The 94,298-nt window shown below is 47.4% G+C and carries 73 protein-coding genes, 2 tRNA genes and 1 pseudogene; 30 read left to right on the top strand and 46 right to left on the bottom strand.

All coding sequences use genetic code 11. The features are described 5' to 3' along the window. Window positions 1–300: 300 nt before the first annotated feature. The 5 genes from HMPREF2909_RS03700 to HMPREF2909_RS03680 all read left to right on the top strand — a co-directional run bounded on the left by HMPREF2909_RS03700 (window position 301) and on the right by HMPREF2909_RS03680 (window position 6,751). The gene (locus HMPREF2909_RS03700) at window positions 301–678 is read left to right on the top strand and encodes a hypothetical protein (RefSeq protein ID WP_071415268.1); all 378 of its coding nucleotides are present in this window, start codon (window positions 301–303) and stop codon (window positions 676–678) included. Next, complete coding sequence (locus tag HMPREF2909_RS03695; RefSeq protein WP_071415267.1) at window positions 675–2,123, top strand: esterase/lipase family protein; 1,449 nt, start codon at window positions 675–677, stop codon at window positions 2,121–2,123. The genes HMPREF2909_RS03700 and HMPREF2909_RS03695 overlap by 4 nt, the downstream gene beginning before the upstream one ends. 38 nt (window positions 2,124–2,161) lie before the next feature. Then, window positions 2,162–3,595, top strand: coding sequence for an adenylosuccinate lyase (gene purB / locus HMPREF2909_RS03690; RefSeq protein WP_071415266.1), 1,434 nt, complete (start codon window positions 2,162–2,164; stop codon window positions 3,593–3,595). Window positions 3,596–3,731: 136 nt separating this feature from the next. Next, window positions 3,732–6,284, top strand: coding sequence for a lysylphosphatidylglycerol synthase transmembrane domain-containing protein (locus tag HMPREF2909_RS03685; RefSeq protein ID WP_084797241.1), 2,553 nt, complete (start codon window positions 3,732–3,734; stop codon window positions 6,282–6,284). A 182-nt stretch (window positions 6,285–6,466) separates the two neighbouring features. Then, window positions 6,467–6,751 carry an HU family DNA-binding protein gene (locus HMPREF2909_RS03680; protein ID WP_018143076.1) on the top strand — a complete coding sequence of 95 codons (285 nt, stop codon included), beginning with the start codon at window positions 6,467–6,469 and terminating at the stop codon, window positions 6,749–6,751. Between the two features lie 46 nt (window positions 6,752–6,797). On the opposite strand, the gene HMPREF2909_RS03675 is transcribed toward HMPREF2909_RS03680, so the two are convergent. The 5 genes from HMPREF2909_RS03675 to arc form a co-directional block, all read right to left on the bottom strand. Then, the gene (locus HMPREF2909_RS03675) at window positions 6,798–8,285 is read right to left on the bottom strand and encodes a proteasome accessory factor PafA2 family protein (RefSeq protein WP_071415265.1); all 1,488 of its coding nucleotides are present in this window, start codon (window positions 8,283–8,285) and stop codon (window positions 6,798–6,800) included. After that, window positions 8,285–8,431, bottom strand: coding sequence for a ubiquitin-like protein Pup (locus HMPREF2909_RS09830; RefSeq protein WP_065422084.1), 147 nt, complete (start codon window positions 8,429–8,431; stop codon window positions 8,285–8,287). The genes HMPREF2909_RS03675 and HMPREF2909_RS09830 overlap by 1 nt, the downstream gene beginning before the upstream one ends. Before the next feature lie 127 nt (window positions 8,432–8,558). After that, window positions 8,559–9,416: an inositol monophosphatase family protein gene (locus HMPREF2909_RS03665; protein ID WP_071415264.1), complete on the bottom strand. Its 858-nt coding sequence runs from the start codon at window positions 9,414–9,416 to the stop codon at window positions 8,559–8,561. 108 nt (window positions 9,417–9,524) lie between these two features. Then, complete coding sequence (gene dop, locus HMPREF2909_RS03660; RefSeq protein WP_071415263.1) at window positions 9,525–11,084, bottom strand: depupylase/deamidase Dop; 1,560 nt, start codon at window positions 11,082–11,084, stop codon at window positions 9,525–9,527. A gap of 13 nt (window positions 11,085–11,097) precedes the next feature. Beyond that, entirely contained in the window at window positions 11,098–12,690 is a 1,593-nt protein-coding gene (gene arc / locus HMPREF2909_RS03655; RefSeq protein ID WP_071415262.1) for a proteasome ATPase, read from the bottom strand. Window positions 12,691–12,802: 112 nt separating this feature from the next. Here arc and serB point away from each other — a divergent pair, with 112 nt between their 5' ends. Further along, window positions 12,803–13,453, top strand: coding sequence for a phosphoserine phosphatase SerB (gene serB, locus HMPREF2909_RS03650; protein ID WP_049188433.1), 651 nt, complete (start codon window positions 12,803–12,805; stop codon window positions 13,451–13,453). Here the strand turns inward: serB and HMPREF2909_RS03645 are convergent. The 5 genes from HMPREF2909_RS03645 to rpoZ all read right to left on the bottom strand — a co-directional run bounded on the left by HMPREF2909_RS03645 (window position 13,450) and on the right by rpoZ (window position 20,311). Next, window positions 13,450–14,949 (bottom strand): transcription antitermination factor NusB, encoded by a 1,500-nt coding sequence (locus tag HMPREF2909_RS03645; protein WP_084797239.1) that lies wholly within the window; start codon window positions 14,947–14,949, stop codon window positions 13,450–13,452. The genes serB and HMPREF2909_RS03645 overlap by 4 nt on opposite strands. Beyond that, window positions 14,942–15,892 carry a methionyl-tRNA formyltransferase gene (fmt, locus tag HMPREF2909_RS03640; protein ID WP_071415260.1) on the bottom strand — a complete coding sequence of 317 codons (951 nt, stop codon included), beginning with the start codon at window positions 15,890–15,892 and terminating at the stop codon, window positions 14,942–14,944. Before fmt ends, HMPREF2909_RS03645 begins: the two co-directional genes overlap by 8 nt. A 71-nt stretch (window positions 15,893–15,963) precedes the next feature. Beyond that, window positions 15,964–18,501, bottom strand: coding sequence for a primosomal protein N' family DNA-binding protein (locus HMPREF2909_RS03635; RefSeq protein ID WP_071415259.1), 2,538 nt, complete (start codon window positions 18,499–18,501; stop codon window positions 15,964–15,966). 12 nt (window positions 18,502–18,513) lie between these two features. Continuing rightward, on the bottom strand, window positions 18,514–19,770 hold the full coding sequence (gene metK, locus HMPREF2909_RS03630) for a methionine adenosyltransferase (protein ID WP_071415258.1): 1,257 nt from the start codon (window positions 19,768–19,770) through the stop codon (window positions 18,514–18,516). A gap of 271 nt (window positions 19,771–20,041) precedes the next feature. Then, on the bottom strand, window positions 20,042–20,311 hold the full coding sequence (gene rpoZ, locus HMPREF2909_RS03625; protein WP_018143087.1) for a DNA-directed RNA polymerase subunit omega: 270 nt from the start codon (window positions 20,309–20,311) through the stop codon (window positions 20,042–20,044). 406 nt (window positions 20,312–20,717) lie between these two features. Here rpoZ and ilvD point away from each other — a divergent pair, with 406 nt between their 5' ends. Further along, window positions 20,718–22,577: a dihydroxy-acid dehydratase gene (ilvD, locus tag HMPREF2909_RS03620; protein ID WP_071415257.1), complete on the top strand. Its 1,860-nt coding sequence runs from the start codon at window positions 20,718–20,720 to the stop codon at window positions 22,575–22,577. Between the two features lie 37 nt (window positions 22,578–22,614). On the opposite strand, the gene HMPREF2909_RS03615 is transcribed toward ilvD, so the two are convergent. From HMPREF2909_RS03615 to gmk, 9 genes are all read right to left on the bottom strand, one after another. After that, the gene (locus HMPREF2909_RS03615) at window positions 22,615–23,559 is read right to left on the bottom strand and encodes a DUF6788 family protein (protein WP_071415256.1); all 945 of its coding nucleotides are present in this window, start codon (window positions 23,557–23,559) and stop codon (window positions 22,615–22,617) included. A gap of 28 nt (window positions 23,560–23,587) precedes the next feature. After that, window positions 23,588–24,619: an SDR family oxidoreductase gene (locus HMPREF2909_RS03610; RefSeq protein ID WP_071415967.1), complete on the bottom strand. Its 1,032-nt coding sequence runs from the start codon at window positions 24,617–24,619 to the stop codon at window positions 23,588–23,590. A gap of 112 nt (window positions 24,620–24,731) precedes the next feature. Then, the gene (locus HMPREF2909_RS03605; protein ID WP_071415255.1) at window positions 24,732–25,688 is read right to left on the bottom strand and encodes a ribokinase; all 957 of its coding nucleotides are present in this window, start codon (window positions 25,686–25,688) and stop codon (window positions 24,732–24,734) included. Window positions 25,689–25,822: 134 nt separating this feature from the next. After that, entirely contained in the window at window positions 25,823–26,764 is a 942-nt protein-coding gene (gene uriH, locus HMPREF2909_RS03600) for a uridine-preferring nucleoside hydrolase UriH (protein ID WP_071415254.1), read from the bottom strand. A gap of 674 nt (window positions 26,765–27,438) precedes the next feature. Beyond that, window positions 27,439–28,524 carry a LacI family DNA-binding transcriptional regulator gene (locus HMPREF2909_RS03595; RefSeq protein ID WP_071415253.1) on the bottom strand — a complete coding sequence of 362 codons (1,086 nt, stop codon included), beginning with the start codon at window positions 28,522–28,524 and terminating at the stop codon, window positions 27,439–27,441. Between the two features lie 95 nt (window positions 28,525–28,619). Further along, complete coding sequence (locus tag HMPREF2909_RS03590; protein ID WP_071415252.1) at window positions 28,620–30,197, bottom strand: L,D-transpeptidase; 1,578 nt, start codon at window positions 30,195–30,197, stop codon at window positions 28,620–28,622. 157 nt (window positions 30,198–30,354) lie between these two features. Next, complete coding sequence (locus HMPREF2909_RS08810; protein WP_084797238.1) at window positions 30,355–30,636, bottom strand: hypothetical protein; 282 nt, start codon at window positions 30,634–30,636, stop codon at window positions 30,355–30,357. 19 nt (window positions 30,637–30,655) lie between these two features. Further along, a complete protein-coding gene (locus HMPREF2909_RS08805; RefSeq protein WP_084797237.1) occupies window positions 30,656–30,907 on the bottom strand; it encodes a hypothetical protein in 252 nt (83 codons plus the stop codon). A gap of 12 nt (window positions 30,908–30,919) precedes the next feature. Further along, window positions 30,920–31,510, bottom strand: coding sequence for a guanylate kinase (gene gmk, locus HMPREF2909_RS03580; RefSeq protein ID WP_071415251.1), 591 nt, complete (start codon window positions 31,508–31,510; stop codon window positions 30,920–30,922). A 712-nt stretch (window positions 31,511–32,222) separates the two neighbouring features. Here gmk and HMPREF2909_RS09455 point away from each other — a divergent pair. Both HMPREF2909_RS09455 and HMPREF2909_RS09450 read left to right on the top strand, forming a co-directional pair. Then, window positions 32,223–32,906, top strand: coding sequence for an MFS transporter (locus tag HMPREF2909_RS09455; RefSeq protein WP_246815510.1), 684 nt, complete (start codon window positions 32,223–32,225; stop codon window positions 32,904–32,906). Beyond that, window positions 32,879–33,487 (top strand): MFS transporter, encoded by a 609-nt coding sequence (locus tag HMPREF2909_RS09450; RefSeq protein WP_246815509.1) that lies wholly within the window; start codon window positions 32,879–32,881, stop codon window positions 33,485–33,487. Before HMPREF2909_RS09455 ends, HMPREF2909_RS09450 begins: the two co-directional genes overlap by 28 nt. Before the next feature lie 136 nt (window positions 33,488–33,623). On the opposite strand, the gene carB is transcribed toward HMPREF2909_RS09450, so the two are convergent. The 4 genes from carB to efp are packed head-to-tail and all read right to left on the bottom strand — an operon-like array spanning window position 33,624 to window position 39,616. Continuing rightward, entirely contained in the window at window positions 33,624–36,995 is a 3,372-nt protein-coding gene (gene carB, locus HMPREF2909_RS03565; RefSeq protein WP_071415250.1) for a carbamoyl-phosphate synthase large subunit, read from the bottom strand. 29 nt (window positions 36,996–37,024) lie between these two features. Beyond that, on the bottom strand, window positions 37,025–38,260 hold the full coding sequence (gene carA, locus HMPREF2909_RS03560; RefSeq protein ID WP_049207981.1) for a glutamine-hydrolyzing carbamoyl-phosphate synthase small subunit: 1,236 nt from the start codon (window positions 38,258–38,260) through the stop codon (window positions 37,025–37,027). A 31-nt stretch (window positions 38,261–38,291) separates the two neighbouring features. Next, entirely contained in the window at window positions 38,292–39,020 is a 729-nt protein-coding gene (nusB, locus tag HMPREF2909_RS09825) for a transcription antitermination factor NusB (protein WP_071415249.1), read from the bottom strand. 32 nt (window positions 39,021–39,052) lie between these two features. After that, entirely contained in the window at window positions 39,053–39,616 is a 564-nt protein-coding gene (efp, locus tag HMPREF2909_RS03550) for an elongation factor P (protein WP_022856569.1), read from the bottom strand. 859 nt (window positions 39,617–40,475) lie between these two features. Between efp and HMPREF2909_RS09820 the strand changes: the two are divergent. Next, window positions 40,476–40,928: pseudogene (locus HMPREF2909_RS09820) on the top strand (C40 family peptidase); the annotation flags it as partial. An 800-nt stretch (window positions 40,929–41,728) separates the two neighbouring features. Here the strand turns inward: HMPREF2909_RS09820 and HMPREF2909_RS03540 are convergent. Continuing rightward, the gene (locus tag HMPREF2909_RS03540; protein ID WP_034297538.1) at window positions 41,729–42,556 is read right to left on the bottom strand and encodes a 5'-methylthioadenosine/S-adenosylhomocysteine nucleosidase family protein; all 828 of its coding nucleotides are present in this window, start codon (window positions 42,554–42,556) and stop codon (window positions 41,729–41,731) included. Between the two features lie 396 nt (window positions 42,557–42,952). On the opposite strand from HMPREF2909_RS03540, the gene HMPREF2909_RS03530 reads away from it, so the two are divergent. The 5 genes from HMPREF2909_RS03530 to HMPREF2909_RS08785 all read left to right on the top strand — a co-directional run bounded on the left by HMPREF2909_RS03530 (window position 42,953) and on the right by HMPREF2909_RS08785 (window position 47,549). Continuing rightward, on the top strand, window positions 42,953–44,470 hold the full coding sequence (locus tag HMPREF2909_RS03530; protein WP_071415247.1) for an adenosylhomocysteinase: 1,518 nt from the start codon (window positions 42,953–42,955) through the stop codon (window positions 44,468–44,470). A gap of 164 nt (window positions 44,471–44,634) precedes the next feature. Then, a complete protein-coding gene (locus HMPREF2909_RS03525) occupies window positions 44,635–45,990 on the top strand; it encodes an amidohydrolase family protein (RefSeq protein WP_071415246.1) in 1,356 nt (451 codons plus the stop codon). 18 nt (window positions 45,991–46,008) lie between these two features. Then, complete coding sequence (locus tag HMPREF2909_RS03520; protein ID WP_071415245.1) at window positions 46,009–46,512, top strand: cupin domain-containing protein; 504 nt, start codon at window positions 46,009–46,011, stop codon at window positions 46,510–46,512. Then, the gene (locus tag HMPREF2909_RS08790) at window positions 46,503–46,991 is read left to right on the top strand and encodes an ATP-binding cassette domain-containing protein (RefSeq protein WP_084797235.1); all 489 of its coding nucleotides are present in this window, start codon (window positions 46,503–46,505) and stop codon (window positions 46,989–46,991) included. Before HMPREF2909_RS03520 ends, HMPREF2909_RS08790 begins: the two co-directional genes overlap by 10 nt. A 168-nt stretch (window positions 46,992–47,159) precedes the next feature. Then, window positions 47,160–47,549 (top strand): hypothetical protein, encoded by a 390-nt coding sequence (locus tag HMPREF2909_RS08785; RefSeq protein ID WP_148130792.1) that lies wholly within the window; start codon window positions 47,160–47,162, stop codon window positions 47,547–47,549. A gap of 477 nt (window positions 47,550–48,026) precedes the next feature. Here the strand turns inward: HMPREF2909_RS08785 and HMPREF2909_RS03510 are convergent, their stop codons facing one another. Together HMPREF2909_RS03510 and HMPREF2909_RS03505 are read right to left on the bottom strand one after the other, a co-directional pair. Continuing rightward, window positions 48,027–48,368, bottom strand: a complete 342-nt coding sequence (locus tag HMPREF2909_RS03510; RefSeq protein ID WP_071415244.1) for a carboxymuconolactone decarboxylase family protein — start codon at window positions 48,366–48,368, stop codon at window positions 48,027–48,029. A gap of 25 nt (window positions 48,369–48,393) precedes the next feature. Next, window positions 48,394–48,834, bottom strand: coding sequence for a cupin domain-containing protein (locus HMPREF2909_RS03505; RefSeq protein ID WP_071415243.1), 441 nt, complete (start codon window positions 48,832–48,834; stop codon window positions 48,394–48,396). A 153-nt stretch (window positions 48,835–48,987) separates the two neighbouring features. On the opposite strand from HMPREF2909_RS03505, the gene HMPREF2909_RS03500 reads away from it, so the two are divergent. From HMPREF2909_RS03500 to HMPREF2909_RS03485, 4 genes are all read left to right on the top strand, one after another. Then, complete coding sequence (locus HMPREF2909_RS03500) at window positions 48,988–49,827, top strand: ABC transporter substrate-binding protein (protein ID WP_071415242.1); 840 nt, start codon at window positions 48,988–48,990, stop codon at window positions 49,825–49,827. Window positions 49,828–50,002: 175 nt separating this feature from the next. Continuing rightward, the gene (locus HMPREF2909_RS03495; RefSeq protein ID WP_021617928.1) at window positions 50,003–50,857 is read left to right on the top strand and encodes an amino acid ABC transporter permease; all 855 of its coding nucleotides are present in this window, start codon (window positions 50,003–50,005) and stop codon (window positions 50,855–50,857) included. Continuing rightward, window positions 50,857–51,618: an amino acid ABC transporter ATP-binding protein gene (locus HMPREF2909_RS03490; RefSeq protein ID WP_071415241.1), complete on the top strand. Its 762-nt coding sequence runs from the start codon at window positions 50,857–50,859 to the stop codon at window positions 51,616–51,618. Before HMPREF2909_RS03495 ends, HMPREF2909_RS03490 begins: the two co-directional genes overlap by 1 nt. Window positions 51,619–51,623: 5 nt before the next feature. Next, window positions 51,624–52,283, top strand: a complete 660-nt coding sequence (locus HMPREF2909_RS03485) for a DNA alkylation repair protein (RefSeq protein ID WP_071415240.1) — start codon at window positions 51,624–51,626, stop codon at window positions 52,281–52,283. Between the two features lie 48 nt (window positions 52,284–52,331). On the opposite strand, the gene uriT is transcribed toward HMPREF2909_RS03485, so the two are convergent. The 6 genes from uriT to nusA form a co-directional block, all read right to left on the bottom strand. After that, a complete protein-coding gene (uriT, locus tag HMPREF2909_RS03480; RefSeq protein WP_071415239.1) occupies window positions 52,332–53,747 on the bottom strand; it encodes a uridine transporter UriT in 1,416 nt (471 codons plus the stop codon). Window positions 53,748–54,038: 291 nt separating this feature from the next. Continuing rightward, window positions 54,039–55,169, bottom strand: coding sequence for a bifunctional riboflavin kinase/FMN adenylyltransferase (ribF, locus tag HMPREF2909_RS03475; protein WP_071415238.1), 1,131 nt, complete (start codon window positions 55,167–55,169; stop codon window positions 54,039–54,041). Window positions 55,170–55,172: 3 nt separating this feature from the next. Further along, window positions 55,173–56,204: a tRNA pseudouridine(55) synthase TruB gene (gene truB / locus HMPREF2909_RS03470; protein WP_071415237.1), complete on the bottom strand. Its 1,032-nt coding sequence runs from the start codon at window positions 56,202–56,204 to the stop codon at window positions 55,173–55,175. Next, a complete protein-coding gene (gene rbfA, locus HMPREF2909_RS03465) occupies window positions 56,179–56,736 on the bottom strand; it encodes a 30S ribosome-binding factor RbfA (protein ID WP_071415236.1) in 558 nt (185 codons plus the stop codon). The genes truB and rbfA overlap by 26 nt, the downstream gene beginning before the upstream one ends. Window positions 56,737–56,835: 99 nt before the next feature. Beyond that, the gene (gene infB, locus HMPREF2909_RS03460) at window positions 56,836–59,823 is read right to left on the bottom strand and encodes a translation initiation factor IF-2 (protein ID WP_071415235.1); all 2,988 of its coding nucleotides are present in this window, start codon (window positions 59,821–59,823) and stop codon (window positions 56,836–56,838) included. A 232-nt stretch (window positions 59,824–60,055) separates the two neighbouring features. Further along, window positions 60,056–61,120, bottom strand: coding sequence for a transcription termination factor NusA (gene nusA / locus HMPREF2909_RS03455; protein WP_022856583.1), 1,065 nt, complete (start codon window positions 61,118–61,120; stop codon window positions 60,056–60,058). Between the two features lie 130 nt (window positions 61,121–61,250). Between nusA and HMPREF2909_RS03450 the strand changes: the two genes are divergently transcribed. Continuing rightward, window positions 61,251–62,120: a hypothetical protein gene (locus HMPREF2909_RS03450; protein WP_071415234.1), complete on the top strand. Its 870-nt coding sequence runs from the start codon at window positions 61,251–61,253 to the stop codon at window positions 62,118–62,120. Between the two features lie 635 nt (window positions 62,121–62,755). Here the strand turns inward: HMPREF2909_RS03450 and tuf are convergent. From tuf to rpsL, 4 genes are all read right to left on the bottom strand, one after another. Then, window positions 62,756–63,955, bottom strand: coding sequence for an elongation factor Tu (gene tuf / locus HMPREF2909_RS03445; RefSeq protein ID WP_071415233.1), 1,200 nt, complete (start codon window positions 63,953–63,955; stop codon window positions 62,756–62,758). Between the two features lie 224 nt (window positions 63,956–64,179). Beyond that, window positions 64,180–66,306 (bottom strand): elongation factor G, encoded by a 2,127-nt coding sequence (gene fusA / locus HMPREF2909_RS03440; RefSeq protein ID WP_071415232.1) that lies wholly within the window; start codon window positions 66,304–66,306, stop codon window positions 64,180–64,182. A 33-nt stretch (window positions 66,307–66,339) separates the two neighbouring features. Beyond that, the gene (rpsG, locus tag HMPREF2909_RS03435) at window positions 66,340–66,810 is read right to left on the bottom strand and encodes a 30S ribosomal protein S7 (RefSeq protein ID WP_021617915.1); all 471 of its coding nucleotides are present in this window, start codon (window positions 66,808–66,810) and stop codon (window positions 66,340–66,342) included. A gap of 2 nt (window positions 66,811–66,812) precedes the next feature. Then, the gene (rpsL, locus tag HMPREF2909_RS03430; protein WP_018143131.1) at window positions 66,813–67,184 is read right to left on the bottom strand and encodes a 30S ribosomal protein S12; all 372 of its coding nucleotides are present in this window, start codon (window positions 67,182–67,184) and stop codon (window positions 66,813–66,815) included. A 523-nt stretch (window positions 67,185–67,707) separates the two neighbouring features. Here rpsL and HMPREF2909_RS03425 point away from each other — a divergent pair. Then, the gene (locus HMPREF2909_RS03425) at window positions 67,708–68,634 is read left to right on the top strand and encodes an AEC family transporter (RefSeq protein WP_071415231.1); all 927 of its coding nucleotides are present in this window, start codon (window positions 67,708–67,710) and stop codon (window positions 68,632–68,634) included. Window positions 68,635–69,172: 538 nt separating this feature from the next. Here the strand turns inward: HMPREF2909_RS03425 and HMPREF2909_RS03420 are convergent. Next, the gene (locus tag HMPREF2909_RS03420; RefSeq protein ID WP_071415230.1) at window positions 69,173–70,303 is read right to left on the bottom strand and encodes a glycerate kinase family protein; all 1,131 of its coding nucleotides are present in this window, start codon (window positions 70,301–70,303) and stop codon (window positions 69,173–69,175) included. Between the two features lie 14 nt (window positions 70,304–70,317). Beyond that, on the bottom strand, window positions 70,318–71,616 hold the full coding sequence (locus HMPREF2909_RS03415) for a GntP family permease (RefSeq protein ID WP_071415229.1): 1,299 nt from the start codon (window positions 71,614–71,616) through the stop codon (window positions 70,318–70,320). 153 nt (window positions 71,617–71,769) lie between these two features. On the opposite strand from HMPREF2909_RS03415, the gene HMPREF2909_RS03410 reads away from it, so the two are divergent. Continuing rightward, entirely contained in the window at window positions 71,770–72,879 is a 1,110-nt protein-coding gene (locus tag HMPREF2909_RS03410; protein WP_071415228.1) for a CdaR family transcriptional regulator, read from the top strand. 13 nt (window positions 72,880–72,892) lie between these two features. Here the strand turns inward: HMPREF2909_RS03410 and HMPREF2909_RS03405 are convergent. Beyond that, window positions 72,893–72,969, bottom strand: a tRNA-His gene (locus HMPREF2909_RS03405). Between the two features lie 274 nt (window positions 72,970–73,243). Beyond that, window positions 73,244–74,422 (bottom strand): glycosyltransferase, encoded by a 1,179-nt coding sequence (locus HMPREF2909_RS03400; RefSeq protein ID WP_071415227.1) that lies wholly within the window; start codon window positions 74,420–74,422, stop codon window positions 73,244–73,246. Between the two features lie 46 nt (window positions 74,423–74,468). On the opposite strand from HMPREF2909_RS03400, the gene purT reads away from it, so the two are divergent. From purT to purD, 6 genes are all read left to right on the top strand, one after another. Continuing rightward, entirely contained in the window at window positions 74,469–75,782 is a 1,314-nt protein-coding gene (gene purT / locus HMPREF2909_RS03395; protein WP_071415226.1) for a formate-dependent phosphoribosylglycinamide formyltransferase, read from the top strand. Between the two features lie 140 nt (window positions 75,783–75,922). Further along, complete coding sequence (gene purC, locus HMPREF2909_RS03390; RefSeq protein WP_071415225.1) at window positions 75,923–76,672, top strand: phosphoribosylaminoimidazolesuccinocarboxamide synthase; 750 nt, start codon at window positions 75,923–75,925, stop codon at window positions 76,670–76,672. 117 nt (window positions 76,673–76,789) lie between these two features. Continuing rightward, the gene (locus HMPREF2909_RS03385; protein ID WP_071415224.1) at window positions 76,790–80,551 is read left to right on the top strand and encodes a phosphoribosylformylglycinamidine synthase; all 3,762 of its coding nucleotides are present in this window, start codon (window positions 76,790–76,792) and stop codon (window positions 80,549–80,551) included. A gap of 26 nt (window positions 80,552–80,577) precedes the next feature. Continuing rightward, a complete protein-coding gene (gene purF, locus HMPREF2909_RS03380; RefSeq protein ID WP_071415223.1) occupies window positions 80,578–82,083 on the top strand; it encodes an amidophosphoribosyltransferase in 1,506 nt (501 codons plus the stop codon). Between the two features lie 48 nt (window positions 82,084–82,131). After that, complete coding sequence (purM, locus tag HMPREF2909_RS03375) at window positions 82,132–83,181, top strand: phosphoribosylformylglycinamidine cyclo-ligase (protein WP_071415222.1); 1,050 nt, start codon at window positions 82,132–82,134, stop codon at window positions 83,179–83,181. Between the two features lie 55 nt (window positions 83,182–83,236). Continuing rightward, the gene (purD, locus tag HMPREF2909_RS03370) at window positions 83,237–84,520 is read left to right on the top strand and encodes a phosphoribosylamine--glycine ligase (RefSeq protein ID WP_071415221.1); all 1,284 of its coding nucleotides are present in this window, start codon (window positions 83,237–83,239) and stop codon (window positions 84,518–84,520) included. A gap of 68 nt (window positions 84,521–84,588) precedes the next feature. On the opposite strand, the gene purK is transcribed toward purD, so the two are convergent. Both purK and purE read right to left on the bottom strand, forming a co-directional pair. Then, window positions 84,589–85,752 (bottom strand): 5-(carboxyamino)imidazole ribonucleotide synthase, encoded by a 1,164-nt coding sequence (gene purK, locus HMPREF2909_RS03365; RefSeq protein WP_071415220.1) that lies wholly within the window; start codon window positions 85,750–85,752, stop codon window positions 84,589–84,591. Beyond that, window positions 85,736–86,233 (bottom strand): 5-(carboxyamino)imidazole ribonucleotide mutase, encoded by a 498-nt coding sequence (gene purE, locus HMPREF2909_RS03360; protein ID WP_071415219.1) that lies wholly within the window; start codon window positions 86,231–86,233, stop codon window positions 85,736–85,738. The genes purK and purE overlap by 17 nt, the downstream gene beginning before the upstream one ends. Window positions 86,234–86,351: 118 nt before the next feature. Here purE and HMPREF2909_RS03355 point away from each other — a divergent pair. After that, window positions 86,352–86,424: transfer RNA gene (locus tag HMPREF2909_RS03355), tRNA-Arg, on the top strand. A gap of 527 nt (window positions 86,425–86,951) precedes the next feature. On the opposite strand, the gene HMPREF2909_RS03350 is transcribed toward HMPREF2909_RS03355, so the two are convergent. From HMPREF2909_RS03350 to HMPREF2909_RS03340, 3 genes are all read right to left on the bottom strand, one after another. Further along, on the bottom strand, window positions 86,952–88,691 hold the full coding sequence (locus HMPREF2909_RS03350) for a hypothetical protein (protein WP_071415218.1): 1,740 nt from the start codon (window positions 88,689–88,691) through the stop codon (window positions 86,952–86,954). Next, entirely contained in the window at window positions 88,691–89,452 is a 762-nt protein-coding gene (locus HMPREF2909_RS03345) for an ABC transporter ATP-binding protein (protein ID WP_071415217.1), read from the bottom strand. The genes HMPREF2909_RS03350 and HMPREF2909_RS03345 overlap by 1 nt, the downstream gene beginning before the upstream one ends. A gap of 202 nt (window positions 89,453–89,654) precedes the next feature. After that, the gene (locus tag HMPREF2909_RS03340) at window positions 89,655–90,131 is read right to left on the bottom strand and encodes an Ohr family peroxiredoxin (protein WP_071415216.1); all 477 of its coding nucleotides are present in this window, start codon (window positions 90,129–90,131) and stop codon (window positions 89,655–89,657) included. Window positions 90,132–90,510: 379 nt separating this feature from the next. Between HMPREF2909_RS03340 and HMPREF2909_RS03335 the strand changes: the two genes are divergently transcribed. After that, window positions 90,511–91,698, top strand: a complete 1,188-nt coding sequence (locus HMPREF2909_RS03335) for an SLC13 family permease (RefSeq protein WP_071415215.1) — start codon at window positions 90,511–90,513, stop codon at window positions 91,696–91,698. A 20-nt stretch (window positions 91,699–91,718) separates the two neighbouring features. On the opposite strand, the gene dnaG is transcribed toward HMPREF2909_RS03335, so the two are convergent. Next, complete coding sequence (gene dnaG, locus HMPREF2909_RS03330) at window positions 91,719–93,749, bottom strand: DNA primase (protein WP_071415214.1); 2,031 nt, start codon at window positions 93,747–93,749, stop codon at window positions 91,719–91,721. Window positions 93,750–94,298: the final 549 nt, after the last annotated feature.

The following is a 94,298-nucleotide window of genomic DNA, read 5'->3' as shown; positions in this document are numbered from 1 at the left end:
CAGTTTTGAAGCCATTTTTGTGCTTCAAAACTGGAATAACAGGTGTATTAATCGGTTAAGCAGAATGCGTCAGAGCAAGAGATCTTCCCAAATCAGAGTGGAATGAATGCTCCTCGATGCATGAATAGACGAAGTCACGATTCACGAACCATTCACACACAACCCCGCTAAAAACCCAAGAGCCACTTTCTAGCACGACGCAGCCGCGCTCTCCATGCGCCCCTTATGGCGTGTTATCCACATTGGTTCACATATTCCTGATAATTTTTTCTTCAGTTCGCAGCGCAAGACAATAGATATATGAACGCTTCTTTTATTGACCTTCAAAAAACATTGCGCCGCCCTCTTATGGAACGCTTAACACCTCAGCGTGCGCCTGCCCATACGCAAGAAGAATTTGATGCCGCATATACTGCAAGTTTTATGAGAGATCCATCAATTCTTCCTCTCACATGCACATGTGCGGAGGTGTATGCAGATTGCCGTTATCTTGCGGCTAGCGCATTACGTACAAGTCATGACACTATGGTGCAAGCATTATCCCTTGTGCAGTCCAGTTCTCGTATTGTATGGTATGGCGATGCAGGCACGGCTTTTCGTGAGCAATGTGCTGTTTTGGCTAGCGCTTTAGACTGCTCAAGTTCACGTATCTATGTAGATCAGGTGATGATTACATGAGCAGTCCAATCTATACTTTTGCACATATTTTTGGCGGTACCACTGTGCTGGATAATCCTGATGAGTTGCATACATATGCCTGCCAGATGATCAATTATGCCGAGCAATTAGAGATGAATACTAGTGCTATGCAACAAACGCACAGCTATATACATCAACGCAGTATGACTATTGCCACGTGTGCTGCACACAGCGGAGCTTCGCATCCTTCATCAGCACATTGCGCGAATCTATGCACAGTTCTTGCGCAGCATGTGCAATCAGCGCTCAGTGTTATTGCTCAACTTCGTCATATAGCTGATTGCATGATGCGCTCATATAATCTGTATTCTCAAACCGAGGCACAGACCTCTCGTATCATATCCGCTTTAACTATGGCTGCCGCGTATCACTATCCAGTACCCACAGCCTTTGCTCTGGGCGCGTGGTCTACTATTCGCGAGATGGCATCGCCCCACGCTTCGCTCATAGGATCTCTAACAAACTCACGGTCTGCACAAGAAGACTACTTGAGTGGTGTCAGCCGTATTTTCTCTCCATGTGAAGGGATTCCTGGAGTTGCTGATGCTCTTGCTCATCCCGTCTCACCGCTCAGTAGCACACATACCAGTTACGCCATGAATATTAAAGCTGTTTCAGTTAGCGCTCCTCTGCCCGCTGCTCACAATCTGCACGACACCATAGTCAACCTCGAAAAACTCAGCATTGGACAGCCAGGAAACTCGTACGGCACTGTAGCAATCCAACGCTACACGCACACCGATGGGTCACACTCGTGGATAGTGACTATTCCAGGCACCGACGGAAAGAAAGACTCACCTTTCGGATGGAGCCAAAATCTCAGTCTTATGTCTTCGCGTGAACAAACCCGTGAGCAGGCACATAGTCTTCTTGCCGTGCGCACTGCCATGCATCGTGCTGGAATTAAAGCGGGAGAACCGGTTGCTCTCGTTGGTCACTCTCAAGGGGGAATTGTGGCTGCTGCTTTAGCAAGCGATGCACAGCAGCCTTATACGATTGCTCATGTTGTAACCGCAGGCTCTCCTATTGCGCATCACCCTATTGCCACAAAAACAACGTGGGTGACCAGCATAGAAACAGATCGAGAAATCGTTTCGCATCTAGATGGACGCAGCAATCCAAAACATCCTCATTGGCTTACTGTGCGCGGCGTTATCAGCGATTCTGCGTCAGGATTAGCAAACAACGCGACCGCACCAAACCCCGCACCTGCACACTCCACCTTCCCATCGTCCACGCCCGTCGCTCACGCCGCTGAAAAGCACGAGCTCACGCACGGCATGAACTATCATCGAGCAACCTTAGAAGACGCTCAAAAACTGCACAACGAAAATCTCAATGAACACGATCAGCATATCCGCACACTCACGGAGGGAACTATGGATAAAAACATGTATTTCAGATGCCGAATATCGAGCAACTAAACGCTCTGCGCGTATATGCCTTGCCGTAGGCTGGGGATATGAACTTAACTGACATTACCCCACATATTGCTTTAAGTCCTCTCGATGGCCGCTATCAATCTGCCACATCTCCACTCGTTGAATATTTAAGCGAACCTGCACTCAATCGCACACGTATTCATGTGGAAATTGAATGGATGATTGAGCTTGCCAATGGTGACGGCGGCAATAGCGTTATTCCAGGTGTAGAACCATTCGCCCCAGAAGAAATTGACTATTTGCGCTCTATTGAAGCAGATTTTAACGATGAAAGTATTGCAGAGTTAGCCTCCATCGAGTCCGTAACTCATCACGATGTGAAGGCAATCGAATACTACATTGACCGTCGCTTGGATGCTGCTCCAGACGTTTTAGGTTCAACACAGCTTCCTCGTTTGAAGCCTTTGGTTCATTTTGCCTGCACCAGCGAGGATATTAACAACCTCTCTTATGCATTATGCGTTAAGGGTGCTGTTGAAAATATCTGGCTGCCTGCAGCTCATAAGCTCGTCGATCAGTTGACTGCAAATGCAGAACAATATCGCGATCTACCTATGCTCAGCCTCACCCACGGTCAGCCAGCTACCCCAAGTACTTTGGGCAAGGAAATGGCTGTATGGGTCTATCGCTTAAGCCGTCAGATTCGTCATGTAGAAGCTCAGGAATATTTGGGAAAGATTAACGGAGCAACGGGTACTTTCGGTGCACATACTGTTGCTTTGCCAGAGGTTGATTGGGCCAGCTTGTCTCATCGTTTCGTCTCCCAGCGTCTGGGGCTTACATGGAATCCTCTGACCACTCAGATTGAAAATCATGATTGGCAGGCAGAACTGTATTCATCCATTAGCCATTTCAACCGCATTGCACATAATCTGGCACAAGATGTATGGATGTATATTTCTCGTGGCGTTTTCGCTCAAGTTCCCGTCAAGGGTGCAACAGGCTCCTCCACCATGCCTCACAAGGTCAATCCTATCCGCTTTGAAAATGCCGAAGCTAATTTGGAATTGTCTTGCGCTCTATTCGATTCTCTCAGCGCAACGCTCGTAGAATCTCGCTGGCAGCGTGATTTAACTGATTCCACAACTCAGCGTAATATCGGTGTGGCCTTCGGCTACAGCATGTTAGCTCTCTACAACTTGTCTGGTGGCTTAGACGCAATTCACCCTCATGAGTCGGTGATTGCTGGAGAGCTGGACGAGAATTGGGAAGTTCTCGGTGAACCTATTCAAACTGCTATGCGCGCTCAAGCCTTGAAGGGCATCGAAGGAATGGATAATCCATATGAGCGCGTGAAGGAAGTGATGCGCGGTCATTCTATTTCTTCCGACGATGTTGAGCAGTTTATTGGCACACTGAACTTCGATGATGATACTGCTGCACGTTTAGCAGCTCTCTCCCCATCTACCTACACAGGTGTGGCAAATAAGCTCGTTGATTTTATGCATCGGTAGATTATCGGTAGTATAATCGGGCTATAAGGAGACGAGGCAGTGGCACAAGTTACTGCCTCATTTTCATTGGCTACCTAACGGTTACCCATGAACTATCCACTGACTATTGACTGATTATCCAGCGCTAAAGGGTTTTATGAAGACAACTGATTCACGTATTAACGCGAATGAACACAACTCCTCTACCCCGCAGACAGAGAAGACACAGCACACACTCCGTTCGGAAAACACGCTCCGTTCGGAAAACACGCTTCGTTCCGAAAAACAGCTTCACTCCCACACTCACAGCGACACCGTGCTCATTCACGATATAAAACCTCAGCGCGCCCACGATATTGCAGATTTAACAAACGCCATATTTTCCCTGCTAGGAGCCGTTCTTCTCACCCTACTGTCTTTATATTTGCATGGTATTACTCGTGGTGTGGAAGCAGATGCTCATGCTGTGGGCTTGGTATTAGATGACTGGCTTTTCGCTGTTCCTCTGGCATTTTTGCAGCAAGCAACCATGACTATTATTATTTTGAGTGTTGTTGTGCAGCTTCTATCTCAACGCGAATGGGGGCAAACAGCAATTTCTCTAGTCGGCTTTCTTGCCGGGATTTCCGGAGCTGTGGGCATATCACAGCTTATTATGACCATCCATTATATGCCACTTATCGATGCGTTATCATCACCAAGCAGCATTCAATTTCTCTTACCTGAACTCTTTAGCGGATTGATCGCTTTCCTCACATGCGCTGGACCTCACCGTCTGCGCTCCACTCTCACATGGAGTTGGAATGCCCTCATCATCGTGTCCGCCGTTTTAGTCATGTTATCGGCAAACTCGTTTGTGGGCATGATGGTGTCTTTGCTTGTAGGCCGTTGCATAGGTCTGCTTATTCGTTTTACGGTTGGCTCGCCCAATATTGGTATATGGGGTCAAGGCATTGTTCATGCTGCTCAATCAGTGGGACTTAATCCTATACGTATTGATTTTGCTGGAGATACCGCGCTTAATGCTCGCAACTTCAGCGTTGATGACGATATTACTTATAATTCGCGCCGATATACGCTCACCACTGACAATGGCCATCAATTTATTGCATCGGTAGCAGATGCGCAAAATCATAGCAAAAGCTATGTGCGTCAGGTCTGGCAAAGCGTGCAATTATCGCATTTATCCTTGCGTCGCGACCGTTCTGTAAACGATATGACGCATCATCATATGCTTATGCTTCTGGCTGTGCGCAATAGTGGTTTAGACGCTGTAGAGCCTTATGCAGCTACGCAATCGAAAGATTCAGCCATCCTTTTCTTGCACAAAAACACAGCTATTACCGCTGCTAACACGAATACAATTAGCGACAATGATATTGCTCATGTGCTGCGATTCCTCGACACTGCTCATGCACATGGCATTACTCACCGCCATATTTCTGTGGAGTCTCTGGCACGTAACGCTCAAGGAGAGCTTATTGTGTGCGGTTGGGAAAATGGCGACGTTACTAGCAGCGCAGCTCATATTGCTGCCGACCGCGTTCAAATCTTAACTGTTTTATCCGCTCTTGCAGGAGTGGAGGCAACTATTCGTGCTGCACGTGCTGCTTGGTCGAACGAAAAGTTGCAGGGCATTACGCCTTTTGTGCAAAATGTTCTTATCCCATCCTCTGTGCGCGATATGAGCACTTGGAACCGTTCTATTATGAAGGACTTGCGCTCTCAACTCAGTGCTCTGGGTTCTCAGGATGATACTGATGATGTTGACCTCGTTCCTCTATCGCGTTTCAGCTTACGCAACTTCATTACGGCGGTTTTGGTCGTTATTGCTCTCTTTGTTGTTCTCACTCAGCTCAATATGCGCACGATTATCGATAGCGTTCATCACGCCAGCCCTAGTTTTGCTGCTTTAAGTTTTATAGCAGGCTGCGCTTCATGGATTGGCTCGGCGATTACTTTGGGCACATATATGGACAGCGATAAGAGACGTGCATTAGATGTTTTTATTTCTCAGGTTGCTCAAAGTTTTGCGGCTGTAAGCATGCCTGCGGGCATTGGTCCTGCTTTTGTGAACTTGCGTTTTTTGCGTAAAACTGGTCATAAAAATAACTCGGCTACAGCAGTTATGACGGCAACTGTTGCTGTGCAGTTTGCTACTGTTTTTAGCATTTTGATTATTTTCGGCTTGTTTACTGGTAATAACGGTATTACTCGTTTAGTACCAACAGGAACTTTAGCTATTGTGCTCGGTATTCTTGGCTTGATTATTGCGTTAAGTATGATTATTACCCCTGTACGCAAACTAATTATGACGAAGCTTGTTCCTCCATTGAAAAATTTTGCTCGTCAGCTCCTCTTTTTGATTACGCAACCGCAGAAACTTGCGCTGGCAGTTATGGGTTCGATTATCCAAAACCTTTTGCTTGGTTTAAGCTTCTGGGCTGCTTTACGTGCTTTTAATATTCCAGCAAACTTTATTGATACTACTTTTATTTTCTTGGTTGCTAATACAGTAGGATCTGCTGCACCAACACCGGGTGGTTTAGGCGGTGTGGAAACCTCGTTAACTGTTGCATTTACCGGTGTAGGTATTCCATCTGCTATGGCATTATCCGCCGTTTTGCTTTTCCGCGTAATGACCTACTGGATCCGTATTCCTCTCGGCGCTGCAGCCATGAGCTACATGAATAAACACAATCTTATGTAGCTATAACACCCAAAAAACACACAAATAAATTACAAAAGTGTAATTTTGACTCACAAAACTGAGAATTTTCTAGATTTTTGGCTATTTTTCGCGGTTTTGTACGGAAAATCGGGTATTATTAGGAGAGTGTGAATACATCGGGCTTATTTCGTATAAGCCCCTGACAAGAAGGATGTTCTATTATGGCGTACAACAAGTCTGACCTCGTAGCAAAGATTGCACAGAAGACTAACCTGACCAAGGTACAGGCTGAAGCTGCTGTGAACGCATTCCAGGAAGTTCTCGCTGAGTCCTTGCAGTCCGGCGAAGGCTTGCGCCTCACTGGTGTTCTCTCTGCAACTCGCGTAACCCGCGCAGCTCGCACTGGTCGCAACCCACGCACTGGCGAAACCATCGAGATCCCAGCAGGTTACGGTGTAAAGCTTTCCGCAGGTTCCTTGTTGAAGAAGGCTGCTCAGGAAAACTAAGAAGTTTTCTGTACATATAAGAAAAGCTCCCTACGGGGAGCTTTTCTTATATCAACGGCAAAATAGGATTACTATCGTCTAAACCTCGTACGGCTCGCATCACAGCATCAAACTGTTCATCTCCCCGACTATCAAAAGGATCGAGCATATGAGCAGTCATCGTATGCGTATTGCGCGATGGCGTTACGCTCACACTCGTCCAATCGGCATTCCACCGCATAGACGTAGACCGTACAGCATGAACAAAAGCACCACGCGCAGCAGCACGAGTATCTGAAGGAGCTCGCAATACCGCTGAACGAATCTGCTCCTTTGTAAAAACAGAATGCATACGCTCATGCTGTATCAAAGCACTGAATACGCTGTCATGCGCTATATCATGATAAGCAAAATCTATTTGTTGAGCGCGCGCACTATCGGCTCCTCTGCGGCGCATAGCCTCAATCAGCTCATACTTAGCTACCCAATCCACCCATAAGCCCAAAGCATGCAAATTACCTTGCTCTAACTGATCAAGAGTTTTTGCCCACAACTGTATGCATTGAGCGGCTTCTTCACGCACGTCAGCACGTAAATCATCGGCATGTCTGCTCATAAATAGCTCAGCAGCACGGCAGTATTCACGTTGTATAGCTATGGCTGAAAGTTCTCGACCGTCTGCAAGCCGAACGCAAACCGCCCCATTCACATCGCGCGCTATCATCCGCATAGCCTCACCCGGATCGGCAAGTGCAAGCTCCTCCAAACCGTAATTTTCGCCGCGCGTTCCTGCCTCAATCATGCACAGCACCAGATGCGCAGTCATCAGTTTCATCCAATTGGCACGGGGAGAACGATTCGAATCACCCATAATCACATGTAATCGTCTATACACACGTGAATCAGCATGCGGTTCATCGCGGGTGTTAATCATGGGACGCGAGCGTGTAGTCGCGGAAGAAATAGTGTCATCCAAAAAATCACTACGCTGAGAAATAAGAAACTCGTTGCCGCGCACAGCTCCAGACCCAGCATAGATAATACGCGAGGTTAAAAACGGAATAAAGCAACGTTCTAACATATCTAAGCTGACGCCGCGACGCACTAAATAATTTTCATGGCAACCAAAAGAGTGACCTTGAGAATCCGTGTTGTTTTTATACACGTGCACTTTCAGCCCGTTATTGCTCGTGCGTTCACGCAGCATACGTTCGGCGTTGTGTGCTAAACCCGCCATAAGATTTTCGCCGGCAGCATCTAAGAGCACAGCATCGCGCACAGTACGCGCTTCCGCCGTGGCATACTCAGGATGCGAACCCACATCCAAATACAGGCGCGAACCATTCTCCGTATACGTGTTGGTGGAACGCGATTGCGAAATAACAGGTTCAAACATAACGGCTGCAGCATGAGCAGCATCAATACCATGCTCTCCCCCAGTGACACTCACCCCGTATTCTGTTTCAATACCAAAAATTCTTTCGAAGGAGGTATCGTGAACTGCAATGCTAGGGGGCACCTGAGATGAGGTGCTGCTATCGCGAAGTTGGGGCACTATTCGCCACCTTTTTGCACGAAACTATTAACGTATTCTTCGGCGTTTTCTTCCAATGTGGACTCAATATCATCGAGCACAGCATCTAAATCTAGTGCAGCATCCTCTAATTGCATATCGGTAGTAATATGCTGCTCGTTTTGCACACTCTCTTGAGCCGCGCCAAACGACTGCGCGCCTCCCAACGATTCAGCACTAAACGACTGCGTAGATTGAAAAGATTGTCCGCTCGTATTATTTTCAGGCATAATTCTCTATCCGTTATTTCGTTGTTTAGTTTTCAGCTTGAACTGGAAGCAGATACTCACGCAATTCGTTAATAATTAAACCATTCGATGCCACAACATCATTTGTGCGATACCAACTCATTGGTGAACCATCCCATTGCCTTAAACGTCCTTGAGCTTCCCCCACCACCACAGCTGCTGCAGATACGGCAGGAATATCCCACGAATGCAAGCTTGGTTCAAAATACGCATCATACGTACCATCCGCCACCTTGCACAAATCTAAGGAAGCTGGACCCATACGTTTAATATCAGATGGTAAGCCTGCTAATGCAGATACCGTGTGCAAAGCACGCTTGGATTCATGCGAGAAGTAAGACATTCCAAAGCACAGCACGGAGTTCTTTAATGTTGCAGTGCTGGTTGGCATAATCGCGCTACGCTTATCTCCTAATGCAGAGTGGCGAATACGAATAGCACCATGACCTTTAGCTGCTACATACGTTACATTTAATGCTGGCGCATGAACAACACCAATAACTGGTGTTGCTCCACCTGAATCATCAATAGCAAAAACAGATACAGTAACCGTCCACTCCGGCATATTGCGCATATAATTAATAGCACCGTCAATGCGTCCAATACACCAATAATAGGAACCTGGAGTACGCTCAGAACCTACTTCTTCCCAGAAGCCATCTAAAGGATTGAGTTGCACTACTTTTTCACGCAAATAACGCACTACTGTATCGTCAATATCTGAACTGTATTTTTCACGATTAGCTTCGTCATCTGCACGTGAATTTGTTTTCAACAGATGAGGGGTAAGCTGATCTTGTGCCGCATGACGACCAGCATCTTGAGCTACCTTCGCCACCTGCATAGCAAGTTGCTGCAAGTCCATTATTCCTCCCCAGCGAAAAACTATAGGCGTCTCATATTCGCAGTGTAGTTCACTCGTAGTTTAGTTTGCTCGAACTGTATTCCTACGAAGTCAAAGCTCTTACGAAGTCTACTTCGTTAAAGTTGTGAGGCGCTTTTCTACTTCTTCTATACTAAAGTCAGCCGTAAACGTGTCCGCGCTGTCTGCGCGCGTATATGTTAGCGGATGAGCCATATCAATAATACTGCGTCTACCCTCTATATCCAACACAACTATATCCCAAGAGACAGAGAGCACATGCGCAGCATACTGCTGTAAGAGTAGACCGCGCGTATATGCGCGCGTTGATGCAGGAGGAGTGTGCGTAGCGTGCTCTAAAAGAGACGTATCGAATAATCGCTCTGTTTTCTGTGCTACTTTCGCAAAAAGGGATTGCGCATCTATGCGTGCCCAAGAAATATCCATAGCTTGCAAAAGCGGGCTAGACCACTGAATATTTTTCCTTCTGCGCATAGATTCACACACTTGCCATTTGAGAAGCCATTCTAAACGGCTAGCTGCCTCGCTAAGCTGTAAACGTTGCGTATCATCAGCATGCGCTACTTCCAAGCAGTCCAGAAGTACTTTCTGCCATAACTGCACTATTTCATGTGTATCTTCATCTGGCCAGCGTGGTTCTCCGCGCGAATCTGTATCGTACTGTGCTGCAGCCACAGCATACACCCATGAACGAAGTCGCAGTTGTATATCTATAGCACTCAGCTTGTCTCCATTACTCATAGCTATAGGAGCAGCAAGGCTTAAGTCATGCGAAATACTATGCATGGCTTCAACAGGATCTTCCATACTCATTGAGCGCACAAAATCGCGTGTTTCATCAGTATCGTAGCTATGTTCCAGAGCCCAGAACAATAAACTGGTTACACCAAGTTTAAGCAAATCAGGCACATCCATACGGTTAGCATCGCCCACAATCGCATGGAAACGACGATATGTATCGGTGGAATGTGATTCATCGCGTGTATTAACAATAGGACGATGAAAAGTTGTTTGTAGCCCTTCTTTCATAGCAAAATAATCAGCACGTTGACTTATTTGGAAGCCAGGAGTTTCACTTTCTTCTCCCAGCCCCACTCGCCCTGCTCCTGTGTAAATTTGGCGGGAGACTGCATGAGCTGTAAACAATGCAGAAAGCATATCGAAAGGCACAGCACGCTCCACCTGGTAATTTTCATGGCTTCCCCAGCTGGCTCCCTTACCATCCACATTATTGCGATACAAGGTTATAGGCTGCTGTGCTTTTACCATAGCATGCTGCATAATCGCATCTCCAGCATGATTGTAGAGCACAGCTTCACGAGGACTGATTGTTTCAGGAGAGGAATATTCTGGATGGCAATGATCCACATAGATTCGTGCTCCATTAATATGAGGAGCATTAGTGGCGCGCAGTTCTTCACGGTCGGTGAGCAGATCAGAAGATACGTGAGCGCGAGGCATATGATAGCCGCGTGCATCATGCACAGGATCTTCATGACCATAATTCCATGCCACGTGTGCAGTTGACGGAGAAAGAGCACGCACAGCTTCAATCACATCAAAAGATAATTGCGCATGATTTTCGTACTTGCCGCCCACTCGCGATACGCCATACTCGGTTTCTAAACCCATCACACGAAGAACACTCATCGATGCTCCTACCCTATCTGTCTTCCTCACGCACAGCCATATGAACTTCTCGCACTCGCCGTCCTGCTAAATCAAGCAGCAAAGCCCATCCTGAAGAAGGTGTATGTGCGCACGTATCATATATATCATCAAATTCATCGCGCACAGCTAAACGCATCAGGTCACGGTTGAGCAGCACATACGAATTATGGTCAGCATTCGAAGCGTTATACTCATTAAGAGACTGTTTAATAGCCATCATTTTGGCGCGGTCAGTAATATTTTTCAAACGCGCACCTGATATCAAGTCGCGCATACGCACCTGAATATCGCCTTCATCTGAGCGCAACAGTGCCACATGACGTGACGGATCATACACATCGTCTATCACAGCGCGAACCAAACCATCAACATCTGCAGCCTGCGTCATATTAGCACCCACATAGCGACGCACAATATCGCTGGCCGCCTGCTTATCGGGAGCGCCAATCGAAATTTTAATATCTAAACGTCCTGGACGAAGCACAGCCGGATCAATCATGTCTAAACGGTTTGACGCACCAATTACCACAACATTATGCAAATCTTCTAAGCCATCTAGCTCAGACAAAAATTGCGGAACCACAGTTGTTTCCACATCCGAGGAGATACCCGAGCCTCGCGTGCGCAGCAAAGAATCCATCTCATCAATAAAAATAACCACAGCTTTATCGTGGGCGGCAATATCGCGAGCGCGGTCAAAAACCATACGGATCATATGTTCTGCTTCGCCCACAAACTTACTGAGCACTTCAGGACCTTTAAGAGAAAGAAAAGCTCCGCGTCCTTCTTCTGCGAGGGAATGAGCAATAGCTTTAGCCAGCATGGTTTTACCATTTCCTGGAGGACCATACAGCAAAATACCTTTTGCACCTTGCAAACCGTAGAAAGAGTAGAGTTCGCGATGAGTAAAAGGCAGTTGCACAGCATCGCGAATCTGACGAATTTGAGTGTGCAGACCTCCAATATCGCCAAAACTAATATGCGGATATTCTTCGAGGAGAAGTTCTTGGGCTTTATGCGATTCCATAAGACGCACAGCAAACTCGCCTGATTCATCGAGCATCACTGTATCTTGAGCTTGAATAGTCTCGTTCGCAGTATCGTAGCCTCGGCGAATAACAACTGTATTACCGCTTGCATCGCGCACGAGCAAACGCAAACCTTCTAAAACCTGGGTAACTGTGACCACACGTCCAATAGTTGTTACAGTATCGGCACGCACAACGCGCATATTTTCGTCAAGTAGTACCTGTTGTCCGGCGCGCAACTGCATAGGATTCACGTCCGGTGCTACTGCCACCACCATATGACGGTGATTATTGACGATTTCCACAGTAACGTGGCGCTGACCATGCACAGTAGTATCAGAATCTATGCGTACGAAAGTTGCGCGAGTAAGTGGCGGCGAGCTCAGGGCTGCCATTTTTTCGCGAGCGCCTTGGAGCTGGTCTGTTGCTTTGCGTAAAGCGGTGGCAAGAGAGTGATTACGCATGCGCAACTGGTCAATTTGGGCTGCATAATCGTGTGCGCGCGCATTTTCAGCCGAGACGTTTTCAGCCGCTAAGTTTTCAGCTGTCTGATCCATTATGCCTCCCTGTGCCTTCTTCTCTTGCGATACATACCATATTCCTCTCTTAAGGCTACCGCACCGTGGAATTACACGCCACGATTGGCTCAGGTCACGATATTATCGAAACATGGATAAGCGCATTATTGTGATGGATATTGATTCCACCCTGATTGATGAAGAAGTTATTGATGAGCTGGGTGCTGCCTGCGGTTACGGTGAACAAATTGCCGATATTACTGCTCGCGCTATGAATGGCAAGATTGATTTTCGCCAAGCATTGCATGAACGTGTGCGTTTATTAGATGGTTTGAGCACAGATATTTTTGAGAAAGTATATGACCGACTGCATGTGACGTATGGAGCGCGCACCTTGATTGATACTGCACATGACCGCGGATGGGTTGTGGGCATTGTGTCCGGTGGTTTCCATGAGGTAGCAGATATGTTGGTTCGCGATTTAGGAATTGATTATTGCTATGCTCATCGTTTAGGCGTGCGCGAAGATGAGCAGGCAGGTTTAGTTCTCGATGGAACCGTTACATCAGACGTGGTGACCAAGGAGACAAAGAAAGCTCGACTATTCGAGTGGGCTGAGCAAGAAGGCGTTGATATTGCACACACTGTGGCTATTGGTGATGGTGCAAACGATATTCCTATGATTCAGGCTGCCGGCGTGGGTATTGCGTTTTGTGCAAAACCAGTTACACGCCAAGCAGCACCTTTCCATATTGATGAACGTGATTTATCGCTTGCTTTAGACATTATTGACGCGCACTAAGCGTTTGTGTCCGTTGTATCTTTGCGTAGAACAGCAATGAACATTTGATCAGTATCGTGAATATGCTCAAATAATTGCATGTCTTGTGCGGCTCCATCTGCACGTGGTTCAGGAACAGGAATAGATGGATTAATGTCGCGCATAATACGTGGCACATCCAGACGTTGCATAGTGCATCGCTCAGCTAAAACAGCATCAACAATATGACGTGTTTCATCTAATACAGGTGAGCAAGTGACGTATGCCACCACTCCCCCTGGTTTCAGCGCATCCACAGCGCTGATAAGCAGTTGCTTTTGGAGAGCGCATAACTCACGCACTCCTTCAGGCGTTTTGCGCCAGCGCGCTTCAGGACGGCGACGCAATGCTCCCAAACCTGAGCATGGCGCATCCACCAAAATTTTATCGAAAGAATTGGCATAGCGCTCGCCAAATTCAACACCATCAAAACCTGTAATATCGGCAATAACCTCGGTATTAATTGCTGCAAGATTATTGCGTACCAGTTGACGACGGTGATCATGCGGTTCGTTCGCTGTTATGCGCGCATTCTGCTGTGTGGCAAGAGAGGCAAGAAGGGCTGTTTTACCTCCTGGACCAGCACACATATCGAGCCACTGCTGATTTACGCTCTCGGTATGCGTGCTCGCATGTGCTAAAGCTAAGGCAGCAAGTTGACTTCCTTCATCTTCAACGCCTACTGTTGCGTTTTTAACGCCAGTAAGACGAGCAGGATTAATACCGCGCATGCGCACAGCATAAGGAGAGAGCATTCCTCGTACCACGTGCGCTCCCTTTGATTCTGCCTGATCATATACCTCATCGATAGTGGCAAGACCTGGACGCACGCACAAGGTGACTGATGGAGCTTCATTATCTGTGGCAAGTAACTCATACAGAGCATTGCCTTGACTATTCTGCCACGCATAACCTCCAGCATTCCATGCTTCGCTAAGATCGCGCACAATCCAGCTAGGATGTGAAAAACGCACTGACATTCTTGCTAAGGAAACATCCTCAGCGCTCATTGTATCTGAACGTTGAATGCGTGACGTAATATTAACTTCCCATTGCTGTCTGTTATACGCCGTAATTTTTCGCATCAGCACATTCACAAAACCCCTAGATTGTGCTCCTACTACGCGACGTGCTAAGCTCACGCTTTCGTTCACGCAGGCGTAATCAGCTCCATGCATAAACAACCACTGATACGCTCCTATGCGCAGCACATTAATCAGCTTTGTATTAATCGTGCGCAAGGATTTCTTATGAGCAGCTTCAATCACACGATCGAGGAGAAGACGCCAACGCAAGGTTCCGTAAACAACATCAGTAACAAAAGCTTTATCTGCATTACTTAAACCCGATTCATCCAGAACCTGCGGCAGTAACAAATTAGCATAAGCATCTTTTTCTTCTAAACGAGACAGCACACTGTATGCCACGCTACGCGCGGTATGTTGCACCTTATTGTGAGACGGTGCGCGCTTATTCACAATACGCTCCCTCAGCTAAACGCGCTCCACGCGCCCAATCTGCAGCAATCATCTGTTTTTTACCTTGAGCTTTAACCTGCATTAACTCTAATACTTCGGTAGCTGTGCCCACCCACACATGTTTTTTCGTAACAGAAAGCAGACCTGGCTGAAGTTTAGGTGCTAAATCGCTCTTATCTATGCGAGCCTGAGCAATATGCAGATTTACCTCATCGTCACCGTTATGCAAAACCGTCCACGCACCTGGCTCCGGAGTGCAAGCGCGAATCTGACGATCAACAGCAAAAGCTGGAACGCTCCAGCGAATACGAGCATCATCAGGATGAATTTTTGCAGCATGCCCATATGAGCCGCTTTCTTGCTCTACCGGTTTAATCTCACCCGATATCAAGCCTTGTAAGCATGAACGTAACAGTAAAGCGCCATCATGAGATAAACGCTGTAACAGTTCTCCTGAAGTTTCATGCTCACCAATGCTCACGCTGACTTGACCAAGCAGCGGACCGTCATCCAATCCTGGCCCAATACGAAAAACAGATGCTCCAGTCACCGTATCTCCCGCCCAAATAGAGCGTTGCACAGGAGCTGCTCCTCGCCACAGAGGTAATAAGGAGAAATGCAGGTTGTACCATCCGCCAGCAATAGCATCGAGAGCTTCTTGCTCAAGCAAATTACCATATGCCACAACAGCTGCCATATCTGGCTGAAGCTGCCCAATCTTCTCGAAAAATTCAGGAGATGTAGGTTTATCTTCAATCACAGGAAGCCCCATCTCTAACGCCACCTGCTTAACAGGGCTCGGCATCAGTTTACGCCCGCGCCCCTGAGGCGCATCCGGACGTGTAAGCACAGCAACAACCTCTATATCGCCTCTTGCTTCAATGAGGGCACGCAAAGGTTCTACAGCAACATCAGGAGTTCCAGCAAAAAGAATACGAGTCATTTTTCCTCCTAGAGTAAGTTCTTTGAAAGTAGGTTAAGTAGATTGAGTAGGTTGTTTTAGTATCAGTTGTCCTAGAGTAAGCTCTTGGGGTTCACATGAACGTGTAGTTCGGCGGCATAACGTGTGGCACTATGCTGAGCCTGAGCGCGATGAACGCTGCGTACCAAGGTAGATAGTGTATCACGCTTGACACGAATAACGCATTGCACACGCTCATAGGTTTCGTCCATATACTGCTGTTTCAGATGGGTGGGCGCAGGTTTAGATACTGGCCCAAGGATAGCAGGAAGTTCACCTTCAGGTGTGCTGACAGTAGCAAATTCAGGATGTTCAGCTAACACTGTTTCTACGAGAGTGGTTACGCTATGTTTTTCGCCCCAGACCACCACAGCAGCAACGCTTGGAGGTAAAGCTGTTTGTTCAGCATCAGCCAGTTCGCGTTGAAGAAGCACGCGATAATCCCCCGTCATTAAACTTTGAGCAATAACAGGTTCTGCTTCGCCCAAAATAAGAACTTGACCACCTTGAGCATGAGGCACGCTCATAGCTGCGATTTCGCTCCACACCGTAAGAGTATCAATGCGCTGGTCGAGTGAAGTGCCATACAAACTCGTCCATGCGTCAACGAGGGCAACGCATTGGTAGCCCGCTTGTTGATTGGATGTGTGGTGTGCTTGTGGTGTTGATTGCGCGCTGTTTCGGTCGCTGTCTTGCGCGTTTGCTTGATACTCTGGGGCTTGCTTAATGTCGTGATCGCCGTTTTTCGTGCTGTCTTGCTTCACACTGCTTCGACTACTGTCTTGCGCGTTTTGCTTGTCTTTTGCGCTGGCTTGCCCGTTTTCTTGCGCACGCACGATAGGTTCTGCACCTGCCGTAGCAATAACAAGAGAAGGCTTATTACTTATCTCTTCCACCACGCCGCGCGCCAAATGAGGTGAAGACATAATCACAGGTACACCAGGAATCAGGGTGGATAATTCCATCGCTGTGCCTTCTGTTCCTACATTAAGTATGCGCATACGCGATGAACCGCAATGACGGCAGCTCCATGATTCTGCAACGTGATTGCACCAGCCACAGTGTGGTAGGGTGTGAGATACATTTTGTGGAGGAAGATTCTGAGGGAGTTTATTTTGTGGGCGCAGATTCTGAGAGGGCGTGCCCTGTGAAGGCACTGGTTGTGAAGGTATTTGCTGTGAAGATGCTGACCGTGAAGGCACAAGGGGCCCCATGCAACGTCTACACTGTGCTCCTTTACGGCATTGTGCACAGCACACAACTGATGCACGCGAGCGCGCAGGTAAGGAAAACAAAACAGGGCCTTTACTTGCAGCATCGCGTAGCGCGCGAACAGCCACAGAAGGAACTCGCGCTCCCACTGCTGGATCTGCTAAACGTTCCAGTTCCACCCTGTTGAGATGGCGAACCCACGCACTGCGATTTTTGATGACTGTGGGCAAGCCATGAACTTCAATAACGCTGCGTTCATGATGGCTTGCTTGCCATTGATTTTCACGGCTGCGCACATATCCTGCACTGATGACTATGCCTTTGTTGCGTTGCGCTCTTATGCGTAAGACATCAGCCACATTAGGATACGGGGTAAAACCATCCCAGTTCTGGTAAACCTGATCATGGAAAGAGATATACACCGCATTATGACCTGCGGGAGCATACATTGCGGCTCGTGTACCGACGATGATGTTTACCAGTCCGTCAGCCACAGCTCGATACGCGCGGTACCTTTCTACTGCCGATAATGAGGCATTTAATATGGCGAAATCTCCGCTCCATTGCCCCAACGCATTGTCTCGGGAAAATTGTTTGAAACCCACACTGCGTAGACGCTGAACCATGTGCTGAACATGACGCATGTCTGGTAGAACCATTACCACGGTTCGACCTTGGAGGCGGGCGGCGCTAGTAATCCAGGCGAGGTCGTAGGTCCACTGTCCGACTCCGGCGATTACATCCCATATCACGTGAGACGATGTGGTGTGCATGCTCAGAGCATGAGTAACGTCGTTGATGCCGGAATATAAGCCTGCTAACTGGCTAGCTGCCTGAGCAGAAAAATCCTGTATTCTATCAGATACCGGCTGCTCAGAATCATGAGAGCGTGCGCGTAAAGAGGGAGCTAATTCTTTTTCTACTTTAGCAACGCGAGGAGGAACCGCTAACCGCACAATATTGGCGCGGCTGCCACCAAAATACTCAGCAATCCCATCAATATCTGCGCGCATCGCCGCGCCCACATGAACACCGCCGCCCAGCACACGCTCAATCGTTTTAAGCGCCGAACGAGGAGCATCGCTGGAATCAGCGCGCTCCCACACAACGCCCGTGCAGCGTTGATGTCCAAAGCGAGCTCGAATCAGCGCTCCAGGCACAGCAGTTTCGGAGAACTTTTCCGGAATAACATAGTCAAATAGTTTGCCTAAATGCGGAGTTTGAATATCTAAAACAACGCGCGCAATAGGCTGATGCGCAGCTGGTTTATTGTCTGCTTCAGCTTTTTCACGGGCTTTTTGAGCAGACTTGCTGACGCGCTTACGCACAGCCAAGCCATCTAAAGCTGGCTGATGCATACTGCGCGTATCTTCGCTCATCTGCTCTATCCCCTATCTTTTCTCTACTGCTGCACGTAAATCTGCTGCTTTATCAGTGTTTTCCCAACTGAATTCAGGGCGACCGAAATGACCATACGCAGCAGTTTTCCCATAAATCGGAGCGAGTAATCCTAACTCATCAATAATCGCAGCCGGACGCAAATCAAACACACGTGTCACAGCCTTCTCAATCGCCGAACGGGTGATGCCCTCGCTCTGCGTACCAAAAGTATTCACATAAATGGATACAGGATCTGCCACTCCAATCGCATACGCTACCTGCACTTCAACACGATGCGCTAAACCTGCAGCCACAATATTCTTTGCAACCCATCGAGCTGCATACGCTGCGCTGCGGTCTACCTTGCTTGGATCTTTGCCAGAGAAAGCTCCACCGCCATGATGACCTGCTCCACCATAAGTATCCACAATAATTTTGCGGCCCGTCAAACCCGCATCAGCAGCTGGGCCACCCATAACGAAAGAACCCGTAGGATTCACAAGCAACTTATAGGAATCATAGGCCACTGCATTGCCGCACACTTGTGCAAGAACTGGCTCTACCACCTGTTCACGCACTACATCGCGAATCCATTCTTGCGTAACATCAGGGTCATGCTGCGTGGATACTACCACTGTATCTACATACAAAGGCTTGTTTTCGCTGTCGTAGGCAATGGTCACCTGAGTCTTGCCATCAGGACGCAAATAAGGCACTTTGCCGCTATGACGAACAGCCGCCAGATGAGACGCCAGTTTATGTGCTACAACAATCGGCAAAGGCATGAGTTCTGGGGTTTCATCGGCGGCATAGCCAAACATCAAACCCTGATCGCCTGCCCCCTGCAGTTCATAGCGCTGCTGAGCGCTGCGCACCTTACCCAAGCCTGCTGCTTGTGCACGCACATGCGAGCTGACTCCCTGATTAATTTCTGCAGACTGCTCCACAATGGACTCCATAATGCCCACCAAAGATGCGTCTAAGCCAATTCGAGAATCGGTGTAGCCAATACGTTCAAGCACTCCACGCGCAACAGAAGAAACGTTGATGTGCGCGGTTGACGACACCTCACCAAAAATAACGAACTGCCCGGCTGTTGCGCATGTTTCCACAGCCACATGTGAATGAGGATCAGCAGCCATATACGCATCTAAAATAGCGTCCGAAATCTGATCGCACACTTTATCTGGGTGACCTTCAGTTACCGATTCAGAGGTAAACAGATGTACGTCTGTGTTTACCGTTGACTTTGCTTGTTCTGCTGCCATCGTTTATCCTTCATTACTTTGACTATGGTAGTTACGTTCTACATGTGCGATACCCCTCAGATGAGCAGATGAGGGATACGAGCAGATGAGCCGATTGGCTGAGGAGAAGCCTGAGCTGCTCTGTATGCCACGCGCCAAGTCGCTCGCTCACCGCTACTGAATTCACTGCTGCTCACTCACACCCGCTCATTCACCGCTTCATGAAAAAACCCGCGCCAGCAGCTCTTGTGGCGCTGAACGCGGGGTATGCGCGGTTAAAACCAACGACTATTTACTCGTCTTCACCCAAAGTCTCTTCGAGCAATCCTTCGTTAATCTCACGGAAAGCAATAGACAATGGCTTTTCCTGATTCTGGTACTCAACCAAAGGACCCACATTCTGAAGCAAGCCTTCGTTCAGCTGAGTAAAGTAAGAGTTAATCTGGCGAGCGCGGCGAGCTGCAAACATTGCTAATGCATACTTGGAATCCGCATGCTCCATAAGCTCATCCAATGGAGGATTTACAAGTCCCTGTGGTTCAGGGTTAGTTCCCAGTGCCATTTTTCTCCCATACATACAGTGATCTTTTTAATCTTTTCTAGTGTACTCATACCTCGGTATAAAACAAAGGCACGGCTGCCAGTTATTACTTCATTTCTGCCGTAGCGTTCACAGCTGAGCGTAGCCGTACGTGGTACAGCTTTTACCAAGCCTGATTTAAGCACTAAAACAACTTTACGGCGTACACCTGCGGTTAGCTATGAAAGATAAAGCTCGAACAGCCCTCGCTGCGCACACCAACGACATCCTCACCCACTCCACCACGCACTTCGACCAACGCCAGCCGTGTCACGCACCAGTCCCCCGCGTGAACATACACAACCACGCTCAGCCCCACCCCACCCCAACTTTCCACAACGTGAACGCGGCATGCTCAAAACTACCCCAGCTATTACTATTAAGCAGTATGAAAATGAGATCAGCAACAATTATGAACGGCCGAATGTTCGCTGGCGCGCGCGCTTTATTCCGTGCTGCCGGCGTGGATGAAAAAGATTTCGGTAAGCCTATTATCGCCGTAGCAAACTCCTTCTCCGAGTTTGTTCCAGGTCACGCGCATTTGAATAAAGTAGGTCGTATCGTATCTGAGGCTATTAAGCAGGCTGGCGGTATTCCTCGCGAGTTCAATACTATTGCTGTGGATGATGGTATTGCAATGGGTCACACGGGTATGCTGTATTCCCTTCCAAGTCGCGATATTATTGCTGATGCCGTTGAGTATTCCGTTAACGCTCACTGTGCTGATGCTTTGATTTGTATTTCCAATTGCGACAAGATTAGCCCAGGCATGCTTATGGCTGCTTTACGTCTGAATATTCCAACAATTTTCGTGTCGGGCGGCCCAATGGAGTCGGGTATCACTACTCTGTCCGATGGCACCACAAAGAGCACTGATTTAATTGATGTTATGTATGCTTCTGCAGATGATAACATTTCTGATGAAGATCTGCTCGAATATGAACGTACTGCTTGCCCAACTTGTGGCTCGTGTGCAGGTATGTTCACTGCTAATTCCATGAACTGCTTGATGGAAGCACTCGGTTTAGCTCTTCCTGGTAACGGCACTACTTTAGCTGATCACGCTGCTCGTACAGCTCTATTTGAGAAAGCGGGGGCTAAGATTGTTGATTTAGCTAACCGTTACTATCACGAGGATGACGCTTCTGTTCTTCCTCGCAATATCGTAACCAAGCATGCTTTCGAGAACGCTATGACCATGGATGTGGCTATGGGCGGTTCTACGAATACTGTTCTGCATATTTTGGCTGCCGCTCAGAGCGCAGACGTTGATTTTACGCTTGAAGATATTGAGCGCATTTCCCACACAGTTCCTTGCATCTGCAAGGCTAGCCCATCAGGACCATGGGAGATTTCCGATGTGCATCGTGCTGGCGGCATCACCCGTATTTTGGGCGAGCTTGACCGCGGTGGTAAGTTACACCGCGACGTTCATTCGGTTGATTACCCAAGTTTGGAAGCAAAACTTGCTGACTGGGATATTCGCCGCGATACCGCTACTGAGGAAGCACTTGATTTGTTTACCGCAGCTCCGGGAGGTCATCGCACCGCTGAAGGTATGAGCCAAAACGCTCGTTTCGATGATTTAGACCGCGATTATATTAACGGTGCTGTTCACGATATTGAACATCCGTCCGTCACTGAAGGCGGTTTAGCTGTTCTGCGCGGAAATATTGCTCCTGATGGTTGCGTAGTAAAAACTGCAGGCGTTGATCCTTCGATTTGGAAGTTCAGCGGTGAGGCTTTGGTTGTGGAGTCTCAAGAACAGGCTGTGGAAGTTATTTTGAACGACACCTTAAAGCCTGGTCAGGCCCTGATTATTCGTTACGAAGGACCGAAGGGTGGTCCAGGCATGCAGGAAATGCTCTACCCTACTTCCTTCGTAAAGGGTAAGGGCATCGGCAAGCAGGTTGCACTGCTTACCGACGGACGTTATTCTGGTGGTTCCTCTGGTTTGTCGATTGGTCATATTGCTCCAGAAGCAGCTGCTGGCGGCCCTATTGCTTTGGTGGAAAATGGTGACACTATTGTTATCGATATTCCAAACCGTGCGATTAACGTTGATGTTCCAGATGAAGTTCTGGCTCAGCGTCGCGAAGCAATCGAGAACGGTTATGGATACCGCCCACACCGTGACCGTCAGGTTTCGCTGGCTTTGAAGGCGTACGCTGCTTTTGCACGTTCTGCCGATAAGGGAGCTACGCGAGATCCAGAGCTGATTAATCAGCTGGCTCACCAAGCCGACTAAACGTTAATGGAGGATTCTTTCGGGAATCCTCCATTTTTTATGCATCCATTCTTCTCCAACAATGCGTACGCATAAAAGCTCGAATAGCTTCCTCATTCGTCCCCTCGTAATAACGAACAAGCAATTCTTTGAACTCAGATACTTTGTTTTCGGGGACAACCAGCAAACCGAATCCTCGTGTGATGAGGAATTGACTAGCGAAGAGCACGGCAGCACGCTTATTACCATCATTGAATATCTGAGTTTTCATCACATACAAACACAGATCTATAGCAATCTCAACGTCCTCTTTGTTCTGTAAGAGCAGCTTTTCCACATCATCACGCACATCAGGTTCATATGGAATTGGCGGTCGATAGCTTGTTCCTCCAATAGCAACGGGAACGCCCCGCACCATACCGCCGTTGCGATAAAAACCTTCATTTACTAACTGCGCAATGTGGCTGAGTGTATCGAAATGAGGACCATACGAAACCACGCCATCATCGAGAATAAACTCCCACGCATGTTTAAGATTCAAGATCTTATTCACATCTGAAACAGATACGCCCGAGACAATTCCATTGTCGATAATATCTTCCGTTTGAGGAAAAGTAGTACCCACTCCTTCGAGCACAGCTTGATCGTAAATGCTTGTCTTTACATTTATGCGAGCAAAATCAATATTCATGCGCACACGAGCAGAGATTTCTTTATCTTCGTACCCCAAGCGGGCAAGCTCACGTTCTGCAGCACGAATATTCTTCTTTAATTCACGAGCCTGCTTGCTATATCGTAGCAGTTCTTGGAACAACTCTTCGGAATACTTCTCCACATAGGACGAGGTAAGTTTGCCTGCTTCACGCTTGCGCATATAAATGTAGCGACCACTGGCTGTTTCTTTAATCTCAGGAGTGCCCTCATAGGGCATGAGTTTTAAGCGTGCCTGTAAATCCGCACGTTGTTGAAGCAACTCTTGAATACGAATGTAGTCTTCGCTCACCAGCACTCCTTTTAGGGAATATTTTTATCTATTTTACCAGAAGTTGTTCCCTAAAATTAATGACGTCATCACACCATTGATCGAATTCAGGATCGAGTTGCTGGCACTCTTCATGTGACAATACGTACTCAACTGTTCGCTTCATACCTTCAGCAAAGGAAATCTGCGGATTGAATTCAGGAACGAGTTTCTTTATTTTCGAGTTGTCGAATTTGACTGTATACGTTTTGTCACCCAGCAGCTCCCCTTCGAAATCATAACCAGCACGAGCGCCCAACTCAGCGAGAGTATAAGAACTCACATGCACAGCCTTGAGCTCAACACCTAACAAATCAGCTAAAGTCTGGAAAATCTCATTCCATGTAATCGACTCGTCACTCGTAATCTGGAAAGCTTCGCCGATGGCTTCTTCCTTGCCGAGCAGCCCAACGTAGCCAACAGCAAAGTCGCGACTATCGGTCATCGTCCACCATGTTGTGCCATCGCCATGAATCAACACTGGTTTCCCACGCAACATGCGGTCGAGAACCTGGTAGCTTCCTTTATGCCCGTTCAAACCTAACGGCACTTTTCTCTCGTTATACGTATGACTTGGGCGCACAATCGTTACTGGAAAACCGTCCTCGCGGTAACGTTCCATCAAGAAGTTCTCGCAATCAATCTTATTGCGCGAGTACTGCCAGAACGGATTAATCAGCGGCGTCTCTTCTGTAATAAAACCTGCAGGCACAGGCTTGCAATACGCGGAAGCCGAGCTAATATACACATACTGAAGGCAGCGATCCTTAAAAAGTTCATAATCTCGTTCAACTTGCCAGCGCTCATAGCCAACAAATTGACATACCGCGTCAAAAATAACTCCGGGAGCTGCCTCATCAAGCGCATCTTTCAGATGCTCTATATCGCCATTAATATCTGCTTGAATATACAGCGGTTTATCGCCCAAAACATCGGACAAGCCGGTGCGGTTGAGCACATACAGTTCGTGACCTTCGCGCAGCAGTTTCTTAGAAATTTCTGTACTAATCGTGCCCGTGCCACCAATCATGCAAATCTTCATCGCTTCATCCTTACTCGACAACATCGTCCTTAAAGATTATAAGCAAAAACTCTCGCCCGCGGCGTCTTTGGCCACGAGCGAGAGTTACTGTATATGAGACCTCTGAGAGAAATTAGAGAGAAAAGGTCTCATAAATCTGTTGAGCGGTTCCGTATGATGCCTGGGCACCATAACCGCAGGCTGCATAAGCCGCCACATAAGCCGCCAAGCGAGCGCTATCTGCCAGAGAGAGGTCGCTAGCCAAACCAGCGAGTACGGTTCCCATGTAAGAGTCACCGCAACCGGTGGTATCGACTGCATCAACGCGCACACCGTCGACGCGTTCAATCGTCTCACCATCGATAACGCAGGAGCCCAAAGCGCCCAAAGTAATAATCGCGCGGTCGAATCCGAGCTTGTGTAGAGCCTGACCAATCGCAGACCAATCAGCACTGACCCACTCAATATCTGGATCCAAGCCGATAATCTGCGCAACCTCATGCTCGTTGGCCAAGAGTATATCGACGTTCTCAATCAACTCAACTGGAAGATGTGCCATAAATGGCGAATCGTTGAGCAGAACGGTCATTCCTGCTTCTCGAGCGGTGCGTGCCGCTTCAATCACCGCATCCATAGGAGATTCGAGGCACAGCCCCAGCACACTGTAGCTGGTGAGCTCTGCAGCGTGCGAGCGCACATAATCCACGGTGAGCTTGTGATTCGCACCTGGAGAATACACAATCGTGTTTTCGCCATCGCTCTCAGCCACAGTAATAACGGTAGTGCCGGACGGACCGTCCATGCGAGCGATGTGTTCAGTACGCACACCTGCGCCAGCGAGCTTGGACGCCAAAAAATCAGCATTCGTATCGGTTCCCAAAGCACCGAACATGCCCACCTGAGCACCCAGCAGAGCTGCCGTTGCCGCCTGATTCGACGACTTGCCACCTGGCAAAATCTCCAGCTGACCACCCGCCACGGTCTCCCCTGGCTGTGGCAGACGCTGCGTGCGCACAGTATAATCAGCGTTCATCGAACCTAAAACGGCTACACGACCGTTCAAATGATGTAAAGAGTCAAGCACTGTCATGCGTTTTACGCTCCGAATCTGTGTCGTAAAAAGGATTGAAAGAAATGTCGAGGAAACCGGCAGTCATGCGAGCACACATATAAACACCCACAACCCATGCACTGCATGCTGCCGGCAACCTCAAGTCTTGTTGATTAGCCGATGCGCTTAATTGCGTCTTCCACCAAATCCCAGAACTTGTCGAAGTCTAACTTCGTAGCCACCTGAGTGTGGCATTCATCTTCTGAAGGCTCTGGCCCGCGCAAATCTGCTACGGTCATACCCACAGTTAATGTACCTGCAAGCTCCACATCTACAGGGCAACGGCGCGTCTGCACAATCGATGGATCAATGAGGTATGCAATCGTGCATGGATCGTGCACTGGAGGATCTACGAAGTCTTGGTTCTCGCTATACGCCTTGCGGAAGAAGTCCATAAGACCAGAGACGAACATGGCCAGGTCGGAGCCAACAGATTCGATCTGCTTCTGAACAGCAGGAGTGCACAGCGCCTGATGCGTAAGATCCAAGCCAACCATAGTTACCTTCCATGGCTCGTTAAACACAATGTGCGCCGCTTCTGGATCGACCATAATATTAAACTCAGCCACCGAGCTCCAGTTACCCACGTGGTAACCGCCACCCATGAGCACAACTTCCTTCACGCGCTCAACAATGCGTGGCTCCATACGCACGGCCATAGCAATATTAGTGAGAGGACCAGTTGGAACAAGTGTTACCGTGCCAGGCTCTTCAGACATAATAGTGTCAATAATGAATTGAACCGCACTCTTGTCTTCGAGCGGACGGCTTGGCACAGGAAGTTCTACGCCATCAAGACCAGTTTCGCCGTGGATTGTTGCCGCTGCCTGAGCTTCGCGCAAAATCGGACGATTAGCGCCGCGATATACAGGAACATCTGTTGCGTGCGCTTTTTCGAGGACTGCACGTGCGTTATATGTAACTTTATCGAGACTCTGATTGCCACCTACAGTAGTTACGCCCAGTAAATCAATGTTTGGGTTTCCTACAGCCAACAAAATTGCCACAGCGTCGTCATGACCAGGATCGCAATCTAAGATAATTTTTGTAGACATCGAAGTCTCCTTTGAATTCGTTACTTTTGTCTTTTCTTATTTCTCGTATTTTGTATTTCATATTTCTTGGTTAAGCGTTTAACCACCGATATAAAAGATAGCAAGCTTTAATGATTTTGGAAAATACTCCACCGCTCGCGCGTGTCGCACATTAAGAACACAACTACGCTGAGCACTCTGCTTTTACTGGTTGGTTTTATCAGCTGAATCTTAACTAAGTAAATGCGTCATATGTAGAACGCTCTCTGCTACACCAAGCCCCGATACATACCTCGATGCGTGAAGATTGTCAACGTACCGCGCACACAACGATCGCACCCACACGCCTTAGAACCTTGGACTCAGAAACCGCCAATCTCAGGGCAATTCCACTCCAAAATTCTTGAGAATCTGAGGAACCGCAATCAGCGGAACATAGACTGTTAACAGACCGCACCGCGCGCAGAAAAACATCGTTGAACGCAGCTCAACGATGTAAGAACTGATATATCTGCATGCAGCGCATATAGCAGAAATCTGTCCGACCTCGTATGCGACTCATGCATCCGTTATGCCATCTTGATGCGAAAAATGGTATAACGGACACATATATAAAATTTGCGCCTACGAAGCCACCAGCACAGAGAACCTACAACGTGAACCCAACACCGAGACCCCCAGCTCTCTGTCAGAACTCACACCTTGGCTACGCTATACCCTTCACTTAATTCAGGCTTCAAAAGCACCACATTGCCTTGACCTGAATCAACATAAGCCGCATCCAACATCATCTCGCAACTGCGTTTCGCCAACTGTTCAACATCCTGACGAATAGTTGTCAGCTCAAAATCTAATCCGAAAGCACCCATCACATCGTCATAGCCAATCAAAGATATATCTGCTGGCACAGCATAGCCTTGTTCTCTTGCTCGGCGAAGGAAACCCACAGCTATCAGATCATTTCCACAAAATACAGCGCTCACACCCGCATGAAGCAGGTTATCAGCAAAATTGTATCCTTGAGCCAAGCTGAAACCGCCATCAATAATCCAATCATCCTGTGGAACAATATTATGAGCAGCAAGTTCATCGAGGAAAGCTTCAAAACGTGCGGAATGATCCACGCTATTATCCGCACTATTGTTCCCGCTGTCCAACGCATGTCGTTTCACAGGGCCAATCACACCGATTTTCGTATGCCCAGAACGAATCAAATGCTGAGCAGCTAAACGTCCTCCTACACTGTGATCGTATGCCAATGCGCGCCATTTTCTATCCGCCACACCTTGGTTTATTTGCTCAGGAATACGGTCAATAAAAACAACCGGAACATGCGTGGACGCGAGTTCATCAAGTAGCTGAGCATTATACTCAGCTGTTCCAAAAGTTGGCACAATAAAAAGACCGTCAATACCCAACTGAGTAACGCGGCTAATGGCACTGGACTGCTCGTTCACATCTTCACTGGTATCAACGATGAGCAAAGAATAGCCTTGACGTCGGCATTCATTTTCCATATGTTTAGCCAAAGAAGCAAAGAAGAGATTCTCAATATCGGGAATAATCAAAGCTAACAGACTTGAGGATTGTGTTGCCAAACTGCGAGCGGTTTGGTTAGGAAGATAGTGCATATCTTCTGCGATGGAACGAATCAAATCGCGCGTTTCCTCAGTGAAACGATTAGGTTTATTATTCAAAACCAAAGAAACAGCAGTGGACGAAACTCCCGCTTTACGAGCAATATCTTTGAGCGTAGCCCTCTTTGGCTGCACATTTTTCATAACGTCCCTCCAAAAGTCACATCTTGTAGAAGAGTAACACAAAGGTGGTGAATATTCTTCAATATTCACCACCTGAAGGTTTTCTCAGAAGAGTTTTAGCGAACTGGACCTGTTGGCTGACTACCCACTACCTGAACAAGAGTTCCTTGAGGACAGTTCTCGTAAATCCACTTGGAATCCTGCTCATACATGTTAATGCAGCCGTGAGAACCATGGCCTACTGAATCTCCTGACGCAATACCACCATAATTCCATGTTGCAGTATGGAAGCCTTCACCGCCGTTATAGTAGCTAACCCATTTCACGCCCTTAGACAGATAGCGAGAACCATCATCATTCAAACCAGTCATATCTTGGGTTGCATACTTGAGGTAGATAAAGAAGTTACCGTTATCTGACTCATTGGCACCGTTTTTACCCGAGCAAATAGGGAAACTGCGCACAAGCTCATCGTTACGGTATGCATAAGCCATTTGAGTGCTTTTATCTACAACAATGCGCATCTCAGACTTGGTCTGTTTTGTTTCAAACTTCGTAATAGTAGATTCAACCTGCGTGCTTGCACCCTCGCCCTTTGTAAGAGCGTCGTAAAGCGTATTAACAACAGCATCTGTCTGACCGATTGTTACGCCATTGGCACCTTTAACCTTGGTGAGAAGAACCTTGCCGGAGCCATCAACAACATCTTCTTGATCTACTTTAGCCTGATTGAGTTGTTCAGGAAGAGTAGAACTTATATAGTCGCTCACCTTCTGTTTATCGTATTGAAGTTTGATTGTTCCCTGAGCAGGATCGGCATCTACAGTAATCCACTGAGCAATCTGATCTGCTGGGATTTGGAAGTTTTTACCGTCGCCATTAGAAACAACATAGTGAGCAGATACTCGTGCGTTAGCTTGGTCTGCAGCTTGCTGAGCAGATTCTACAGAGATTGGCATGTTCACGTCTTTATAAGAAATTTTTACGTTGCTCGGGTAACCAGGCTCTTTAACAAGCTTATTAACTTGTGTGAGAACCTGTGTATTTTCAGGCATTCTACCACTCTTACCAGCTACAACAGAGTAAGACTTTGATTCAGCATCAAAAGCAATGGTAGAACCGACAGCACGATTATCTTCATTAACGAAGCTTTTGGTTAAATACTGACTCGTAGCGTACTTATCGACCTTCGCATCCAATGGCACATTATGATGAATAAAAGGATTAACCTTCGCAAAAATATTATCGTTTTTAGCAGTCAACAGATTTTTTACAGTCTGATTCACATTTACTGCTACGCCTAAGTCTTTCAGGTTTGCCTTAACGCTCTTGCCATTATCATCAGAAACAGTTACGGAGGAACGAGCCACCGCATTGCTTACAGTTGTTTTAAGCTGCTGAGCATTTTGACCCGCAACACTCACACTACCAAATTCGACTCCTAAAGGAGCCTTGTCTTGGTAATACCAACGCGCACCGAAGAACCAACCGATAAGAGAGAGAAGAAGAACAGCAAGCACTGCTCCACTAGACCACAATGCAATGCGTGTACGCCGAGATAAGCCTTGTTTCCCTGATGGGCTGTTAGGCATCTGCTCAGCGTCAACTAATGGATTATTTATCACCATTGTATCTTCGCTTAACTCCCCACCGGCGGCATCAAACATAGCGTCGTCATGTGAAGCAATCGTCATACAAAATCCCTTCTCTTCATTTCCTCCTTCTAAGAATATTCCGATATCATGACGCTGAGGAGCAAAAATATCTCTGAGCGCTATCTGCTGTGTCGTATTTTCACTAATTCATGCAAAAAGCGAGCAATATCACATACTCTCACCTCTGCGAGAATCATTACTTCATATAGTTACCCATACGTACACGCCCATGCTGTGTAAATTTATAAGCACGTTCTGCTTCGTCACCTGCAAAAAGCACGGGAGCATAATCATCAATCTGTAACGTGCCATCATCCTTGAGCAGGCTATCGTCAATCCATCTCTGCTTAATAGCGGCGAAGATATGATGCACGTTATCCATTTTTTCAATTTTCTTCACCGTGCATTCGAAGATAATCGGAAAATCGGTAAGAAGTGGCGCATTAATCGTGCTCGCAGTTTGCGTGTTCAGATCCAAGCGCGACAGTTTATCTTCCTCATGGCCACCAGCCAGCAGATTCTACGGAAGTCATAACAGGTTCAGCTGCCACATTGACGGTGAATTCACCATACTTTTCAATCTGCTGAGCCGCTCGACTATCGGAGCTTACTCCCAGCACAATATTATTGCGCAAAGAATATGTAGAGCTGTTCGTCGTTATATTGTAGCCGTAATCGTCATCTTTATAACCAAGAACCACGATAGGATAACCGAGATAAAATTTTCCCGTATTAAATTCAACGAGCATAAGCTACTCTCCTTAAGCAGTCTTTCCCATAGCTCGCTCAAAAACAGACCATAGTTGCTCAGCTGCACGCTCTACTTCATCATTAACAATGACTATATCGAACTCATTTTGCAGCTCAAGCTCATGACGTGCAGTAGTCAAACGTCGCTGCTGCTGTTCCTCTGTTTCCGTGCCGCGTCCTTTTAATCGAGCTACGAGTTCCTCAAAACTAGGAGGAGCAAGAAAAACAAATATAGGATTCAATCCTACTTCTGCAGCACGTTCGCGCACTTTATGCACACCTTGCACATCAATTTCCAACATAGACGGAATACCCGCTGCTAAATGTTCTTTTACAGGGGCAGCAGGCGTTCCATAATGATGCACACCATGTACTACTGCTGTTTCTAAGAATTCACCGCGCGCTTCTTTATCTAAAAATTCTTGCTCGGTCATAAAGAAGTAGTTCACACCATCTACTTCACCAGGTCGAGGATCGCGCGTGGTCGCAGAGACACTCAACCAAATCTCAGGATGGTCTTCAAACAGTTTAGCCTCTACTGTTCCTTTACCCACTGCCGTAGGGCCAGCTAATACAACAAGGCGATGCGTTTGTTCAGTCATGGATTTTACTATACCCTCAACCCTCATTTTTCAGCGAGAGGACAGAATATTAATACATACAATCTCACTATATAAAACGCATAATAAAAAACACAATAATGAGCTTATTGTCTATACGGATGTTAGAAAAGTTAACATCCGTATGATCGAAAGGAAGTGGACTATGAGCAAGCAAGGTGGAATCAATCCTCGACCACTGCCTCCAGACAATAAGTAAAGCCAAACTAGGAAAGAACAAACATGCCTTCTTCTGAAGAAATGTTTGACGAATACGTGAGAACAAGTGCAGCATATTGTGCTAATTTATTCAGGACAGCAGAGCTCTTCTTTAGAGCCAATGTTGCACTTGAATCCACTATCGTTAACGAAAATACATCACACTGTGGAACTGTTGAAGAAATACGTAAGATATTTATACACTGTCGATAGATTACCTCTTCGACAATCGCTTCTTTAGCTACTTTTAAAAGGTGCCACACAGCATTACCCGAGCAACTTGACATAGATTTTTCATATCAAGAACAATTACTTGCTAGTATAGTTGACTCTCTTAATCGTATTGTTAATTTGTTTGATTCCGTTAGTGATTTCGAGAATTTACAGAATCAGATTTGGGACGATGATAATTTTACGAATGAATTTACGAAAACTGCTCAATCTATATCTCATGCAATACTCTGGCAATGCAGTTTTGCACGTAAGGCAAATCTAAATGAACTTTCTTAACCATTTTCGTGGATACTACCGCCTTGCAGCAAGTGATTTTCTCTCTAACTACGCCACTACAGTTGCAGCTACCACTATTAAGCTCTGGCTTGTTAACTCTTTATTAGCTGGTGTGCAGGAGTCAAGCAAATACCTGACTATTTATTTAATGCTCAGCGCTATCAGTGAACTTATTACTGGCTTATTTTCCGGAACCGTAGCTGAACATTACGGAGTATTGCATACCACTATAAGCGCATGCTTACTGCGTATGGGAGCAGGTATAGGCGTTATAGTTGTTATCGTCTGGCCGCAACCATCAACGCATACATATACTAATCTTCTTTTTGGGATAGTCTCTCTTTTGGTTATGTTCACTACCGCCTGTGATACTTTCTATTTCCCAGCCATCAGTTCTTTTGTTAATCGCATTACTGAGTCCAAGAAGCTTACTCGGGTTCTGTCTCTTCTGCGTTTCAGCAGTCTTATGGGAACTTTAATCGGTCCAACTGTTGCCGGTTTAGCAGGTAGCACTCAGCTCTATATACCTATTCTGCTTACAGAAACACTTGCTCTCTTATTAACTGTAGTTCTTATCTGGCGGATCTCGAAGACAGCGGGCTACAGGCATATATATGAGACACATCGCCAACATTACCTGAATTGTTCACTAACTGGCGTCAAGGCATAAAAACTTTTGCTGCAAATCGCACGTACCGTTTGCTTTTCCTTTTTGCTGTGGTTGAAGCGGTAGCAAATTCAGGTTTGGTTTTTGCAATTATCTTTTACTTCACTACGAAACTGCATGATATACAAAGCTATGGTTGGCATTTAAGCGCACTATCAGCAGGATACGCTATCAGTTATCTGATTGCTCCTCAGTGTTCACACATATTTAGTTTTGCTCAGCTTCTGACTGCATCACATATATTGATTACTGTATGTTTATGCTCTCTTGCTGTTACTCGTATTGGTGTTATAGCAGTTTTCTGGGGATTTCTTTTCGCTTTTTCTCAAGCGATTATTAGTCCTGCTTTTCAATCTATTTTTATTCAGTCGGTTGACCAAAGTCTTGTTGCCCAAGTTATGTCTGTATTTATTTCTGTAGTAGCAGCGATTGGAGCTATAAGTTATCCTGCATGGGATTGGATGTATACAGTAACCGGTAATAATGCCATCGTACTTGTCATATGCGCCTCAGGATTGCACGGGTTTTTAGTTCTTCTATGCGCTTTCCTCTATCCACAATTAAAGAGCATTCGCACTGCGTAGAAGAGAAAAGGGACTATTCATTTCACTATTGGGAAAACTCTGCAGTCGCTCAGATAAGTTCTGAACATTCTTCTTAGGTATAATAAAGATCGCCTCACTGTACAACCAGCGAGGCAATCTTTATTGTGCTTTCTTCTTATGCTTTATCTAGCTCATGCAAACGCTGTGCATGCTCTTGAATAGAAGCAATATCGTAATCAGCAGTCTTTACCGCTTCAATAGCAATCAAAGCAGCAAGAAATTCCGTAGCCGTTGTGAACTGAGGCAAATCAGCAGCAATTGCAGCTGCACGGATTGAATAACCATCCGAACGCGAGCTACGAGAGCTTGGCGTATTCAAAATTAAATCAATCTTTCCTTCTTCAATCAGCTGAACAACGTTCTTTCCAGTGCTTCCTGGCACGCGCTCCTGCTGCATATCATCGCTATCGTTAACGCGAGTAAGCTTGTCAACCACCTGCACATCCATGCCGTAACGACGCAAAACAGAAGCTGTTCCTTCTGTTGCCAGCAGCTTAAAGCCGAGCTCCAATAAACGGGCAGCCATCAAAGGTAACTGTCGTTTATCTGTATCGTTCACAGAAATAAACACATTACCGCCTGTTGGCAATCCTGTGTCATAGGCTGCAATCTGGCTCTTCGCAAAAGCGTGTGGGAAATCGCGGTCGAAGCCCATAACTTCACCAGTAGAACGCATTTCTGGTCCCAAAATAACGTCAACTGTTTTACCAGCTTCAGTGCGGAAGCGCTTAAATGGTAATACTGCTTCCTTAACTGCTACTGGCTGCCCTGGGCGAATATCTCCGCCATCGCCTTCTGGCAAAAGCAACCCGAGCTTACGAGAGTCAGCGATTGTTTCGCCTGCCATAATACGAGCAGCAGCTTTAGCTAAGGGTGTTCCTGTTGCCTTAGATGCGAATGGCACAGTTCGCGAAGCACGAGGGTTAGCCTCAATCACATATAAGGTGTTGCTCATAAAAGCAAACTGCACATTAATCAAACCGCGCACACCCACACCTTCAGCAATAGCCAAAGTTGCTTCACGCAAGCGCTTAATCTGTGAATCAGACAGTGTGTTTGGAGGAAGGGTGCAAGCCGCGTCACCAGAATGCACGCCGGCTTCTTCAATATGCTCCATAATGCCGCCCACATACAGCTCATGACCGTCATAGAGAGCATCAACATCAACTTCAATCGCGTCAGACAAGAACTTGTCAATAAGCAAAGGCGATGGCAGACGACCGGAGACCACGCGGTCTGCTTGCGCTTCCTTAAGAGCACGGTTTACATACTCCTTAAGTTGCGAGTCTTCGAAAACAATCTCCATACCGCGGCCGCCCAAAACATAAGATGGGCGCACAAGCACTGGATAACCGATGGAATGAGCAGCTTGCAAAGCCTCATCGAAAGACAAAGCTGTGCCATAGCGAGGAGCGTTCAAGCCCTTTTCATCCATAACTTCACCGAAAAGCTCACGGTTTTCAGCCAAATCAATAGCCTCTGGAGTAGTACCCAAAATTGGAACACCAGCAGCCTTCAATCGAGCAGCAAGCGACAACGGAGTTTGTCCACCAAGCTGCACAATCACGCCCTTAACAGGACCTTGCTTGAGTTCAGCATGGTAGATTTCAAGCACATCTTCGAAGGTTAATGGTTCGAAGTAAAGACGATCAGAAATATCGTAATCAGTAGATACTGTTTCAGGATTGCAATTGACCATAATGGTGTCGTAATCCTTGCCCAGCTCCTGAACAGCATGCACACAGGTGTAGTCAAATTCAATACCCTGACCAATTCGGTTTGGACCAGAGCCGAGAATAATAACTGCTTCACGTTCACGCTTCTTCAGCTCAGTTTCCTGAGCGTATGTGGAGTAATAGTATGGCGTCACAGCATCGAATTCTGCAGCGCAAGTATCTACTGTTTTGTAAACCGGGCGAATACCGTAGTTCTTACGCAATTCGCGCACAACATCTTCGCCAGTATCTCCCATGCCACGCAAGTGGGAAATCTGAACATCAGACAAACCTGCTTTCTTAGCAGTGCGTAACAGTTCTGGACTTAATGCTTCAGCAGCTTTCACGTCCATAGCAATTGCGTTAATCTGCATAAGCTGATCAATAAACCATGGATCAATCTTCGTTGCATCAAAAATCTGCTCTAAGGTAGCTCCACCCCAGATAGCGCGCATAAGCTGCAAATAGCGGTGCTCTGTCGGAACACTAATAGCGCTCAACAGTTCTGCTATCTCTTCTTGGCTAGGAACTTCGCCATCCCAGCTAAAGGTTGCGTGACGCTTATCGATGGAGCGCATTGCTTTACCCAAGGATTCTTGGAAGTTTCCAGCCAGAGCCATAGCCTCGCCCACAGACTTCATGGATGTGGTTAAGGTATCGTCTGCACCTGGGAACTTTTCAAAAGCAAAACGAGGAATCTTGGTAACCACGTAGTCAATGGTTGGTTCGAAGCATGCAGGAGTAGACTGCGTAATATCGTTACGAATTTCGTCGAGAGTATAGCCCAAAGCAAGCTTGGCAGCAATCTTTGCAATAGGGTAACCCGTTGCCTTAGAAGCCAAAGCTGAGGAACGAGATACACGTGGATTCATTTCAATAACCGCAACGCGTCCGTTGCGTGGGTTCACAGCGAACTGAATATTACATCCACCTGTATCTACGCCCACACCGCGGATAATAGCAATACCAATATCGCGTAGCTTCTGATACTCACGGTCTGTCAAGGTGAACACTGGAGCAACTGTAATGGAGTCACCCGTGTGCACGCCCACAGGATCAACGTTTTCGATTGGGCAGACCACAACCACGTTATCGTTGCGGTCGCGCATCAGCTCGAGCTCATATTCCTTCCAACCTTCCAAGCCCTCTTCAATCAGAACTTCGTTTGTCGGAGAATAGTGCAAGCCAGCACCAGCAATGCGATGTAAATCTTCAATATTGCGCGCAATACCGGAGCCTAAACCACCCATCGTGAAACTTGGACGCACAACAACTGGGTAACCCAGTTCCTCGTTTACAATGCGTTCTACTTCTTCCATAGAATGGGCAATAAAGGAGCGAGCAGAGTCTCCCCCAGCTTCCGTAACCACCTGCTTAAAGAGCTCACGATCCTCACCACGGTCAATTGCTTCCAAGGATGCGCCAATAAGTTCAACATTATATTTGTCGAGAACGCCTGCCTGGCCTAAAGCAATAGCAGCGTTCAATGCTGTTTGACCGCCCAAAGTTGGCAGCAAAGCATCTGGACGTTCCTTCGCAATAATGCGTTCCAGAATTGGCACGGACAGAGGCTCAATGTAGGTAGCATCAGCCATTTCTGGGTCAGTCATGATTGTTGCTGGGTTCGAGTTCACCAAAATAACGCGAACGCCTTCTTCTCGCAGAACGCGACATGCCTGAGTACCGGAATAATCAAACTCTGCAGCCTGGCCGATCACAATAGGACCAGAACCGATAACCATAACGGATGTAATGTCTGTGCGCTTTGGCATGGATTTTCCTCTCTATCGTTTCGACTGTCTTAGTTCTGCTTGTTCTGCGCGTGGCGAGCGCGAGCGTTCTTCATCTGCTCGACGAAACGGTCGAACAAGTAACCTGCATCGTGTGGACCAGCTGCTGCTTCTGGATGATACTGTACCGAGAAAGCAGGAATGTCCAGACACTGCAAGCCTTCCACCACGTTATCATTAAGATCGATATGGCTTACTTGCACTCGACCATAGTGACCGTTACCGAACGGGCTTGGAACTGGATTGCCTTGAGGAGCGTCTACAGCAAAACCGTGATTATGTGCGGTTACTTCCACTTTTCCTGTGGTGAGATCTTGTACTGGCTGATTAACACCGCGATGACCGAACTTGAGCTTATACGTGCCGAAACCAAGAGCACGACCAAGAAGCTGATTACCAAAGCAGATACCGAAGAATGGAATATTAGCGTCGAGGACCTTACGCAATTGTTCAACCTCGAAATCAGCTGTGGCAGGGTCGCCAGGGCCGTTGGAGAAGAAAACGCCATCTGGGTTAAGAGCCGCAATGTCTTCGAAGCTGGAGTTCGCTGGCAATACATGTACGCAGCAGCCTCGCTCAGCCATGCGATATGGGCTCATAGCTTTAACACCCAAGTCTAAGGAGACTACGGTATACAGTGGATCCTTGCCTTCGAACTCGCCTTGAGGTTCAACTACATATGTGCTGTCTGTTGATACTTCTTGAGAGAGATTAGCGCCGCTCATTAGTGGAGAGCTTTTTACGACGTCTAGTAAATCTTCGACGCGTTTTAAGCGTCCTGTTTCATCTACCAGAGCCTGACCAGAGAAAATACCTGCACGCATAACACCTGCAGAGCGCAAGTGACGTACCAGTTTGCGCGTATCAATATCTGCGATACCTACAATGCCGTAGGTGTCTAAATCGGCATCCAAACTGCGCTGTGCACGCCAATTAGAAATATGGGTAGCAGGATCTCGAACTACGTATCCTGCTACCCATATTTTGGAAGACTCAACGTCTTCATCATTTACACCGGTATTGCCAATATGCGGGAATGTTTGCACCACAATCTGACGAGCATATGACGGATCAGTCAATGTTTCCTGATAACCCGTCATAGCGGTGGAGAAAACAATTTCACCCGTGGTGACGCCCTGCGCACCATATGGGCTTCCCACATATACGTTTCCATCTTCAAGCACCAATACGGCATTGTGGATGGAATAGATATCTGGACTAATAGTGGCCGAATCTTGGCTGTTCACACATGCCTCCTAGAGCTTGTTGTGATGGCGTTTAATTATCGGAGTTCAACGCCTCGTCTGTATTGTTATGCGGATCTGGGAACGCATCTTCATTCTTAGATTCCGAAGACTCTGTGGACTCCGCGAAATCTACGGACTCAGTGGGCTCCGTAGAATCTGCTGAATCCTCAGACGAAGTATTGGAAATGCTAAAATCAGCGAAAGAAAGATTGGAAAGATTTGTTTCGCTGCGTGTATTCTCTCCTGATGTTTCAGATGTCGAGCTAGTATCAGCTTGTGCTTCTTCTTCGTCTTTCTGAGCTTGAGCAGCAGCTTCAGCAGCACGCTTTTCTTGCCACTCAATTTCTTCCGTACGAATAGCGTCAGCATTCTTCTCAACTGTGCTGAGCACACCGAAGAGTAAATCTGGAGTATCGTCACCTGCATATGTTTTGGCTAATGCAATCGCTTCATTAATAGCTACTCCGACTGGGATTTCATCGTTATATACGATTTCCCAAGCAGCCATGCGAGCCAAATTGCGGTCAATTGCAGGCATTCTTTTCACTTCCCATGACTCAAGTGCGTCACCGAGAGCCTTGTCTAGGGTGCGTCGATGAGCTGATACCCCGTGCACAATCTCAATGGCATAGTCAGGAAGTGGAGTTTGAGCGCCTGGATACGCAATACGCTCAGTTAAGAGGTCAGTAAATTCCTGACCTCTTACATCAGCTTCAAAAAGCGTATTCAGCGCACGCTTACGAGCAGTGGAACGTGCCATATTAAATAGTGGTCCTTAAGTTCCTACTCGTTTTAGTTTTCGCGTCCAAGGTAGTCGCCGGAGCGAGTATCTACCTTCAAACGGTCACCTTCATTAATAAACAGTGGAACCTGAATCTCTGCACCAGTTTCCATAGTTGCTGGCTTAGTTCCTGCAGAGGAACGGTTGCCCTGCAAACCTGGCTCAGTGTGAGATACAGTCAAGATTACAGATGCTGGAAGTTCCACAGACAATGGGTTGCCATCATGGAAAGATACGATGCAGTCAGTACCTTCAAGCAGGAACTTCTCAGAATCACCAATCAAAGTTTCTGGAATGAAAACCTGATCATAAGTGGTCATATCCATAAAGACGAAGCTATCGCCATCCTTGTAGGAATACTGCAGAGTACGGTTATCTACAGTTTCGAATTCCATCTTCATACCAGCATTAAAAGTCTTGTCAACAATCTTGCCGGTGAGCACTTCCTTAATCTTGGTACGAACGAAAGCAGGACCCTTACCTGGCTTAACATGCTGGAACTCAATAACGCTCCACAGCTTGCCATCAAGATTAATAACGGATCCATTCTTAATATCATTAGAAGTCTGTGCCACTAAAATCACCTATTCAAACGTCGTTTTGGTATTCAACGATTAGTCATTAATTCAAAATCTTTCTTATTATGCCATATCCCCACTACTGGGCAAGTTAGCCGTGTTGCAGGTGTCAGCCAGGCTGTTGATAGTTTGGCGGTATTTATGGATGATTATATGTAGAAACTTTTCAGCTTGAGCGAAATATATTGTCTGTGCTACTATTTCTGTTTAGATGTTTTAATTTTGTATATCTACTCGTTATATAGCTAAAGCATCGTACAAGAAAATCGTTGAAATCGTCCATACGAAGACCCTAGCGGGCATTTAAGGGGATATTTTGAGCTCAGGAAAGCATCGCGCAAGCTCCGCTTCTGCACCAGTAACACCTTTTAATACCCATTCAGCTTTCTTTAAGGCATCGCGAGTTTTTGCTAATAATAAAATGAGATTCAAGATTGGCGCTGTTGCTATTTCTTCTCTTCTTGTTGTTGCTCTTGCTGGTTCCACAGCACCTAACTTTGCTAACGCTACCGGCGCAGGAGTCGTTTCTGCATCTGGCGTATCTCGTAGTGAAGAGCGTTCCAGCTTAACTCAGGAGACAGCTACTGTTAGCTATGTCCAAGGTGATGAGTGGAGTTTAAGCTCTGATAGTTCTGCGGTAACTGTGAAGTATGAAATGACTCCTGATCAGAGCGCTGCACGAAATAAGCTTGTGTCTGCATATAACACTGCACAGGCTGAGTATGGTACATTAAGCTCTGCTTCTTCAAGTACTTTGAAGGCTTTGGCTGATGCTTTGAACACTGCAGCAGGTCATTTAGCTGATACCACGAACTCCGCAGATACTTATAACTCTGATGTATCCTCATTGAATGACGCTTTGTCTAAAGCAAAGTCTAGTCATAACTCTGCCCGTTCCGCGGCTGCATCAAGTTCCTCTTCTTCTGCTGGATCATTTACCGGCACAGTATCTGGATCTGGTTCCGGCGTTGACTTAGCAAACTATAGTCTGCAGTTTGTGGGCGCTCCTTACTCTTGGGGTGGCAATACTCCAGCGGGTTGGGATTGCTCCGGTTTCGTTCAGTATGTCTATTCCCACTTTGGTGTAAGCTTGCCTCGCACTTCGGGTGCACAGGCAGGAGTTGGTGTTGCTGTTGCATCTCTTGCAGAGGCTCAGCCTGGAGATATTATTGCTAACGGCACGCATGCAGCTATTTACATTGGCAATGGCATGGTCATGAACGCTATGAATTACGGACTGGGCACAAAGACTGCTCCAGTATCCTACGCTTTCAGTGGTAGCTATTCCATTCGCCGCGTATTGAGCTAAACAGCATTGATTTTACCTATTTTAGGTTTTGTATAAAAGGTATAAAGGAGCCAGTTCTGTGTGAGCTGGCTCCTTTGCATATGGGCGGATTGACGAATTGACGAATCAGCACATCTGTTATCTTGTAAAAGGGTTCTTCGGACTTAGCGGGGATTCAGGGAGGATGTTATCCCGCCAGTTCCCGTTGATTCCCTAACAGTCATGTGTCAAGACATCGTTCCGATGAAGATGGTTTGGCTAATTATGTTTTTACTTCATGAGTGAAGTCGATACGCGCAACCGATATGCCAGTTTTGAAGCCATTTTTGTGCTTCAAAACTGGCATAACAGGTGCATTAATCGGTTAAGCAGAATGGGTGAGAGTAAGAGTTCTTCGAATTTAATGAGGTGTGTAGATTGTAGGTTCGTGGAAGTTGTGCGCGTGGCGCGCTGACAATGCGTATGCCCATTTTTCATGCGCTATCAGCTCTCATACGTTCCTGAAAGTTGCTAGCGCCGCACACACACAACGCCCACGTCCAAAAATCATATAAAATCAGCGCCTAGGAGTGCGTGAAAGTTGTCAGTGCCGAACGCTAACAATATGTGCACTCAAAAAACCTCTCAATTCCCACTCATGAGATACGCCAGCGTTGAGAGTGATTTCAGTCCTCGCTCGTGCGCGGAATCATGGAACGCTATACCAAGTCATGTTTCACGAATCACTCAAGCCCCTACGCGCTGCAATAATAAACGAATGAAATGATCTGTATCAAACAAAAGCCCCGCTAAAATACTTAGAACCACAAATCTTGTTTTTCTTATTCTTCAGCAAGTAACTTATCTGCTAATTCACAAGCAACCTGAGCTGCTAAACCTGCAGCTGTTATCATAGCGTCTTTATGGTTATTTAGCTCTTCATAAGCTTCACCGCAGTCATTGCTATTCGAACGAATAATCAAACTTTCTATCTCGTTTTTATAACACACATGCGCAACAGCTGCGCCTTCCATTTCCTCAGCATCAGCGCCATCTTGCGAAATAAAGTCAGATAATACGGCTGGATCAGTGCTAAAAATATTGCTCGAAGCAATGGTTCCCACCGTAAAGCGATGGTCTGAAAGATTAGAAGAATAATTTTTGAGATCATCAGAAGGTATGCGAATACCCTCCTCGGTGTACATTGCAGATGCAGCATCCGCAGTGTCTGCATTATTAGCCACAGCAGTCATACTATGTGAGCGCACAACTCCCAAGGCTAAGTTAATCAGGCGTTCTGAACCTGGGAAGCTCTCCATATATGGCGCATCTTCGGCAATAATTGCTCTATCGCATTCTTCATACACGGTAGTACCGCCGAGCACAATATCCCCAAAGCCCAAGCGAGCGTTTAAGTTCCCAGCTATACCTGTGAAAAGCAAAGCATCTGGAGCACTATCAGCGTGCGCACGTGCAATAAGAATCAAAGTCTGCGCAGCTGCTGCACAATTAGTCAATCCCATACCACCGAAAGCACTGAAAACATGGTTCTTGCCATCATGGTAATGCATAATATCCAAACCGCCGGATTGCAGAAGTTTTCCAGGAAAACGCTTGCGCACAGGTTGTATTTCTTTTTCTAATGCACTCATCACAATAATCGTGGTCATGACGACCATAGTAGCACCGAGACCGCGCTTCTATCGGTCAGTGCGCAAAGCAGTGCTCAAGTCAGTGGGCAGGTGAGACGGCAAAGCAGCACGCAAAACAGCAAGTATGTGAGAATGCAAAGCTAGGCATCGAACAAAGTAAGCGAGCAAGTCAGTACATAAGATTGCCTACGAATGCCGCGAGCAATCGGGAAAAACATATCAAAAGCGCGTCAAGAAAACTGCAAAGTATCAAGAAAAGCATCAAGTGAAACATCAAGAAAGCCCCCTCTAAATCGTGAAAAATCTCACGTATACCCCAATTATTCACGAATTTTCTACGTTCTTCCCAGCCCATTTCCAGTTTATGCATACAGCTGTCTGTACAATGGAAAGCTGGAAATGAAAAGGATAGGTATGCAAACTCTTCAATTCGCGTCTATTGTTCGCACTATTTCTCAGGCTACGAATCGTTCTCTTGCCGGAACGCGCGTATTCGTCGCATCAGATTTTCAGGAAGTGCAACCAGATAATTTTGAGGTGGCAGCAGCCGAATGGGGTCTCCGCCTTGTCCATGACGAAGCCGAAAGCACCTCCTGCCCTATTATTCTTCACGCAACATATGCACAGGTTGATGGAACGAGCATGGCGTATTCGCAAACTGGTATGTCTTTTGCTCAACCTTTAACCGCGCAGGAAAATATTGATCGCGCCCGTGCAGGTATGCCTGTGGTGAGCTATTTGTCGGATGAACTGAAAAAATCAGGTATTCTTCGCGGCGAGCGCATTGCTATCAGCCTTATTATCGAGCCGAAAACTGCTGTTTTAGCGTTAGAACTTCAGGAAGCAGGAGCGGATGTGGCAATTTATGCTACTGCTGCTGAGGTTAATCAAGATATTGCAAACGAGTTGTCTTTGCACGATATTGGCGTTTTCGCGAATGAAAATTGGACTCCTGTTCAGGAGCATGAAGCAGCTTTAGCTTTGCTCGATGAATTAAAGCCAACAATTATTATTGATGACGGAGCAAGTTTTGCACGTCTGGCTCAGCTTGAGCGTCCTGAACTGATGAAAAATATTAAGGGCGTGGCTGAGGAGACCACTTCGGGCATCCGCGCTTTTGAAGCGATGGAGAAAGATGGAGCGCTCACCTTCCCGGTTATTGCTTCTAATGATTCCATGCTTAAAACAGGTTTTGATAATGCGCATGGTACAGGTGAATCCTGCGTTACTACTTTCTTGTCGATTATGGGAGACAGCTACGTTGAGCGCAATACGGGCGTTGCTGTGATTGGTTTTGGCCCGGTTGGTCGCGGTTTTGCACGTCGTATGCGCACACTGGGATACCGCGTAGTGGTTGTGGAGCGTAACGCTACGGCTGCTTTAACTGCTCAGTATGAAGGCTTTGAGATTATGCCGCTGGCTGAGGCTGTGCGTAGCTGCAACTGTGTGATTAGTGCTACGGGCGCTGTTCATACTATTGATTTAGAAACTTTACAGTCCTTGAGCGATGGCACTGTTGTGGGCGTTATTGGAGGAATCTCTAATGAGATTGCTTTGGATGATTTAACCGCGCTGACGCATCAGCATATCGCTCCGTCTGTGCCTGTTACTCCGCTTGACTTAGGTAATGATTCTACTGCTTTACTGCTTGCAAGCGGTGATGGTATGAATTACACGGTTAGCGGCGGAAATCCGATTGAGATTATGGATTTGAGTTTTGCTGTGCAGCTTAACGCAGTGCAGATGCTTGCAGAGAATCATGGGGAATTAGGTGCACGCGTAATTCGTATGGATACGACTATTGATGAGACGATTGCTCGTTCTGCTCTGTACGCCCGCGGTGCTCAGATTGATGAGCCTAGCGAGACGGAAACAGACTGGACGCGCACGCGCTTTAGCGATGGTTTGCAGCGTGAGGGCGCGGAACACTAGCGGGCGTGAGGGCGGTCGCGAGCTAGGGGTTGTGGGCGAACGCAAGCAAGTGCGAGAGCGCAAGCAAGGGTGAGGACGCAACTAAGTTTCCTCAAACCGTTGTACACTCACTCCACACCCCACATAAAACTACGCACAATGCTACATAGGAATGAGGGCACTTTATGAACGACTTAAATACTGTTGTTGTCTATTCAGCTTCCCTCGTCTTACCCGTAACTGCTCCAGCTTTGCCTGGCGGATCAGTTGCTGTATATCAGGGTCGCGTAGTACATGTGGGTACTCGCTCTTGGGTGCTTGAGGCTTTATCTGAAGGCCCACTTCGTGCCCATCGGATTGTGGAACATCATTTTGATGGTGTCCTTTTGCCTGGTTTAGTCAATGCCCATACGCATTTGCAATACACCGGTATGGCTTCTGTGGGAGAAGACACGTATAACAATTTTCAAGAGTGGAGCGACGCTTTCGACGCCATTTACGATGATGATAGCCTGCACAAGCCATGGAGACAGTGGGCACATGAGGGAGCACGTCAGCTCGTGCGTTATGGTACGACGGCTGCCGCAGATATTGCTACTGATTTAGGAGCGGCTGGTGCATTACACTCCCAGGGAATGCATGGCATTACCTATTGGGAAGTGATGGGCTGGGAAAACGAAAAGTGGCGAAGTTTAGGACCTGAATGGTTGCGTGATCAGTTAGTGCAAGCCTCGCAGCAAGACGTTGCCGAGCTGGGGATTAGTCCGCATGCCCCGTATTCTTTGGATTCTGCTCCGTTTTTGGATTTGCCCGATATTGCTCGTGGTATGGGTATGCGTTTGCATATTCATTTGGGAGAAACACCAAGTGAAGCTGCAGATGATAGTTCTGATCAGCTCTACTCCCCTGTAGAGCGTTCCTGGCGTTCTCATCATTGGGATAGTTATCCACAGTTGAAGTCCACCGGTGCGCATGTTTCTGCTATTCAGTTCGTCGATCAGCTTGGCAGTCTCGGACCTGATATTCATATTGCGCATGGAGTCTATGCCAATGCTGAAGACCGCCGCATTTTGCGTCAGCGTGGCGTAGGAGTTGCGCTGTGTCCACGCAGTAATCGGATTACATGCACGCAAAAGGATGCTCCAGTAGCTGACTATCTTCGTGAAGGAAATCTTGTCTCTGTGGGCACCGACTCCCTCTCCTCTTCCCCAAGTCTTGACGTTCTCGACGATGTGGCTGTTCTATACGATTTGGCGCGTGAGCAAGGCTATAATCGCAGCGATTTAAGTCATCGCCTTATTCGCATGATGACTCTTGGCGGAGCAGAAGTTATGGGACTTAATGTGGGTTCTCAACGCATTGGTCAAATTAATGCTGGCGCTATGGCTGATTTAGCTTTCCTTGATATTCCTGTGGATCTCAGTTCCGACGCTGCCTACGAAAACACGCTCGAGCGCATTGTGCGTGAAGGTGCAGGAACAAATCGCGCTACAGTTATAGCAGGACGTGTTGCGTATAACGATAACGTTTTCGCTGAATAACATACGAAGGAGCGCGCTATGGTCAATCTCAATCCAGTTGAAGCTGTTCATGCTGCTATTACACCACCGCTGAGCCAGTATGCGCGCAATATGATTGCTCATTTAGATTTAAGCGCTCATCCTGAAGGTGGCTGGTATAAGCGCACATGGCAAAGTCCGTTAGAATATGCTGATTCTGCTCGCCCTCTGGCTTCTCTTATTTATTTTTTGCTACCCGAAGGCGATTTTAGTGATTGGCATTTAGTTGATGCTGATGAACTGTGGCTGTGGCATGGTCCTGCAGAGGTTGAATTAGAAGTGTGCGATGTAGATCCGCGTAGCTTAAAAGCACAAACTACGCGCACTGTTTTATCTGTTCGCGAAAATAACGCTTATGGAGCTGCTGCACAATGTCTTGTTCGCGCTGGACAATGGCAACGCACGCTGCCAACAAAATCAGATGCTTTAGTGTCGTGTGTAGTTAGCCCTGGATTTACTTTTGACGGTTTTACCGTTATTACCGAGGAAGATACATGTCAATAATTTCGTGCAACCATGTGAGTTTTTCCTACTCATCGCGCGTAATTCTCAATAATATTTCTTTCACGTGTGAAGACCGTGACCGCTTATGCATTGTTGAACCTAATGGCACTGGCAAAACAACACTGTTACGTATTATCCGCCATGAATTAGAGCCAGATGCAGGCACTGTATCGAGTCCAGAGTGGCACAATGTAGGAGAAGATTCAGCAGTAACGATTAACGATCTTTTTACTGCTGCCACCGCATACGACCGTCATCTTCTCGATGCGTTTAATACCGTAACGATGCAACTGGCAGATAATCCGAGCAATGCTGAGCTATCGTCCACCTACGATGATGTGCTGGCTCAGTTAACACAGCGTGATTCGTGGTCTCTCGAAGCTCGCATAAGCGATATTGCTCACGGTTTACAGCTCGATATGCTGGATTTTTCACGACCTATGCTGTCGCTTTCTCCTAGTCAGCAGGTTCGCGCTTAAATGGCGGCTATTCTGCTCCAACGTCCCGAAGCACTCATCCTAGACGAACCAACGAATCATATCGATGCTCAAGCACGCGAATTTCTTATCGAAACGGTAAGTTCATGACCAGGTGCGGTACTCTTTACCAGTCATGATCGTGATTTTATTGAACGTATCTCCACAGCTGTGCTTGATTTAGATACTGGCTCGTTCCAGATTTACCTCAATAACGACGAGGCGAATGGTATTGTGCGTTGTAACGGAGCGTACAGCGATTACATGCGCGCAAAAGAAGATGCCAAAGCTACGCATATAAAACTTCATGAGCAACAGGAAGCGCAACGCAGTAAACTAACTGCTCATCGTCACGCTTCTGAACAAGTAACGAATAAGAACTACAATTCAAAGTCCGAGCAAGGTATTTCTACGAAGTTTTTGCGGACCGCGCTCAAACTGTTTCAACCAGACGCAAAAGTGATGATGATCGTCGTCTCGAAGCACTTGCTGCATCAGAAATCCGTAAACCCCGTTATGAAGGCTTATCTATTGTTTTGCCTCGTCCAACTCAGCGTTTAAGCGGAGTTATCGTATCAGCTCGTAATTTTAGCATTACTAAGCGTTTAGCTCCTGTCTCTTTTAGCATGAACGCAGGCGATCATCTGCTCCTTACCGGTCCAAATGGTTCATGAAAGTCAACACTCATGAGCAGTATTCATGCTCGTGATGGTCTTAATGCTCAATCATCGGCTTTCGTCCCTCAATCTTTACCGCAACCGGTTGATGAGCTCATAACTGAGCAGGTGTAGACGAACGGTATTGGTCAAGCGGGTAAAGGTTTCTTACATCCGCAATATTGGTTCGTCGGAATCAAAGATTTATCGGATGAAAACAAGCGTCGGGCTCAACTAGCTTCGGCTCTTGCGAGCGCGCCTGCAGTACTGCTTATCGATGAGCCGATGAACTATCTCGATCTCGATACGATTGAATCCTTGGAAGCAGCTATGCAATCGTGGGAAGGAACGCTCATTATTTCTTCCCACGATCAATAGCTCATTAAGAATTGGGCTGGTCGGCGTCTGACCATACATCCTGTGCCATAGAAAAAACTGCCCATGCCACAGACCAGCCTGCATAAAAGGCGGCCTGGGTAATAATGGCAGATATTTCCTCGCGGGTAATACCGTTCTTTTTAGCTGTCTCAAGATGATAGCGCAGCGAGTCATCTACTAATCCGCGCCCCATAAAAACACAGATAACTATAGTGCTTCGCGTTTTCAGGTCGAGGCTTTCGTCTGCCCAAATCTGTCCAAAAAGTACGTCATCGTTTAGCTGAGCAAAATCTGGTGCAAATTGTCCGAGACGGTCACGCCCTGCTGTTTGTTTTATCTCACGCATATGTGTCGTGCTCTTTCCTTTTACCTTATTTATTCAACTTACTCAACGCAGCGTAATCGTCTGTATTAACTGGCTCGAACCACTCAGTCTCACCAGCCGTAATAGCAATATGGGAGAACCAACTGCCTTGAGCAGCACCATGCCAATGTTTTACGCCCTGAGCAATAACATAAACATCTCCCGGCTGTAAGCGCACAGCAGGCTTGCCCTCTTCCTGTACCCATCCTTGTCCCGCAGTACACAGCAAGACCTGATAGCCCGTTGTATGCGCATGCCAATGATTAATGCAGCCCGGCTCAAAACTGACCTGTGCCATAGACCAGTCAATATTTGCCTGAGCAGGTACGAGAGCCTTCAGAAAAGACTCACCTGTGAAATATTGAGAATATGCCTCATTAGGATTACCAAAACCGAGGGGGTTAGATTTTACTGATTGCTCGTTATAGTCATCGTTAATACCACTCATAGAAACCAGTATAAAAGTATTGAAAATACTTGTCTTTCGTTATACACACACCTGTGAAAAGTGGTTATAAAACTTCTTCAACCTGCTTGTACTTGTACTAGGGTTTTCGATACGATTAGACAGCAGATTTTTTGAGAGAAAATGGAGTTCCGCATGTTGAATACAAAGAATTTTGGTCGAGCTCTTGTTGCTGGCGTTACCGCTACTGTTTTGGCTTTTGCTGCTGCATGCGGTTCTACAGGCGCTCAAAACAATAGCGCTTCTGAAACTGTTACCGATGGAAAACTCACTGTTGCAACCGGTGAACCTGCATACACTCCATGGGTATTGAACAACAAGCCTGAATCAGGTGAGGGTTATGAAGCTGCAGTGATTTATGCTGTAGCAAAGGAACTGGGATACAAGGATAGCGATGTGAAGTGGACTCGTTCCACCTTTGATTCCGCTATTGCTCCAGGCGCTAAGGACTGGGATATGAACATCCAGCAGTTCTCAATTACTGAAGACCGCAAGAAAGCTGTGGACTTCTCCCCTAGCTACTACAACACAACCCAGGCTATGGTTGTTCAGTCCGATAATAAGTTTGCTAATTCCACTTCTTTAGCTGATTTGAAGGATGCCGTGATTGGTTCTATGACCGGCACCACCTCTTATGAGCAGGCTAAGGCAAAGATTAAGGACGACATCAAGTTGTATAACAACAACGATGATGCTGTGGCTGCTTTGTCTTCTGGTCAGATTGATGTTCTCGTGGTAGATACTCCAACTGCTGTGAACATGGTGGAGTCTGGTCAGGCTGGCAAGACTGGTAAGGTTTTGGGTCAGATTGCCGATTCTGAGGATAAGGAAGGCATGGGTATTCTCTTGCCTAAGGGCTCCAAGCTCACCGCTAAGGTAACGAAGGCTATTAACACCTTGCAGGAGAACGGCACTTTGAAGCAGCTGCAAGACAAGTGGCTGTCTGCATACACCACGCTGACTGTGTTGAAGTAGTTGGTGGTTAGCGAAAGTTAAAAGCTTGCAGAGATAGAGATAGAGATAGAGATAGAGAGAGCGGCATGGCATGGTTGCATGATGTGCCGCTTTCCGCATTTTTTGTATAATTACTATCGTCCCTTCACTCACCCACTGCGCACGCATTGTGCGAACCACTGTAAAAGAGACATTCATGGCTACATTTGATCCATCTACAGTAAGCACTGTAGAGTTCGAACGCGAGAAATATCGCAAATCCGAAGGTCTTAAATCGGTTATAACCAGTATTGTGAGCGCTATTGTGCTTATTGCGGTTATTGCCACCTCCTTGCACTACTCCCCTGGCTGGGAACGTGTAAAGTTCACCTTCTTTAACTGGGAGTATTTTGTTAAGTCTCTGCCTGTGGTGGGGCAAGGCTTACTGTTAAACATTCAGGTGCTGTTCTTCGCCGTGATTGGCGTGGCTGTTTTTGGCACGCTTTTAGCTTTGTTACGCACCAGCCGTAGCGCTGTTATGCTGCCACTGCGTTGGATTGCCGCCTTCTATACCACGGTGATGCGCGGTATTCCTATGCTCGTTGTGCTGTATTTAATTGGTTTCGGTGTTCCAGGTTTGGTCACCACCCGCATTTCGCCTACGGTGTTGGGCACAGTGGCTGTTGTGTTGAGCTATTCAGCGTATATAGCCGAGGTTTTGCGCGCCGGCTTTAACGATGTGCATCCGTCTCAGCGCGCTGCTGCCCGCTCTTTGGGCTTAACAAACTTACAGACCATTCGTATGGTGGTTATTCCTCAGGCTTTGCGCAAGGTTGCTCCAGCGCTGATGAACGATTTTATTTCCATGCAAAAAGACGTCGGTTTAATCTCCACCCTAGGTGCGGTGGATGCAATTCGTTCCGCTCAGATTATGCAGGCGCAAACTTACAACTTCACGCCATATATTGCTGCGTCTGTCTGCTTTATCTGCATGAGCGTTCCGTTTATTCTACTCAATGATTGGTACGCAGCTCGCCTGCGCAAGCGCGAACTCAACGGAGGGATTGTTTAATGACTGCTCAGACTGCTACAGAATCTAAAGCTGTTTTGCGCCTCGATGGCGTAACGAAAGCGTATGGCACGAACCTTATTCTCGACCACATTAGTTTCGACGTGCACGAGCACGAAGTTGTGGCGCTACTTGGTCCGTCCGGTTCGGGTAAGTCTACGCTCATGAAGTGTGTGAACCTGCTTGAACGTATGAATGATGGCCAGATTTGGCTCGGCGATACGGATATTACCGACCCTCGCGAAAATGAGAATGCCATTCGTTCACGCATTGGCGTGGTTTTCCAACAGTTCAACCTGTTCCCACACATGACTGTTATAGAGAACATTATTTTGGCCTCCACCCACGTGTTGAAGCGCGATAAGGTCGAAAGCGTGGAGAAGGCCACGGAGCTGCTCGAGCGTATTGGCATGGCAGATAAGGCGAATTCGTACCCCGATCGCCTCTCGGGTGGTCAGCAGCAGCGTGTGGCGATTGTTCGCTCGCTTATGACCGACCCGGAACTGCTTTTACTCGACGAGATTACCTCGGCTCTCGATCCGATGCTCGTAGGCGAGGTTCTCGAGATGGTTATGGAGCTCAAGCAGCAGGGCACCACGATTTTGATGGCTACGCACGAAATGAGTTTCGCTCACCAGGCAGCCGACCGCATTGTACTGCTGCGTGACGGCCACATTATTGAGGACGGCACCCCGCGCAAAGTTATGGAGGAATCCACGAACCCGCAAACACAGGAGTTCTTTAGCTACTTTAGAAACCTCTAAAACTCATGACCCCTTTCGATCAGATTCGCTCGGTTTTCGAGGTTCACGCTGATACCGCAAGAGCCGAGCAGATGAGCCATTACATGCGCGACCAGTTCGCTTTCTATGGCATCGCTTCACCAGAGCGCAAGAAACTGTACACTGATTTTTTGCGCGAGGAGAAGAAAAAGAAGCTGATTGATTGGGGTTTTATTGATTTATGCTGGGCTGATCCGCATCGTGAGTTTCAGTACTGCGCTCTCTATTACCTCGTACATATGAACCGTTTCGTTGAGTTTGACGACCTTGACTTGCGCATTCGACAGCTGGTCGAAACGAAATCCTGGTGGGATAGCATCGATGTGCTGTGTAAAGTGGTCGGCTTTGTAGGCCTGTGCGATGAACGTGTTGCTCATCTGATGTGTCGCTGGGCTGTGGATGAGAACATGTGGATTCGCCGCTGTGCAATTGAACACCAGCTCGGACGTAAAGAGAATACAGATACAGCTCTCCTCACCGAAATTATCGAGGCGAACCTCAAGAGCACTGAATTCTTTATTAATAAAGCTATCGGGTGGGCTTTGCGCGATTATTCCAAAACGAATCCTGATTGGGTGCGCAACTTTATTGCCACACACCCAGGTCTAAGTGCTTTGTCTGTGCGCGAAGGAAGTAAATACGTATAAAAAATGGCGTATGAGTAAACACTCATACGCCATAAATTTTAGGTTCTATTACTCGTTGCTACCTGGACTAGGAATCAAGAAGGAAGCTGCGAAGCCGAGCACAACCAGAATCAAACCGGTCATCATAGCAGCAGTGTAACCTGCAGTTACGCCACTTGCCTGAGAGACAACGTTCTGTGCTGCGTACAGAGCAATATAGCTCAAACCTGCACCCAAGTTGAAGGCGCCAGCGTTCAAACCTGGCAAGTAACCTTCGTTATCCTTTGGAGACAGCACAATACCCAAACCGTTAAGCATAATGTTTACGGTACCTGCGTAGCTGAAACCGAGAATAACAGATACGAGCACCAAGCCCCATACGCTAGCGTGACCTGCTACAAAGAAGCCGAGCGCTACGCCTGCGAGGGTAACAATCATACCGCCACGCAAAACCTTCAAGTAGCCGAACTTGGAAGCCAAAATACCAGCAACAGGGCCGAAAGCCAAACCGATCAAAGCGTACGGAGTCAGGGTTGCGAAGGATACAACATCGGCGCCCAAGCCAGTACCGAACTCAGCGTCCTGAGCAATAGCTGGAACGATACCGTTCATTACTGCGAATACACCAGTCATGGTCAAAGTGGTGGTAATGAGCAGACCCCAAGTGCGGCGCTGCTTCATGTAGAAGGTAGAGACCATTGGATCTTTCTTGCACTTCTCTGTCTGCCAGAAAGCGATAAAGGAAGCAGCAGAAATAACAATCAAAATAATGGCATACGTCCAGTTAGCAGAAGCGAGCTTTTGCATCTCGTTAATCGCAGTAATCAGCGTACCCATTGCCACAACGAGGAAGAGAGCGCCCAGCCAGTCCATTGCTGGAGTTTCTGCAGCAGTGCTTTCCTCAGCAAAAAGGAAGACGAGGATGATCGCTGCAGCTGCAATAATGGCCATAACCCAGAAGACAGCGCGGAAACCCCAGTTACCTGCGAGCCAACCACCCAGCAGAGCGTCAACGCCCGCGATACCACCGTTTACCGAGGTGAGGATAGCCATGAGCTTGGTGTACTGCTTGTCTTCGGTAACACGCTGATGCAGCACAATCAAGCACATTGGAACGATTGGACCTGCAGTCCCCTGGAAGATACGACCAATCATAAGGAAGGTGACGTTTGGAGCCAAAGCAGAAATAGCGCAACCAATCGTGGTGGCTGCGAGCATACCAAGCAAAACCTTCTTGCGGCCCATAAGATCGGCCATACGAGGCAGGAACAGGGAGAACAATGCTGCTGCAGTAAAGAAGATAGTCTGTGTTAATGCGATGGATGCAGCACTCGTGTTGAGCTCATGCTCCATTGTTGTTAATGCTGGCGAGAGCATAGATGCGTTGAGCTGGAAGGCGAAAATGGCAACCAGCAGAGCAACCATCAAAGACACAATCGACTTACCGCCGGCGTCGAGGCCTTTCTTCTCTTTCAATTCACTCACGTGAAACTCCTTTGTGTTGAGTGTCAATTGAAATTCTCGGTTGGCGCTTCTTCTGTGTTGTCTGCTCCAACCCACGATATTTCACATTTAAATTCTTATACTCCAGTAGCGTATACCCATTTTTGGTTAAACGCAAAACCTAAGGAAAATAGCGATGTTTCGCGTATGCTTTCTTACTCAAGATCACACGATATTAATTCACCTCGCACTACATAATGAAGCCAAATCTTTTGGCGATTTCTTGTAGTACGAGGTGAATTAATCTTTTAGTACAATATGCAGGACTGGACCCTACACGTTCAACTCGCGCACACGCTCCACATCACGGGTCATCTGCTCTACCAATGCATCTGCAGACTCGAAGGTGCGCATTGGACGCAGATAGTCCGTAAACTCAACACGCACACGCGCATCGTACAGATTAAACTCAGAATCAGGAACATCTACGCAATAGGCTTCCACACTGCGCGAGGTCTCAGAGAACGTACTGTTCGTTCCCACAGAAATAGCGGCAGCGTAACGCTCACCAACACCGCCGCTCTCCCCTAACACAGTCACATACCCAGCATAGACACCATCAACCGGCACAAATCCGGCAATCTCGCCACAGTTAGCCGTAGGGAATCCCAACTCACGTCCGCGAGCCGCACCATGCTCTACTACCGCATCAATGCTGTGCGGGCGGCCGAGAATTTCTGCAGCATCGTGCATGCATCCGCGAGCCAGCAAGAAACGAATCATGGATGAGCTATACGAACGAGTGGAAACGCTATTATGCTTTTTGGTCCACGCGCGCAGCTCCGCTTTAGTCATACCTGTCATTGGATTATGTGGCTCACCATCTTCTTCTGGCACCACATACTCCAACGTGCGCGGCACGAATACACCGAACGGACCGCAATCATCGACAACATCCAGTTCGAAAACGCCGGTTGCGGCGCTCAGCTTAGCAATCGCATCGATATTACCTTCGCGCCCCTTTCCCATCGTCGCGTCCATGCCGAGCACAAGAGTTCTCATACCGAGCTTGCCCACAAGCTGACCGAGGAAGAAAATATACGTGCGCGCCGCAAACTCAAGCGTATAACGCACAACGAGAGCATAATCAAACCCTGCCTGCTCAATCAGCTCGAGACGATGGTTCAAGCTCATCACAGCAAGCTCGTCCGCATATTCGGTCAACTGCTCGCCGTCATGCGCGACCCCATACGCGTGCACAACGCTTGGACGCGGATCGAAAGTAATCGCCACGCTTGGCACGTCATACTGCTCAGCCAAGGCACGCGCACGGTTAAGCACCGCCTGATGCCCCTTGTGCACACCATCAAAATTACCAATGGTCACCACAGCGCGCTTCTCGTCGCTCAAAGTTGGCCATTCAACAACCCCGTCACTATTCGGTTCGAGATGAATAATGTCCATTATTTAACCTTCCTGAATAAGAGTTGCGAGTTCTCGAGACGTTATAAAAACTGTTGACGGTTTGCACACGTGCTTCTTCCACGGCTCAAGCAACGCCATCAAATGCGTTTTATAGGAGGCCGCCACGACGTGAGGAATGCTCAGTTCCAAAGGCCGTCCAAAACTAATATCGACAGCCTGCTCATCGCTCAGTTCAATCATCGGTAGGGTTGCTGCCGCCGCTTGGAAAGGCGTAATAATATGAACGTTCAGCGCTTCCTGGTTATCGCGTAAATCGTCCGGATACACTGCCTTCATGCGCCGCTGCTCTACTCCATCGCGATCGGTAAAGACGCGTTCGACCGCGCTAAACTTGAGCGCCATAGCGTCGTCTGCATTAAAGTTTCCCACGCGTTCGCGCCGAAGCAGCGTTAAGTATCCGCCCACACTGAGCAGTTCACCCAAATCGCGGCCGAGAGCACGAATATAGGTGCCTGCTGAACAGGTTACGCGCGCATCCACGTCCACAGCAGCCGCTTCAGTATGGCGTACATCGAGCACGTCGAAACTGCTGATAGTAATATCTTGTGCTTTCAGCTGCACATCCTCGCCGTTGCGCGCAAGATCGTAGGCACGCTGACCGTTGATTTTCTTGGCCGAGAAAGTGCTCGGCACCTGTTTTATCCGACCAACGAGCTGCTCGTTGATTGTGGAAACGATTTTTTCACGCGTCAGCTCAGTTAAGCACTGGCTTACTTCTTCTTGATTATCAGGATAGATAAGCTCTCCGTCTGCATCGTCTGTTGTTGAGCGCAGACCGAGGCGAATAGTCGTCATATAAGTTTTATCTGTTCCCACAATCGAGTTGAGCAAACGGGTAGCCGAGCCGAAACCAATAACGAGTACGCCTGTAGCCATCGGATCGAGCGTTCCCGCGTGCCCTACCTTCGAGGTGTGCAGAAGGGACCGACAGGCTGCAACCACATCATGACTAGTTACACCCTGCGGCTTGTCAACAATCAGAACGCCACTACTCATCGTTGGATTCGTCGTCATCCATAATGATGGTCAGATCGAAATCTTCGTCATCATCAAAATCATCGTCGAAATCGATAACAAAATCGTTATCGTCATCGTCAAAGCTGTCTACAGGCTCTTCTTTATGCTTGTATGGATCCGCATCGCCTGCGTACTGCGCGTTTTCGCGCAAACGAGCCAGCTCTTCGTCGCGCTTTCGAGCCACAACAAGCACATCATCTACTTGTGCCGCATGACCTTGTAAAGCGTCAAAAACAAAGAAAAGCTGCGGAGTTAAACGCAAACCTGCTGTACGTCCTACTTTAGAGCGTAAATGACCTTGAGCTTGTTTCAAAGCTTGAGCGGCACGTTTCTTTTGTCCTTCTTCGCGGCCTTTATCGCCATAAATGGTCCAGAAGATGCGAGCCTGCTGCATATCGTTTGTAACGCGTACTTCGGTAATCGTTACGCCGCGTAAACGAGGATCATGAATATCTTTTTCCAAGGCATTCGCAACAACGCGCTGGATAAGCCCAGCAATGCGTACTGCGCGAGGATTTGTTCCTGCCATAATCAGTCCTGTTCCCTATCTTTTCAGCACAAAAGGCAGTCGTTCCATATCGACTGCCTTCGTGCCTAGGCTGCATGCATCAGCCTATCATCATCAAACCTAGCTGCGTGCAATCTCTTGCATCTCGAAGGTTTCAATAATATCGCCAATCTGAATATCATTGAAGCTTCCGAGGTTAATACCTGCTTCGTAGCCCTCGGTAACCTCGGTAACGTCATCCTTAAAGCGACGCAAGGTGGAAATCTCGAGGTCGTTAAAGGTTACGACACCATCGCGCATAATGCGAGCCTTGGTGCCGCGCTTTACGGTACCGTCTTCGACCTTTACACCAGCAATGTTACCGAACTTGGACGAGCGGAAGATTTCGCGAATCTCGCTGTGGGAAGTAACAACTTCTTCATACTCAGGCTTGAGCATGCCCTTAAGCGAGGATTCAATCTCTTCAATCGCCTTGTAAATAACGGAGTAGTAACGTACGTCTACGCCTTCGCGCTCAGCCAAATCACCAACTTGGCGAGATGGACGCACGTTGAAGCCAATAATAACAGCCTTATCGACGGTTGCCAGGTTCACATCGTTCTGGGTAATAGCACCCACACCGCGGTGAATAACCTGAATACCTACTTCATCGCTTACCTCAATCTTCATTAAGGATTCTTCCAGAGCTTCCACAGAACCAGAGGAGTCACCCTTAATAATAACGTTGAGCATATCAACTTCAGACTTAGCGAACTGCTCCTTAAGGTTCTCCAAGGAGACCACCTTATGACGGCGAGCAAGCTGTGCTGCACGTTCGGAAGCTTCACGCTTTTCAGCAATCTGGCGAGCTGTACGGTCGTCAGAAGCTACGAGGAAGAGGTCTCCTGCTGTTGGCACAGAGGTCAAACCGAGCACTGCTACTGGACGTGATGGATCTGCTTCTTGCAGGTTATTACCATTTTCATCGAGCAATGCACGCACACGACCGTAAGACTTACCAGCCACAATAGAATCGCCCACGCGCAAAGTACCCTGCTGCACCAGAACAGTTGCTACGGCACCGCGACCCTTATCCAAGCGAGCTTCAACGGTTGCACCGCGAGCATCAGCTTCAGGATCAGCACGCAAATCCAAGGTAGCATCTGCAGTCAGCAGAACAGCTTCAAGCAGCTTGTCAATATTCAAGCCCTGCTTTGCGGAAATATCCACGAACATGGTGTCTCCACCGTATTCTTCTGGAACTAATCCGAATTCAGTGAGCTGACCGCGTACCTTGTCTGGGTTAGCGCCGTCCACATCAATCTTGTTCACAGCTACAACAACTGGAACATGAGCTGCCTGAGCGTGGTTAATAGCTTCAACAGTCTGAGGCATTACGCCGTCATCTGCTGCAACAACCAAAATTGCCACGTCAGTTAACTCAGCACCTCGAGCACGCATAGCGGTGAAGGCTTCGTGACCTGGAGTATCCAAGAAGGTAATGCGGCGATCAATATCGTTGAGGCTCACGTGAATCTGGTAAGCACCAATACGCTGGGTAATGCCGCCGGCCTCAGACTTAATAACATTCGTCTTACGAATGGTGTCGAGCAAGCGAGTCTTACCGTGATCAACGTGACCCATAACAGTAACCACTGGTGGACGAGGAACGAGCTTGTCTTCGTCGATTTCGGCATCCAAATCAATGTCGAACTGTTGCAAGAGTGCTCGGTCTTCTTCTTCGGCGGATACGATCTTAATATTCCAACCGATTTCTTCACCGAGAACTGCGAAAGTGTCAGCGTCGAGAGACTGGGTTGCTGTGACCATTTCACCGAGGTGGAACAGCACAGTGACCAAGCTTGCTGCGCTTACATTAATCTTTTCGCCCAAATCAGACAGGGTTGCGCCCTGTGGCAACTGAACAGTTTGACCGTTACCGGATGGAATACGTACACCACCGATAACTGGTGCTTTCAGTTCTTCGGACTCCTGGCGCTTATTGCGTAATGCTGCCTTACGAGACTTAGACGACTTAGCGCCCTGACGGCCAAATGCACCTGCAGCGCCGCCGCGACCGCGACCGCCACGAGCTGGACCGTTCGATGGTACTGGACCGTTGTTGTGGGCTGCACCGCCACCGAAACGATTGCCACCGCCCCCACGGGAGCCGCCGTTACCGGCACTAGCGTTGCTTGGCGATGGGCGATTGCCCCACTTGGAGCCGCCGTTACCACCACGGGAGTTCTGTGAACCGGCGCTTTGGGACTGACCTGGGCGTGGAGCGCTTGGACGAGAACCGCGACCACGACGATCACCGCCGTGACCATTGCGGTTGCCGCCTTGACCCTGACCTGGACGACCACCGCGACCACGACGATCGCCATTACCACCTTGGCCACCTTCAGCATTCGCACCTGGGCGACTCATTGGGTGTGGACGTGGAATATCGCCTGGAGTTGGAGTTAAGCCCATGCGCTGTTTGCTCATAAATGGGTTATTGCCTGGACGTGGTGTTCCATTAGCGCGACTGCGAGGCTTTGGAATGCCCGGCGTAGCATGTTCTGCACTCTTTGCTGACTGAGCAGCTGAAGTAGGAGTAGCTGCTGAAGGAGCGGAAGGCGTTGCAGCTGCAGTTGAATTAGATGAAGTGACCGCAGTTGCTGCATTCTTAGCTGATGCAGTTTCACTCTTCTTGCGAGCTGGCTTAGCAGCAGCTTTCTGAGAGGATTGTGCAGCTGCTTTCTCGCCTGCTGCAGCCGCCTTATTTGCCGCTGGATTCACAGAAGACATAGCAGCACGAGCCACTGCAGCACGTGGAGATGGAGCCTTGGCGGTCTTCTCTGTTTTCTTGGCTTGTGGAGCCTTATCTGCTTGAGCTTTTTCAGCTTTATGAGCCTTCGCTGCTGGCTGAGCAGTAGCCTTACCTGAGGCTTGTGGTGAAGCAGTATCTGCTGGCTGCGCGCTATGAGCGTCACCAAAAGCAGCCGTTAATTTACGCACAACTGGCGCTTCTACGGTAGAAGATGCAGACTTAACAAACTCTCCCATATCCTTGAGCTTCGCAAGAACGGTTTTGCTGTCTACACCAAATTGTTTTGCAAGTTCGTATACGCGTGCTTTAGGCACAATTTCTCCTTTACATCAGCGCCGCGTGTAACTTGCTCGCAGCGCCTATATGAGTAGGGTTAACGTATCCTGTCTCATCGTAACGTGACCATGATCGTATTACCTCGTCTCACAGTAGTGATTTTCTATCACAAGCTCTATCAATCATACTGATAGTCATGGATGAAAACTACTACTCTTCGCGTGTATAAATTAGGTATTTTATTGGATTGACTCTCGTACTCTCACGCTTTTATTCAGCGCTTGAGGCAGCAGAATTATCTTCTTCTGTTTCCTCAGATACTTCACTGCGCACAGCCTGAGATTCCACAGATTCAATACCAATCTTCCAACCTGTTAATTTTGCAGCCAAACGAGCGTTCTGGCCTTCTTTACCAATAGCCAAAGAAAGCTGATCTTCCTTAATAAGAGCAATAGCTGTTTGATTCTTCTCGCTGACTACACGCACAGATGTTGCGTGTGCAGGAGAAAGAGCGGCGGCAATAAACTTGGCTGGATCATTGGACCAATCCACAATATCAATCTTCTCATCACCCAAGTTTTCCATAACCGAGCGTACACGGTTACCGCTTGGACCAATCAAAGAACCCTTAGGATTGATTCCTGGAGTATTTGCCCGCACAGCAATCTTCGTACGAGCGCCTGCTTCTCGAGCAATAGACATAATGGATACTGCTCCCGACGCAAGTTCAGGAACTTCACGCTCGAAAAGACGGCGAACCAACTCTGGATGAGAACGAGACACAATAATTTCTGGTCCCTTTAATCCGCGTGCAACGTTCACTACGTACACGCGAATGCGCTCACCGTGACGGTACACTTCACCAGGAACTTGTTCACGACGTGGCAAAATAGCCTCTACATCTCCCACTGCCACATGAATATTCTGCGGATCGCGTGAGTTCTGCTGAATAATACCATTAATAATCTGGCCTTTCTGACCTGAGAAAGCACCAAAAATCTTATCGTCAGCAGCTTTACGGAAAAGTCCCGTAATTACTTGCGCAGCTGTTGCAGCAGCTACACGACCAAAATCTTGTGGAGTATCGTCGTAAGGTTCTCCTAATTCAGGACGTGGGCGAGGATCTTCTTCTGTTGGTTCTACTGGAATCTCGTCCTGCGCCCAGATGGTAAAGGAACCAGCGCGTTCATCGAGTTCTACACGAGCATGCTTTGCAGCGTTCGGTGTTTTAGAATATGCCAACTTCAATGCTTGAGCTAATGCCTCATCTAAGGTTTCCGCTTCAATTCCCTGTTCTGCTGCGATTCGATGTAACTGCGACAAATCAAGTTCCATAGTGGAGACCTCCTATATGAAGTTATACAATGCACATGCGTGTCATGCGCTTACGGTCTAAGTGAAGTATTATTCTAACGAAGAATATAGACTTTGAAAGTATACGCTCTGCTGAGAGGGAAAAGAGAGTATGAAAACACAGCATTCATCTGCAGTCTCTCGCGTAACAGCTCTTATTGCTGGATATGCTCTGAGCTTATCGTGCGCCAGTATTGCATATCCATCCTTCGCAGCTCAATCAGCCGAATCAGTCAGTTCATCATCGTGCGACGCTTCCTACGTCACAGCAAAAAATTTACAAGTTCATCAACGCTCAGCGTTACTCCCCTCTTATACACAGGTTGCTGCATCTTTGAGTGCTGAAGCTTGGATGAAGGTTGCTTTAGAATGTCCTTCACGCTATGCCGAAGGTATTATGTATAGTGCTTTAGCGGTGCTCTCCTCTGGTCTAGACGAATCAGGTGTTCTTGCACAAGCCGCACAGGATCAAGCAACCGCTCAGACGGCGTTATCCGAGGAATCAACACTGTCGATTAATGTCTTAAGTTCACGTAGCTATCAAGCATTAGCTCAGGCAGAAGATCGGCTACGTTTTTCGTATGAAGTGATTGCTACACGTGACGCAAGCGTTGAGAATGCTGGCTCGTATGCTCTTTCCGCTTCTCAAGCTAGCGATATTTTTGCAGTCCATGCACAGAAACAGTCCACATCATATAAGGATTCGCGTGAACGCATTTATAATGCTAGCCAGTTAATTCAGTATTCCTGTCAGGATGGAGCAACAGGACTCAGTATGCCTCTTACTGCTTCCCTTGAGCTGGACACTGCGCTCACACAGTTACGCTCTTTAGATGAAGATTCCGCTTCTCATAGTTCTGCGTCTCTAGCAAGCCAAGCATCTGCTTCGTTACAGAACGCTATTGCGCTGCGGGTACGTTCTCATCTGTTACGAGCTTTTGCCTTGGGTGCTCCTCAATTATCTGAGTTATACCTCGATTAGAATGCTAACTCTCTTCCTCATGTAGCACTGATTGCCGAAAGATTTTTTTGGGGGGGAAACTGCGATATACACGCTCATTTCGTGGATATTGCGCATGCACGCATACCGTTATTGAGGTGGGGTGGTTCATTGGACTTAGTGGGGTTTTCGGATTTTAGCAGGGTTGTAGGTGTGTGACTAGCAGCTGTTCCTAACAGCCAACCTTCAAGATACGTTAAATTCGGAGAGCAGCTACTCTCACGCATTCTGCTTAACCGATTAATACCTGTTATGCCAGTTTTGAAGCCATTTTGTGCATCAAAAATGGCATAACGGTAGCGCATATCGACTTCTCATATAAAGACGAACACATTCACGTAGCAACGATGCCTTGACAGATAACATCCTGAGAAATCAACTGGAACCTACTGGGTAACACTCTCCCCTAGCCCCGCCCCCCCCCGCTGAGTCCGAAGAGCCAGATTATGACATGCCGAACACGTCCCTTCTAGCAAGCCACCAGAATCCCCAAATCAGTCAACCCTATAAGCCGTAAAAACGCGACACCACAACAGCACAAAACAAAAAGTTCCCAAGGTTTTAAAGGCCTTGGGAACTTAATCAGTCTAACCTAATCTGAGTTAGTTTAGTTCAAACTACTCTACGATCTTGGTGATACGACCGGAACCTACGGTGCGGCCACCTTCACGAACTGCGAAGGTCAAGCCCTCTTCCATAGCGATTGGCTGGATGAGCTCAACGCCGAAGGTTGCGTGATCGCCAGGCTGTACCATCTCAACGCCTTCTGGCAAGGTGATAACGCCAGTTACGTCGGTAGTACGCAGGTAGAACTGTGGACGGTAGTTGGAGAAGAATGGCGAGTGACGGCCACCTTCATCCTTAGTCAATACGTATACCTCAGCTTCGAACTTGGTGTGAGGAGTGATGGAGCCTGGTGCAGCAACAACCTGACCGCGCTCTACATCTTCACGACCAACACCACGGAGGAGAAGACCGGTGTTGTCACCTGCTTCTGCTTCGTCCATCTGCTTGTGGAAGGTCTCGATGGAGGTGCAAGTGGTGGAGCTGGTTGGGCGAAGACCCACGATTTCCACTGGGGAGTTGATAGCAAGACGACCGCGCTCTACACGACCGGTTACTACGGTACCACGACCGGAAATGGTGAATACGTCTTCGATAGGCATCAAGAATGGCTTGTCGAGATCGTGAACTGGAGTTGGGATGTACTCGTCAACAGCGTTCATCAAATCCTTAACGGTCTGGGACCACTTCTCGTGATCTGGAGCGTCATCGTGAAGAGCGCCGTAAGCGGAAGTACGGATTACTGGGCAATCGCGGTCGAAACCGTTTTCGTCGAGCAAATCGCGAACTTCTTCTTCAACGAGCTCGATGAGCTCTTCATCTTCAACCATATCGCACTTGTTCAAAGCTACGAGAAGCTTTGGCACGCCAACCTGCTTTGCGAGCAAAACGTGTTCGCGAGTCTGTGCCATAGGACCATCGGTAGCAGCTACTACGAGGATAGCGCCATCCATCTGAGCAGCACCGGTAATCATGTTCTTAACATAATCCGCGTGGCCAGGAGCATCTACGTGTGCGTAGTGGCGAGCGTCGGTTTCATACTCGATGTGAGCGATGTTAATGGTAATACCGCGTTCCTTCTCTTCAGGAGCGGAATCGATCTGATCGAAGTCGTATGCAGGGTTCAGATCTGGGTACATCTCATGCAGAGTCTTGGAGATTGCTGCAGTGAGGGTGGTCTTACCGTGATCAACGTGACCAATGGTACCAATGTTAACGTGAGGCTTAGTACGTTCGAACTTTGCCTTTGCCATATTGTGTCCTCCTGGACGTCTCTAGAGTTTCGTCTTATGCCTTGTAGGCACAAGACACTCGTTAAATTTTACTACTTCTTAAGGTCAACTGCCACGGCGTGTTAAACCTAGAATTACTCTTGATTTTATGTGTGCCGTAAGACTTTAACCTTACAGTCAAGAGGCGGAAGTTCTCACAGAAGTTCGGTGCGAACTTCCGCTTCTTATTTAGGCTGCTTAAGCGATTACTCGCCGCGCTGTGCCTTAATGATTTCTTCTGCTACAGTCTTTGGAACCTCTGCATAAGAATCCATGGTCATGGAGTAAACTGCACGACCCTGAGTGCGGGAACGAAGGTCACCAATGTAGCCGAACATTTCAGCCAATGGCACCTTAGCCTTAATAACCTTTACGCCAGTTGCATCTTCCATAGACTGGATTGCACCACGACGAGAGTTAATATCACCCATAACGTCACCCATGTACTCTTCTGGAGTACGAACCTCAACAGCCATGATTGGCTCAAGGATTACTGGGTTAGCCTTAGGAGCAGCTTCCTTGAATGCCATGGAACCTGCAATCTTGAAGGCCATTTCAGAGGAATCAACGTCGTGAACCTGACCATCGGTTACGGTTGCCTTCACACCCACAACTGGGAAGCCTGCGAGAACACCAGACTGCATTGCTTCCTGAACACCAGCGTCGATAGAAGGAATGAATTCCTTGGTAATGTGACCACCGGTAACCTGGTTGTCGAATGCGTAGGTTTCGCCCTGAGTAGTGTCGAGTGGCTCGAAGTTCATCAAAATCTTTGCGAACTGACCGGAACCACCAGTCTGCTTCTTGTGCGTGTATTCCTGGTTCATTACTGGCTTCTTGATGGTCTCGCGGTAGGAAACCTGTGGGTTACCTACGTTGCACTCCACGTGGAATTCGCGGCGCATACGATCAACCAAGATGTCGAGCTGAAGTTCGCCCATACCTGCAATTAAGGTCTGGCCGGATTCTTCATCAGTAGTTACCTGGAAGGTTGGATCCTCATCAGACAGACGCTGCAATGCAATACCCATCTTTTCCTGATCAGCCTTGGTCTTTGGCTCTACAGCAACCTGGATTACAGGCTCTGGGAAGCTCATAGACTCAAGAACAACAGGGTTCTTTTCGTCGCACAAAGTATCACCAGTGGTGATGTTCTTCAAACCAACGAAAGCGTAAATGTTACCTGCAGATGCTGCCTCTACTGGGTTTTCCTTATCGGCGTGCATCTGGAAGAGCTTACCAACGCGTTCCTTCTTACCCTTGTTAGCATTAAGAACAGTATCGCCCTGAGATACAGAACCGGAGTATACGCGAACGTATACGAGCTTACCGTAGAATGGGTGAGCTGCAATCTTGAATGCGAGAGCAGAGAATGGTTCGTCTGCGTTTGGATGACGGTCAATCTCAACAGTTTCGTCGGATGGATCGTAACCCTTAATTGCAGGAACATCATTTGGAGCTGGCAAGAAGTCAACCACTGCATCGAGCATTGGCTGAACACCCTTATCCTTGAATGCAGAACCGCAGTATACAGGGTATGCTTCGGACTTAACGGTGAGCTCGCGAACAGCCTTACGGATTTCTTCTTCGGTGATTTCTTCACCTTCGAAGAACTTGTTCATCAAGTCTTCATCGGTTTCTGCAACAGTTTCGAGAAGCTGCTGACGGTATTCGTCTGCCTTGTCCTTCAAGTCTGCAGGAATTTCTTCAGTCTTGTAGGTAGTACCCTTGTCTGCATCGTCATCCCATACGTATGCAACCATGCGTACGAGGTCGATAACGCCCATGAACTCGTTTTCAGAACCGATTGGGATCTGCATAACGATTGGCTTAGCGCCGAGCTTTTCCTTAATGGTATCTACCGAGTAATAGAAGTTTGCACCCAGCTTATCCATCTTGTTGATGAAGCAGATACGTGGAACGTTGTACTTATCTGCCTGACGCCATACGGTTTCAGACTGTGGTTCCACACCTTCCTTACCATCGAAAACTGCTACCGCACCGTCGAGAACGCGCAAAGAGCGCTCTACTTCTGCAGTAAAGTCCACGTGGCCTGGGGTATCGATGATGTTGATCTGGTACTTGTCCTTGGTGTCGTGAGACTGACGGTTCCAGAAGCAGGTGGTAGCAGCGGAAGTAATGGTAATACCACGTTCCTTCTCCTGCTCCATCCAGTCCATAGTGGAAGCACCATCATGGGTTTCACCGATCTTGTAGTTTACACCGGTGTAGAAGAGGATACGCTCAGTTGTTGTTGTCTTACCAGCATCGATGTGAGCCATAATGCCGATGTTACGAACAAACTTGAGGTCCTTAAGCACATCTTGTGCCATTTTTTACCTAACTTTCCTCGTCTATGAACGAAATTACCAACGATAGTGAGCGAAGGCCTTGTTAGCCTCAGCCATCTTGTGGGTGTCTTCACGACGCTTTACGGAAGCACCGAGACCATTAGCTGCATCGAGAATTTCGTTAGCCAGGCGCTCTGCCATGGTCTTTTCACGACGCTGACGAGAGAAGTCGGTGAGCCAGCGCAAAGTCAAAGTGTTTGCGCGAGCTGGCTTAACTTCTACTGGAACCTGGTAGGTAGCGCCACCAACACGGCGGGAACGTACTTCGAGGCTTGGGCGAATGTTGTCCAAAGCGCGCTTGAGTACTGCTACTGGTTCTTGTTCTGTCTTCTCCTTAACGATGTCGAGTGCAGAGTAAACGATGTCCTCTGCCAAAGACTTCTTACCATCGAGGAGAATCTTGTTAATGAGCTGAGCTACAACTGTCGAACCGTAAATTGGATCTGGCAGGAGCTGATGCTTTTTTGCTGGTCCTTTACGTGACATAATTACTTAGCCTTCTTTGCGCCGTAGAGGGAACGACCCTGCTTACGGTCCTTTACACCCTGAGTATCGAGAGCACCGCGAACGATGTGGTAACGAACACCAGGAAGATCCTTAACACGACCACCGCGAACGAGCACGATGGAGTGCTCCTGCAAGTTGTGGCCTTCGCCTGGAATGTAGGCGGTTACTTCAACGCCGGAAGAAAGGCGAACACGTGCAACCTTACGGAGTGCAGAGTTTGGCTTCTTTGGAGTTGTTGTATAAACACGAGTGCACACACCGCGACGCAGTGGGCTACCCTTCAATGCCAAAGTCTTGGACTTCTTTGGCTTTGGTTGACGTCCCTTACGGACCAGCTGTTCAATAGTAGGCAACTGTTTTCTCCGATTCTTGTTTCTATTCAGTGCGACCGCTACACTGCACGCACGTCAAGAATCTTTTGCCCACTTTAAGGTAAAAATCTTCACAGCCACAGTCCACCGGCCCGATGACCCATTGTCTCAGGTTTTCTATTACTAGAAGCCGTCTTCAACTTTGGGATATCCCGCTGCTGCACACCTTCACATAGGCATACCAGCGGCACACACGAATTACTATTATACAGTACAAGCAGACAAAATGCGCATTAGCAACACACGTACATAAGCTTGACGACATAGCAACGCTGTTATATTGCCAAGCCGAACCACGCTTCCTCCCAATATACACAATCAGGGGGTGTTGCACTGATTATGCATCCCTCAGCGCGGTACTTTTATGCTACGCGCGACTTATATTACAAGATATCAATCAACAGGGGGAAGAATCACACCCTATGCACTCGTCTTCGATAACTCGGCGTATCCTAAAACCCGTACATTTCCCTATAGATATACCCATAAATATAAAGGCGCAGTTATGTCTCACGTTCTTCTTAACGCAACAGCATTCGTTATTATTATGTGCGTGGGACGATTCCTTGACGCGCTCAAACTCATACCACCGTGTTCGAGTGAAACTCTTAAAACTATTTTGATGAACTTTACCTTACCCGCTGCCATTATTGTGAATTTCAATAAGAATACTTTGCATTCGGGCGGCATTATGCTTGCTCTCGCCGCTCTTGGTCTGGGCGCAAATATTGTGATGGTGGTCGTCGGCATGCTACTTACTCGCCGTCAGAGCGCGCCAACGAAGGCGCTGTATATGTTGTGCCTGCCCGCTATGAATATTGGTACTTTCTGCATACCCTTCGTTCAATCATTTCTTCCTGCTTTAGGAACAGTAACGGCAAGTATGTTCGATGCCGGTAACAGCATTGCTTGCACTGGTGGCACATACGCTTTTACCTCGCAGTATTTATCTAAAAATTCACGAGGTTTTGATTGGAAAACTTTTATTCAACGTATGATAACCAGCACTCCCCTCATGACTTATGTGGTTATGTTTACTCTCACCACGTTCGGCGTGCATCTTCCTGAAGCCGTCAACACCTTGATTAGCCCTATGGCTGCTGCAAATCCATGTATTGCCATGTTGATGTTAGGCGTTATGATTCGCATTGAGCTCAAGCGTGAGTATATGAAAGATATTTTTGCTCTGCTCGGTTTGCGTCATATTTTTTCGATTATTTTGGCTCTGTTCTGCTATTACGTTTTACCTTTTGATTTAGTTATTCGCCAAGCTTTGGTGATTGTTGCCTTCGCCCCGATGAGCGTTGTTTCTGCTGTATACACAGGCTTATGCAATGGAGATGAAGGTAAAGCAAGCGCAGCAAATAGTTTTTCAATTATTATGAGCGTGATTGAAATTACTGCGCTGCTTATATTGATGGGATTGAACTAAAATCCAGCACGATTATGGGCTCTTGGGATTTTGTGGGGTTTGGTTTATTCCATCTGGTTATTATTGCGGCGTGTAGGGGCTTGAGTAATTCGTGAAAGATGACTTGGCATTGCGTTCCATGGTTCACGAACGGGTGAGGATTCCAATCACTCTTAACGATGGACGTGAGCATTGTGAACGTTCGGCGCTAACAACGTCTACGTATCTCATGAGTGAGAATTGAGAGGGTTTTTCGAGCGCACACATTGTCAGCGTCCGACGCTAGCAACTTTCACGAACCTACAATCTACAAACCCCGTTAAATTCGAAGAGTTCGTACTATCGCACATTCTGCTTAACCGATTAACACACCCGATATGCCAGTTTTGATGAACAAAAAATGGCTTCAAAACTGGCATAACGGTTGCGCGTATCGACTTCACGTATAAAAATAACCACATTCACACCGGGGCGATGTCTTAACACATACCAGTCAGAGGAATCAACTGATACCTACTAGACAACATCTCCCCTAAACCCCCGCTAAAATCCTGCACGATTATGCAAGTAAACGTGCGATATTTTCTGCTGTATTAGCAAGGTTCTCATAAGCAGTCTCAATAGCTTCAGGTACTGTCATCGGACGCGGAACAATGCTAAAGATGGCATCAAAGCCCACGTCATACAGTTGCGAAGCATCATCAGCAACTTGACCTGCTAAAGCAATAACCCGAGCATTCTCAGAAACATCTTTTACTGCCTGCACAACACCCATCGGAGTTTTACCGAATCGGGTTTGAGAATCAATGCCGCCCTCCCCAGTAAAGCAGTAATCGCAATCATGAGCTTTCTCTTGTAACCCTGTTGCTTTAGTTACAATCTTGACGCCTGCCTGCATATGCGCATCAGTAAAAGCGAGGAATCCTGCACCCAAACCGCCAGCTGCTCCTGCTCCTGGAATTTGCGCAATATCACGGTTGCGGCATACTTTTACTACATCTGCAAAGTGGCTGAGGGCTTCATCAAGCATAAGAATCATGCCTGGTGTTGCGCCTTTCTGAGGTCCAAAAACTGCTGAAGCGCCATGCTCCCCAACTAACGGATTAGTTACATCGCTTGCCAAAGTAATCTCTACATCTGCTAGGCGAGGATCCATCTGCGCTACGTCAATGCGCGCTAATTTGGACAGCGCAACTCCTCCAAAAGGCAAATCATTATCAGCAGCATCAAGCAATCGCACACCTAATGCCTGAGCCATACCTGCACCGGCGTCATTCGTTGCACTTCCTCCTAAACCAACGATAACATGCTGCACGCCGTGGTCAAGCGCATCCTTAATCAGTTCTCCCGTACCGTAGGTTGTTGTAATCAGAGGGTTACGCGTTTCTTCCGTTACGAACTGAATACCGCTGGCCGCAGCCATCTCAATAACTGCTGTTGTTCCATCTCCTAAAATGCCGTAGCGCGCGTCAACTTTAATACCGAGCGGATTAGTCACACGTGCAGTAATAAACTGTCCACCAGTGGCATCGACCAGTGACTGCACAGTTCCTTCTCCTCCATCAGCCATAGGAACAAGCACACACTGTGCGTCTGGCAAAGCGCGAAGAATTCCTTCTTGCATAGCTTCGGCAGCTTCACGTGCAGTTAAACTTCCCTTAAACGAGTCTGGAGCAATAATAATCTTCATGGAAGTATCCTTCATTAGAAAATAATGTACATAACAGTGGCAGCGATGGTCATAGTTAAACCAATCATTGCTTCATAAACGAGCACATGCATACGTTGAGCAATAGTCATATTGAGAGTTTTTGCCGTTACGTGGAAGTAATTCCCGTGCGGCAAAGCATCGATAACAGTGGCACCTGCTTGCATAGTTACTGCAGCAGCTGTTGGCGTTACGCCGAACGACAAAATGGAAGTACCAAAGGACTTCGAACCTAAAATAACACCTGTAGATGTTGATGCTGCCGCTGCAGCCATGAGAATACCGGAAATCGGAGCGAGGAAAGAGCCAGAAATTCCCATGCTGTCAATAAGCTTCACGATTTGTGCTGGTAAGTCAGAATGTGTAATAAGACCGCCGAGAGCGCCCGCGCCAATAAGAATAAGCACAACATCAATCATGCGCTGCAAACCAGCTTTTGTGTACTCCAAAATCTTCGACCCCTGCCTCATTGCGAGTAAACCAACGATGGCAGCAAAAGGAAGAATATACATGGCATCTACGTGGAAACTTTTGAGCACGCCAATATTAAAAACCGAGCCGAGTGGATTAATCAGCAGCAAGCTCACAGCCAATACAGGTGCTACAAGCGATCGAGAGATACTTGGCAGATTTTCTTTATTGTTACTTGCTACAGATTCCTGCAAAGTCGTGTCAGTTTCCACGAGCTTGCCACGACGCTGAATCAGCGTGGCAAGCACAACAGTCATGGCTAGACCGAAAAGAGCGGGAATGAAGCTAGAAATCATCACGCTCGACACATCTACTTTAAAACCTGAAGCCACAGCAATCGTATTGGGATTGGGAGAAATAATATTGCCCGCCTTACCTCCACCAGATAGAGCTACGAGCAGAGCCAACTTGGAAATATGCAGCCTAGTTCCCACTTCTATGGCGATTGGAGCCACAATAAGCACTGCAACAGGAATAAAAACACCTACAGCACAGATAATCATGGTGGCGAGAGCCAGAGACAGTATTGCCATGTGTTTGCCGAAAACACCAACAATTGTTTGAGCAATTCGGTCGGCAGCACCAGACTCCATCATCACACCAGCAAGCACACCGGCAGCCAGCACGCGCACCACTGTTCCCATCACGCTTTGCGTACCTTCCACAATAATATTTGTGGTATTCACAAAACCAGCGCCTCCAATCAAACAGCCAAAAACTGCTCCCAGTAACAGCGCATAGGTCGTGTTCAGCTTGCGTAAAATCAAAATAATTGCCAGAGCTAACCCCAAGAGAGCAGCCCACCACGCCAACGTCATCTCCATAACGTCCTCCTCGACAAATTCTATGCGGCACGTCTTTATGCCTCTTGGCTCTATTATCGTTGTTACCCACGCCACAAAATAGCTACCGCATACCCGATTTTCTGCAAAATTTCCGTTAAAATATGTTACAGGTACTATTTTGAAGGATGCGTCATGAATATCAATAAAGATATAGCTCTGACTATTGTGAACAATCTGAAAGACGCTGTGCGCTACGATATTAACCTATTCGATACGACAGGTACTATTATTGCCAGCACAAATACCAGCCGCATTGGCAGCACGCATGGAGCAGCTCAGTTAGCCATTGAAACCGGCGAAACCGTTTACGTTGACGACGAGCACCCTTTCGCAGGAGCACGCAATGGCGTGAATATTCCTGTTTATCTCTACGATACGGTTGTTGCCGTTATCGGCATGACTGGCGAGCGCCACGAGGTTGAGGCCTATGGAACTGTTATTAAAAAGATGACTGAGATTTTAATCCGCGAGAATCTCGATCGCATTAATTATGCGAATCGCAATATTATGATTGATAACCTCGTTACTGCGCTGATTGCTGAGAACTACGATGCTGTTACAGTTTCGCATCTTATGCAGGAAGCAGATATCACTGTTCAGGAAAAACTTTTATGCGCGGAAATACTTTTTTCTGGAGAACTTTTGACTTCTGCAGATATTCGCCGCATTCGTGAGGCCGTTCGAGAGATTACGCGTCACGATAATCAGCTTATTGTGCGTGTGCAGCCTGATAGCATATGCATGATTGGACCGCAACCGCTCGTCCACGAGATTATTAATACATACCACTTTCTTAACAGACCTTATGCCGCAGGTGTGAGTAATCTTTGTGATAACTTGCGTTTTATACATCCCCATTATTTACAAGCTCATAGCGCTGCTCGATGGGCATTAACGAATAACGAGAACCAAGTGGCGTATTTTACGGATTTAGATTTTGGATTACTTTTTCCTGCTCTCAACCCAGCAAGCATCGAACAGTACTGTACGCATGTTTTTTCTGATTTAGAACCACATATGATTGAACAACTGTATCGAGTATTCGCCGCTTATAAGGCTAATAATGGGAGTATTGCGCATACTGCGCAAGAACTATTTCTGCATAAAAATACTGTGCAGAACCGTTTGAATAAGATGGCAAAGATTACTGGATATAATCCGCGCGACTTGAAAGATTTTGCCGTATTGGACTGCGCATTCAGCTTGTATTGGTGGAGTAAACAAAAAGCTTCAAGACCGTAATCTTGAAGCTCAATGGGGTGGCTGACGAGACTTGAACTCGCGACCTCCTGAACCACAATCAGGTGCTACTACCGACTGAGCTACAGCCACCACGCTTGCACCACGTTTAGTGCAACGTATGAGAGTATACACATAAACCATGGACGACACAACGAGAAAATAAAATTTCTTGAGAATTTTCTTGGTTCTCGCAATTGGCAGGTGTGAGAGCAACGAGTTCAAGTTCCTAGATGCAGCAACAATCCGAGGAAAAAGTTCAATTACAAGCAAACATGCATCAAAGCATAAAGCATATCGAACAAAATCCATCATGCCAGACAGGACACCATGTCCAGTAATGTGTTTGTAGCAAACCTTGATGAAACTATGCCGCAACCCTGCCTGAACGATCATCCTCAATTGCTTGTCTCTCCATCTCTATAAAAGCGCGCACAGAAGCTGCAAGCGAGTAATAGTCATGCGTATGCTGAGCATACTTCATGCCCCACTGCAAGCGTTCTGCAGGATGCTCAATCCACCAGTCAATTTTTTGAGCTAACTGCTGTGCATCACCGTAATCAAAAACGCTTTCTTTGCACAAAGCAAAACCGCTAGCAGCACTCAAATCAGCGCGAGCAATCACAGGCACTACGCCCACCGCCATCGCTTCTATAGCCGAAATACCTTCAATATCAATAGAAGAAGCATGCACAAATAAATCAGCCTGAGTGAAAAACTCTCCCATCTGTTCATGTTCTACGAAGGAAATACTCAATTGGTCAGGTTGCAAAAGATCGCTAGCCATCTTACGTAATTTTTTCTCATGCGGTCCCGACCCAGCTATGCGCACTTCAATATCATCTTTGTGAACGCTCAGAGCAACCGCTTTAATCAAAGTTTCATGGCTTTTCTCTTTGCTTAAACGTCCTGCTGAGCAAATCACAAAATTCTTGCTCTGCAATTTTTTCTGCGCACGAGGCTCCATAATCGGGCGAGCGCGAAAAAGAACGTCATCATACCCGTTGGAAAAAACGTGAAGTTTATTCGTATATTTGCGAGCGCGAAGAATACGCTTAGTCATTTCTGTAGGCGTGTGCACGTGGCGGATTTTTCGATAGAATGTACGGCGCATCCACCCATATAAAGCGGGAATAATGCCGGGAATAATGCCTAAGAACGGAGCATTCGAAACAATATTTTCAGCCAAAACGTGGAACCCTGCGGTTACTGGGATATTATGCTTGCGGCAGTAACGAGCTGCTGCTTTACCGAAGGCAAATGGCAAATATATATGGACAATATCTACCCCATCGAAAGCATGCTCGAACAAAGCTTCGTCTGGTTGCGCAAAAGCAATCTGGTGCGGACATGCAAACTCTGTAGCGCCGAAAACATAACGTTCCTCAGCTTTGTACTCCTCTACCGGCGCACCAATGCCCACTAAACGCACCTGATGCCCCTGACGTTCCAGTTCTGCAGCGAATTGGACGGCGGAGTTCGAGGTACCGTTGCCTTCTTCGCCCAGCGTATCGACGACGAGGGCAATGGTGAGGTGTTCTTTCATAATTTCATCTTAGTCGTTCGTACCCCTCACATGCCACAATAAAAGTATGGTAAACACTCACACACGTTCTGTTTTATCCACTCCTTCACCAATCCATAGCCAGCCGCGAAATCTCGGCGCTCCTTATTCCTCGAATCCAGACAAGGTAACACGCATTATGTTGCTTGGCTCTGGCGAATTGGGTAAGGAAATTGCTCTCGAAGCCATGCGCTTAGGTGTGTATGTTATTGCAGTCGATTCCTACGAGAATGCGCCTGCACATCATGCGGCTCACGAAAGTCACGCAATTGAGATGAGCGATGAGGCTACACTGACCGCTCTTATCGACGAAGTTCGCCCAGATATTATTGTGCCGGAAGTCGAAGCTATCGCTACCAGCGCCTTAACTACAGCACGAGAAAAGGGCATACAGGTAGTACCAAGCGTGGCGATTGCTCAGATTTGCATGAACCGTGAAGCCTTGCGCGTAACCGCAGCAGAAAAGTGCGGTGTTCCCACCACTCCATATAAGTTTGCCGATTCCGAAGAAGAGCTCCTCAAGGGCGCTCAAGAAGTCGGTTTCCCATGCGTTATTAAGCCAATCCTGTCGTCTTCTGGTCATGGTCAGTCGGTAGCGCGCAGCCAAGCAGACATTGCCCACGCCTGGCAATTCGCTCAAGACGATCGCCGCACAGCAGGCGATGGCACTGTGTCGCGCGTTATCGTTGAAGCTTTTGTTCCTTTAGCTTACGAGCTGACTATTCTTACTGTTTATTCAAGCGCAGGCGTGGTCGCATGCGCTCCTATTGGTCATGTGCAAAAAGATGGCGATTATCGCGAATCTTGGCAGCCGGCAGCCGTGCCTGCAGACGTACTCGAGCGCGGTAAGCAGGTAGCTCTTGCAGTAGTCGAACAGCTCGTTCACGATGCTCAAGAAGCTGGAGAGAAGGGCTGGGGCGTGTTCGGTGTAGAACTATTCGTGCTCGAAGACGGTTCTGTGCTCTTTAACGAGGTCTCTCCTCGCCCACACGATACGGGTATGGTCACCATGATGTCGCAAAACCTCAGCGAATTCGCTTTACATGCTCGCGCTATTTTAGGCATTCCAGTAACCGAAGATTCCGTCAGCCTGCGCGATCCATCGGGTTCTACTGCCAGCGCAAGCCGCGCAGTCGTTATCGAAGGAGACGGTGAAGTTATCTTCTCCAACCTCGATACTGTTCTCGCACACAACGGAACGGATTTGCGCTTGTTCGGTAAGCCTGCCGTTCACGGTCATCGCCGTATGGCTGTTCTGCTTGCGCGCGATGAATCAGTAGACAAAGCACGCGCTAAAACAGCAGATATGCTCAGCGCTCTTACTTACGAAATCAATCAATAAAATCCCTGAAAAAGCGCCGTTCTCCTCGGCTTACAATCTCGAGGAAACGGCGTTTTATATACGGGTTTTTGTAGCAACCACTTGGTACTGTAATATACGTCACAGCGCATCTCTAGTTGCATTTTGCAGGAAGGCCATCCATGGAAAAGCGCGAAAAACTCTATGAAGGCAAAGCAAAAAAACTTTATGCTACCGATAATCCAGATATTCTCTGGGTTGAGTATATGAATCAAGCCACAGCAGGTAATGGAGCAAAGAAAGAACAGATTGAAGGTAAGGGTCGCCTTAATAATCGCATTACCTCTGTTATTTTTAATGAACTGAGCTATCGCGGCATTGCAAGCCATTTTGTGAAGCAACTGAGCGAAACAGAACAGCTGAACCGCCATTTAACCATGTTCCCTCTGGAAATTATTGCGCGTAATATTGCTGCAGGTTCTTTTGCTAAGCGCTATGGCATTGAAGAAGGAACTGTGTTAAAGCGCCCTGTAGTTGAGTTCTGCCTCAAGGATGACGCTTTAGGAGATCCATTTATTAACTCGGATGACGCTATTGCTTTGGGCATTGCCACTGCAGATCAGCTTGATATTATCCGCGCAAAGACTCGCGAAGTTAATCATGCTTTAACTGCTATGTTCGCAGACATTGATGTTACCCTTGTTGATTTTAAAATTGAAATGGGTACCACTTCCGATGGCACTATTTTATTGGCTGATGAAGTAACCCCAGACACATGTCGTCTGTGGGATAAAGCGAAAACTAGTGGCGATCATATTGAACGTCTCGATAAGGATATTTTCCGTAAGGATTTGGGAAGCATTATTCCTGCGTATGAAGAAATTCTTGCTCGCTTAGAAAAGCTGAATGCTTCTCATACCCTAGATGATTAATACTTATATGCCGGTGCTTATACGCCGGCATATTTTTTTCACCGACAAAGGAATGCAGGCTCACCCGTAGCATGTATCCACCCACAACCCCACAACCCATTGCAATAAAGGACTGACATGGTTTACCGCGTACTCGTAGAGAAAAAACCTGGTTTCGATGTACACGCACAACAACTGCTCACCGAGCTGACTGAGATTGTTGGAGTGAAGAACATAGATAGTCTTCGCATTTTCAATCGTTATGATGTAGAAGGAGTAAGCGAGGAACTCTTCGTTTCCACTATTCCCACTGTTTTTAGTGAACCTCAAAGCGATACTGTTTACGAAGAGCTACCTGCAGATGTTCTTAACAACGCTCGTGTTTTCGCTGTAGAGTCTCTTCCTGGTCAGTTCGATCAGCGCGCAGCATCGGCAAGCGAATGCGTGCAGCTTATCAGTCAAGGCGATCGCCCAACCGTGCGTTCTTCCGTGGTCTACGCTTTGTATGGTTCTGCGCTCAGCGACACTGATGTTGATGTTGTGCGTCGTTATGTTATTAATCCTGTAGAAGCGCGCGAAGCACGTTTAGACAAGCCAGAGACTTTGCGCGTATCTGTGCCTGAACCAGCACCAGTAGAAATTATTGACGGTTTCCGTGCGTTTAGTCGAGAGCAGCTCGCTGATTTTATTAGCGAGCGTGGTTTGGCTATGGATGTGGCAGATATTGAGTTCTGCCAGCAGTATTTTAGCCAGACAGAAAAGCGTGATCCAAGTATTACGGAAATTAAGGTTATTGATACGTATTGGTCGGATCATTGCCGTCACACCACTTTTAACACTCAGCTAGAGAATATCGACATTGCTGATACTGCTGTGCAGAAAGCTTTTGAGCGTTACGTGGCTATGCGCGCTGAGCTTGGTCGCGAACACAAGCCTATTTCTTTGATGGATATGGGTACGATTGGTGGTCGTTATCTCAAGTCTCAGGGCATCTTGAAGAATCTGGATGAGTCAGAAGAAATTAACGCCTGCACGGTAAAGGTAACCGTTGACGTTGATGGAGAAGACCAAGATTGGCTCTTCCTGTTTAAGAATGAAACACATAATCATCCAACAGAAATTGAGCCTTTTGGTGGTGCTGCCACCTGCGTGGGTGGAGCAATTCGCGACCCTCTGTCTGGTCGTTCTTATGTGTATCAGGCTATGCGTGTGACGGGTGCAAGCGATCCTCGCGTGCCGGTATCTCAAACTTTGGAGGGTAAGCTTCCTCAACGCAAGATTGTTACTACTGCTGCGGCTGGTTATTCCTCTTATGGTAATCAGATTGGCTTGGCAACTGGTCAGGTTCATGAACTGTATCATCCAGGTTATGTGGCCAAGCGCATGGAAATTGGTGCTGTAGTAGGTGCAGCTCCTCAGGCGAATGTTCGCCGTGAAGTGCCTGCTGATGGCGATGTTGTGGTGCTGCTTGGTGGTCGCACTGGTCGCGATGGTATTGGTGGCGCTACGGGTTCTTCCAAGTCGCATAATGTGCAGTCCATTGAAAAAGATGGCGCAGAAGTGCAAAAAGGTAATGCGCCTGTAGAGCGTAAGTTGCAGCGTTTATTCCGCCGTAACGATGCTTGCCGCTTGATTAAGCGTTGTAATGATTTTGGTGCAGGTGGCGTATCTGTAGCTATTGGTGAGCTTGCCGATGGTGTGCGCGTTGATTTGAACCGCGTACCAAAAAAGTACGAAGGTTTGGACGGCACTGAGCTAGCTATTTCCGAGAGCCAGGAACGTATGGCTGTGGTTTTGGAAGCCAAGGATGTTGATGAATTCCTCAGCTATGCTGTTGAAGAGAACCTCGAAGCAGTTCCTGTTGCTGTGGTCACTGAAGAAGCTCGTATGGTTATGCAGTGGAATGGCACCAATATTGTTGATTTGAGTCGTGAATTCCTTTCCTCTAATGGCGCTGCCAAGCATCAAGACGTGCAGGTACGTGCTGCCGAGCTCGTTACCTCTCCGTGGTCTGATGCTGCCGACCTTGCTTCAACCAACTTGCAGGAAGCTCTTACTGCAGTGGTCAGCGATGTGAATGTTGCTTCTAACAAGGGATTGTCGGAACGCTTCGACTCAACTATTGGCGCTTCTACTGTGCTTATGCCTTTTGGTGGCGCACAGCAGTTAACTCCTTCGAGCGCTATGGTGGCGAAATTCCCTGTAGATGGTGAGACCACTACTGCGTCTGCTATGGCGTGGGGCTTTAATCCATTTATTATGGAGAAAAACCAGTTTACCGGCGCTTATTTGTCTGTGGTCGAGTCTGTTGCGAAGCTGATTGCTGCTGGTTTTAGCCGCGAAAAGGCGTATTTGAGCTTCCAGGAGTATTTCGAAAAGCTGCGTACTGAACCTGCTCGTTGGGGTAAACCAATGGCTGCTGTTTTGGGTACTTTAGAGGCTCAGCTCGATCTGCATGTTGCTGCTATTGGAGGTAAAGACTCCATGAGCGGCAGCTTCGAAGATTTGGACGTTCCTCCAACATTGGTCAGCTTTGCTGTATCCACTGGTCATGTGGATAGCGCACTCTCCCCTGAATTTAAGACTCCAGGTAGCCAAGTGTGGCGCATTATTCCTCGTTATGAGGACAACGGTTTAACTCCTGTGTCAGACAGTTTAACTGCTGTTTTCGATGCTGTAGAGAGCTTGAACGCTCGTGGTTCGTTGCGCGCTGCTGCTACGCCAGGATATAGCGCGACGATTGGTTCGCTCTTCTTGATGAGCGTAGGTAACCGTTTAGGCCTTCGCTTTGAGGAGAGCGTACAGCTTTCTTCTTTGTTTGATTATGCATACGGTAGCTTTGTGCTCGAAACAGTTCCAGGTTCCGATTTACCAGCAAGCAACCTGTATACTCTCGAAAAGCTGGGAGAAACCACTGAGGACTATACCTTGGTTGTTGGCGATGAGAGTGCTGATTTAGCTGTTGTGCAAGAGGCTTGGGAATCGGGCATGGAATCTGTGTTCCCATACCGTTCCCATGATGACAAGAAGAACAGCGCTGTTGAGCAGATTAGCTACACAGGTGCTCCTGCTTTGCTCCACTCGTCGAAGACCATGGCTCAGCCTCGTGTGATTATTCCTGTTTTCCCAGGAAATAACTGCGAGTACGATACTCTGCGTGCCTTTAAGCGTGCGAGTGCTCAGGCAGAAACGTTAATTATTAACAATCTGTCTGCTTCTGCTGTTGCGGAAAGCACTCACCAGTTAGCGCAATCTATTCGTGAATCTCAGATTGTTATGATTCCTGGTGGATTCTCGGGTGGTGATGAGCCAGATGGTTCTGCAAAGTTTATTGCTGCCTTCTTCCGCTCCCCTGAGGTAACCGATGCGGTTCGCGATTTGCTCAATAACCGTGACGGTTTAATGCTGGGTATTTGCAACGGTTTCCAGGCTCTGATTAAGCTTGGATTAGTGCCATTCGGCGATATTGTGGATATGAATGAAGACTGCCCAACCCTGACCTTTAACACTATTGGTCGCCACCAGAGCCGCTTAGTGCGTACTCGTATTTCCAGCACGAAGAGCCCATGGCTAAGCCGTACTGAGGTGGGAGATATTCATACCATTGCTATTAGTCATGGCGAAGGTCGTTTTGTGGCCAATGATGATGTTCTTACTTCTTTGAAGGCTAACGGTCAGATTGCCACCCAGTATGTGGACGCATCGGGGCAGCCAAGCCTTGATTTGAACGTGAACCCTAACGGTTCTCTCCTAGCTATTGAAGGTATTACCAGCCCAGATGGTCGCGTCTTCGGCAAAATGGGTCATACCGAACGCACTGGCTACGGCGTATATTCCAATGTTCCAGGCAACACATTCCAGCCTCTTATTGAGGGTGGCGTGAGCTACTTTACCGAGTAAAACAGGTAGGACTGAGGAGATACATAATGTCTGCAGAACTCGAAAACTTGCACGAAGAGTGCGGTATTTTCGGCGTATGGGGTCATCCAGATGCCGCTCGCCTCGCTTACTTTGGTTTGCATGCCTTACAGCATCGCGGTCAAGAGGGTGCCGGAATCGTCAGCAACGAAAACGGCCGTCTGCACAGCTATCGAGGTCTGGGCTTGCTCTCCCAAGTGTTTAGCGACGATACCCAAATCAACAAGCTCAAAGGCTCTGCTGCTATCGGTCACGTGCGTTACGCTACGAGCGGTTCGGGAAGCGTGGATAATATTCAGCCGTTCCTCTTCCGTTTCTATGATGGAGACGTGGCACTCGCGCATAACGGTAACCTGACGAACGGCCGCAGTATTCGCCGCACTTTGGAGGAAAACGGTGGTATTTACCATTCGAATTCCGACACCGAAGTGCTTATGCATCTTATCCGTCGCAGCGAAAAACCTACTTTCGTCGAGCAGCTGAAAGAAGCGCTCAACACGGTTCACGGCGGTTTCGCCTACATGCTCATGAAGGATGATTGCATGATTGGCGCACTCGATCCGAACGGTTTCCGCCCTCTCTCGCTCGGTCAGATGACCAACGGCGCGTATGTGCTGGCTTCCGAAACCTGTGCTCTCGATATTGTGAGCGCACAGTTTATTCGCGATATTCAGCCAGGCGAAATCATTATTATTAATGACGACGGCTACCATATCGAAACCTATACGGATCAGACGCAAAAAGCTATCTGCTCGATGGAGTTTATCTATTTTGCGCGTCCTGATTCCAATATTTACGGCATTAACGTGCATTCAGCGCGTAAACGTGCCGGCGCTCGCCTCGCTCAGGAAGCACCAGTAGATGCTGACATGGTTATTGGTGTGCCGAACTCCTCGCTATCTGCTGCTGCAGGTTATGCAGAAGAAAGCGGATTACCAAATGAAATGGGTTTGGTAAAAAATCAATATGTGGCACGCACCTTTATTCAGCCAACGCAAGAACTGCGCGAGCAGGGTGTGCGTATGAAGCTGTCTGCAGTACGCGGTGTGGTTGAAGGTAAGCGCGTTATTGTTATTGATGATTCCATTGTGCGAGGCACCACAAGCCGTCGTATTGTTCAACTTTTACGTGAGGCAGGCGCTGCCGAAGTTCATATGCGTATTGCTTCCCCTCCGCTGCGCTACCCATGCTATTACGGTATCGATATTTCGCGTACCAACGAACTGATTGCGGCCAGCAAAACTGTTAAAGAGATTTGCGAGTTTATTGGCGCTGATTCGCTTGCCTACCTCTCCATCGATGGTTTAGTAGAGACTGTGGGACTGCATGAAGATGCCCCTTATGGCGGTTTATGCGTAGCCTACTTTAACGGTGATTATCCAACAAGTTTGGGTGATTATGAGAAAGAATTCCTCTCCTCAATTACCGCAGAAGATAAGGAGCGTCTCACCCGTTTTGCTCAGGACTCCAGCCAATACTACGGCAATGAGTACGCGGGTTCTGGGGCTGAGTAAGACCTCGCCTAACGAAACGAAAACTTGTTACTAATTTAAGGAGAAAAAATGCCATCCGCATACGAAAACGCAGGTGTAAGTGTAGAAGCTGGTTACGAAGTTGTTCGCCGTATTCAACAGCATGTGGCGCGCACAGCTCGTCCAGGTGCTGGCGGTATTGGTGGCTTCGGCGGTCTGTTCGACCTGTCTATTCTCGGCTACGATGAGCCAGTTCTCGTGTCCGGCACCGATGGCGTGGGAACGAAGCTGCTCGTAGCTAAGGCTGCAAACAAGCACGATTCCATTGGCATCGACTGCGTAGCCATGTGCGTTAACGATATTTTGGCGCAGGGCGCAGAACCATTGTTCTTCCTCGACTACATTGCATGTGGTAAGAACGATCCTGTGCTGCTTGAGCAGGTTGTGAAGGGCGTTACTGACGGTTGTGTGCAGGCTGGTGCTGCTCTTGTTGGCGGCGAGACCGCAGAAATGCCAGACATGTACGACGAAGATGAATACGATGTGGCTGGTTTTACTGTGGGCGTAGTGGAAAAGAGCACGATTATTGACGGCTCTGCCATTCATGAAGGCGATATTATGATTGGCCTGCCATCCTCCGGTGTGCACTCTAATGGTTTTTCTTTGGTGCGTAAAGCTCTGTTTAAGGACGGCGGTTTGAACGTAAATGATACGCTCGACGAGCTGGGCGGCAAGACTGTGGGCGAAGTTCTACTCGAACCAACCCGCATTTATGCTCAGGCTCTCAAGCCTCTGTTTGCTAAAGGCAAGGGCAGTAAACAGATTCTTAACGGCATTGCTCATATTACCGGCGGCGCTTTCGTAGAGAAGGTTCCTCGCATTATTCCAGAAGGTCTAGCTGCAAGCTTTGACATTACCTCATGGGATGTTCCACTAATCTTCCAAGTGCTCGAACGCTACGGCAAGGTTGATCATAAGGAAATGTACAACATCTTTAACATGGGTATTGGCATGGTGCTTATGGTGTCTCCTGAAAATGTGGCCGAGGTTGAGCGTATTCTGGATGAGAACGGCGAAAAGCATTACACCGTCGGACGCATCGTTAAAGATAACGGTGAGCGCGTGGAATTGCACGACTAAAAATTATCTAATCGAGGAAGTGTGGCGCCGTGCGTCGCACATGAAGGAGACAGTAATGTCACGAGTTTTGGTTATTGGTTCGGGCGGCCGTGAGCACGCTATTGCTCACGCTTTGCTGCGCGGCGAGCGTGTGAGCGAGGTTTTCTGCGCTCCTGGCAACCCGGGCATGAAGTCCGACGGTGTTGTGCCGGTTAATTTGAGCTTATCGAATCACAGTGCTCTGATTGATTTTGCTCGAGATAAGCAGATTGATTGGGTGTTTGTTGGCCCAGAAAATCCGTTGATTGAAGGTATGGTTGACGATTTCCAGGCTGCCGGCTTCCCTGCTTTCGGACCAACTCGCAAGGCTGCTCAGATTGAGGGTTCGAAAACCTTCGCAAAAGAATTAATGCAACGATACAACGTTCCTACAGCTGCTTATGCAACCTTCGATAATTTCGATGCTTCTATAGCCTATGTTCAGGAACAAGGTGCTCCGATTGTGATTAAGGCGGATGGCTTAGCCGCCGGAAAAGGCGTAACAGTTGCAATGGATGAAGACAGTGCCATTGCTGCTTTGAAGGATATTTTCCTCGATCATCGTTTTGGAGCGGCCGGTTCGCGCGTTGTTATTGAGGAGTTCTTGGAAGGACAAGAATTCTCTTTAATGTGTTTTGTGCGCGGTGACGAATTCTGGTCCATGCCAATTTCACAAGATCATAAGCGTGCCTACGATGGCGATGAAGGTCCAAACACTGGCGGAATGGGAGCCTACTCCCCTGTTCCTCAGATTCCTAGTACCGCTGTTGCGCAGGCAGAAGAAACCATTATTAAACCTGTTATTGCAGGCATGGTGGCTGAGGATAACCCATTTACGGGCATTCTGTACGCAGGTCTGATTGCCACGGCTGATGGCCCTAAGGTTATTGAATTTAATGCTCGCTTTGGCGATCCTGAGACTGAGGTTGTTTTGCCTAAGCTCACGAGTGATTTAGGTGCGGGCATTGAGGCTTTGTTGCATGGTGAAGAACCGGTATTCTCATGGGACGAAGAGCGGACGACTCTGGCTGTGGTGGTGGCCAGCGAGGGGTATCCGGATAAGACGGTGACGGGGGCTGCTATACATGAGTTCGATTGCAGCGCAACTCAGGCGGAGCATGGAACGCATGTGTATTATGCGGGCGTTGCCGATAGCGAAGATGGCGATGATCTCGTTGCTTCTTCAGGTCGCGTTTTGCTCATGCAGACCACAGCAGACACTGTTCAAGATGCACAGAATATTATTTACGATATTCTTGACCATACCGATACCACTGGCATGTTCTACCGTCACGATATTGGTTTTAAGGCGATTCAGTAATTAGTCTGATTGCACAGTGGGGCAGAGTATATTGATTCTCTGCCCCACTTTTTAATGCTGAATAGCTGTTATTCCCAACAACCACTGTTCTTGAATTCAGTCAGCAGTTCCTGCGTATCGTCACCAAGAACAGTTATATGACCCATCTTGCGATTATGCTTCGACTGAGCTTTACCGTAATCATGCACATGCCAATTTGGATGCAGTGCAGAAGATTTGAAAACAGGTTCAACATGCTGACCTAACACATTAATCATAACTGCAGGGCTCAGCAGCTTAGGCTGAGGTAGAGACCATCCAGCAATACCTAAAACATGCATATCAAACTGATCAAAATCGCATGCTTCAATCGTGTAGTGTCCGGAATTATGAGGACGAGGTGCTAGCTCATTAACAATCACACGACCATCTGCACATACAAACAGTTCAATCGCTAATGTTCCAGCCAACTCAAAACCAGCAGCCAAAGTGCGTGCCAACTCATGAGCTTGCTTATTCACCTGTTCGTCTAATGCGCTCGGATGTGCACCGTAAGCAGGAGCCACGGTTGTATGCAAAATATTATTCACGTGATTATTCTTAACCACTGGGAAAGTAACGTACTCGCTACCATTACCTGACACTAAAATTGAGGCTTCATACTCAAAGTTAACGAAACCTTCGAGCACGCTCTGTTCAAAGTTCTCGCCCCACTGCTCATGCACTGACTGCACGTCGTCAGCGGTACGTAAAACTTTCTGACCATGACCGTCATATCCGCCTTCAGCAGTTTTGAGTACAGCAGGTAAACCAATAACTTCTACTGCCTTCTCTAGCTGAGCAAAACTGCTTACTTCCTGCCACCTAGCAGTTTCGATACCGTGATTATTAATAAAGGTTTTTTCTGCTACTCGGTTTTGAGTAACACGCAGTAAATCTGTGCCTTGAGGAATGCGCACAATATCGCGTACAGAATCTAAAGCATCAGCGTCCACATTTTCGAACTCATACGTCAAAATATCGCTCATCTGCGCTATAGAGCGAATCGCTTCTTTATCATCGTAATCAGCTATCACTTGCTGATTGCACGCGCCTGCAGCAGGACAGCCTGGCGTTGGGTCAAGAACTACTGTATGAAAGCCCATATAACGAGCTGATAAAGCCATCATCTGACCGAGCTGACCACCGCCAATAATACCAATCGTTGCTCCACGGTCTAAACGTTTCATAACTTCTTTATTTAAGCTTGGCATTAGACTCCTCTACCATCTCTTTCAAGTCTGCGCGATAATTCTCTAAAGCTTCAGCAAGATCTGGATTACTGGTAGACAAAATGCTCACAGCTAATAACCCTGCATTGGTTGCACCAGAATTTCCAATAGCTGTTGTTGCCACAGGAATTCCGCCAGGCATTTGCACAATGGATAGCAGAGAGTCAACACCGTTCAACGCGCGAGACTTTACAGGCACGCCAATAACCGGAAGAGTTGTTTGTGCAGCCGTCATGCCTGGCAAATGGGCAGCTCCACCTGCTCCAGCAATAATCACCTTAATACCGCGAGAACGTGCATTATGCGCGAAATCTGCCATAAGCTCTGGTGTGCGATGTGCAGAAATAACTTGCTTTTCGTATGGAACATGGAATTTTTCTAAAATATCGCAAGCATGGCTCATGGTTTCCCAATCGCTACTTGATCCCATAATGACAGCAACCTGAGGCGTATTTTCAGCCATAGTTCGTCCTTTGCTCGACGCGAATGAATACTTTCGATTTTAACCTTATGCTTGGAATTGCAAGGCTTAGCGTCTGTTTTTTTATCTCGTTATGACCTTACGGTACAATGTAATTCGCGCCCGCGTAGCTCAGCGGATAGAGCAGGTGACTTCTAATCTCCGTGTCGCAGGTTCGACTCCTGTCGTGGGCACTCATGCAATATCTCACGACATAATTCCTATAGTTAGGTTGACTATGTCGTGGGAGTTTTGTGCCATGCGCATATTTTGTCTAGTTTTATTTAGTTTCATTGGCTCTTCGGACTTAGCGGGGTTTAGTAGACGATGTTGCCCAGTAGGTTCCAGTTGATTCCTCGGGATGTTATGTGTTAAGACATTGCCTCGGTGTGAATGTGGTTTGGCGCATTTTCTCTTGTCGTCATGAGTGAACAACCCTAGTCATACGTGAAGTCGATACGCGCAACCTACAAACCCCGCTAAGTCCGAAGAGCCTGATTACATTAGCGCCCACCTGCACGAACAGTTTTATTCTTAGGACGATTTCTTTTTATAATCAGACTTCATATGTATTATAACTATGCCCAATGTGATGTGAAATGGTTTGAGTTCAGTAATCTATGTTTACACTGTGCATCGTCTGCGCACCTGAGTATACGTAAAAATGAGAGCGGCTCCGTCAAGAAGCCGCTCTATGTTTTCAGTAGTAGGCAGAAGGAACTTACCTTGTCAACTCAGCGAAGTCGCGTAACGTCTGATGAATTGCCAGACGACGTTTATCGGTAATTCGTCCTCCAATTTCTGCACCGGCAAACACATACACAATAGACATAATGCCCTGCACAATGAAACCAATCCACAGAGCGTAAACTTCATTGTGAAGAATGAACCATGCAATAACTCCTGCACCAACTCCTGGAATAAGTAGTACAACAGTAGTTAACATCAGAATCATTGGCATGAACATTTGACTTATTGTACGTCCTTGAGGAGTTCTCATTGGCTGCTCTGCGCTTGGAACAGGGAACATAATCAGACCAGACATCACAGCTGAGTTAGCCACACCAGCACACAGAATAATAATGCCCACTGCTTCACAAATAAGCACAATCTCCCAGGAATCGCCAAAGCCTTTGCCCAGAATATATGCGGCAGCAAAAGCAATCGCCGTCATAATAAATTGCATAAGTAATCCTAAGCCAAGCTGGAAAGCGCTACGAGCGTACCAATCAACCCGTCCCTTCAATCCCGACATAGTATGCAATATAAATGCTGGACCTTCATATGCGAGCATATTCATACCCATAAGAGACATGAAATATCCTGTTAATGGTACAGATATAATAACCATTTCTGGATGCCCATTCATAATTCCTTGTAGAGTAAAAATCACAGCAAAAAATACAGGCATCAGTAAAGATAAACCATAACGCACATCGCGTAACCAGCTAGTTCCAATACGCGCCATAATAACTGTTAAAGGTCCGCGAACAAAAGGTAATCCAAACAGTCCTAATCCGTGGGCTTTAGTGGTCTTCGTTTTCTTATCATCGGAAATCTCGGCACGGCCTTCAACAATATCGCGGTGTAAGCACCACTCAAATCCAAGGCACAGCAGCCAGAAAACCAGAGCATACAAAGCAATCGAAACAATAATAAAAACAGCAGTCATAAGCGTTGGACGAGCCATAACAAGAGGTGTTACTGCAAAGGATGCCAATGGAGTCCATTGCATAATCTGTCCGCCGATTTCAAATGTTCCGTTGATTATTCCGTCAATAACAACTGAAAAACCGCGACCTGCTGACCCCTCACTGTCTCTCAAACCACCAATAAAGCCACCGCTTTGCGATACGGCAACAATGAGCAGAACAAAAATCACAGTCAGAAGCTCGCGAGCGCGTCTGCTGCGGAAAAGAACGGTGGCAGCTGTGAGCACAGTGCAGTTAAGAAGAGCAGCAAAGAGCACAGCTAAGAACGAAGTGATAAAAGATAATACCCATACGAGAGCTTGGAGAATCAGCCCCTGTGCAAAGAATGCAGATACTTGCCCCATAATGCAGACGAGTGTGAGGTAAGATGCCACTCCGCTGGGAGTAAAGACCTGAGAAAGTACGAGAGCATTGCGCAGGGTTAAGCGAGATACACCCAGTAGATATAAGCTCTGCGCGTTCACGCTTTGTTGCCCGAAAGCTACGAGCTGGCAGAAAGCAACGAAAATAAGTCCGCCGCCCCAGGCCAAAGCAATAGTGTTCAGCACAGAGTTATAGGATATTGAGCTAGCAGAACCAGCAATTCCATGCAAAATGAACCATGTTAATACCCATGATCCCACAACCACACCTATATTTATTAAGCATGAGATAACAAAAGCTATGGCTTGCCATGCGGATTTATTGACTGCAGAAATGGTCAGCGCCCACCGCAGACGCACAACCGTCCAAATTTCGTTGAGCTTCATTACTGCTCACCACCTTGTAACCAATCCAAGTGGGCTGCATCATGACGACCACCAACGAGTTCAATAAAGCGCGTCTCTAATTCAGATCCGGCAGAAACTTCTTCAAGAGTTCCTGCTGCACGTACCTGACCGTCAGCGATTACAGCTACATGAGAACACATTTTTTCTACCAAAGACATAACATGCGAAGAAATAACAACTGTTCCGCCTGTAGCTACATATTCTTTGAGAATATCTTTCAAATTTGCTGACGATACAGGATCTACTGCCTCAAAAGGCTCATCGAGGAATAAAATACGTGGCGAATGAATCATAGCCGTCGCTAAGCAGATTTTTTTCTTCATACCTGTGGAATAGTCAGATACAATTTTGGAAGCAGCATCAGCCAAGTCAAAAGCTTTAAGTAAGTCCTCTGAACGTCGCACAACTTCATCTTTATCCATACCACGCAGTAATCCTGCGTATACAAGAAGCTGCTGACCGGTAAGACGATCGAAAATTTCATCAGCTTGTGGCATCACACCCATCTGCGCACGTACAGCATCGATATTGCTCCACACATCTGTATCAAAAAGAGAGACGGAACCAGATGTAGGTAACAACATGCCTGTGCTCATCTGCAAAGTCGTCGTTTTTCCTGCGCCGTTCGGCCCCACCAAACCGTAGAAAGATCCTGCAGGAATATCTAAATTCAGAGCATTAACAGCTGTTTTCTGCCCGAAAGTCTTTGTTAAACCGCGTAGTGATAATGCATACGTCATACCTTGTCCTTATCTCTTGCATTTCTTGCGCAATTTTGGCGCTTATGCCTTATACCTTTTACACGTCTACCCTACACTCCAGTGTGTTACCAACGTGTTTACCCCCCCCCGAGCCAAAAAGCATAAACAATGTAACAGATTGCAGTCTACAGAAAAGAACAGAGGAACACAACGACTGCGTTCCTCTGTGAGATAGAGATAGTTATGGACGAAATGTATCCGCGCCCTCTACTGGCAGCCTACTAGCAGCCTGCTCTCCCAAACTGGCAACCGCCACAGTTTCCGTTGGAATATTGCCCTCAGTTGCCTTGGAATAAGGACAAATAGTATTAGCCAAATCAACAAGTTCCTGTACCTGATCAAGTTCCATATCTGGTACGAAAACTTCAATCTTAGCGCTTAAATCAGCAGTTTCTTCGTGCGTTAAGGTTACGTTCACGCGCACCTTAGACTTCATAATAGTCATAGCGTTCACACGCTTTTCCTTAGCTGCAGCCATCAAAGCACTCTGATAGCATGCACCCCAACCTACAGCAAAGAGCTGCTCTGGGTTTACGCCTTCACCAGTGCCACCCAATTGAGCTGGAGCAGAAATATCGAATTCAGCATCAGGATTCACGCTTGTTGCATGACCTGTACGACCTCCAGTTACTGTTGCCACTGCTGTATATGTAGCCATACGTGCTCCTTTCGTTACACATACAATCGCTGTATGTTTGCCGTGTGTACTCGCTTCTATTTTACGAGAACTCTCATCATTTTCCCAGATTTATGATGATTTTGAGCTCAGCGCAATATGCATAAACGATACGTAACCAAGGGGAAGAAAACCTTGATTTTTCAGGCTTTTATCGCTTGCTTGCGTAAGAAAAATCAAGACATGTGGTGTTTCTCACACCGCTCCCACGCCTCTGCCACGCCACTCTCACATCGTTCTCACATCGCAATTTTCCGATGCATGTGCTTCGTTGAAACACCCCGCAATACTAAGTCAAGAAACGCACATCTGTGCTTTCAGGCAGGTTGTACAGTAAAATACTCAAGGATAAGGAGTTTTTATGGGTCAATGGCTGCTCGGATGGGTCAAGAATGAGATTGTCCTCATTGTTGCCACACTTCTGGCTATCATCTCATGTTTTATCATCCCTCCAGACGCACAATATATGGAGTACGTTCATTGGAACACCCTCGCACAGCTTGTGTCTTTGATGCTTGTTGTTGCCGGCTTCCAACGCATTGGCGTTTTCCGTATTATTGCATCAAAACTTCTGCAGAAGGCATCCACGTCACGCATGGTGATGCTTATTTTGGTCTCTTTAACCTTTTTCTCGGGCATGATTATTACCAACGATGTTGCGTTAGTAACTTTCGTGCCTTTTGCTTTGTCTGTGCTCATTATGTCAGGCAAAGAACGTTGGGCGCCTATGCTTATTACATTGATGACTTTGGGCGCTAATTTAGGAGCAATGCTCACCCCCATTGGCAACGCGCATAATTTATATTTAAAAGCTCTTACCCAAATGCCATCGTGGGAAATGATTGCCATTATGGCTCCATTTTCCTTAGCCTCTGCAATTATGCTCATTGCTGTTATCTGGATGTATTTCGATAACACCTCTATGGAGGAAATTACTACCGAAGCTGAACTGGAAAAATCCGTGCTCGCTCCATCTCCTCATAAAGATCAGCCAGATGAGATTCGCATTTTCAATTATGGCGTCGGTTATGCAGGATGGCGCACATGGGTATATGTTGCGCTATTTATTTTGTGTATTCTCGCCGTCAGCGATTTAATTCCTCTGTGGATTATGGTGGCTATTGTGGTGGCAACGATGTTCTTTACCGATCGCCGCGTTTTCCTCAATATCGACTGGGGTGTGCCATTAACCTTCGCTATGTTCTTTATTTTTATTGGCAATATGAAGCGCATACCTGAGTTCTATACTGCAGCTCAGCAGTTTGTGCAATATTCGCCGCTCGATATTTCTGTGCTTACCTCGCAATTTATTTCTAATATGCCTGCCACCCTTCTTCTGGCCGGCTTCTCAGATGCTTGGGGTGCGCTGATTGTGGGAACTAATTTAGGCGGTTTAGGTACGCTGATTGCTTCGATGGCTTCCCTCGTTTCGTATCGTAATATCGTTTCGCGTATGCCAGATAAGAAGGGTAAGTACTTAGGACTGTATACAGCTATGAACTTAGGATTTTTAGCTGTGCTCCTGCTTCTTGCTCATGTTATTTTATAAGCCGCGTTTATACGACTTTTTTAAGCATATGTCATAGAGTCTGCACGCAGTTTTTCCAGCTGAGTAATGCGCTGCAAAATATCAAGCTTCTCTGATTCATCTGTTGAGCGATTCATCTGCATACGAAGATGAGCAATAGCACGCATCATATCTGCATCAATTAATCGCGATGCCATTTGAGTGGCAAACTCAATGTGTGCAGGACTTGGCAATGGTGCCCCGCCCTGAGCTTCAGCTTGAGATTGACGCGAAGAACTAACGGCTTCATCTTCCTGTGCAAGAGGTAATTGCATAACAGCCAAATCGTCGATAACAGGTTTAAGCATTGGACCAGCTGCTTTGGTGAGATTATGCATCCACAAACCTGCTGTTACATCTTTACCTGGCAATCCTCCAGCCACAATAATCGCGCGATATAAATCACGAAAAACAGGTATAGCAAACGCATGCTCAGACATGCGCTCAAAAATCTGAGCTTGCAATGCCCACGGCATTTGCACCAAAATTGCCATCATCTGCTGCTCAGAAATAAATACAGCATCATCCACACGATAATACTGCTGATTACGCGCATTATTACGTTCCACAGCTAAACGCTGTTCGGACTGACTCATATCTGGCTGCGTATGATGAGCAAAATTAGAGCTAGTATGATTGCGAGCATACGCATCCTCATCATGCACACGTATAGCGCGGCGAGCAGCCATCACTTCATCGCGCATAATGGAAATATCCATGCCAATCTGCCGAGCAGCGTTACGCGCATACTCATCTAAAAGTGAGCGGTCACGCACTTGAGCAATCAAAGGAGCTACAGCTTTCATAGCACCCACACGACCTGCTGCATACTGCGTATCGAAACGTTCAATAGCTGTGCGAATAACCCACTCTACTAGAGGTTCTTTGGATTCAACTAACTCATGAATAGCTTGATTACCATAGGTCATACGCAAATCGCAAGGATCAAGGTTATCTCGCGCAATCGCTACAAAAGTTTGAGACAAAAAAGCATTATCTAATTGGAAAGCACGTAAAGCTGCTTTCTGACCTGCTGCATCACCATCAAAGGTAAAAATAACTCCTGATCCTTGCGTAGGACCAACTAAATTGAGAGAGCCTAAAGAAGAATCCGATATAAGCCGGCGAATAACCTTCGCATGCTCCATACCAAAAGCCGTTCCGCAGGTAGCCACAGCATTCGTTACTCCTGCTAAGTGGCACGCCATCACATCTGTATAGCCTTCCACCACTACAACCTGGCGCTTTTGCGCGATGCTTGTTTTAGCTAAATCAATTCCATAGAGAACACGATTTTTATGATAAAGCGCAGTATCAGCCGTATTAATATACTTACCTGGATTAGTGTCATCATCATAAAGTTTTCGCGCGCCGAAACCTATAACCTGACCAGTGGTATCGCGAATAGGCCATATAGCACGTCCGCGGAAATAGTCATACGCTCCACCGTTCTGATTCGGTCGAGCCAATCCTGCATCAACCATTTCTTGCACAGTAAAGCCATGCGAGGATAAATGACGTACCAGCTCGTCCCAGCCTCGAGGAGCGTAACCGCAGCCGAAACGCTCACAGTCAGCCTGAGAAAACTTACGACCTCCCAAAAGCTGACGCGCTGGCAGAGCTTCTTGAGTCATCAGCTGAGACATAAAGAATTTCTGAGCAGCAGCATTTGCCTCTAAAAGACGTGAACGTGTTGTGCCGCGAGGACGGTTGTCGTTGCGCGCAGACTGATCATAATGCAACTCAATACGGTAACGGTCAGCCAAAAACTGCACAGCTTCAGGAAATTCAATGCCTTCAGCACGCTGCACATACTCAAAAATATCGCCGCCTAAACCACAGCCAAAGCATTTCCAGCGGTTATTCACTGTATTGACAGTGAAGCTCGGCGTTTTCTCGTCATGGAACGGGCACAACCCTTTATAAGAGTTAGAACCAGCGCTCTGCAAAGTCACGTGGGCAGACACAATATCGTAAAGATCCGCGGCATCGCGAACTTTCTCAATATCATCTTTAATAATGCGCCCAACCATAAGTCCTCCGCTTTACGTGCCGTTATACTCTCACAGTATCGTACAGTATCTCACAATATCGTAGTCTCCAAGATGGAATCGCTACAGTAAGTCTTGCATGAGTTTTTCTGTTCGTATTCTACTATTACTGCTGGTATTGCACTATATGCGTGGAGTTCTGAGCAGAATGCTGTGTGAAGTATCTGAAGTGTGTTAAGCGTCTGAAGTATCTCGGGTTTTGAGTGGAACTGGTTTTCAGTGTTACGCGGGTTTTAAGTGGCTGGTTGTTGAATGGACTCGCTCTCTACGGGATGGCTGTAACGCACGACACATCGAACGCGTTATATCTCGCCACAGCCGAAAACCTTTAAGTCAGCCCTAGTAAAAGCAATAGCACACGCAACTAGGGTGTGTCAGGGTTTTTGTAGATGGTGGGTTGCCCTATGGTGAGTTATTTTTCAGGGTCTTGAGGCTGTTCGCAATGAGGTTGTACTTGGCCTGGGGCTATCTTGGTTCATCGCACAATTGATTAAAAAAGGTTACCTAGTATGCTGTGCACACCATAACCTT

The organism is Alloscardovia sp. HMSC034E08 (assembly GCF_001813415.1).
Taxonomy (GTDB): Bacteria; Actinomycetota; Actinomycetes; order Actinomycetales; family Bifidobacteriaceae; genus Alloscardovia; species Alloscardovia omnicolens.
Note: the sequence above shows the minus strand (reverse complement) of the source record. Positions and strands in the feature narration are given on the sequence as shown.

What these genes read in the sequence shown, in the direction of transcription:
- HMPREF2909_RS03590 (WP_071415252.1), bottom strand. Translation starts at nt 30,197, where the DNA reads ATGACGATTGCTTCACATGACGACGCTATGTTTGATGCCGCCGGTGGG.
- purD (WP_071415221.1), top strand. Translation starts at nt 83,237, where the DNA reads ATGTCACGAGTTTTGGTTATTGGTTCGGGCGGCCGTGAGCACGCTATT.
- rpoZ (WP_018143087.1), bottom strand. Translation starts at nt 20,311, where the DNA reads ATGGCACTGGGAACTAACCCTGAACCACAGGGACTTGTAAATCCTCCA.
- carB (WP_071415250.1), bottom strand. Translation starts at nt 36,995, where the DNA reads ATGCCAAAGCGCACAGACATTACATCCGTTATGGTTATCGGTTCTGGT.
- HMPREF2909_RS03385 (WP_071415224.1), top strand. Translation starts at nt 76,790, where the DNA reads ATGGTTTACCGCGTACTCGTAGAGAAAAAACCTGGTTTCGATGTACAC.
- HMPREF2909_RS03410 (WP_071415228.1), top strand. Translation starts at nt 71,770, where the DNA reads ATGAATATCAATAAAGATATAGCTCTGACTATTGTGAACAATCTGAAA.
- nusB (WP_071415249.1), bottom strand. Translation starts at nt 39,020, where the DNA reads ATGGCACGTTCCACTGCTCGTAAGCGTGCGCTGAATACGCTTTTTGAA.
- HMPREF2909_RS03700 (WP_071415268.1), top strand. Translation starts at nt 301, where the DNA reads ATGAACGCTTCTTTTATTGACCTTCAAAAAACATTGCGCCGCCCTCTT.
- HMPREF2909_RS03340 (WP_071415216.1), bottom strand. Translation starts at nt 90,131, where the DNA reads ATGGCTACATATACAGCAGTGGCAACAGTAACTGGAGGTCGTACAGGT.
- HMPREF2909_RS08805 (WP_084797237.1), bottom strand. Translation starts at nt 30,907, where the DNA reads ATGCTCGTTGAATTTAATACGGGAAAATTTTATCTCGGTTATCCTATC.
- fmt (WP_071415260.1), bottom strand. Translation starts at nt 15,892, where the DNA reads ATGACTCGTATTCTTTTTGCTGGAACTCCTGATGTTGCTGTAGAACCT.
- rpsG (WP_021617915.1), bottom strand. Translation starts at nt 66,810, where the DNA reads ATGTCACGTAAAGGACCAGCAAAAAAGCATCAGCTCCTGCCAGATCCA.
- HMPREF2909_RS03485 (WP_071415240.1), top strand. Translation starts at nt 51,624, where the DNA reads ATGACCCCTTTCGATCAGATTCGCTCGGTTTTCGAGGTTCACGCTGAT.
- HMPREF2909_RS03510 (WP_071415244.1), bottom strand. Translation starts at nt 48,368, where the DNA reads ATGCGTGAGATAAAACAAACAGCAGGGCGTGACCGTCTCGGACAATTT.
- HMPREF2909_RS03530 (WP_071415247.1), top strand. Translation starts at nt 42,953, where the DNA reads ATGCAAACTCTTCAATTCGCGTCTATTGTTCGCACTATTTCTCAGGCT.
- HMPREF2909_RS03345 (WP_071415217.1), bottom strand. Translation starts at nt 89,452, where the DNA reads ATGACGTATGCATTATCACTACGCGGTTTAACAAAGACTTTCGGGCAG.
- arc (WP_071415262.1), bottom strand. Translation starts at nt 12,690, where the DNA reads ATGGATCAGACAGCTGAAAACTTAGCGGCTGAAAACGTCTCGGCTGAA.
- HMPREF2909_RS03335 (WP_071415215.1), top strand. Translation starts at nt 90,511, where the DNA reads ATGGGTCAATGGCTGCTCGGATGGGTCAAGAATGAGATTGTCCTCATT.
- nusA (WP_022856583.1), bottom strand. Translation starts at nt 61,120, where the DNA reads ATGGAACTTGATTTGTCGCAGTTACATCGAATCGCAGCAGAACAGGGA.
- HMPREF2909_RS03425 (WP_071415231.1), top strand. Translation starts at nt 67,708, where the DNA reads ATGTCTCACGTTCTTCTTAACGCAACAGCATTCGTTATTATTATGTGC.
- purM (WP_071415222.1), top strand. Translation starts at nt 82,132, where the DNA reads ATGCCATCCGCATACGAAAACGCAGGTGTAAGTGTAGAAGCTGGTTAC.
- HMPREF2909_RS03495 (WP_021617928.1), top strand. Translation starts at nt 50,003, where the DNA reads ATGGCTACATTTGATCCATCTACAGTAAGCACTGTAGAGTTCGAACGC.
- HMPREF2909_RS03610 (WP_071415967.1), bottom strand. Translation starts at nt 24,619, where the DNA reads ATGAAGATTTGCATGATTGGTGGCACGGGCACGATTAGTACAGAAATT.
- HMPREF2909_RS03490 (WP_071415241.1), top strand. Translation starts at nt 50,857, where the DNA reads ATGACTGCTCAGACTGCTACAGAATCTAAAGCTGTTTTGCGCCTCGAT.
- HMPREF2909_RS03400 (WP_071415227.1), bottom strand. Translation starts at nt 74,422, where the DNA reads ATGAAAGAACACCTCACCATTGCCCTCGTCGTCGATACGCTGGGCGAA.
- HMPREF2909_RS03500 (WP_071415242.1), top strand. Translation starts at nt 48,988, where the DNA reads ATGTTGAATACAAAGAATTTTGGTCGAGCTCTTGTTGCTGGCGTTACC.
- HMPREF2909_RS03350 (WP_071415218.1), bottom strand. Translation starts at nt 88,691, where the DNA reads ATGAAGCTCAACGAAATTTGGACGGTTGTGCGTCTGCGGTGGGCGCTG.
- HMPREF2909_RS03525 (WP_071415246.1), top strand. Translation starts at nt 44,635, where the DNA reads ATGAACGACTTAAATACTGTTGTTGTCTATTCAGCTTCCCTCGTCTTA.
- HMPREF2909_RS03680 (WP_018143076.1), top strand. Translation starts at nt 6,467, where the DNA reads ATGGCGTACAACAAGTCTGACCTCGTAGCAAAGATTGCACAGAAGACT.
- HMPREF2909_RS03415 (WP_071415229.1), bottom strand. Translation starts at nt 71,616, where the DNA reads ATGGAGATGACGTTGGCGTGGTGGGCTGCTCTCTTGGGGTTAGCTCTG.
- dnaG (WP_071415214.1), bottom strand. Translation starts at nt 93,749, where the DNA reads ATGGTTGGGCGCATTATTAAAGATGATATTGAGAAAGTTCGCGATGCC.
- purB (WP_071415266.1), top strand. Translation starts at nt 2,162, where the DNA reads ATGAACTTAACTGACATTACCCCACATATTGCTTTAAGTCCTCTCGAT.
- fusA (WP_071415232.1), bottom strand. Translation starts at nt 66,306, where the DNA reads ATGGCACAAGATGTGCTTAAGGACCTCAAGTTTGTTCGTAACATCGGC.
- HMPREF2909_RS03665 (WP_071415264.1), bottom strand. Translation starts at nt 9,416, where the DNA reads ATGGACTTGCAGCAACTTGCTATGCAGGTGGCGAAGGTAGCTCAAGAT.
- HMPREF2909_RS03695 (WP_071415267.1), top strand. Translation starts at nt 675, where the DNA reads ATGAGCAGTCCAATCTATACTTTTGCACATATTTTTGGCGGTACCACT.
- metK (WP_071415258.1), bottom strand. Translation starts at nt 19,770, where the DNA reads ATGGCAGCAGAACAAGCAAAGTCAACGGTAAACACAGACGTACATCTG.
- HMPREF2909_RS03420 (WP_071415230.1), bottom strand. Translation starts at nt 70,303, where the DNA reads ATGAAGATTATTATTGCTCCAGACTCGTTTAAGGGAAGTTTAACTGCA.
- HMPREF2909_RS03505 (WP_071415243.1), bottom strand. Translation starts at nt 48,834, where the DNA reads ATGAGTGGTATTAACGATGACTATAACGAGCAATCAGTAAAATCTAAC.
- purE (WP_071415219.1), bottom strand. Translation starts at nt 86,233, where the DNA reads ATGGCTGAAAATACGCCTCAGGTTGCTGTCATTATGGGATCAAGTAGC.
- purF (WP_071415223.1), top strand. Translation starts at nt 80,578, where the DNA reads ATGTCTGCAGAACTCGAAAACTTGCACGAAGAGTGCGGTATTTTCGGC.
- purK (WP_071415220.1), bottom strand. Translation starts at nt 85,752, where the DNA reads ATGCCAAGCTTAAATAAAGAAGTTATGAAACGTTTAGACCGTGGAGCA.
- HMPREF2909_RS08790 (WP_084797235.1), top strand. Translation starts at nt 46,503, where the DNA reads ATGTCAATAATTTCGTGCAACCATGTGAGTTTTTCCTACTCATCGCGC.
- HMPREF2909_RS03450 (WP_071415234.1), top strand. Translation starts at nt 61,251, where the DNA reads ATGAAAACACAGCATTCATCTGCAGTCTCTCGCGTAACAGCTCTTATT.
- uriH (WP_071415254.1), bottom strand. Translation starts at nt 26,764, where the DNA reads ATGTCTACAAAAATTATCTTAGATTGCGATCCTGGTCATGACGACGCT.
- HMPREF2909_RS03540 (WP_034297538.1), bottom strand. Translation starts at nt 42,556, where the DNA reads ATGACCACGATTATTGTGATGAGTGCATTAGAAAAAGAAATACAACCT.
- HMPREF2909_RS03605 (WP_071415255.1), bottom strand. Translation starts at nt 25,688, where the DNA reads ATGACAGTGCTTGACTCTTTACATCATTTGAACGGTCGTGTAGCCGTT.
- serB (WP_049188433.1), top strand. Translation starts at nt 12,803, where the DNA reads ATGGATAAGCGCATTATTGTGATGGATATTGATTCCACCCTGATTGAT.
- purT (WP_071415226.1), top strand. Translation starts at nt 74,469, where the DNA reads ATGGTAAACACTCACACACGTTCTGTTTTATCCACTCCTTCACCAATC.
- HMPREF2909_RS09455 (WP_246815510.1), top strand. Translation starts at nt 32,223, where the DNA reads ATGAACTTTCTTAACCATTTTCGTGGATACTACCGCCTTGCAGCAAGT.
- tuf (WP_071415233.1), bottom strand. Translation starts at nt 63,955, where the DNA reads ATGGCAAAGGCAAAGTTCGAACGTACTAAGCCTCACGTTAACATTGGT.
- purC (WP_071415225.1), top strand. Translation starts at nt 75,923, where the DNA reads ATGGAAAAGCGCGAAAAACTCTATGAAGGCAAAGCAAAAAAACTTTAT.
- truB (WP_071415237.1), bottom strand. Translation starts at nt 56,204, where the DNA reads ATGACGACGAATCCAACGATGAGTAGTGGCGTTCTGATTGTTGACAAG.
- gmk (WP_071415251.1), bottom strand. Translation starts at nt 31,510, where the DNA reads ATGACTGAACAAACGCATCGCCTTGTTGTATTAGCTGGCCCTACGGCA.
- dop (WP_071415263.1), bottom strand. Translation starts at nt 11,084, where the DNA reads ATGAGTGTTCTTCGTGTGATGGGTTTAGAAACCGAGTATGGCGTATCG.
- HMPREF2909_RS03520 (WP_071415245.1), top strand. Translation starts at nt 46,009, where the DNA reads ATGGTCAATCTCAATCCAGTTGAAGCTGTTCATGCTGCTATTACACCA.
- ribF (WP_071415238.1), bottom strand. Translation starts at nt 55,169, where the DNA reads ATGGACATTATTCATCTCGAACCGAATAGTGACGGGGTTGTTGAATGG.
- ilvD (WP_071415257.1), top strand. Translation starts at nt 20,718, where the DNA reads ATGAAAATGAGATCAGCAACAATTATGAACGGCCGAATGTTCGCTGGC.
- HMPREF2909_RS03685 (WP_084797241.1), top strand. Translation starts at nt 3,732, where the DNA reads ATGAAGACAACTGATTCACGTATTAACGCGAATGAACACAACTCCTCT.
- HMPREF2909_RS03635 (WP_071415259.1), bottom strand. Translation starts at nt 18,501, where the DNA reads ATGAGCGAAGATACGCGCAGTATGCATCAGCCAGCTTTAGATGGCTTG.
- rbfA (WP_071415236.1), bottom strand. Translation starts at nt 56,736, where the DNA reads ATGGCAGGAACAAATCCTCGCGCAGTACGCATTGCTGGGCTTATCCAG.
- HMPREF2909_RS03595 (WP_071415253.1), bottom strand. Translation starts at nt 28,524, where the DNA reads ATGAAAAATGTGCAGCCAAAGAGGGCTACGCTCAAAGATATTGCTCGT.